Genomic DNA, 109,835 nt, shown 5'->3' with positions numbered 1-109,835 from the left:
CGAGCAGCCCTCCCTGGCGCATCTGCCCAAAACGTGCGGCGAGGCCCTCGTCCAGCCCGGCAAAGGCGCGCTGCGCAAGCTCTTCAAGCTCTTCGCCGGTCTTGAAGGGCCGCAGGCTCTCGCGGCCCTGGGGGTCAAGCAGGTTGTTGCGGTTGTAGTCCCAGGGGCGGACGCAGTCCAGGTCCAGCTGCGCCGCGATGTCACCCATCAGCTCGGTGGTCAGTGGCACGACCTCGTCCCGCACGGCGTCGTGAAACGCGCGGCAGTCGGCGGGCGTGTAGTCCACCCGGTCAAGTTCCTTCCAGCGGAAGTCCCGGTAGTTCGCCTCGTCGGCGTTGCGCGCCAGCTGCCGCCGGGTGGCAATCAGCTCCAGCATCACGTGGTCGAGATCACCGGCGACCTTCAGGTTGCTTTCGGCCAGCGCATGCCAGGCTTCCTCACGCTCACCCCGCTCGGGGCTGTCGAGGCGCTGCTTGGCCTGGGGAATGGTCAGTTCCTGGCCCCCCAGCATGACCTTCTGGTTGCCTGTCAGGACCGAGTGACGGTTTTTCTGAGCCTCATGGGTGACTCCCAGGTCCACGTTCGCCTCGCGGAACAGGGCAGCGGCGTCGCGGAAGCGCCGGTAGTTCAGGGCGAAGTCGGATGGGGGAGTGTAATCCGGCACCGCCAGCAGTTTCTGGATCAGGGCGTGGCCAGCCCTCTGCGCCGAGGGCATGACCTGCGCCAGGAAGGTCTGGTAGCGGGTCTGCGCCGCGTCGTCATCGGTGTGGAGGTCAGCATGGACCGAGAGCTTGCTGCCCGCATCGTTGAGCTCGGCACTCAGCACGCTCCATTTGGCCAGCCACCCCGGAACGTCGGCTGCGGTAAGGTCCTGTTCCTGCAGGGCAGCAAACCGGGGCGCATAGGTTTCCCAGCGCCCCTGCGTGTCGGTGACCTGCAGCTTGCGTTCTACGGCTTCGAGTTGCGTCATCGCTGCCAAGTCTAGCCCTGGCGCCCGGAGCAAAACTAAGCCAGATGGCGCACTGGCCAGGGCCGGGTCAGCTCGCGCCGGGGCCGGGGTCCCGGCGGGCCGGACGCGCGCCCTTTTCGGGCGGCCCGCGGACTTCTTCCGGGGCGCGGCGCAGGTCGGCCGCCGGGACCCCCAGCAGCGTGCCCTGATCAGTGTGCACGTCCACCGTCCCGCTCAGCGGATGGAGCTTTGTGACCTTGCCGCAGGCCCCGGAGCCTTCATGACAGACCTTGGCGTTCTTGCGCGGCAGATCCTTGAGCAGGTCCAGGTACTGGGTGTGCTCGAACTGCAGACAGCACAGCAGTCTTCCGCACGGTCCCGAAAGCTTTTCCGGGTTCAGGGGCAGCTGCTGGTCGCGCGCCATGCGGATACTGACCGGCGCGAAGTCCTGCAGGTGGTTGCTCGAGCAGTTCTCGCGGCCACAGGCCCCCAGGGTTCCGATCATCTGGGCCTGCTCACGGGGACCTACTGCAGCGAAGTTCACGCGCGCGCGGGTGTGGGCCCGCACTTCCCCGATCAGGCTGGTCAGCTCGATGCGCTCGTCGGCGCTGTAGCTCACCGTCACGAGGCTCTCGTCAAGGGTGAACTCAACCGCCACAAGTTTCACGGGGAGCCCACGCTCACGGGCCCGGGCACGCAGCAGCCACTTCAGATCCTCGCCCTGACGGTGCAGGTCCTCCCAGTGGGCCAGATCTTCGGGGCTGGCCGCGCGCAGCACCATGCCGTAGCGCTCCTGGGCCTTGCGCTCGCCCGGGTCGCCGCGCACGGTGGCCACCTCTGGGCCGCGCTTGCCCTGCACGACCACTTTCGTCCCGACCACATGCGGGACCTCGCTCAGCATCGGGTGCAGGCGCGGACTCCGCTCGAATCGAATGGGCAGGACGAACACGCTATGCACAATGTCATGTCTGGCGGACGCGTGCCAAGAGCCATGACACAAAGCGCTCCCGCCCACCTGGGTGGGACGGGAGCGGGGGTGCGGGCAGACTGTTCAGTGCCGCTCGGCTATAACCTCAATTTCTACCCGCACGTCACGCGGAAGCCGGGCCACCTGCACGGTGCTGCGGGCAGGGTACGGAGCGGGGAAGTGCCGCTCGTACACCGCATTCATGGCGGCAAACTCGTTCATGTCGGCCAGGAACACGGTGGTCTTGACCACCCGTGCCAGATCGGTGCCCGCTGCGGCCAGGACAGCCTTCAGGTTGGCAATCACCTGCTCGGTCTGCTGGGCAATGTCACCCTCGACCAGATCTCCACCCAGGGTCAGCGGAATCTGCCCACTGGTGATCACCAGATTGCCGAAGCTGACGGCCTGGCTGTACGGGCCGATGGCAGCCGGCGCGCTGTCTGTCTGCACGATGTCTTTCATGGGTGCATGGTAGCGGTTCTGGGGCTGACCGCTGCCGCTTGCGACTGCGCAGGGCGGGCCCGGCATAGCTGGTTTCACATGCCTCCGGCGGCCAGACACCTGGCGCCGGAAGGCCTGTCACCACCCCCTCTGACCCTAGCGGTGGGATTTCACGTCAGGTGGGCGCCGGCCCACGGCGCGGTTCAGCACGGCGCGCGGGCGGGCAAGGTAGCGCTCGGCCTGACGCGCCAGCGTCACCCGCTGCCCGGCCATGATCAGAATCATGACCACGCTGCCCAGGATGCCCAGCAGCGAACGGTGTTCCGGGACCAGGATCACGCTCAACAGCGTGAAATACGCCAGCATCAGCAGCACATAGGTCACCAGGCTGTTGCCCCGCTGGGTGCTGAGCAGGATGTCGGCATATACCGGACCCTCGGTGCGGGGAGGCGGCAGTTCGTAGTTGGGAAGGCGCGCCTCGCGCTGCACATCCACAATCAGCGCCGTGATGTTGTCGGGCCCGCCAGCGTCGTTGGCGGCGTTGACCAGTTGCCGCACGGTGTCCTGGGGCGCGCCACCGCTGAGCAGCGTGATGAGATCCTCCTCGCTGACCACGCCGCTCAGGCCGTCACTGCACAGCAGCAGGCGGTCCCCGCTGTGCAGCGGCACCCCAAAGAGCTCCAGGCGAACGCGCTCCTCGCCGCCCAGCGCGTTGCTGACCACGCTGCGCCACTGGTGGGTTCTGGCCTCCTCCTCGGTCAGCAGGCCCAGGCGCACCTGTTCGGCCACCCAGGAATGGTCCTCCGTCAGGCGGTGCAGGGTCCCATCGCGCAGCAAGTATGCCCGCGAGTCCCCAACATGCGCGATGAGCAGGGCGCCCCGGTCGATCACCGCCGCCAGCAGGGTAGTGCCCATGCCCATGTATTCCCCGACCGCGTGGCGCAGCACGGTCAAATTGGCGGCCTGCACCGCTGCAATCAGGCGCGACGGGGGATTGCCGCGCTCCTCGCCGTAGTGCTGCGCCAGGGCGTCAAGCGCGAGATTCGCCGCCAGTTCTCCAGCCGCGTGTCCGCCCATCCCGTCTGCGACCGCGTACAGACCACCGTGAGGTAGGTCGAGTGCCAGCGCCGCATCCTGGTTGACACCGCCCTGTCTCTGACGCCCTACGTCTGTTAACAGACCAAAGCTCAGAGCGGGCGTTACCGGAACGCGCATGAGTTCAATATAAGCCACGGGCCCAGCGACGCGATAAATTCACCCGGTTCAATCAGCACTGGGAGTAAGAGGCCAGCCCGGCAGCCCGTGAAAGAGGCCCACGGTACTCTTTTCCAGAGGCTTACGTGGGCAGCAGCCAGCACAGTAGGCCCGCTGACCTCTGCGCTCAGCTGCCAGCCCCGATCTGGGTTTTGAGCCACAGCATCAGCGCTTCTGCGCTGGCCGGGTTGGTGGCCAGGGGGATGTCGTGGACGTCGCACAGGCGTACCAGGGCCGAGACATCAGGCTCATGCGGCTGCGCCGTCAGAGGGTCACGGAAAAAGAACACCGCCAGCACGGCTTCGTCCGCCAGGCGCGCGCCGATCTGCTGGTCGCCGCCCAACGGACCGGACAGCACCCGCTCGACCTGCAGCCCGGTCTGCTTTTGCAGCACGCTGCCGGTGGTGCCGGTGGCCACCAGATGAAAGTTGGCCAGTGTCTCGCGGTGCGTCAGCGCAAACATAGCCAGTTCGAGCTTTTTCTTGTCGTGGGCGATCAGCGCCACCTGACGTTTGACCGAAGCTCCGGTCATGCCGCGCCGCCCTCCACGCGGATACGGCGGTACATGGCCTGCACGCCACACCACACCCCGTAACACAGCGTACCCAGGGCCAGGACGCCCAGCAGGAAGTTGCCTGCCGGTTGCTCGCGCAGCCAGGTCAACACCTCGGAGACGCCCGGAACCATGCCAGCCTTGTTGCGCCACGCGGCGATCAGCAGAAAGACCCCGATGATGGCCACGGTGGTTCCGCGCGCCCCCACGCCTATCTGCCCGATTCGCTTGAGCTTTTCACCGTGCCCGGCTGCGCCGCTGAACTTCATACGCTTCATAAACTTTGCACCGGCCGCACTGTACAGCTGGTTGGCGGCAATCGCCAGGAGTGCCAGGCCGAGAAGTCCAAGCAACCACTGCCCTCCGGGCAGCGCCAGAACGTCTCCGGCCGCCTGGGCCTCGCTCTGCTGGTTGCGTGGGGCACTGCCCCGCATGGCCAGACGTGCGGCAAACAATGCCAGACCCAGGTTCAGCACCCCGCTGAGGAAATAGCCTGCCCGCTTGACAATGCCCTTGGCTTCCTTGCCCTGCTGTTCCGGGTCCAGGAAAGCGCGAACCAGCTGCCAGATCGCATAGCCGATCAGGCCCACTACCAGCAGCCACATCAATACCGGCCCGCCCGGCAGGTCCTGCAGCCGGACCAGGGCGCCCTGCGAATCGGTGGTGGCGCCGCCGCGGCCCGTGGCCACACTCAGTGCCAGCAGGCCCACCATGCCGTAGACCAGACCCTTGCTGGCATAACCGAAGCGGGCCAGGGCCTCCAGACCAGGAGCCACCTGATGCGTCACGCCACTGACCTCTGCGCCGGCCCTGTGCACGCCGGCTTCTAGCCCGTGTGCCATCCTTTTTCCCGTCTGCTTGAGGTCTGCCATGATCCTTCAGTGTGCAGCCCGCGCGTCCCTGTCATCTCCGGGCTGCGTTCGCCTTCTCTTTACCCACTGAATTGCCCCGCCGGCTCAGGGCAGGTGCTGCTCGAATTCCTGCAGGTCGGCCAGATATTCACTCATCCAGGTCTGCAGCGTGGTGTCGGTGAAGCCCCCGCGCAGCATCTGGCTGGAATCCAGGAAGTAACGGTTGCGGTAGATGTACGCCTGGGTGTAATAGTTGCTGTTCCAGCTGTTGACCAGCGCTGAACTCAGGGCAGCCTGGCGCCCCCGGTAGTCCCAGGAGGAACTGGCGGTGACCCGCAGACACACGCCCTGAACGCAGCCACTCAGCCACAGGTCCAGCTCACGGGGACCGGCCAGCACAGTCATCCCCGGGTCGCGGCCAGGCTTCTCCGGATTGAGCGTCACATGGTAACCCGCCGCGCGGAGGCTGGCCGCCACGGCGCCAGGAGTGGCGGCGCGCAGGCGAAGGCCGGCTGGGGCAACGCCCGTGCCACCTGCTTCTGTAACTGATACACAGGCCAGGCCCAGCGTGGCGCCCAGGAGCAGCGTTCTGGTCATGAGGATTACCTTACCGGGTTTGTGCGGGGCCCAGTTTCACGGAATCTCAAGCAGGATAGGTGCCAAGGGACAACGTTTTTCATAATTCTCAGAATAAAACCGAACCATCGTGAGGACCATGGTTGTCCAGTCGTCCAGCGGTACCCGGCGTAAACGTACTTTCGGTGTGTACATAGGCCGCTTTGAACCGCCGCATCAGGCGCATCTGCTTGTTATGCTCGAAGCGCTGCAGAGCGTTCAGAAGCTGATCGTGGTGATCGGCTCTGCGCGTGCGGCGCGCAATACCAAGAACCCCTTCACAGCCGAGGAGCGCCAGGATCTGATCTGGGCCATGCTGCTGGAAGCGGGCGTGCCAAAAAGCCGCGTGCTGTTCGTGCATGTACGTGACTATTTCTATAACGAGAGCCTGTGGCTGTCCGAGGTGCAGGCCGGAGTCCAGGCCCACACCCGGGGAAGCACGGACGTGGCCCTGATTGGTCACCTGAAAGATGAAAGCAGCTACTACCTGCGCTCCTTTCCCGCCTGGGAGTTTATTCCCACGCACGTGGTGAGTGCCCTGAGTGCCACGGACGTGCGCCGGGCCTACTTTGAGGATCGTCTGGAAGACGTTCTGGGCATGGTGCCTCCGGCCGTACATGCCTTTCTCGTGAGATTCCACCAGACCCCCGAATACGCCGAACTGCGTGTCGAATACGACCACCTCAGAGATTACCGGACCGCCTGGAAGGACGCTCCCTTCCCGCCGGTATTCGTCACCACAGACGCGGTCGTGACCCGCAGCGGGCACGTGCTGGTGGTGCGCCGCGGCGGGATGCCTGGTCGCGGCCGGCTGGCCATGCCCGGAGGATTTCTGGAACAGAAAGAGACGCTGATGGAATGCTGTATCCGCAAAGTCCACGAGGAAACCGGGCTGGGCGAGGGCACTTCTCTGCCTGCCGCCCTGAAATCACAGGCGGTCTTCGACTACCCGGACCGCAGCCAGCGTGGACGCACGGTCACGCACGCCTTTCACTTCGACCTGGGCATTGGTCAGCTGCCCCGCCTGAGCGGAGGCAGCGACGCCAGCGAGGCCTTATGGCTTCCCCTGAGTGATGCCCTGAGCAGTCCCGAATTGTTTTTCGAGGACCACCACGCGATTATCGAGCACTTTTTGATGCGGGGTTGAAGGCCCAGGAGCAGTGACTCCAGCGTTGTTGAAGCAAGATCGGCGACCCGCAGCGTCGCGTGGCAGTGAGGCCACCCCCGAGCCTCAGGCCATCACGAGCAGGTGCCACAGCCTGGAGTCAGACCCAGCCCTTCCTGCTCAGGCTGCCTTACAGCCGCGCAAATTCGGCAGCCACCCGCGCTGCCACAGCCGCGTTGTGGCGCACCAGGGCAATGTTGGTCTCCAGGCTGCGGCCGCCCGTAATCTCCACGATCCGGCCCAGCAGGTAAGGCGTGGTGTCCTTGCCGGTGAGGCCCAGCGCGTCCATGTCTGCCAGGGCCTGCTCGATATGCGGCGTGATTTCGGCTGCCGGAATCTCGCTTTCCTGAGGGACCGGGTTGGCCAGCAGCACGCCACCGGATAAGCCCATGGCCCATTTCGCCTTCAGTACGCGGGCCACCTGCGCCTCGTCCTGCACGGTCAGGGGCGACCTGAACCCGCTGGAGCGGGAGTAGAAGGCCGGGAATTCCTCGTTGCCCAGCGTGATCGCCGGAACTCCCTGGGTTTCCAGGACCTCCAGCGTCAGCCCGATATCCAGAATGCTCTTGACGCCCGCGCTGACCACACAGACATCGGTGCGGGCCAGTTCCAGCAGGTCGGCGCTGATGTCCATGGTCTGCCCGGCGCCGCGGTGAACGCCGCCCGTGCCGCCAGTGGCAAAGACACGGATGCCGGCCAGCGCGGCAATGCGCATGGTGGAGGCCACCGTGGTCGCCCCGTGCTGGCCCAGTGCCACCGTCACCGGCAGGTCACGGGTGCTGATTTTCTGCACGTTCGGGTCGGTTGCCAGCAGATGCAGTTCCTCTGGAGTCAGGCCGACCTTGAGCCGGCCACCCAGCACCGCGATGGTGGCCGGGGTGGCGCCGTTTGCACGAACCACGTCTTCGACGCCGCGGGCCATCTCTACATTCTGGGGAAAGGGCATGCCGTGGCTGATGATGGTGCTTTCCAGCGCCACCACCGGCTGCCCCGCCTGCAGGGCAGCGGCGACATCGGGGTGAAGGTCCATCAGGGCAGCGAGGTCAGGGCTTAAAGGAGCGTGGGTCATGTCAGGGTGTCCTTTCGGTGTAGAGGGCTCATCGGTGTAGAGGGCTCAGGCGGGCGCGCAGCAGTTCAGGGCTGAGGTCCGGTACCACCGTGAAGGGGCTTTCGATGGTCAGGGCGGCGGCGGCGTGCCCGTGCTGCGCTGCCTCGATGGGGGAGAGTCCCTCAGTCAGTGCAGCCAGGAAAGCTGCCAGCATGGCGTCTCCTGCTCCGGTCACGTCGCGCAGGGCGGCAGGCAGGGCCGGCAATGTCGCGGCGCCGTCAGTGGTGGAGACCAGGCTGCCAAGTGCGCCGCGGCGCACCCAGACCAGTTCCACACCACGGCCGTGCAACTCGAGCGCCGCTGCGCGCAGGTCCTCCGGGGTATCGGACACGGTGCGCTCCAGCAGGGCACCCAGTTCCGTGACATTCGGCGTGATCAAGGCCGGTGCCCGGCCGGCGTCCAGGGCTGGCCGGAGCTGAGCCGCCTTGGGAACACTGACAGGCTCGAAGGCCACCTGCACCCCGGCCTCGGCACTCAGCTCCAGCAGCAGCAGCAGGCTGTCCTGACGGAGGTTGCCGTCCACGACGAGCCACGAGGCGCCGCGCAGCAGCCCCCGCCGTTCCCGCAGGGCAGACGGAGTCAGGCGGTCCATTACCCCCATGGCGGCCACGGCCACCACGAGCTCGCCGGTCTCGTCCAGCACGGCGGTATAGGTACCTGTAGGCTCGTCAGGTACGCGGAGCACGCCGCGCACCTCGACGCCTGCGGCCTCGGTTTCGCGCAGAAGGGCGTCACCCAGGACATCCCGGCCCACCGCCGAGATCAGGCTGACCGACACGCCCAGACGGCCCAGGTTCTCCGCGACATTCCGGGCCACTCCGCCGGGCGCCTGGGCCGTGGTTCCCGGGTTGCTGGTGCCCGGTACACACGACTGCGTGGTGCGCGCCTTCAGATCCATGTTCGCGCCGCCCACCACCACGACGCGGCGCGCTGCCTGCGTGTCGGGCAGGATGTAACCTCGCCCCAGCAAGGCCCCTTTGCGCACCAGACTGCTGACATGCACGTTCACGGCTGCCCGGGACGTGCCCAGCTGCCGGGCCAGATCCTCGGGGGTGGACAGCGGAGACGCCTGAATCAGTTTCAGGAGTTGCTGTTCGCGGTCAGTCAGGGCCATTGCTTAAGCAGGATAAAGCTGCTTTCTGCAATTAAGCAAGGGGGTTGGCTGCTCCTGCGTCCTTGACCGAGGCTTCCCACAGCTCAAGTTGCTCCTGTGCCTCGTCGGCGTGCATCTGCTCCACCAGGGCCCCCTGGTAGGTGGCGACGCTGCGGCCCTCAGCCCGGGCTACTGCCCACGCTGCCAGGAGGTCTCGGGCGCTGTGCGCTTCTGCCTCCGAGACGCCGTACGCTGCATGGGCTGCCGCTACCTGTCCCGGGTGAATCACGGTTTTGCCTGCAAAGCCCAGGGCGCGGCCCTGACGACATTCCTGCTCGAACCCGTGCGGGTCGCGAATGTCATTGAATACGGCGTCGACCGGGATTTTTCCATGCGCCCGTGCAGCCAGCACCACAGCTGAGAGAGCGTGAAGCAGAGGCAGCCGCTCCGGATGCGGGCGGGTACGCAGTGCACGGGCCAGATCGTTGGCTCCGGCTAGCAGCCCGGACACGCCCGGTACCGCCGCGATTTCGGGCGCTGCGAGTACCCCTTGCGGAGTCTCGATCATGGCCCACAACGGCACGCGCAGCTGCAGGGCATGAACGTGCCGCGCGTCTTCCACTTTCGGCAGCACCAGGCCGTCCACACCCGAGAGCAGGGCCATTTCCCGGTCCTCGTGTTCCCACTCGGAGCCCTGGCCGTTGACCCGTACCAGAACCGGGCAGGGCCAGGCACCCCGCAGCGCCTCACGAACGTTGTGCCGGGCCTCGGCTTTCTTCTCAGGGGCCACGGCGTCTTCCAGGTCCAGAATCACGGCGTCGGCGCCCAGTGTCTGCGCCTTCTCGATGGCGCGGGGCTTGTCACCCGGCACATAGAGCATCGACCGCAGCGGCTTAGCGCCCATCGTTGGTCTCCAGACCGCAGCGAGAACGCCGGCGCTGGGCGGCGCTCGAGACCAGCAAAAACGGCAGCAGCGCCAGCAGAAATTTCAGGGGACGGCTCATGCGTCCAGTATTCCCCAGATGCTTGCCGGGGCCAGTTCCAGAACATTGCCGGCGGGATCATGGAAGTACAGGCTTTCGCCCCGGTCTCCCCAGGCGTAGCGTGTCACCTCCAGGCCGTGCGATTTCAGGCGGGCCTCCCAGGCGTCGGTCTGGTCCCGGGCGATGGCAAGGCAGGCATGCCCTCCGGCTGTGCCCCCATGAGACGGCACCTCGCCGGCCTGGACACTGGCCGCCGGATTGAAGATCAGCAGCATGCTTCCCTGCAGCCGGTAGAACAGGTGACGCCCAGGAACCCTGCTGTGCAGCGTCAGGCCGAGCACCTCCGTATAGAAGGGCTCGGCCAGGGCAAGGTCATCGGCGTACAGGCAGGTTTCCAGGGCGCGCAGCATGCCGCACTCTAGCGGTGGTGCAGCGGCCGCTTCATGGCAGTGTCACCCGTGGTGTGGGCGCGGGGCCCAGGGCGCGGCGCTGCACGTCACGCAGGGTCTGGTCTCCACTGATCTGCAGGCCGTGCTTGCGGAAGCTGGTCGCCAGACTCTCGGCGTCGCGGCGCAGCAACGCCTGGAAATTGGGATTCTGCCGGGTGGCAAGTTGTGGAAAATCGATGATGGTCACGGTGTCCTCCCACCAGAGAAGGTTGTAGGTGCTGTAGTCGCCGTGGACAAAACCCAGCCGCAGCAGGTCGGCCATACCGCTCAGGGCCTGCGTCCAGGCCGACTGCGCCTGCTCAGGGCTCAGCTTGACGTCGCTCAGACGCGGGGCCACGTGGTCCTCGGTGCCGATCAGGCGCATCAGCACAGCCGGGACGGTTTCGGCGTAATCAATTGGATAGGGACCGGCCAGCGGTTCAGGAACATTCAGCCCGGCGTGCCACAGGGTCCACAGGTGGGCGTACTCGGCCAGGACCCAGTCCGACTGCAGCATGTCCAGTCCGCGGCGGGTCCGCTGTTCCATGGCCTTGGCCGCGCGGCGATCCAGGATCACCTGACCCTCGCGGTAAACGCTGTCATTCTTGAAACTGCGGGCCTGCAGGTCGCGGTAGATCTTGAGCAGCACGGTGCCGCGAGTACCGCGTGCGACGTAGGCGGTGGCTTCCTTCCCGCTCTTGAGCTCGGCCACCACTTCGGTGAGGTGGCCCAGATGCATCAGGCGGCGGATGATGTCGTCACCCTGATCTGCACCGGGTTCGGCGGTCAGGTCGGCCAGACGGCGGCGGCCCTGTGGTTTGTGCCTCTTGCGGCGAAGGCGCTGCTCGCCCCCGTTCCACTGCTCGTCATCGAGCCAGTGGGCACTCAAGAGATCCCCCGGTCAGGGTGCTGGTGTGGAACTCGGATCAGGCCCGAAGGTGGGCGCTGCGACTGGTGCAAAATCATTCTCCTTGTTGGAGCCGTTCTCGAAGCCTCTTGCAGTCACGGTCAGACGGACGTTGATGATTTCGGTCATATGCAGCACCTCCTTCGTTGGTGTGCATGTACGGTAGCAGGCCAATAGGGCACTGGTCACTAAGCCAGCCGGCTTAGTGGCCGGAACTGTCTCCTATTAGCCGGTGTCACGGGCTTGTTTCGCCAGGATGGGCCTGTGCCTTCAGCTGCCAGGTGCAGACGCATAGTGCTGCGCAGTCCTTTCAGTGCCATGCAGCGGCCCAGGCGCCTCGATGCGGTTGTCAGCCCGAGTCGTGTCGCCAGCACCTCAGACGGTCAAGACGGCCCTTTCATACGTGCACGAATCCGGGCATTGCTGCCACACTGCACCCATGGATCTGGATTCCTGGACCCCGGATGACAATGCCCGCCGGCTTGCCACGCTGATCGCCACGGGGGTGGGCGTGTTTGCCTTCGTGGCGCTGTGGCTGGGGGCGGCTCTGAACGTGGTGCTGGCGCTGCTTGCGGGAGCAGGACTGGGTGTGGTGGTCTGGTTTCTTGTCCGCCGTCTGCTGCTGAGCTGGTTCCGGCGCTGAGTCCGCCATGAGTCATCCGTAACCTCCGGGTTCAGAAGGTCGGTGGTAGACTCGGGGGTACGCCCGCGCCGTGCGCGGAAAAGGAGAGCACCATGACCGACAACCATGAACAACGCGCCCAGACGGAGCAGACGCCCGAAGAGCTGCGCGACATTATTCCTCAGCTGCAGGGTGAACCCGACGAGGACCCCGTGCTTGACGCTGAAGAAGCCGGTACCGAGACCGGAATGGGTGCCAGCGCCGCAGTGAGCGCTGAAGACGACGGCGAGGAACTCGAGGACGAGTTTATCGATGCCGATGATCTGCTGGCCCTGCTGGGCGAGATGAAAGAGATGCTCGAAGCCCAGGGCAAGGAAATCCGCGGCCTGCGCCGTGAGATGCGTGAAATGCGCGAGAGCCAGGGGCAGACCGGCGGCTTCCGTGGTGGCGAGCGCAGCACTGGTGGCGACCGTGGCTTCGGTGGCGGTGACCGTCAGGGCGGCGGAGGCGGCTTCCGTCCCCGCGAAGACCGTGGCGGCTTCCAGGACCGCAGCGGCGGCGGTGACCGTGGCGGCTACCGTGGCGGCGGCGACCGTGGCTTCGGTGGCGGCGACCGTCAGGGTGGCGGAGGCGGCTTCCGTCCCCGCGAGGACCGTGGCGGCTTCCAGGACCGCAGCGGCGGCGGTGACCGTGGCGGCTACCGTGGCGGCGGCGACCGTGGCTTCGGTGGCGGCGACCGTCAGGGCGGCGGAGGCGGCTTCCGTCCCCGCGAGGACCGGGGTGACCGTCCCGCTCCTCAGGGTGGGTTCCAGGACCGCGAGTTCCGTCCCCGTGACACCGACGCTGGTGCGGGTGATAGCGGCTTCCGTCCCCGCGCCCGGGCCGATCGTGGCTGGGGCAACAAGCGCACCGACGAGGAATAACCCTCCATCTGTTTTCTGAAGGCCGGGCGATGTGCCCGGCTTTTTTGCTTTCAGCAGCGCATTGCTACACTCCAGCCCATGTCTGACGGAGCTCCTTCTTGAATCCTGCGCTCTGGGGCCTGCTGTCTGCGGGTGCCTATGGGGTGGGTGATTTCCTGTCCGGCCTGGCCAGCCGGCGTGATCCGGCCCTGCGCGTGGTGGCGCTGACCCATCCGCTAAGCGTCCTGGCTCTGGCCTTTTTGGCCGTGTCACTGGACCAACCGGTCCCACCTGCCTCTGACCTGTGGTGGGGCGCTGCGGCTGGTGTGGTGGGCCTGGGCGCGGTTCTTGCGTTTTACCGGGCGCTGGCGCTGGGACCTATGGGGACCGTGTCGGTGGGTGCCGGAGCACTGTCGGCCCTTGTGCCGGTGGTCTTCGGGCTACTGGCTGGCGAAAATTTGACAGCGCTGGGATGGGCCGGAGCAGTGGCCGCCCTTGCAGGGTGCGCAATGCTGAGCCTTACACCAGGACGGGGTGGCAAGGGGACTCAGGGCCCGGCCCTGGGCCTGCTCGCCGGGCTGGGTTTCGGTCTGTTCTTCGTGCTGCTGGGCCAGGCCCAGGCACCTGGGGTGCTGTGGACCTTGATGGCAGCGCGCGTCGCGAGTTCCCTGGTGGTGGTGCCGCTGGCCGCGTGGCTGGTCGGCCTGCGCCCGCAGGCACCTGGATTGATGCTGGCCTCGGCTCCCGGTGACACGCTGGGAAACCTGTTCTACCTGCTCTCGGCACAGGGGGGCGGACTGGCCCTGGCTGGTCTGCTGACCAGCCTGTATCCAGCCGTGACCACACTGCTGGCCGTGGCCCTGTTGCGTGAACGACTACGCCCAGCACAATGGCTGGGCGTCGGTATAGCGCTGGCGGGCGCGGTTATGCTCTCGCGACGTTGACTTCAGGGGTTGTGGCCGGCCCGCCTGTCTTGCCCAGCCAGCGGTCGAGCCAGTTCAGGTACTCGTGCAGGCGGGTCAGGCGCCGGTCCGGGCGACCCGAGCGGCTCAGTTCGTGGTCCTCGCCGGGAAAGCGCACGAAGCGGGTCGGGACGCCATGCAGCGTCAGGGCCGCGTACCACTGCTCAGCCTGTTCGATGGGGCAGCGGTGGTCCAGCACGCTATGTACGATCAGCGTAGGGGTGCGGACGTTTTCCACGTACTGCAGCGGGCTCATGTCCCACAGTTTGGGCACGTCGGCGCGGCGGTGAAAGTTGAGGCCCAGTTCGTCGTCCCAGAAGCGCAGGCCAATATCTGAGGTCCCGCCGAAACTGATCAGGTTGCAGATGCTGCGGTCGGTTACGGCCGCCTGGAAGCGGTCGGTATGCGCTGTAATCCAGTTGGTCATGAAACCGCCATAGCTGCCTCCCATGACGGCCGTGCGGCTGGCATCCAGGACCGGGTGGCGTTCCAGGCAGCGATCGAAGAAAGCCAGCAGATCCGCCATGTCCACCGTCCCCCAGCGGCCGTGGATGTCATCCACCCAGGCCTGCCCATAGCCCACCGAGCCGCGCGGGTTGCTGTAGCACACGCCGTACCCGCGCGCGGCCAGCAGCTGGAATTCGTGGGTAAAGGCGTGGCCGTAGTCGGTGTGCGGGCCGCCATGAATGCTCAGCAGCGCTGGTGCGGGCGCATTGCCGTCGGGCAGCAGCACCCAGCCTTCGCCCTCGCCCAGGTCGGTCGGGAAGGTCACGCGCTGGGGGGCGCGTGCCGGGAAGGGAAGCCGGGCGTTCAGGTCAGTGACCGGCTGGCCGCCCAGTTCCACTTCCGGGAAGCGGGTGGCGGTCTCGCGGATTACGGCCACGCTGCCGCCACGTGCGGTAAAGGATGGAATGACGGCCTCGGGGTCGTGCGTGTGCGCCTTGACCTGCCCGTCAAGCGTGGCCGTGAACAGGCCGCAGCTGCCACGCACCGTGCTGGAGAACAAAATGGTGCCGTCATCCAGCCACACCGGGCGGTCGGGCAGCGCGCCTACGTGGCAGTCTCCACCGACCAGGTTGCCCACCGGATGGTCGTGGCCCTCGTCCAGACGAACAAACTCGTCGTTGGGCTTCAGCAGGTACAGATGGGCATGCTGGGTGTTGCCCTGGCCTTCCGGGCGGCCGACCAGCGCAAAACGCTCACCGTCCGGATGGGGGATCACGGTAGAGATACTGGCGTTCCACTGCGTGATCCGGGTCACCTCGCCAGACAGGGGCAGACGGTAGACCTCGCTCTGCCACTGGGTGGCCCTGAACTCATCCACGCTGGAGACGAACAGCACGCCGCCGCTGTCCGGCAGCCACGCCACACTTGTCAGTTCCACGGCCGGGGTGTGCCACTCGGTCAGATCGTCCTGGGTCACGTCGTACAGCCACAGGCGGGCCGGCCGTTCAGGCAGCCAGTCACGGCCGTTGAAGCGGTAGCGGGCCCGGGTGATGACCCGGGCCTCACCGCGCTCGTCGCGTTTGTCCTCGTCGTCGCCGGTGCTCATAAACGAGATGAACCGGCCGTCGGGACTCCACTGCACGTCCTGAACTGGCTGGCGGAAGTCGGTCACCCGCCGCGCTTCGCCTCCCTTCAGCGGCAGGAGATGCAGCTGGCCCTTGCGTCCGTTGCCGTCGCGCACGAAGGCCAGCGTGGTGCCGTCCGGCGACCAGCGCGGCGCCGAGTCACGTGACTCTCCCGTGGTAAAGGGCTGGGCCTGTCCACCCGAGGAGAGCCAGATCTGGGACTTGTATCGTGGGCGGGCCCACTCGGTCTCGGGCTTATGCACGTCCTCTTCTTCCACCCGCGACAGCACGAAGGCCACCTGACGGCCGTCGGGGGAGATCTGCGGATCGCTGGGAAAGGCAAGGTCAAGCAGGCTTTCCGGAGTGACTGCGGCGTCCGGCTCTGGCTGTCGTGGTGTCATGCCACAGTCAAGCACAGGCGAGGAGCCGGAGCCGGGGTGGCAGTTCGGTTCTCCGGGACGCTCATGATCGATTCCTGAAGGTGTCTTGGGGGGATTGTGCACGTTTTCTGGCGGACACACTTTTATGCTGAGAGCACCGGAAATCCGGCATGTCGGCCCTTTCGACCTCGCTTCCCGTGACCCTGTGTCCGGGCCGATCGACATCCCTCAAGGAGATTCCATGCAGGAACTCGCATGCACGTGGGTGCCCGGCACCCTGGACATTGTCCGGCTCAAAGTGGGCACCAGCACCATTGAACTGACCAGCACCCGACTTGCCCGTATTTTTGGACCGCAGGCGCTGAACGACCTGTACCTGAAAGGCCGTGCGGTGCTCAAGGCCGACGCCCGTCAGGTCGCCATGCTGGCCTGAAGTCACCTCTTTTTCCCTCACGCGGGCGCCTCCTTTCCCTGTGGACGGAGGCGCCCGGCTGTCTGCCGTGGTGGGGCTGTCGGGGTAGCATCGGGCATGTTTCCTGACCTCCAGGCCATGCTGGCCGATCTGAAGACCCTTGTCGGCATCGAATCTCCCTCGAGTGACCCGCTGGCCGTGGCCCAGGTGATGGACGTGGTGGAAGGCTGGGCGCGAGACCTGGGCGCCGAGACCCACGCGCTTCCAGGCGGCACTCGCCAGTTTACCTTTGGGGACAGGGACCCGGGCGGAGGCGTGCTGGTCTTGAGCCATGCCGATACGGTTTGGCCGCACGGCACGCTGGACCGGATGCCCTGGCGCCAGGAGGACGACCGGCTGTATGGTCCCGGAACCTACGACATGAAAGCCGGCATCGTCGGACTGTTTCACGTGTTGCGGACCATGCGCGGCCAGTGGCCGGTGGGAGGAGTGACGGTGCTGTTGACTCCCGACGAGGAGATCGGCAGTCCCAGCAGCCGTGGCCATATCGAGGCCGCTGCCGGAAACGCCCGCGTCGTGCTGGTGGTCGAGCCGCCTGTGGCCGACAGTCACAACCTGAAAACGGGCCGCAAGGGCACCGGCACCTTTACCCTCCGCTTTCACGGGGTGGCCAGCCATGCGGGCAACAAACCTGAACTGGGGGCCAGCGCCATTACCGCTGCGGCTGAAGCGGTGCTGGCCGCGCAGGCCCTGGCCCGTCCCGAGTCCGGAACCACCATCAGTGTGGGCCTGATCCAGGGGGGAAGTGCCGTCAATGTCATTCCTGCTTCAGCGCAACTGGAGATCGACATTCGGGTAGCGACGCTGGCCGAGGCCGAGCGCGTCACCCAGGGCATCCATGCCCTGCAACCGGGCGACCCGCGCGTCCGGCTGGAGGTGCTGGGAGGCCTCAACCGTCCGCCCTTCGAGCAGACGCCACGCGCCCTCGAGCTGTTTCACCAGACCCAGGCGATTGCGCGTGAACTCGGCTTCGAAATAGGTGGAGAGTTCGTCGGGGGCGGCAGTGACGGCAACTTCACCGCGCCGCTGGCCCCGACCCTGGACGGCCTGGGTGCGCCCGGAGACGGGGCCCACGCCGCCCACGAGCATGTCCGCCTGGACCGCTGGCCCGACCATGTGCGGCTTCTTCAGCGCCTGATGCAGGAAGCCTGAAAAGAGGCGGCTTCACGGTCTGCTGCGCCTGGGAGCGCAGTGGCGGTGCAGGTGTCTGCCATTCCGTGACCGGGCCTCTGGCCGGCTCAGTGAAAGCCGCTGCCCTCCGGGCCGCTCCAGATGTGGGTCGTTGCGCCCTCTACTGGAGGCACGGAATGGCTGGCGGCGCTGAGCGGCTGGCGGCTGACCAACTCCTGCAGGTCCGGGGCTGACAGCGGCAGGCTCAGGGCGTATCCCTGACCCAGATCACAGCCCATCTCCATGGCCAGGCGCACCAGGCCCGGGGTCTCGAGTCCCTCGGCAGTCACGGTCACGTTCAGGCTGCGCGCGATATCCAGTACACCGCGCAGTAGCTGTTCGGCCTGATGGCGTTGCTGGTCGTCGTCATTCAGGAAACAGCTCACGAACGAGCGGTCCAGCTTAACGTCGCTGATCGGCAGGTCCCGCAGGCGGGTCAGGTTGGAGTACCCGGCGCCGAAATCGTCCAGTGCGACCTGCACGCCATGCGCCTGTAGGGCCTGCAGGGCCGCGACAGCGCGCGCGTCTTCGTGCAGCAAGGACGTTTCGGTCAGTTCCAGTTCCAGCCGAGTGGGAGTGATTTCCAGACCGTTCAGGATCTCCAGGACGCCCGGAACGAAATCACGGCGCATCAGCTGAAGGCCGCTGACGTTGACGCTGAGCAACAGATCCGGCAGGTGGGTCAGCTGCCGGCACGCCTCGTGCAGCACCCACAGGCCGATGGGCGTGATCAGACCCACGCGTTCGGCCACCGGAATAAATTCATCGGGACCCACGGGCCCCAGCACCGGATGCTGCCAGCGCGCCAGGGCCTCGATCTTCACAATCTCGCCGTCGGTCAGCGAGAAGATCGGCTGGTAGACCAGCCGCAGTTCATGGCGCGCCAGCGCGTGCCCCAGCTCACGCGCCAGCAGCTGAAAGCGTTCGGTGGCCGCGTGCTGGTCGGGGCGGTAGCGGCGCACATGCCCCCGGCCACTGCGTTTGACGGCGTACATTGCACTGTCGGCGTGCCGCAGCAACTCGCTGGGCGTCTGGGCGTCTTCGGGACACAGGCTCAGGCCAATGCTGAGCGTGGTCTCCACCCCAACCCGGGCACTGGGCAGCCTCGGCGCCTCTTCCTGGATCCGGCGGGCGATCGTCTCCGCCTCGGTGCCACTCACTCCAGGCAGCAGCACCACGAATTCATCACCGCTGAGCCGGAACACCTGCGCGTTTTCGCCTGCCACCCGGGACAGCTCACTGCTCAGCGCCTTGAGCAGCCGGTCACCCGCCGCATGGCCCAGGGTGTCGTTGATGACCTTGAAGGAATCCACGTCCACGAACAGCAGGGCAAACGGCTGGACCTCCGGGCGGGTCAGCCCGTCGAGCTGCCGCTCCAGACTCAGCCGCCCCGGCAGACCAGTCAACAGGTCGTGGTAGGCCAGCTGCCGCAGGGTCTCCTGCTCGCTTTCCAGCCGCGAGAGTGCGGAGGTGCGCAGCAGGTAGAACCCGGTGCCGTAGTACACCACCCAGGCCGCCAGATTCAGCTGCAGGGCCACCCGCAGCAGGTCCCGGTCCATCTCTCCCAGCACGAACGAGCGCTGGGCCACCAGCACGGCGCTCAGCAGTGCCACCAGCCACAGCAGCCCCGTCAGAAAGCGCCGCATCTGATCGGAAAAAGCGGTGGCCAGCGCCCAGGCCATAACCGGAGCCAGCCAGCTCAGCGACTCCATCAATTCCTGCATGGTCACGCCCTGGTCTACGCCGACGGCGCCCAGCAGCGACAGTTTGAGGGCCATGAATATGGCCGCACAGCCGATCAAGGCCTGGGTGCTGCGGTGTAACGACAGCCAGCCTTGCCAGGTGCTCCACCACAGCAGCGTCATGGTAACGGCCAGCACCGCGTACAGCGGCCGGTCATAGTGCAGGTCCCAGTGGTCATTGCGGGCCAATACCACGGCCAGCAGGGTTCCTGCCAGGGTCAGCAGCAGACTGGTCAGTAGCAGGCGCCGCCCTCCCGGTGGGGTGTCCTGCGCAAACGGGGGGGCGGACATGATGCGCCTCATCCTAGGGATGGGGACGGAGGCAAAGGTCTGGCCAGCGCAGCGGTTTCCTTTAGTTGTCGGTGGGGAGGGCGGCCTGCCCTACACTGCACTATGACCGGCCCGTGGCCGGGGGAGGAGCCATGTTCAAGCTGTTTCGCCGCCCCGAACCCAGTCCTTTTCTCCGTCAGGACGACTCGCAGACCTTTCGCGTCCGGATCCGCACCCGTCTGCACGGCGAGGTGGTCGAACTGCGCTTTACCAAAAGTGCGCATATCGGCGTGGACGACGACGGCAGCTACATCCTGCGCAAACCGGTGGTCTCGCCGCAGCACTTCGACCGTGGTGAGGTCGTGATCCGTTTTGACCGTCAGTACCGGGTCACCGGTACGGAAGCCAGGGGCGTGGACTTCATACCCGTCAGCGAGTGGGGTCCGGACTGACCTCGTAGAAGGTTTCCAGCGTGATGCGCTCGGGAAACTTGCGGATAAAGTCGACCGTACTCAGTGCCTGCGAGCGGTGACAGGCGATGGCCTGCAACTTGCGGGTGACATGTGCACTGACATCGCGGCGGATGGTGGGGGAGAGCCACTGCGCGCGCAGCACCTCGTTTTCCGGGGGCGTGTCCGAGGCGTAATACCACAGTCCCGGCCGTTCACTGGCCAGCAGGTTGTCCCAGGCGGCCTTCACGGCGCGGTGGGTGGTGACGTGGTCCGGGTGACCGTTGCTGCCGTTGGGGGGAAAGGTCAGCACCGTCTCGGGACGCAGGCGCGTCATCGCTTCGCGCGCGACCTCAGTCAGGGTGTCCAGCGGTTGGTCTTGCAGGTACTTGTCCGGGAAGGTGTGCTGCTCGTGCACGCTGCCAGGGTGGGTGGTCAGGCCGATGGTCTCCAGGCAGGCAGCCAGTTCCACGTCACGCATGCGGGCCAGTTCTTCCGGCGAGTCACATAGGCCCAGGGTGCGCCCGGCCTCCCCACGTGTCAGGGTGACCAGGCCGCAGGGCTCACCGGCCTGCAGGTAGGTCATCAGGGTGCCCGAGGCGCCGTAGACCTCGTCGTCCGGATGGGGCACGATCAACAGCAGCTTGAGGCGGGGCCGGTCAGGGTGGGGCGCGGACATGCCGCCCAGCATACGGTGGGTTTCCTGAGCCGGCTGCCCTTGAATTTACCGGGTTTAGCGGGGAGTACCTTGAGCGTGACCCGATATGGCGTAGATGGAGATAAGCCCCCACGATAGGAGGCACCATCATGACTGATCGCAGAATCCATACCGCCGAGTTCAAACGGGATGCCGTACGACTCGTCCGAACCAGCGGCAACCTGGCCGGCACCGCCCGTGACCTGGGGGTCAACGCTTCCCTGCTCCGTAAGTGGATGAATGCCGAGCAGGAGAAGGGCGAAGCTGCATTTCCCGGCCATGGGCAGCAGGTCCTGACTCCAGAACAGCAGGAGATCCGCAGGCTGCGCAAAGAAAACGAAATCCTACGCCAGGAGCGTGAGATCCTGAAAAAGGCGGCAGCCTTCTTTGCCAAAGAGACCACACGCTGAGGTATGAGTTCATCCGCGACCACCGCCCCAAGTACCGCCTGGATCTGCTGTGCCGGGTGCTGGAGGTGTCGGTGAGCGGGTACCACAGCTGGCGAAGAAGGCCGATCTGCAACCGCAGGCAAGAGGATGCGCTGCTCAAGCAGCGCATCAAAGACGTTCACCAGCGCAGCAAACGACGATATGGTGCGCCACGCATTCACGCGGAGCTGCACGCCGGAGGGATTCGGGTGTCCCGCAAGCGGGTGGCACGTCTGATGCGGGTTCGTGGTCTGCAGGGCAAGGGAAAGCGCCGCTGGGTTCGCACCACCGACAGCGACCACACCCTTCCAGTCTGCCCGAACCTGCTAGAGCGGCAGTTCAGGGTCTCGCAGCCGAACCAGGTCTGGGCTTGGGACCTGACGTACTTGCCCACGAAAGCAGGCTGGCTGTATCTCGCCGTCACGCTGGACCTGCATTCTCGCGCTGTGGTGGGCTATGCGATGGACACGCAGATGCCAGCCACGCTGCCCTTGGCTGCCCTTCGGATGGCAGCTGGGCGCCGTTGTCCGCCTCCTGGGCTGGTGCATCACAGCGACAGGGGCAGTCAATACGCGAGTGGAATTTTTCGGGCAGAACTGGCCCGCATGCGGGCCAGGGGCAGCATGAGTCGCAAGGGAGATTGCTGGGATAACGCCGTGGTGGAAAGCTTTTTCAGCTCCCTGAAACGGGAGTTGTTGGAAGACACCGTCTTTGAGAACCAGGACGTGGCCAGACACGCGGTGTTCGAATTCATCGAGGTCTTTTACAACCGTCAGCGTCGTCACTCGACTCTTGGGTACTTGACGCCCCTGGAGTTCGAACGCCAAGCTACAGCCGCTTAACTCCAGCTATGCATTATCGGGGCAGGCCCACCTTTTCAGATCAGAGGCCCGGACTGAGGGTGTTGGTCACAACCAGAGGCGGCGTCTTTCTCTTGAAGGGCCATCAAGCGCGATGTGGCTAAGCGCGCTGGCGGATGCGTCAGCTGACACAGGCGGGTCACCATTATCTCCATGACTGTTTCAGCCCTGCCTTTTGTTCTGCGGGAAGTCCGCGCACCCGAGGATTTTTCTGCTATTGCCGAGGTGCGTACGGCCTCCAGCCCTGACTGGCCGGTGAGTGCCGAGCAGATCGAACGCGAACGTGCCAACCGTGACCCGAAGCTGTACTTTACCGAACTGGTCGCCGAGCAGCAGGGCCGCATCGTCGGTGTAGGCGGAGTGGGTCACGACGATTTCTCCTTCGAGGAATGGCGCTACTGGGGCAGGCTGGGGGTTCATCCCGACGCGCGGGGCCAGGGCATCGGAGGAGCGCTGTACACCGAACTGCTGCGCCGGGTTCGTGAACGCGGCGCGCGTGAGGCGCGGACCATGCTCAGCGACCAGCCGCATGACGCCCCCGGACGGGCCTTTCTGGAACGGCGCGGCTTCCGGGTCGCCTGGGAGCGCTTCGAATCCAGCCTGCACACGGCCGAGGTGGAACTGGATGCCTTTGACGGTCTGCTGGACAGGGTTAATGCGGACGGTGTGCGGCTGATCTCCATCGCGGACCTCGCCGACGATCCGCAGCGCGACCAGCGCCTCTACGAGCTCGACTGGCAGCTGTTTCAGGACGTACCCATGGGCAGTGTGCTGACCAAACGCCCCTTCGAATCCTGGATCAAGGATGAGTTGCAGGACCCCAACATGCGCCTGAACCTGTCCTTCGTGGCCGTGCGCGAGGGGCTGGATGCCCCGCTGACCGGGCCGTACGTGGGGTACACCAGTCTGGGCTGGAATGCGGGAGGTTTCTACTACATCGGCATGACCGGGGTGCGCCGGGAAGACCGCGGCCGGGGAGTGGCCAAGGCGCTGAAGGTGGCGGCCATGCGCGCCCTGCAGGCTTCCGGCGGCGGCCTGATCCGGACGTTCAACGACGCGCCCAACCGCGCCATGCTGGGCATGAACTCCCAGCTGGGATTCAGGCGCACGGCCACCCGCTACCGTTACGAACTGCACCTGAACGGAGAGCCGCAGTGAAGGTCCACATCCGTGATGCCAGCCGTGCCGACTACCCCGAGATCGCCCGGATTTTCAGTGCGGTGATGCCGCAGCGTCCCCTCACGGCCGAAACCCTCGAACATCACCTGCAGATCCTGCTCGACCACCCCCTGCGCCCTCACCTGCGCGAGTGGCTGGCTGAGGTGGACGGCGAGGCCGTGGGACAGGCCATGGTGTTTCAGAGCCCGTCCATGTTTCACCCGGACCGCTACCACGTGGAACTGATGGTGATGCCCACCCATGCGCAGCGCGGCGTGGGCACCCGGCTGGCGCAGGAGGTCGAAGCTCACCTGCACTTGCGCGGCGCCCGCGAAGTGCTTGCAGGTGCCTACGAGGACCAACCGCATGCCGTGGCTTTCGCGCAGCGCCATGGCCTGAAGGAGGCCATGCGCGTTTTCGACAATGTCCTGGACCTGGGCAGCTTCGACTTCTCAGCCTGGGACACCCAGGCGCAGCTGCCGGCTGGCGTGCGCGCCATGACCCTGGGTGAGCTGACGCGGGAGCAGGGTGATGACGCTGCCATGCGCGCCTACCACAGCGCCTTTTCGGAAGCGAGGCTGGACGTGCCGCGCAGCGGCGAGGCGACCGAGCTGACACTGGACGACTTCCAGAAACGGGCACAGAGCCCGAATTTCTTTCCGGATGGCGTTCTGCTGGCGGTCACCGATGCAGGCGAGGTGGTGGCCCTCTCGGAGCTGTGGCGCTCTCCGACCGGGCCTCAGAGGCTGGATATCGGCCTGACCGGCACCCGCCGTGCGTGGCGGCGTCAGGGGCTTGCGCTGGCGCTGAAGCTGGAAGCTATGCGGCAGGCGGCCTCCGCCGGCGTTCGCGAACTGTGGACCGGAAACGCCACCACCAACGCTCCTATGCTGGCCCTGAACACGCGCCTGGGGTTCCGGCCCCGGCCCGCCTACATTGAATTTCACTGGGGGAACGTATGACTGTAACTGTCCGATCAGCACAGGACGGCGACTGGGACGCCGCCGCCCGCGCCTATACCGACGCACTGCCGCATGACCCCGTCAGTGGTTCTGAACTGCGGAAACGCGACGAGGAACAGCGCGACTGGGGGTACCGGTCCGGTACGCTGGTGGCCTGCAACCCTGAGGATGAGGTTATTGGCACTGCCTCCTACTTTCAGGACCCGGGGGCTTACCATCCCCGGCGCTTCACGCTGGAACTGGCGGTCGCGCCACAGGCCCAGGGTCAGGGAGCAGGAACTGCCCTCTGGGAAGCGCTGGACACCTGTCTGCGCGAAGCTGACGCCGAGTCCGTGCGTGTTCTGGCGCGCGAGGACCATTCGGTCGCGCCGGTGTTCCTGGCCCGGCGCAGCTTCGTGGGCGACAAGCGCTATTTCACCAGCGCGCTGGACGTCACCACCTTCGATGAAGCGCCGTACCGGATGCTGGAGAGCCGTCTGGCCCAACAGGGCGTGCGCGTGCGGAGCCTCAGCGATTTGCGCGCAGCCGGAATTCCTGATCTCCCCACCCGCCTGCACGCGCTGATGAGCGACGTGCGCTCAGACGTGCCACGCGCAGAACCGGCCACACCGCTAAGCTTCCAGGTGTTCGAGGAAGCGGTGCTGGGCGACCCGGGCCTGCTGCCAGACGCCTATCTGGTCGCCGAGCACGGTGAGGCCCTGATCGGCCAGACGGCGCTGTTTCGCAGCGAGGCCAGCACCGACCTGCTGACGGGTCTGACCGGTGTGACGCGCGACTGGCGCGGCAGGGGCGTGGCCACCGCGCTGAAGATCGCCGCGATCCGTGCGGCGCGCATAATGGGCGCCACCCTGATCCGCACCGACAATGCCAGCGACAACGCCCCGATGCTGGCCATCAACGACCGGCTGGGCTTCGTGCGTGATCCGGCCAGCGTGAGCTATATGCTGCGCTACTGATGCTGCTGAGTGTGGACTGGGACGCGTATTCCGGCACGCGGGAACTGGTGTTCGACGCACCGATCTGGGGAACGCCTGACCGTCCATACGACCGACTGGAGGCGTGGCACGACCGCGCGCGCAGACGTGGCGCCAGCAGCCAGGACTGGAGCGTGCTGGAGACGGACTTTCCGTTGTACCCCGGCTGGCAGGCCCTGCTCCAGTATGCCGGCGTGCCGGCATACATGACCCTCAGTCATGCAGACGCCTGGAACTGGCTCGAACAGTTTCCCGGGCAGGCTGTGCTGAACGTTGATTCGCACCATGACCTGGCCAGCTTCAGTGGAGACGGCGCGCGACTGCGGCCTGGAAACTGGGCCGGGCTGGCCCTGCTCGCGGGGCTTGTCAGTCACTACACCTGCCAGTATCCGCAGTGGCACGCTGGCCTTCCGGTGGCTGAGGGCCATGACCTGGACCGCACACGCACGGAACTGCACGCCCTGCTGCCCACACAACTCGTGGACCGCATGGCCCTGACCCGGCAGGACGAACTGCCTGAACCGGCCACCATCAGTTCCGTACTGCTGGTGCAGTCACCCGCGTGGACCAGCCCCGCCCACGACGATGCCTTTTTTGACCTGGCCTCGCGGCTGGGTTGTGCTTCTCTCGTGCCTCCATTGGACCGCCGTTAGCTGGCGGCTGACCTCATCAGGGCTGACTCTGCTCCATGTGGAGAGGATCAGCCCCGACGCTCTGGGAGAAGCTCATTTCAGGTAGTTCTTGCAGCCCCAGGCGCGAATGTCAGCCGAGCCTGCCCGTTTTGCTGTTGAGCAGTCAGGGACCCAGTCCTTCAAGGCACTTTACGAGGTTGCAGAAATAACGCCGCAACGTTCGCGCGCCCCGCTGTTGCCCGCCGGATCGGTCTGGTAGTCGTCGGGAGCAGCGTGAATCACGATGCTGCGCCCGATCACGCTGGTATCGCCTCTGAGATTGACCCTGGTGGTCAGGAAGTCGGCGGTTCCGGTGCCGTTGGCACCAACGCTGATCATGGGCAGGTCGCCGGCGTGGCCCACGGTGTTGGCGGCGGTCGGCGCGTCGTGATTGTTGGTGCCGCCCGGATCGAAATGCCCTCCGGCGCCCCCGAAAGACACGGTCGCTCCGTCAGTCCCCGTGGTGTTGGTACACGCCGGATTGACATGAATGTGCATGGCGTGCATCCCCGGAGCCAGACCGCTGACAGTGACCCGGACCCGGGTACTGTTGCCTTCTGCCATGAAGGTCGCCTGTCCGGTGGACTGACCCGCAGGATTCATCAGGTCCGCTCTGGCCATGGTAGGGCCGAACAGGGCGCAACTGGCCAACGTGGCGGTCAGCAGCAGGGCGACGGGCAGGACAGACGTTCTGTACATAAAGCACCTCCGGTGAGGATAAGGAGCGCTGTGCGGACAGGGTCGGAGTCAACTGTTTGCCTGAAGTCGGGAAAACCGTGTATGGAAGCACGGGAAAGCTGAGGCATAGTGCCCGCGCGGGCCGTGTTCATGACGTCGCAGGCAGCACCATGACGGGTATCCAGGAGCAGGGCGATGTCTCTGCCATCATGCTTCCAGCCCAGGCCGAAGTCAATTCGGCGGCCATGACCGCTGAACACCAGCCGGCAACCGGAGGTTTGGGTCCGGAGTGGTCTGCCAGTTCCAGGCCGCAGGGGCTGCCTGCTACCCCTGGAACTGCACCTGAACTCCATGTTCGTCGGCGTGACGGCGTGCCAGGGCGATCTGCATCTGGACCGCGTCGCGCAGCGCACGCTCCGGCTTGAGCCACAGGGCCTGCGCGATCTTGCTGGCACGGCGCACGGCCAGGGTCTCCTGCGGCTGCGCGAGGCTCACGGCCGCCAGCAGCGCCTGCACACTGGGCGGCACATCGGACAGGGGGTCAAACGGCACATGGGCTGTGACCCGCTCGGCACGCCGGCGCAGGCTGACCCGGGCTTCGGGCTGGCCGGCCCGCTGTTCGATCAGCACCTCTGCCACATCTCCGTATCCGCCCGGTGAGACGGCACCCCGGCGCGCATCGTTGGCCAGTGCGTGGGCCACCAGCATGTGCCGCCGGGTTCTCGGTACATAGCCGACCCGCAGCGCCATCACGCGCGCCTCGGCTTCGTCCATCACCTCACGCGCCAGTTCATGCAGGATGGTCGGGCCACGCCCATGGGCCACGGCCGCGATGACCGCCTGATTGTCAGTGTGCACGCTCAGCGGCTCGCCTTCCGGGGCCAGCCGCACCGCCTCGAGAACCGCGCGCAGTTCGGCCACATTGTTGTCCGGCACACTGAGCTGTCCCTGAAAGCGCGCCGGTAATGCGCCGGGGGTCAGCAGAACCAAGCCCCAGCCGCCCAGGCCGGAGCCGTCGGGCTGCTCATGCCAGCTGGCGTCCACAAAAGCATGGTTCATGCGCGGCTCCATTGAAGAGGCGGCCTCAGGGTCGCCGTGCAGAGGGTCTGCCAACCCTCATTTCCGCGGACCCGCTGAAGAACATGGGGCCCTGAACGGTGCTGACCAATGTGTTCCTCAGAGGTCAAGGTCAAGCACCTTTGACAGTGTCCGGCGGGCCAGCAGGTGCAGTCCACGGGGCTCCACCTCGCCGCGTTCCACCGCAGCGAGCAGGTGCGGCGTAACGGCCGCCTCCCGCGCCAGCGTGTCCAGCCTGATGCCCAGCAGCCGACGCCGCAGCCCCACCACCGAAACAAAAGTCTGTTCATCATGCCGGGTATCCATGCACCATCATGCCCCAGCCGGACGGAGCATGATGCAATACTGCCCTTAACATGGACGTTCTTGAGCTCTATCAGCAGGCCGGCGCGTACCACGAGGGGCACTTTCTGCTTGCCTCCGGCCGCCACAGCCCGAAGTTCCTGCAAAGCACCACCCTGCTTCAGTACCCGCACCTGACCGAGCAGATTGGCCGGGCCCTGGCTGACAGGCTGAAAAGCGAGGGCATCCAGGCTGACTTTCTGATTGGACCGGCCATGGGGGGCGTGACCCTGGCCTATGAGACGGCCCGTCACTATGACAACGGCAAGGGTGCAAACGGCCGGCGTGCGATCTTCGCCGAAAAAGATGGTCAGGGCGGCATGAAGATCCGCGAGGCCTTCACCATCACGCCGGGCGAGACCTTTGTGGCAGTAGAGGATGTGCTGACCACTGGCGGCAGCGTGCTCAAGGCGGTTCGTGCAGCCGAGCAGGCTGGGGGTCGGTGTGTGGCGATTGCCTGCATCGTCGACCGGCGCGCGCAGGAAGGGCTGCTGGATGGGTATCCGCTAGTGTCGCTGACGCGACTGGTATTTGATACGTATCTGCCGGATGAGGTTCCGGGGTGGCTGGCGGAGATTCCTTTGCAGGAGATTTAGGAATTCGGTTTTCTTGCCCCGCCCCCCAGCCCCCTACCCCAGAGGGGCAGGGGGAGCTTTCGTTGGCACTCAGCAAGGTGGGAGAGGAGATGGCCAGGGTGCTGGTGTCTTCCAGCGTTCCTGCTTCGATGCCATGCTCCGGGATCACGTATTGGGAGTCCGTTGACTGTGGGCACATTTGCTGTCCTAGACACGATTTACGCGACATAGAGCGGAAGTGGGTCGCCCCGAACCACCCGTTGAAGGAGTCGTCGGAGTGGCCGAGGAGGTCGCATGGTGGTGTACGCGCGCCAGGCTCGCCATACCCACACGAAGGGCTCCAACCACAGCCTGACCTGGCGTAACAGCACACTCCAACCAGGCGGGTGCGATGCACCCGCCTGATGCACGTCTGCGTCAGAATCTGCAGGAGATTGTTCGTCCCACCAGTGCAGGAAACAAAAGGCCGCGCAGACCAGACTCCAATGCCGCCTCAACGCCAGATCAGATCGGGCCTGACAATGCGTCCAGCCCAGATGCTGCTTGACCTCGCGATACGCCTGCTCGATCCGGGGACGCCGCGCATACAGCCGCGCCACCTCAAGCGAGGATGCTGGGGGCGTCGACACCCGGAACGGAGACAGGTCCTGTTCGTCCTCGCGCAGGTTCGTGATCAGGTACTGAGTGGTGTCAGCCGGGAGTGACACCGGATCCGGTGTCACGACCACCAGGCGCAACGCGCGACCACGACCATACGGTCCCCCAGCCAGTTCCGCACGCCAGAACAGCCGTTCATCCCCGTTCGCGAATGTGCGAGTGAATGGATGCCAGTCGCCTGGCGCTGCTTGCAGCGCCAGTTCCTCGACTCCACCCGGCTCGCCGTGCTCGTGCCACCAGGCATACGATCGGGGCAACGTCATGACAAAGGGGATCGATCCCCCCAGCAGGTACGTCAGGAAGAACTCGTTGCGCCCATACAGGCAGTCCGCGACTACCGCGCGGTACGGCCAGTCATGACGCACGGCTTCAATCAGCTCAGCGGCCAGTTGCGGTTTGGTGCGGAAGGCGGGATCGCTGGTCTGGCGTGGGAAATGATGCGCAGGCGTGTAGGGCCGCAATTGCAGTGGGAAGTAGGCCTGTGGCGTGTCGTAGAGCACGTGGACCGTAACGATTCCTGAATCCACTTTGCCCAGACTTCCCAGATACTGCCGCCCCACATGTGCGGTGTGCGTGCCGTGCTGGTGATCGACGAGACCGGTGATCACCAGCACGGCGTCTTCTGTCGGCGCGGTGCGGTTCACGGTGCGCATGAGGTCCAGCCTGGCCTGATGCAGCGCATCCGGATTCCAGGTGCTTTCGGAGAGGAACCACTGCAGTCGCTGGGCCGCTTTATGGTGGCTCCCGGCCTTTCCGGGTTCGGTATTCGCCAGCCCAGTGGCAGTTTTATGCCGCTCGGTGCCGACCGGCAAGCCCTGGAGGTACACGCGCAGCGCTTCGCGCTGCGTCGGTCGGGTAAAGACATGGTCCAACTGGGCACAGTACCGGTCCAGTGGATCCGCCACCAGAACATCTGTATCCATCTTCCAGTGTGCATCTCTTACGACTCAACGGACTCCCAATAATGGCCTTCGCGCTGCGCGCACGACGGCCTGGGTTGCAGTGACAGTAAACGAGCAGGGTATCTTGGTGAAGACAGCAGGGTTCTACTGAAAAAAAGGAAAGCTTTTGCTTTTCACTGCCTACCGTGCCCCATCACGAGACCAGCCACGAAAGCCGTCGTGCGCGCAGTGCGCGGGCTCTTCCAACGGGCGCGAAGGATGACGTCGAAGCCAGACATGTTGGCTGGACCAGCAGCCATATCGCGCCAGTCAAAGCTCTTGCCGAGTGCAACGAAAGCTCCCCCTGCCCCTCCGGGGTAGGGGGCTGGGGGCGGGGCAATCCAGCTAAGAAACAAACCCCCGCTTACTCCCCCACATCCTCCGCCCAAAGCGCCCGCATCTCCTCACTCCGCTCCAGCAACTCATTCAGCGTCCCTTCGTCCACAATCTGCCCATACTGCATCAGCAGAATCCGGTCTGCCCGGATCAGCGCGGCGCGGCGGTGTGACACGACCAGACAGGTCGCGTCCAGTTCGCGGAACAGACCATCCCACAGCTGGGCCTCGGTGCGAGCGTCCAGGGCACTGCTCACGTCATCGAAGACCAGCAGATCGGCGTCACGGGCCAGCATGCGGGCCACGGCGGCGCGCTGCACCTGACCACCGGAAAGCTTCACGCCGCGTGCACCAACCTGGGTCTCCAGGCCGCTCTGCAACTGCTCCAGGTCCGGTTCAAGCACCGCCAGCCGCACGGCCCGGTTCAGATGGTCCGGGTTGCTGCCGGACACAACATTCTCCCCCAGGGTATCGGAGAACAGGTTAGGCAGCTGGGCCGTGTAGGCGCTGCGTGGTGGTATTAGGAAGGAGGCGGGGTCCTCGATGGGCACACCGTTCCAGCTCACCGTGCCGCGCTGCACCGGAATCAGCCCCAGCAGGGCACGCAGCAGAGTACTTTTGCCGCTTCCGATCCGGCCGGTCACGACCACGAACTCACCGTGGCGGATGGTGAAGCTGGCATCCCGGACGCCCAGAATGCCGTCCTCGCCGTGTGTGGCCGTCAGCCCCTCGACGTGCAGTTCCTCCAGCGGCAGCGCAGGGGGAGCGGCAGGTGGCGCGGGTGGATCGCGGTGCAGATAGGCCGGGTGGTGTTCCACGATTTTGGTATCGGGGGCATCCTGGAGCAGCCGGGCCATACGCTCATAGCTCACGCCAGTGCGGCGGTGGCGGGCGATCGCATCGCCGAAAAAGGCCATGCTGCCGGTCAGGCGGGGCAGCAGTCCGATAAACAGCACGAACTCGCCGATGCCCAGGTTGCCACCACGGACCTTGCTGGCGCCCAGCAGCAGCACCAGGCCCACGGCCATGTTCACCATGTTGGTGTTGACACCCCGGATCAGCTCGGTCAGCAGCACGTCACGCAGCGCCGCGTGCCGGCGGGTTTCTCCCAGCTTGCGCAGGTGGGTGACCATGGCGTCCTCGCGCGCAGCCAGCTTGACGGCACTGACAGCTCCAAAGGTCTCGCCGATAAAGTCGGTGACCCGGGCGGTGGCCTCACGCATGCGGCGCCGGTAGGTGCGGATGGTGGGGGAGAGCCGCTGGACGAACAGCACCATCAACAGCAGCGGCGCGCAGACCAGCAGGGTGATCCAGGGGTCCACCTGCGCCATCAGTGTGATGGCCAGAACGCAGTACACCACGAAGCCCGCACCGTCGACCCACACTTCGGTATAGCCGGCGACGTCATCCACGTCGTCGCGGAAGCGGCTGACCGCCTCCGCCGGGGTGTCGGGCAGGCGACGGGCTCGGCGAGCCGTCAGCAGATAGCCCAGCAGATTGCGCCGCACCAGTGCGTCCAGGGTGTACCACAGTTCGATCCAGGCCCGAAAGGCGCCGTAAAAGATGCCGAAGCGGCTGGCCCGCACGAAGGCGAACCACCCGACGGAGACCCAGGCGGCCGCGATTACCGGATCGATCGGCTGCCCGGCTCCGCGAAGTTTCTCGGCCTCCTCCAGCCGACCAAAAATGCTGCTGACAGCCAGGGTCAGCAGGGCCGGCGCGGAGTGCACCATGCCCCACATCAGCAGGTTGAAAACAAACAGGGCCGGATTATAGGCGAACAGTCGCTTTTGCAGCGCGAAGGTCCGGTCACGGGTGGGGGTCGGGGCAGAGGTGGTCATGCAGGGCTCCGGTGGGGACAGGGGACGGATGGGAACATGGTGGCCAGCCGGGAGCTCATACCAGCACCCCGGCGTCCTCGCTGGCGGCGCCGGCCAGGAGCAGCCCGGCATACTGGCTGCGGGGGTCGCGGGCCAGGGCCTCGCGTGCGCCCTCTTCCAGCACCTGGCCGTCACCCAGGACCAGAATCCGGTCGGCGCGGGCCACTGTGTCCAGGCGGTGCGCGATGATGATCGCGGTGCGCCCCGACAGCAGCCTGGTCATGGCAGCGGTCAGCAGCGCCTCGGTGGCGGGATCAAGGCGGCTGCTGGGCTCGTCCAGGATGATCACGGCCGGGTCGCGCAGCATCACGCGGGCAAAGGCCAGCAGTTGCGCTTCGCCAGCCGACAGGCTGCCGGAAGGCAGCGGCGTGCGCACGCCTTCCGGCAGCCTGTCAAGCCAAGCGCCCAGACCCACTTCGAGCAGCGCCGCTTCCACCTGGGCATCGGTGATGTCCGGGTCAAAGAAACTCAGGTTGTCGCGCACGCTCGCCTGGAAGAGCTGCACGTCCTGGGTGACCACAGCCATGCGGGTTCTCAGGTCATGTAGAGGAACGTCGCGCACATTGACGCCGCCGAGGCGCACCTCACCGCTGGTGGCGTCATACAGGCGCGAAATCAACCGGGTCAGGGTGGTCTTGCCGCTGCCGGTGCGGCCCAGCAGGCCCAGGGTCTGGCCGGCGGGCAGATGGAAGCTCACATGGTGCAGCACGCCGCGAGAGGCAGGCTCACTGGGGTTGTAGGTGAAGCTGACGTCCTGGAAACCCAGGGCCAGCGGTCCGGCAGGCAAGGTCCGGGTACCTCCGTGGATCTCGCTGCGCAGCGCCAGGATCTCACTGACGCGGCCCAGGCTGGCGCCTGCCTTCTGCAGATCCTGCAACTGCTGGGTAAGCTGGTCGATGGGTTCCTCAATCATGCTCATGTACTGGTAGAGCAGGAAGGCCGTACCCAGCGTGATAGCTCCGGTGGCGTACAGGCCCACCGCCGCCGAGAGCAGGCCGACATAGCCCACTGCGAACAGCAGCATGCTGAGCTGCCACACCACGCTGCGCCGCCGCCAGGAAAAGGTGCTGCGCGTGAAGAAGTCCCGCTGGGTGCGCAGGAAATTATTCAGGTGATGGCCGCCGGCGCCCAGTGAGCGGATATCTTCCAGGCCGGTCAGGCGCTCCTCGACAAAACCGAACAGTCGGGCGCTGGCTTCCCGCTCGGCCTTGGTGGGTTCGACGCCCAGCTGCCGCACACGGTCCATGCTCAGCAGCGTTATCACCGTAAAGAGCGTGATACCCGCCCCCACCCGCCAGTCCTCACGCCAGAACATCACCACGGCGCCAGTCAGCAGCAGCGCGGCCCCGAACACCCTGACTGCGAACTGCGAAAAGAAGTTGCTCAGGGCCGTGACGTCACCGTCGATGCGCTCGATCATTTCCCCGGGAGTGCGTTCCTTGTGTTCATGCATGTCCAGCGACAGCAGGTGCGCCATCAGGTCGGCGCGCAGGCGGTTGGTGGCGGTCCAGCCCACCCGCGCGCCCACGTAGGTGGCCCCGGCGGTCATGAGCTGCACTCCGACAGCCAGCACGATGTAGATCACGGCGAGACGCGACAGCAGGGCTACATCCGCCCCGCCGATCAGCTTGGCGTTGTCCACGAACTGCCTCAGCAGCTGCGGGAGCAGCAGGTTGAGCCCCGTACCACTCAGCAGCAGCGCCGCGAGCAGCGCGACCTGCCATTTCAGTGGTCCCAGGTACACCCGCAGCACGCCCAGCATGGATTTCCGGGCATGGGGCTGGGAAGCAGAAGAGGAGGCGGGCGCCGTCATCCGAACAGCCTAGTCGGGCTACTCTACCAGAGCATCCGCCGCGTGGCTTAGAAGCGCCTGGATGAAGGGATTTCCAGGGCTTCCTGAGCGTTCATCCCGGCTCAGGCCTCGCGCTGGCCGGTGACCCAGTAACGCACCCGCTCGGCCACATTCTCCATGTGGTCCCCGATGCGCTCCAGGCTGCGGCCCACCCGCATCAGCATCAGCGCCTTGCTGATGTTGCGGGGATCTTCGAGCATGTAGGTCACCAGTTCACGCTGAATCTGCTCGTACAGGTCGTCGACCTCGTCGTCCATCTGCACGGTGGTCTCGGCGCGTATCACGTCGCGCTCGGCAATGGCAGTGCGCAGGTTCTGGCTCATTTCCCCCAGGCGCTCGAGCATCCGCGCGAGGTTCACGTAGCGCTTCAGTGCCGGTTGCTGCGCCAGCTCGGCACCGTCCTCGGCCACGTGCACCACGTAGTCGCCCATGCGCTCGATGTCGCTCAGGCTCTTGAGGACCAGGGCCACCAGCCGCAGATCCCGGGCCACCGGCTGGTGCAGCGCGATGATGCGCAGGCACTCGGCCTCAAGCTGCGCTTCCTGGGCGTCCACCTCGCGGTCCAGCGCGCGGACCTCCTCCAGGCGCTCGATGCGTTCGTGCAGCAGGACGTCGGCCGCCACCGGCAGCATCCGCTCGACCGTACCAAGCATGTTCAGGGCGCCGTTGAGCACGGCGCGCAGGTCGTTTTCCAGGGCTTCACGCATGAATTACTCCTTCGTTAACCGTAGCACTGTGTGGCACGGGGTGAACTATGAAATACGGTCTGGCCACGGCTCAGCCCAGACCGGCTACGCCAGGCAGGGTAAAGCAGAAGGCGTTGCCGTCTTCTTGCCGCTCGGCCCAGGCCTGCCCGCCCCAGCCATGCACGATGGACCGTACGATATACAGCCCCATGCCGCTGCCCTGCCCGGTGGCCTGCTGACCGCGAGTGTGGGCCCGGAACAGGCTGTCGGTGTCCGGAATCGGGGCGCCCTGGTCCAGCACGCGCACCTCCACCCAGGTGCCGCGCAGGCTGGTCTGCACGCGGATAGGCTGGGCGGGTGGGCCGTACTTCAAGGCGTTCTCGATCAGGTTCAGCAACACCTGCAGCAGCTTGTCGGGGTCGGCGCGTACCAGATGGTCCTGTCCGAAACTCAGCTGTGCCTGCCGGGTGCCCAGCTCGGTGCTGAGCAGCCGCTCGGCGCGCGTGAATGCTTCAGACAGCGGCAGGGTGCGGGCGCGGGTGGGTCGGAAGCCCACCGCCAGATCCTCGACCAGACGGGCCAGCCGCTCGGTTTCCTGCAGGCCCTGCTTCACGAAGTTCTGGGCCAGGTCGGCCGGCATGTCGTATTCCAGGGCTTCAAGCACCCCGCGCAGGGCCGCGACCGGCGTGCGGAACTCGTGCGACAGCACGGCGGTGGCTTCCCGCAGTTCCGCTTCGCGGCGGCGGTGCTCGGTAATGTCTTCCACGATCAGCGCACTGCTGTTCGCGTGGCGGGTAGCCGTGCAGCGCAGGGTGCGCCCGCCCGCTTCCAGTTCCAATTCTCCGCCCCTGTCCAGCAGTGCCTCCAGCGTGTGCCGGCGCACGATTTCCAGCACCGGGCGGCCCAGGGCGCGGTCCTGCGGCACGCCCCACAAGCGGGCGGCGGCTGCGTTGACCCGCGTGACCAGTCCGGCTTCACTGAGCAGCACTGCCTGAGGCAGCGCGTCCACCCAGGCGTCGTTGGTGGGTGCAGGCTCGGCAGCGCCCATCAGGTCGGCGCTCATGAGGCGTCCGTCCGGGGCCGCATGCGGTAGCCCTTGCCCCGCACCGTTTCCAGGAAGTCGGGTTTACTGGGGTCGTCGCCCAGGTGCGCCCGAAGCTGCGTGACATGCTGGTCCACCGTGCGTTCGCCGCCTAGGAAGTCCGCGCCCCAGACCCGGTCGAGCAGTTCAGTGCGCGAATACACCCGCCCGGTGTGCTGGGTCAGGAAGGCCAGCAGGTCAAATTCGCGCCGGGTCAGGTTGAGCCTCTTGCCACCCACGCGCGCCTCGGCAGCGTTCAGGTCCACGATCAGCGGGCCGTTGGTCAGGGTGGGGGGGCTGTCGGGCTGCGAGCGGCGCAGCAACGCCCGGACCCGCGCGACCAGTTCAGCGGCGCTGAAGGGTTTTGTCAGGTAATCGTCCGCTCCGGACTCCAGGCCCTCGACCCGTTCGGCCTCGGCGGCGCGGGCCGTCAACATCAGGACCGGCATGCGGCGCAGCTCGGCGTCGGCACGCAGCCGGCGCAGGAACCCCAGGCCGCTCTCGCCGGGCAGCATCCAGTCCAGCACCAGTGCGTCGGCCCCGCCCAGCTGTTCCAGGGCCCCGTGTGTGGAATCCAGGGCGGTGACCCGCAGCCCCGCACGCTCCAGGTGAAAGCGCAGGACGTCCCGCACGGTTCCCTCGTCCTCGATCACAACGACGTGGCTCATTGCCTCTCATTCTGACGTGATGCGTCAGGGACATGTCAGGTGCCCGCCCCAGTGGATAACTTCACGGCTGTCCAGCCTGCCGGGCCTGTCAACCTTCCGGCAGCGCGCCCCGGTGCGTTACCCTGGGCGGGCCCGTGCCGTCCAGCGTGGTGGCGTGGCCGGGTGGGGACAGCAGGCGACATCCCTCTCCAGGTCTGTTCTGTGAGACGCACCCCCACCCGACAGGAGTACACATGCGGAAGTTCTACACCTCGGAGTCGGTCTCAGAAGGACACCCGGACAAGCTCGCGGACTTTATCTCGGATTCGATCCTGGACGAGTTCCTGCGCCAGGAACCCACCAGCCGGGTGGCGGTCGAGACGCTGGTCACCACCGGCATGGCGGTCGTGGCCGGTGAGGTCCGGGCCATCACAGCCCACGTGGACGTGCAGAAGACGGTGCGTGACGCGGTCATGAAAGTCGGCTACACCCGCGCCAACTACGGCTTTGATGCCGAGTACAGCGCGGTGCTGGTTAGCATTCACGAGCAGTCCCCCGAGATTGCGGAGGGGGTGGACCACTCCGAGGAATGGCGCGGCATGAGCGAGGCCCAGCGCGCCCTGCCCGAGAACGCCTACAGCCTGGTCGGGGCCGGCGACCAGGGCCTGATGTTCGGGTACGCCACCGACGAGACCCCGGAGCTGATGCCGCTGCCGATCTCGCTGGCGCACCAGCTTACCCGCCGTCTGGCGGAGCTACGCAAGAACGGCACGCTGCCCTACCTGCGTCCCGACGCCAAGGCCCAGGTCACTGTGGTACGCGACGGCGACGTTCATGACGCCAGCGAGACTCTGGTGGACACCATCGTGATCAGCACCCAGCACGGTGAGGACGTCACCCAGGAACAGATTCGTCAGGACATGCTCGAGCACGTGATTCAGGCAGTCATTCCGGCCGGGTACCTCACGCCGGACACCAAGTACTTCATCAACCCCAGTGGCCGCTTCGTCATTGGCGGGCCGCACGGCGACACCGGACTGACCGGGCGCAAGATCATCGTGGATACCTACGGCGGCGCGGTGCCCCACGGCGGCGGTGCCTTTTCAGGCAAGGACCCGACCAAGGTGGACCGCTCGGCGGCGTACTACGCGCGCTACATCGCCAAGAACATCGTGGCGGCCGGGCTGGCCCGCCGGGCCCTGGTCGAGGTGGCCTATGCCATCGGCCGCGCGCGTCCGGTGAGCCTGCGGGTGGACACCTACGGCACCGGCACGGTCAGTGACGAGCGGCTGGCTGGGCTGGTAGAAGCCCACTTCGACGCACGTCCCCAGGCGATCATCGCGCAGCTGGACCTGCAGCGGCCCATCTACGCGCAGACCGCTGCCTACGGGCACTTCGGGCGTCCCGATTTTCCCTGGGAGCAAACTGACCGCGCTGAGGCGCTGCGGCAGGCCGCACAGGGCTGAGCAGTATTCACGAAAGGGCCAGGGTGGTCATTCCCCTGGCCCTCTCCTTTTGGACCTGATGCGGATTCTCGCTTGAAAGCCTGATCTTGTGGCTTGAATTTCAGACAGGGGAGAGCCTGTCTGTATCAGCTGCTGCGGCTGGCCTCGCGTTCGGCGTACACATCGGCGAATTTCAGTTTCAGGGCGCTGGCGCTGGCACGCGGGACCATCTCGCTGATGTCGCCGCCGTAGCTGGCGATCTCGCGCACCATCGAACTGCTGACAAAGCTCCAGCGGGTGGCCGCCATGATGAACACCGTTTCGACCTCACCGATCTGCCGGTTGAGGTGGGCGATCTGCAGTTCGTACTCGTAGTCCGACACGGCACGCAGCCCGCGGATAATGATGCCTTTCTGCTCCTGGGCCATGTAATCCACCAGCAGGCCGCCGAAACTGTCCACGCTGACATTGGGCAGGTGGGCAGTGGCGTCACGCAGAATCTGCAGGCGTTCTTCCAGGGTGAACAGGTAGCGGCCCTGTTTGCGGGCGTTGTGCATGACGGTCATGGTGACGTGATCAAACATCTTTGAGGCGCGTGTCAGCACGTCCATGTGTCCGCTGGTAATCGGGTCAAACGAGCCGGGGAAAACGACGTTCATTCGCCGTCCACCTTACCCTGTCCGGTGTCAGGGGCTTGTGCAGGCAGGTGGTAGATGCTCAGGACATTGCTGCCGTACTTGCGGACCTCCAGGTCGAAGCTGGGGTGCTCAGGCAGGCGCAGGCGGTCGGGATGCTGGCAGATCAGCAGGCCACCCGGACGCACCACACCGCTGCCCAGCAGCCTGAGGGTCACAGCAGGAATGTCCACGTCGTACGGAGGGTCACTGAAGACCAGATCGAAGCTGCCCAGCCGGGGCAGCAGGCCCATCGCGTCTCCCCGAAGCACCCGGGCTTGCAGGGCCAGTGTGCGCGCGTTGTGCTCCAGGGCCCGCACCGCCCGGGCGTCCTTTTCCACCAGGGTCACGCTGTAGCCGCGGCTGGCAGCTTCCAGCCCCACGGCGCCGCTGCCCCCGTGCAGGTCCAGGAAGGTCGGAAAGCGCCCCACCGGCGCGCGCGCCGCAAGCAGGTCGAACAGGCTCTTGCGGATGCGCGCGCCGCTGGGGCGGGCACTGTCCGGCACCTGTAGGGTGCGGCCCTTGGCGCTGCCGCCCAGGATACGCAGGCTCATGGCGTCAGCCTCTGTGGACTGAGCGGCCAGGCAACGGAAGTCAAGACAAGCACCTCATCGCCTTCAGCGTAACAACGCTCCATCGGCAGACACAAAGGGCCGCGCGGCCGCAAACTCCGCCAGAGCGCCTGGCACCAGCAGCCAGTCGTCGCCTGCCCGCGCCGCCTGCCCGGCCTGAACCAGACGGTTGAGTTCGGCTTCGACCCGCTGCGATACCCGGCGCAGCGGCATGGCGTCGGCGCCCTCGACGCCCCGCCACGTCAGAAAGGCACGGTGAAAGGCCGGCAGACCGTCGAGGCCCACGCGGGTTTCCAGGCTTCGCCAGCTCAGCTTGGGAACAGTCATGGACCTCAGTTGTAGCGCGCCTCAGCTGGCCCCGGGCCTTACAATGTCCTCATGACCGATCCCCTGCCCCCGGAGCCTCCTGCCGACGCCCAGGTGCTGCCGGCGGACCTCACCCGCCAGCTTGAGGCACTGGGGGGCCAGCTGGTATGGCGCATCGGCAAGGACGAAGTCAGCGAGGACGTGATCGTGCGTCTGGGCTTCGCCTCGGCCACGCCGCGCTTTGCCCACCTGCCCCGGCTGCGCAGCGCTGGCGACCAGGAGCTTCAGGCGGCCCTGGAGGGCGGGCGTGTGGTGATCGAGTGGGTGGACTAGGCGCGTGATTCTCGACGCCCGGCAGAGCTTTGTCCTGACCCATCCCGGGTCCCACGCCCAGGCCCTGGCGTTTGTACGGGACCCGGCGGTGGCCCTGTCCCAGGTACGCTTTCTGCGAGGTCTCCAGGCTGACGGGTATGGTGTGCGCGGCGAACTGGTGGTTACGGTGCCCATCCTGGGTGAGGTGGATCTGCCGTTTGTCAGCCGACTGCAGTTGACCTCTGAGGGGGCTGAACTGGTTCCGGAGCTGCTTGCCGGTGAACGTGCCTGGGTCGAGGTCAGTGGTCAGGCCCGGGCTAAAGAAAGCGCAGAGGTGCACTTCGACTTTCAGTTCAGCGCCCATCTGGCGGTGCCGGAAGCAGAAGGCTGGGGAGGCGCGGCCTTCGAAAAAATGGTGGGGGCCGCGGCCAGCCGTACCCTGGAGCGTGTGGCCCGTGAGCTGCCCGGCAGCGTGGCGCGGGCAATGTCGGCAGGATAATACGGCGTGCGTCACAGCCAGGGCAGCGCCGCGGAAAGATCCATACCGCGCAGCCCGTCTCTTTATATGCTTCTGCCACTATTCCCAGGTGGCCAGAGTGCCCCGATACACGGCGTTGGGTGTAAAACGGTTGTGAACCGACCAGGCGAGTGCGCCGCCCGCATGCCGGGCGGCGCACTCTGAATTTTCATAATTGGTTCAGCTGGTGAGCTGCTCGGGGAACTCCAGCACGCCGGCGTCGCTCCACAGGCCTTCCAGGTCGTAATATTCGCGGGCGTCTTTAGTCATGATATGCACCACGATACCGCCGCCGAACGCCAGCAGCAGCCAGCGTTCGCTGGGGCCTTCCACGCTGGGACGGGGCAGGCCGGCAGCCTGGGCCTTCTCCCGGATGTTCTCCTGCACGGCGTTGAGCTGCAGACCGGCGGTGGCGGTGCAGATCACGAAATATTCCAGAGTGCTGCTGACGTCGGTCAGGTCAAGCACCGTCACGTCCTCGGCGCGGCGTTCACGGGCGGCGTCCACGATGGCGCGCAACTGTTGCTGAATGGTCTGATCGGTCATGGGGTCTCCAGGGTCTGAGAGGGGGCGTCTGAGGGTGTCGTCGGCATCGGTGCCGGTGAGCTCTGGGAAGAGGAGGACTGGAACGGTACCGCCGGAGAGGTCTGGGCCCCGGACGCAGGATCCGTAGCCGCCAGCGCCCGCAGGGCCGCCAGGGACTCACGGGCGTCCATGCCCAGCAGAATACCGACCTCTCCGCTGCGGACCGGAAAACGTTCGCCCTGCAGCCGTGGCAGACGCAGCGCGTCTGCCAGCAGGTTCGCTTCGTTCACGGCGTCGGTCGTGAAAACCTGGCTGGGCTCCCGGCTGGCCGGGGCGGACTCCAGATCAACCTTCGCGTAGCCCAGGGCCTGCAGAGCCCGGCCCATGGCTGGCCCCAGGTCAGCTCCGCTGGCGTCCACCACTTTAAGTGTCACGTCCGGTGCCTCACGGGTGGCACTGATCTGAACGGGCGTATCCCCCCACAGCCCGGCCAGCCGCTCGCGGTTGACAGCCAGGTTGAAGGTGCCAGGAATCGGTTCGGTCGGCAGCGTGGCGAACGAGAGCTTCATCTGTCCCAGGTACGGCTGCAGAGAGGTCAGCATGCCCAGGTCCAGGTTGGTCTCTACGCCGTCGCCGATCCCGCCCAGGATGGTGGGCAGCGCTGCCAGCCCCTGGGCGGACCGGAGCCTGGCCGCAAGCTGGGTCAGCGCCTGTTTCTGGTGGTCCATGCGGCCGTAATCGTCCCCGAAGCCTTTGCGCACCCGCAGGAACAGCACCCCAGTCTTGCCGTCCAGGTGGTGCTCGCCGGGTGAGAGCTTGAGATCCACGCCCGCCGCCTGATCCACCCACTCGATGCCTCCTTCCGGTACCGTGACGTCCAGGCCGCCCAGTGCATCGATCACCCGTTCCACGTAATCGGTGCGGACAATCACGTACGAGTCCACCCGCTCGCCGGTGATGGTCTCAGCGGCGAGCAGAAGACCTTCGGGGCCCTGCAGGTAGTACTGCATGTTGATCTTCTGCTGGCCCCTGCCGCGTGAAGGATCGTAGGGGCCCACGTTGGTGTCACGGGGAATGCTCAGCACCTTGACCTGGGTGCCGCTGACCTTGACCAGCATCACGGTGTCGGTGTTGGGCGGCTGGGTCAGGCCGGTGCGCTGGTTCTGGTCCTTGCACGGCTGGCGGTAATAGCAGTACACGATGTCGCGCCCGGCCACCAGTACGGTAAATTCCGGTGCGGCGCCGCCTGGACCGCTCATGGCCGTTCCGCCGGCACCGCTGACCAGGGCCAGTCCCCCCAGGGTCATGGCCGCCACACTCAACCCGAAAGCCTGCGCGGCGCGCAACAGCGCCAGTGGGCGGGAACGGGGTGGCGTGGGCGTAGCCCTCTGGCTCACGGCCGGGCCGGATCACGCCGGGCCGGATCACGCCGCGTGGCGTCCGGCTGTCCGCAAGACGATTCGGGCATGGTGAGTTCAGAAAGTTCGGAAGACGGCTTGGGCATGGTGGGGGTCTCGCTCTCCTGCTGAATGCAGGGCAGTGCATAATAGGCCCGCAGCGTCCTTGGATGCACCTGAATGCCCCTGCCCTGCAAATAGGTGACCTTGGAAACAATGGCCCGTTCCAGGGCGCCTGTCAGGTCCTCCAGCGCCAGTTCACGGATATCGGCGTTGACCCCGCGCCCGGGTTCCGACACGTCGGCGATATAGACACATGCCGACACATCGTTGCCGCCGCGCGGTCCGGTGGTGTGGTCCTCGACCGCCTCCAGCACCACCGGATCGTGGTAGCCCCAGCGGGTCAGCAGGGTGCGGGCCGCACGTCCGTGCAGAGCCAGCGGATGGGCCGAGTCGATGCTGCACTCGGGTGGAGCCAGCCGCAGCAACTCAGCATCCGGCAGGTCCCGGGCAATGTCATGCAGAATGCCCGCCGCGTAGGCGCGCTCAGGGTCGGCGCCATTGGCCAGCGCAATATGCCGCGCGAGTTCTGCCACGCGCAGCACATGTTCGAAGCGACGTGGACGAACCATCAGCCGGACCCTGTCTTCCCATACCAGCCAGTCCAGCAGGCTGTGTTCAGGAGACAGCACCTCGGTCGTCACGCGCTTATGTGGCCGCTGCCCCACATCATAAGCAGAGTATACGCTCATGGCCCGGCCAGCCGTCTGATGCATCACTAATGAAATGAACAGGCCTGCTTCAGGGTGCGGGGGGGCGGGCCGGTGGAGGTGTGGGCGCCGTGCCGGGTTCGCGCGCAGCGGGGGCTGCTGGTGTGGCAGGGACTGCCACGGGACGGGCGGTCACGACCGTCAGCCGTACCGTGACCTCCTCCAGGGCCTGGGCGCCAGCGGGCAGCCGCAGGGTCACCGGCGCGGTGTAGGTTCCGGGACGGTAAGTGACCGAGCCTGCTACCTCACGCAGGCGGGAAAGCAGTTCTGGGGCCGCGACCAGACGGACATTGCTGGGCTGCACACTGGACGATGTGACTTTCAGGCCCGCAGGCGGCGGGTCCAGCATGACCGGGAGGCTCTTGACTGGCAGATCGCCCGTGTCCAGGCGGCGGACTGTGACTGTGGAGGGCTGCATCATCAGGCCCTGGACCGGCCGCCCCTGGGCGTCGAGGGCAATCAGGGGAAGTTCCCGTTCGGCACCAGCTGGAATCACCGAGGGACTGGTCACCACCTGGCTGACAGTGCCCACGACCCGGCCAGGACCGCTCACACTGGCCTCGGCGGGAGAAACGGTATAGCGGGGCAGGCTCGATTCCGCGGGAGTGGCCACGCCCAGGGTCACTGGAAGGGTGCGGGTCAACTGGGTGTCCACGAAGCCCTGCACCTTGTCCGGGTCCTGACGGGTCAGTGTGGTTTCAGTGGGGGCCGAGATCTGCACCGGGCGTGTAAAGCTGCCTTCAGGCACCCCCGTCACGTCCACTGTCGCTTCGATGTTCTTGGCATTCAGCTGCCGCAGCCGTTCTGGCCGCCCGGACAGCGTGACGCGAACCGTGGCCGGGTTCAGGGCGCTGGTGGCCCGGGTGCCGCGCCCGCCGGTGGTGTCACGCACCGTGACCGGAACGTCATAGCCCTGCTCCACATTCACCCGCCGGTCGGCGGTAGCCACCAGCCACAGTGCCACCGAGATCAGCATGGCCAGCAGCTTCTGCGGCAGGTTGTGCAGGGCGCGGGTCGTGATATAGCGGGGCTCCATCCAGCGCCGCACCCGGGCCCAGTGCAGCTCCGGTCCGCCCGGCCCCCTCACGCCCGCTCCCGGGGCTGAGCGTCAGTGGAAGTGGGGCTGCCCGGCTCAGGTGCCATGACCGGAGCAGCCTCATCAGATATCCGGTCCAGGCGGCTCACCGGCACCTGACGGTCGTAGACCAGGGTGCGCAGCTGCTCGCGCAACTCGGTGCCGTTGAGGTCAGGTCCCAGCTGCCCGGCCAGGGCAATCCGCATGCTGCCCCGCTCCTCACTGACCACCAGCACCACCGCGTCGGTCAATTCGGACAGACCGATGGCCGCGCGGTGGCGTGTACCGTAGCGGCGGTAGGTGCCGTCACTGGACTGCAGCGGAAACAGACACCCGGCGGCCACCACCCGCGAGCTTTGCAGAATGACGCCACCATCATGCAGGGGGGCATTGCGGGCGAACAGCGCTTCGAGAAACGGCACACTGACCATCGCGTCGAGCCGCACCCCCGTCGCGGCGTATTCGCCCAGTGGCGTCTTGCGCTAGATGGCAATCAGCGCGCCGGTCTTGCGCTCGGCAAGGCGCTCCATGGCCCGCGCCAGATCCTGCAGCACCACCCCACCCTCGGCCACGTCGCGCCCACGCGGGCGCCCGACCCGCTCCAGCGCGGCGCGCAGCTCCGGCTGAAACAGCACCACCAGCGCGAACAGGCCTACCGTGCCGGCTCGGCTGAGCAGATAACTCAGGGTGGTCAGGCCCATGACCTCGGCCACCAACCAGACCCCGGCAAACACCAGGATGCCGCGCAGCACGTTCACCGCCCGGGTGCCGACCACCAGCAGATAGCCCTGATACACCAGGAACGCGACCAGGAGCATGTCCAGAACATCCTGGACATTGACCTGACCGAACGGTGTGAGCATGGGGCGGAAAAGACTCCTTTTCAATGCAACAAGACGGGGAAATGGATTGACGCGCGCCTACTATACGGTCTGCAACCTGACCAACCGTTAAACTTGCCTCCTGAGACTGAAGAACCAAGGAGGATGACATGCAGATTCGTTTTCTGGGCCAGAGCGCATTCCTGTTGCAGGCCGGTAATCACCGTGTGCTGATTGATCCCTTTCTACAGGGCAACCCCCTGTGCCCGGTCACGCTGGACGAGGCGCTGTCGTGGCAAGTGGACGCCGTGCTGATCAGCCATGCGCACGGGGACCACTGGGGTAACGCCCTGGACTTTGGCCGCGCGGGTATACCCGTGATCGGGACGGCTGAAATCGGCGGTTACGCCCAGCAGCACGGGGCAGCGCAGGCCGTGGGTATGAACATCGGCGGCACCTACCGGGCTGAGTGGGGCAGCGTGACGCTGACGCCGGCGTGGCATAGCAGCTCCTTTCCAGACGGCACCTACGGCGGGATGCCCACCGGTCTTGTGGTCGAGATGGGGGACAAGCGCCTCTACCATGCTGGCGACACCTGTCTGTTCAGTGACATGCGGCTGATCGGCGACCGGGGGCTGGACGCCGCAATTCTGCCTATCGGCGACCATTTCACGATGGGCCCGGAAGAAGCGGCGCGCTGTCTGGAACTGCTGCGCCCCCGCGTGGCCATCCCCATGCACTACGCGACCTTCCCGCCCCTGACCGGTGACCCCCAGGTCTTTGCCCGCGAGGGACAGGCGCAGGGGGTCGATGTGCGCGTCCTCAGCCCGGGGGACACCACAGAGCTGTAGGCCACCTGCAAAAAGTGGACCCGGCCATTTGCCGGGTCCATCGTTCTGGAACAGGATCGGGCCAGATCGCTTCAGCGCTCGCTGGTCACCAGATCAGCCTCTGCCGTCGTGCGGGTCTGGTTGGGGGTGGGATCGGGAAACTGTGGGTTGGCCTTGCGACCAGCGTCGTGAGGATGGGTGCGGGCGTCAACGTGAACGTCCAGCTTGGGGCGGATCTTGTAGCGGGTGGTGCGGGCGGGGAGGCCCATGGCGATGCCGTGCGGCGGAATGTCGCCGCGCAGCAGGGCGTGCGTGGCCAGCATGGCGTCGTCGCTGACCACGCTGCCGGCCAGGATGGTGCTGTGGTACGTGATGCGTGCGCCGCGGCCGATCACGGTCCGGCGCAGGGTCACGTCCGGGCCGTCGAGCACACTGTGGGTGTGGCTGTAGACGTTCACGTAGTCGCTGATGCTGGCTCCGTCGTGCAGTTCGATGCCGCCGATGTCGTCGAGCAGCACGTGGCGGTGAACGACGACATCGTCCCCAACTTCCATGTTGTACCCGACGCTGAACTCCACATTCTGCCAGCACTTGAAGTTGCGGCCCACCCGCCTGAAGATCCGCTCGGCCAGCAGGCGGCGCACCGGAATGCCGGTCACCGGATTCTGGCCCAGCGGCGTCAGGTCGAGGTTCTTCCACAGCCACAGCAGTGGCTTGACGGCTGCAAATTTTTCGGCGTCCGTGGCCATGTAGTACTCGGCTTCAAAGGTCACGTTGCGGGGGTCGAGGTTCAGGGCCGCCAGCGGCGCGTCGGCCAGCAGGTCAGGGTAGCTGCGGGCATACATCGTCTGGGCCAGCAGATCGCGGGTCAGCATGTGGCGGTCCGTGGCGGGGTCGAGGAGCCGGGCCTCCAGGTCCCGCAGGAACTCGTTGAAGGTCGCCTGCGCGCCCGTGTCTATTTGTACAGGCTTGAGCCACGTCATAGGTTTCACTTTAGCCTAATACTGTAAAAAATAAAGCGACATGATTAGCCGTCCTGGGGTGTAGCTGCCCCTTGCGTGCACGAAAGGCTAAGGCCGCGCGGGCCCGGCACAGGTACGCTGAGGGGCATATGCTCGTCTCTGACCGCGTGCAGGACCTACTTTCCCGTGAACGGGCGCTGCTGAGCGACGTGCAGGCCTTTCTGGAGGTGCACGGCGCCCCGCCCGAGGTGATGGACCATGCCCGAACCGCCGCGCGCGCGCTGGACGAAACCTTTCTGCTGGTCGTGGTCGGGGAGTTCAATGCCGGCAAGAGCAGCTTCGTCAACGCGCTGCTGGGTGCCCAGGTTCTCCCTGAGGGCGTCACGCCCACCACCGACCGCATCTATGTGCTGGTGCACGGAGAGCAACCCGGACAGATGGAGCCCACGCGTGACCCTTTCGTCAGCCGGCTGACCTACCCGCTGCCCAGTCTCGAAGGGGTGGCGCTGGTGGATACGCCCGGGACCAACGCGATTATCCGCCAGCATCAGGCGCTTACCGAAGGCTTCCTGCCCCGAGCGGACCTGGTGCTGTTCCTGACCAGTGCCGACCGGCCCTTTACCGAGTCCGAGCGGCAGTTCCTGTCCCTGGCAGCCCGCTGGGGCCGGCAGGTGATCATGGTGGTCAACAAGGCCGACCTGCTGGAGACCCCGGAGCAGAAGGGACAGGTCCGTGAGTTCGTGGAAAACGGCGCGCGCGGCGTGCTGGGGTTGACCCCGCCGGTGCTGATGATCAGTGCACGCGGTGAGCAGCGTGGCGGTGACCCAGGCTTCCATGCCCTGCGTGAAATTCTGAAGATGCGGCTCTCGGAAACCGAGCGCACCCGCCTGAAACTGGCCAATCCCCTGGCTACGACCGGAGAACTGCTGAGCGGCGAGGAGGCCCGCGCCGACGCCGCGCGCCGGACCCTGACCGAGGACCTGAGTGTCCTTCGCGACCTGGAAGCCCAGCGCGAACACCACCGTGAAACCATGCTGGGGGAACTCGACGGGCAGCTCAACCGCATTGGGCGATTGCTGAGCGAATTCGAGGTGCGGGCCGACCGCTTCATTGACGACAAGCTGCGGTTTTCCAACCTGCGCGGCCTGATCAACAGCCGCGCCATCGAGGACGAGTTCCGGCGTGAGGCGGTTGGCGACCTGCCAGACGCCATCGACCGGCAGTTCGGCAACATGATCGACCGGTTTGTCGAGGCCAACCTGCATTTCTGGGAGGATGTCCAGGCCTTCCTGATTCGCCGCCAGCCCAGTAATGAGGTGGCGCGGACCCGCTTTTCTTACGACCGTGGCGCGCTGCTGGAGGGCATCGCCGGCTCGGCGCGGGATCACCTGGAAAACACGACCGAGCAGGAACTCGGCCGGCAGCTTTCCCGCGACGCCGAGGACGCCATGAAGGGCGCGGTGGGTGGTCTGGCCGGTGGAATCGGCATCGGGGCCGGCGTCGGCGCCCTGATCGGAGCCACGGCCCTGGATTTTACCGGCGGCATCCTGGCGGGCCTGACGCTGGGCAGCCTGGGTCTGTTCGTGCTGCCCAACAAGCGCCTGCAGGCCCACCGGCAGCTGCGGCAGAAGGTCAGTGACCTGCGCCTGGCCCTGGAGCAGATCGTCCGGCGCGAATACGAACGCGAGCAGGAGCGTGCCGACTCGCGCCTGCGCGACGCGATCAGCCCCTACACCCGTTTTACCGAGCAGGAGCAGGTGCGTCTGGCCGCCGCCCAGACCCGCGCTGCCGAACTGCGCGCCCGGCTGGAATCGCTGCAGGCAGACGTTAAGGCGCTGGGCTGACGCCTGACTGCGTCAGCCCAGCAGCTCGGCTTCGTGCACGATGTCCAGCACCCGCTGCCGGATGATGGCTTCCTCGCGCAGATAGCGCTGGGCGCTCATCTGCACTCCGATCGCCGCGACCACACCGTCGGCGTGGTAATACGGCACGCCCAGCGTGCACTGGCCGGGAATCCATTCCTCGATGCTGTAGGCGTACCCCAGCCGTTTGACCCGCGCGACTTCAGTGCGCCATTCGTCCAGGGTGGTGATGCTGCTCTGGGTGCAGGCCACGAAGCTGCGCGGCTGCAGGTCCAGGTGGGCATACAGAATCTTGCCGCTTGACGTCGCCGTGGCCGGAAGGTAGATGTCCAGTGGCATGTCGATGTCGGCGTCCGGATGCCGCTCGCGAATGGCAGCCACGATATTCTCGCCTTCAAGAACGCACAGGAAGGCCACCGACTGCACTTCCAGCGCCAGCCGGGTAATCAGCGCGCGGGCCTCGGGAAACCAGGGCAGGGCGGCGGTCAGCTGCGCGCCCATTTCTGCCAGATGCCACGACAGGCGGTATTTGCCGGCGGGCGTGCGGCGCAGAAACCCCGCGTCCGTCAGGCCGGCCAGGTAGGCATGGGCCGTGGCACGCGGCACCTGCAGGTGCGCAGCCAGGGCACGCACACCCCACTCGGGTTGTTCGGCACTGAAGGCACCGAGGATATTCGCGGCCTTTTGCAGGGACAGCACGTGTCCAGCTTACCCAGACAAGCCGGGAAAGTACACCGCCCGTCTATCCACCTGACCCTCATGGTGGGCACTACAGCAGGGGACAGTCGAAACCCTCAACTGCTGTGGGACAAGCGGAGCGAGTAACTGGTTGAAGGGAAATAGACGGAAGTGCGCTCCTCCCGTTGGCGCAACGGAATACCGCTGTCAGGCTTGGCTCAGCACCAGATTGACGGTGTAACCCAGAGCCTGTGCACTGCGGGTGGTGACCTCGCCCTCCTCGCTGCCCGGCAGGGCCAGCAGCTCCACCACCTGAACCCCCAGGCTTCGCAGCAGGGTGTCGAGTCCGCTGCCATCGAACGCGTCCGGGGAGGTGGCCCGCACCCGCAGGTCACCCGCCTCGGCGCGCAGATCAGGGTGGATGACCCAGCCCCGGGTGAAGGTTTCGCCTGAGGTGCCCTCGTGTCCGTCCCACTGCACGAACACCAGCAGGTGCCCGGCTTCACGCGCGGCCTGGACCTGGGCCCGCCAGGCCCGTGACAGCGCTGGCTCATCCGGCTGGTCTTCTAGGTAATGACGCTGCGCGTTCAGGAGCAGGAGTGCCGTGGCCGTCCGGTTCATGCCCCTGATCATAGCCGGGCTGAGGGGACCGCCATAAAGCAGGCGGCCTGGGTGGAGTTGCACCCAGGCCGCCTTGTCATGGGCCTGCCCTTACTCCTTGACAGTCATGATGCTCAGGCCAGCGTCCACATAGACCGTCTGCCCGGTGACGCCAGTGCCCAGGTCCGAGAGCAGAAACAGGGCCAGCTTGCCGACCTCTTCCGGGGTGGCGTTGCGGCCAAACGCCGCGTTACGCGCGCCCTTGTCGTACAGCCCGCCGAAGCCGGGAATGCTGCGCGCCGCGATGGTGCGCATGGGGCCCGCGCTGATGGTGTTGATGCGGATCTCGCGTTCGCCGAAATCAGCAGCCAGGTAGCGGGTGGCGGCTTCCAGTGCGGCCTTGGCCACGCCCATCACGTTGTATTTGGGAACCACCTGCTGCGAGGCGTGGTAGGTCAGGCTCACGATGCTCGAGCCCTTTCGGAGCATCGGCTCAGCGTGACGTGCGGCCGACACCAGCGTGTAGGCACTGACAGTCAGGGCCGTGTTCCAGTCTTCGGGGGTGGTGTCGAGGAAGCGGCCTTCCATGGAAGCGCGCGGCGCATACGCAATCGAGTGCACCAGGATATCCAGGTGTCCAAACTCGTCTTTGACCCGGGCGAAGAGAGCTGTCATATCTTCCTCGCTGGTCGCGTCGGCCTGCTGGATCCAGGTGTTCTCGTGGCCTGCTGTCAGCTTCTGGAGCTCACCCTGCAACCTCTCGCCCTGGTAGGAAAAGCCCACGCGGGCTCCGGCTTTGAGCAACTGCTCGGCAATGGCCCAGCCCAGGCTGCGGGAATTGGCCACGCCCATTACCAGGGCCGTCTTGCCGGAAAGGTCAACGCTCACACTCATGCCCGAGACTCTAGCAGCGTGGGCCACCAGATGGCTGAAGCCGGTGCAAGCTGCCCGGCTGCATGCTGGTCTCTCTTCACCCCGGACCTCATGATCAGCAGTCAGAATCGGGGAAGACATGAGCGCCGATACTGAAGTCCTGATGCTGCTCCGCGCTCCTCATCTCACGGCGCCGCACGCGTTCACCACGCGCGCAGGTGGAGTATCGACGGGTGTCTTCGGTGCTCCGCGCGGCGCTGCTGCCAGCGGCGGTCTGAACCTCGACGACCGGGAAGACGACTCCCGGGCGGTCGAGGAAAATCGCCGACGCCTCAGTGCGGCCCTCGGCTTTTCCCCGGCCTCCTATGCCCGCCTGACCCAGGTTCACGGTACCGACGTCATCACCGCCCAGGGTCCTGGCCTGTGGACCGGCGACGCCCTGGTCACCGACCGGGCTGGGGTGCTGCTGGCCATCGGTACGGCGGACTGCTACCCGATTCTGTTCGAAGATCCCCAGGCAGGCGTGATCGGTGCGGCCCACGCGGGCTGGAAGGGCACGCTGGGGCGAATTGCCGCGCACACCGTGCAGGCCATGACCCGGCTGGGGGCAGCGCCCGAACGCCTGAAGGTGGCTGTGGGACCGGGCATCTGCGGGGCGCGGTACGAGGTCAGCCCAGATGTGGCCGGGCAGTTTCAGCAGGCTGGTCTGGGCCACGCGGTCCTGCCGAACGAGGGGCGTGTGCACCTGGACCTCGCGGCGGCCAACCGGAGTGTGCTGCGTGAAGCTGGCGTTCCCGAAGGCAACGTATGGCTCAGCGGACGCTGCTCGACCGAGGAAGACTTCTATTCCTACCGTCGGGACGCGGGCCGCACCGGCCGGATGTGGGCTGTGATCGGGCGCGCCCAGCCCGGAGAGGTGCCGGCATGAGCCTGCTGCGGCCCAACGACGTGATCGACCACATCACGCAGATCACCCCCGAGTTCCTGGCGGCGCGCGGCCTGCGTGGGCTGCTGCTGGACCTGGACAACACTCTGGTGCCCTACGGCAGTTACGACGAGGTTCACGACATGGTGCGCTGGGCCAGCGAACTGCGTCAGGCCGGGATCCGCCTGTATCTGCTGAGCAACGCTACGGGCCGGCGTGCGGCCTTCTGGCTGGACAAACTGGGGTTCGCGGGAGTCGGCATGGCCGGCAAGCCCAACCCCCGGGCCTACCGCCGCGCCCTGACTCAGCTTCAACTGCCGCCCACCCAGGTCGGCATGGTGGGAGACCAGCTGTTTACGGACGTGCTGGGTGGCAACCTCTGTGGCCTGCACACCGTGCTGGTCCGTCCGCTGATCGACAACGCCCTGCCGCACACCCGCGCGGCCCGCACCCTGGAACGCGCCGTATTGAGGCGCTACGGCCATGACTGGAATCCCTGAGCCCGCCTGCGCCCCGCGGGGCTGCACGAATATGAATCTCGTACTCTTACCCCTAACACGACATATGGAGGAACAGCATGGCTCTCTCAATAGGTGACCGGAGGCTCGGTGCCATCCTGCTTGAACAGGGGTACGTGAACGACACCGATCTGCAAAAGGTTCTGGTGCGTCACGCCGAGGTGGGTGGCCGGCTGGCGGACGTCCTGATCGACACGGGCGTGGTGGGCGAAAAACGGATTGCCCGCGCCATCGAAGAGGCCCTGGGCCTGCCGCTGGTCAACCTGCTGGTCGTGACCCCGGACCCCGAGGCCCTGCGCATGATCCGGGCGCAGACGGCCCTGACCCATCAGGCGTTTCCCTTTGCCGTGGAAGGCGGCACGCTGCGGGTGGCCATCGTGGACCCGCTGTCCAGCGTGGCCATCGAGGCCCTGGAAGACGACAGCAACCTCAACATCGAGCCCTACCAGGCCATGCGCGATCAGATCATGTGGGCCATCGCCACGCATTACCCCGAGCTGAACCTCTCGGCCGTCTCCCCAGACGATCTGCCCGAGTCGGGCAACAGCGGCGGGGGCATGCTGGGCCAGCGGCTGGTCTCACGCGGCATGATCACGGACCTGCAGTTGCAGCAGGCGCTCGACGCCCAGCAGCAGACCGGAGAGCCACTCGGCATTACGCTGGTGACCCAGAAGGCCATCACCGAGCAGCAGTTGTACGAGACGCTGGCCGATCAGATCGGCGTGCCCTTCATGACCAGCACCGCCGCGTTCAACCCGTCGGAGGATGTGCTGGGCAGCATGCTGCGCGCCGACGCCCTGCGCCTGAATGCCGTTCCGGTAGACGAGGGCGCGCAGGGTGTGACGGTCGTGACCAGCGACCCGCGCAAACGCGAGGACATCGAGGCCCTGGTGGGCCGCAGCGTGCAACTGGTCCTGGCCCGCCCCAGCGACGTGGACACATTGATCGAGCGCTTCTACCCGCAGCGTGGTCGGCTGGGTGAGCAGATGGTCCAGCAGGGGCTGCTCTCGCGCGCACAGCTGCGTGAGGCGCTCAACGTGCAGGCGCGCGAGGGCAAGGTCAAACCCCTGGGCGAGGTGATCCTGGAACTGGGGTTCGCCGGCACCGACGAAATTGACAGTGCCCTGCAGAAACAGAACTCCGGTGGTGGTCGCCTGGAAGACACCCTGGTGCAGTCCGGCAAGCTCAGCCCTGAGATGCTGGCACGCTCCCTGGCCGCGCAGCTGGGCTACGAGTTCCTCGACCCGGTTCAGAATCCACCGGACGCCGGGGTGGCTGCGCTGGTCCCCGAACCCACCGCGAGGCGTTACGGCGTGATTCCGGTGCGCTTCCAGGGCGAGTCGCTGGTCGTGGCCATGAAAGACCCGCGCAACGTGTTTGCGCTCGACGACCTGAAGCTCATCACCGGGCGAGAGGTGATTCCGGCCGTGATGGCCGAGAAGGACATCACCCGCCTGATCGAGCGCTACTACGGCAACCGCGACATGGCCGACCTGAACCAGAAGCTGGTGCAGGAATCCAACAAGCGCGAGCGCGAATCCAAGCGCAATGACGACGTGGACCTCTCGGCCGGGCTGGACGACAACGCCGTGGTGCGCGTCGTGGACAACCTGATCCGTGAGGCGGCGCTGCAGGAAGCCAGCGACATCCACATCGAGCCCACCGAGACCTCGTTGCGGGTGCGCTACCGCGTGGACGGCGTGCTGCGCGAGCAGTCGGAACTGCCCAGAGGCAGCTCTCAGAGCATCCTGGCCCGTATCAAGATCATGGGCAACCTCGACATTTCCGAGCGCCGCGTGCCGCAGGACGGGCGCGTGCGCTTCAAGAAGGGCAGTATCGATATCGACCTGCGTCTGTCCACGCTGCCCACCGTGTACGGCGAGAAGGCCGTAATGCGTCTGCTGCAAAAAGCCAGCAACATTCCCGAAGTGGAAAACCTGGGCTTTTCCGAGTACAACATGCAGCGCTACATAGACGTGATCCAGAAGCCCAACGGCATCTTCCTGGTAACCGGACCGACCGGCTCGGGCAAGTCCTTTACCAGCTTCAGCACCCTCAAGCGCATCGCCAAGCCCGAGAAGAACACCACCACCATCGAGGACCCGGTGGAGTACGAGATTCCCGGCATCGTGCAGTCGCAGGTCAACCCGGTGGCGGGCATGACCTTCGCCCGGGCGCTGCGCGCCTTCCTGCGTCAGGACCCGGACATCATCTTCGTGGGGGAAATCCGTGACGGCGAGACGGCCAAGATCGCCGTGGAGGCGGCCCTGACCGGCCACCTGGTGCTGGCCACCCTGCACACCAACGACGCGCCGGGTGCCATTACCCGCCTGGAGGAGATGGGCGTAGAGCACTTCAACATCGGCGCGTCGGTGGTCGGGGTGCTCGCGCAGCGTCTGGTGCGCCGGGTGTGCCCCGAGTGCAAGGCGCCCACCAACGCCGACCCGGATGTGCTGCGGCGTCTGGGCATCACCGAGGACGACATCCGCGGCGCCCAGCTGATGCGCGGCGCCGGCTGCAACCGCTGTGGCGGCACCGGCTACAAGGGCCGGACCGGCATTCACGAACTGATGGTTATTGACGACCCGATCCGCCGCGCCATCGGCGGGGGCAAGAACGCCTCCGAGATCCGGGACGTGGCCGTCGAGTACAGCGGCATGAAAACCCTGCGTCAGGATGGAATCGACAAGGCCCTCTACGGCATCACCACCCTGGAAGAAGTTCTGGCCGTCACCAGCAGCTAAGCCCTCCGCTCCCCACTCCCTTTGTAGAGGTTTGCCATGACACAAGCATCTGTTGACATCACCGATATCCTGCGTTTCGCCGCCGAGAAAGGCGCGTCCGACGTGATCCTGACCGTCGGTCTGCCCCCGCAGTTCAAGCTGCACGGCGTGTACGACTCCCAGGGCTTTGCTGAACTGCCCGCCACCGAGACCCGCAAGCTGATGTACTCGATGATGAACGAGAAGCAGCAGCGGACCTTCGAGGAAAAGCGCGAGCTGGACTTCTCCTTCGCCCTGGGAGAAAAGGCGCGCTTCCGTGTGAACGCCTTTATGCAGCGCGGCAATGTGGGCGGCGTGATGCGTCTGATTCCCACCAAGATCAAGAGCGCACAGGAGATGGGACTGCCGCAGCAGGTGATCGACATCGCCAACGCGCCGCGTGGTCTGGTGCTGGTCACCGGTCCGACGGGCTCGGGCAAGAGCACCACGCTGGCGGCCATGATCGATTACATCAATACCACCAAGAAGATGCACATCATGACCATCGAGGACCCCATCGAGTTCATGCACACGCACAAGCAGAGCATCATCAACCAGCGTGAGGTGGGCACCGATACCATGGACTTCGAGGCGGCGCTGCGCGCGGTGCTGCGTCAGGCCCCCGACGTGATTCTGGTGGGCGAAATGCGTGATTACGAGACGATCAAGGCGGCTGTGACTGCTGCCGAAACGGGGCACCTGGTGATGGGCACGCTGCACACCAACTCAGCGCCCGAATCGATCGACCGTATCGTGGACGTGTTTCCTGAAGAGCAGCAGGAGCAGATCCGCGTGCAGCTGGCCAACAACCTGGTGGCGGTCATGACCCAGCAGCTGCTGCCACGCCTGGACGGCGCCGGGCGCATCCTGGCCTACGAGCTGCTGATTGCCAACCCGGCCGTGCGGGCCCTGATCCGTGAGGGCAAGACCTTCCAGATCACCAGCGTGATGCAGACCGGCGCACGCGAAGGCATGGTCACCATGGACGCCTTCCTGGCCAACCTGTACCGCCGCCGCATGATCAGCTTCGACGTGGGCAGCGAGCGCGCCGTGGACGCCAAGGAATTTGCCCGGCTGGCCAACGATCCGAACGCCAGCACCGGCATGGCCGCCAGCCTCGGTGTCCCCGGTGGCACGGGGCCCGGCGCCTTTGCGCCGGCGCCAGCCGCAGCAGCTTCGGGCACGGCAGCGGGCCGGGGCGGAGATACAGGGCGGGGCGGCGTCGCCGCCACATCCGGCGGCAGCAGTAACCCATTCGGCCGCCGCTGAGTGCTGGTAAGAGAAAAGTGGGGGATGAGCGCTGCGCCGTGAAGCCACCTTGGCGCTACGCTCCTGTTCCAAACAGGCTCCAGAGAAGTGAACTGCATAGCCACTCATAGGCGAGCCGCCCCCACCGAAGTGGGGGCGGCTTAGCTTTTTAAACAGGTTATGCGCCGGGCTGGTTGATCTTGCCCTGCACGGGCGGAATGCTGGGCTGCTCGGCCTCGGTCTTGGGCAGCAGCAGCAGGTCCAGCACCTCACCGACCCGCTCGACGGCGTGAATCTTCAGTTCGCCGCGGATACTTTCAGGCACTTCCTGCAGGTGAGGCTCGTTGTCCTTGGGAATGATGACCTCGCGGATACCGCCCTGGTGGGCCGCCAGCAGCTTCTCCTTCACGCCGCCGATCGGCAGCACCCGGCCGCGCAGGCTGATCTCGCCGGTCATGGCCACGTCCATCCGCACCGGGCGTCCGGTCACCGCGCTGATTACCGCAGTGGCGATCGTGATGCCAGCGCTGGGGCCGTCCTTGGGGGTAGCGCCGTCGGGGAAGTGCACGTGCAGGTCCAGGTTCTTGTGGAACTCGGGGTCGGCGCCGTACTTATGGGCGTGGGCCCGCAGGTAGGCCACCGCCGCACCCACGCTTTCCTTCATCACGTCGCCCAGTGAGCCGGTCATGCTGATCTTGCCAGTGCCGGGAGTGGCCAGCGCCTCGACCAGCAGCATGGTGCCGCCCACGCTGGTCCAGGCCAGGCCCTGAGCCACGCCTACCTGGGGTTCTTTCTCCATGCGGTCGGGTCGGTGCAGCGGCACGCCCAGGAAATCGGGGATCTGCGCGGCATCAATGACCTTCAGGCCTTCCCAGGGTTTTTCCAGCAGTTCGCGGGCGGCCTTGCGGGCCAGCTTGCTGATCTGACGGTCCAGGTTGCGCACGCCGCTCTCGGCAGTGTATTCCTCGACAATGCGGTTGAGCGCCGCGTCGGTGATTTCCACCCGGTCAGTCAGACCGTGCGACTTAATCTGACGGGGAACACGGTAGCGCCGGGCAATCTCGACCTTCTCCGGCTGGGTGTACCCGGGAATCTGGATGACCTCCATCCGGTCAAGCAGCGGGCGGGGGATGGTCTGCAGGCTGTTGGCCGTCGTGATGAACATCACCTGCGACAGGTCGTAAGGGACTTCCAGATAGTGGTCCTGGAAGGTGTGATTCTGCTCGGGGTCGAGCACTTCCAGCATGGCGCTGCTGGGATCGCCGCGCCAGTCGCTGCTCATCTTGTCGATCTCGTCAAGCAACATTACCGGGTTGATCACGCCGGCGGTCTTCATGCCCTGGATGATGCGTCCGGGCATCGAACCGATGTAGGTGCGGCGGTGACCACGGATCTCGCTCTCGTCACGCACGCCGCCCAGCGCCATGCGCACGAACTTGCGGTTCAGGCTGCGGGCCACGCTCTTGCCCAGCGAGGTCTTGCCCACACCGGGAGGGCCTACCAGGCACAGAATCGGTGCGCGCAGTTCGGCGTCGTCGGTGCGTTCCTCAGCACTACGCTCCCGGCGCTGCTCCTCGGTCTCACCGGGCTGGTGGGTCAGCTGGCGAACGGCCAGGAATTCCAGGATGCGGTCCTTGACGTCGCTCAGAGCGTAGTGGTCGCTGTCCAGGATGTCGCGCGTGCGGGTGATGTCAAGGATCTCCTCGTCGCGTTTGCTCCAGGGCACGTCCACCAGCCAGTCGATGTAGTTACGGACCACGGTGCTCTCGGGGCTGCCGCCGGGTGTACGCTCCAGGCGCTGCAGTTCCTTGAGCGCCTTTTCCTTGATCGACTCGGGCATGCCGGCGGCCTCGATCTTCTCGCGCAGGGCCTCAACCTCGGCCGGGCCATCCTCGCCGCCGCCGAGCTCCTTGCCGATGGCCTTCATCTGCTCGCGCAGATAGTACTCGCGCTGGTTGGCGTCCATCTGTTCTTTGACGCGGCCAGCGATCTTCTTGTCCATGTTGAAGCGCTCGGTGTCACGGGTCAGGAACTTCAGGACCGCTTCGAGACGTCCGCGTAGGGCGGTGGCCGAGAGCACTTCCTGCTTCTCTTCCGGGGTCCAGGTGGCGTGGTGGGCCACCTGATCCGCCAGGGCGCCGGTGTCGGTCAGGGCCTTGAGGCCTTCAAGCTGGTAGTTGTCCAGGCGCAGATTCTTGTTCTGGCGCTGATACTCCTCAAAAGCCGACTTGACCTCACCCGCCAGCACGACCACTTCACGGCTCTCGTCGGCAGGAGTCGGCTGCGTCTCGGCGCGCACGCGCAGGTAGGCGCTGGGCACCTCTCCCTCTACGCGGGCACGCTCCTGGGCCTCGACCAGCACCTGATAGGTGTTGTCGGGCATGCGGACGACCTGCTTGACGACCCCCAGGACACCCATGTCATACAACTCATTCAGGGTGGGATCATCGGTACGGGCGTCGCGCTGGGTCAGCAGCAACACCCGGCGGTCCGAGGCCTGGGCCTCGTCGACCGCACGCTTGCTTTTGGGCCGCCCTACGTCCACATTCATGGTGACGCCGGGCACGATCACGATGTTTCTCAGTGCAACTACGGGAAGTTCCCAGATCATGCTTGCTCCTTGAGACCGCGCTTAGGCGGGAATGTTTGAGTGTACCGCGAGGATATAAAAGACAACACCCCCGCCCGAAGTGTCCAGAGATTCTAGGGAGCCGGGGCGCAGGGTGCTGTAATTTACGTTGCTATCAGGCAGACTTCTTGAGTCCCTTAGACTCAAGGACACTCATCGGCCGGTCGATGTTCTCGGCGTCGAAGCGCAGTTCTTTCAGGCCTTCCATGGGAAGTTCGAACAGCAGGTCAGTCATGGCCTTTTCCAGTACCGCACGCAGGCCACGGGCACCGGTCTTGCGTTCGCGGGCGCGGTGGGCTACCTCGCGCAAGGCGGCGTCGGTGAACTCCAGGTTCACGTCCTGGAAGCCGAAAAGCGCCTGGTACTGCTTGATGATCGCGCCCTGCGGCTCGGTCAGGATGCGCACCAGCGCCTCTTCGTCGAGGTCCTGCAACTGCACCACCAGCGGCAGACGGCCCACGAACTCTGGAATCAGGCCGAACTTGACCAGGTCCTCAGGCAGGAAGCGCAACTCTTCTTTCTCGTCGCCCTTGTGCTCGGCGCCGAAGCCCACGGCGCGGACATTGGTACGGGCGCGGGCAATCTCACCCATGCTCTCGAAGGCGCCGCCTACGATGAATAGGATGTTCTTGGTGTTGACCTGCACCAGTTCCTGTTGCGGGTGCTTGCGGCCGCCCTGCGGAGGCACCTGCGCGACCGTGCCTTCGATGATCTTCAGCAGGGCCTGTTGCACACCCTCGCCGGACACGTCGCGGGTGATGCTGGTGCCCTCGGACTTGCGGGCAATCTTGTCGATCTCGTCGATGTAGATGATCCCGCGCTCGGCGGCGGCCACGTCATACTCGGCGGCCTGCAGCAGACGCACGATCACGTTTTCCACGTCGTCGCCCACGTAGCCGGCTTCGGTCAGGGTGGTGGCGTCGGCAATGGCGAACGGCACTTCCAGCATCTCCGCCAAGCTCTGGGCCAGCAGGGTCTTGCCGGTGCCGGTCGGGCCGATCAGCAGGATGTTGCTTTTCTGCAGGTTGACGTCAGGGTGCGCCAGACGCTGGTAGTGGCTGACCACCGCGACTGCCAGAGCTTTTTTCGCCTCGTCCTGACCGATCACGAAATCGTCCAGGTAAGCCTTGATTTCCTTGGGGCTGGGCAGCTCCTCAATGCGGAAGTCGCCTCCGGTCTTCTTGTTCTGCTTGACCAGTTCGCTGGCGCGCTCGGTGCATTCGTTGCAGATAAACGCCGCGCGCCCTGGCGCTTCGATCAGCTGCGCGATCTGTGGATGTTGCCGCCCACAAAAGGAGCAGCGGTCCCCTCCCTTGGTCATTGCTCGCCTCCCAGTTCCCGGGTGTTCTCGATGACGCTATCGATCAGGCCATAACGCATGGCCTCTTCCGGCGACATGAAGTAGTCGCGCTCCATATCGCGCATCAGCTTCTCGTGCGGGATGTCGGTGTGCCTATGGTAAATCTCGACCAGCTTGTCACGCAGGTGCAGCACTTCCTTGGCCTGCACTTCCAGGTCCGGGGTGTTGCCGCGGAAGCCCGCCGAGCCCTGGTGAATCATGATCCGGCTGTTGGGCAGGGCCATGCGTTTGCCCTTGTCGCCGGCCATCAGCAGGACGCTGCCCATGCTCATGGCGATGCCTACGCAGATGGTCGACACAGGTGCCTTGATATAGCGCATGGTGTCGTAGATGGCCAGCCCGGCGTAGACCTCGCCGCCGGGGCAGTTGATGTACATCTGGATTTCCTGTTCGGGGTTCTGCGAGTCGAGCAGCAGCAGCTGCGCGACGATGGTGTTGGCCATCTGGGATTCAATGGGAGTCCCCACGAAAATAATCCGGTCTTTCAGCAGCCGCGAGTAGATGTCATACATCCGCTCGCCGCGTCCGGTCTGCTCGATCACGTAGGGAATAACGCTCATGGGCGGCATTATCGCATGGGTCGGTGGGAGGAAGGTGGGCAAGACCGCGCTGAAGCGGGGTGACCCGCTGCACTTGCCGAATAATTAATGCTGCCCGCTTTCCTCAGCCTGCTCGTCTACCCTGAAGGTCCATTTCAATGACAGGAGGTCAGGCATGACAGGAAGAGACGACACCATTGTTTCACGGTCCGAAACGACTGAGGTTAAGGAGTCCCACTCCTCCGGCACCATCGGCGGCACCGAGACCCACACCCATACCGAGCACCGCGAGGTTCATCAGGAAGTGCCGGTCCGGCCAGCTCCAGAAGTGACCGAGACGACCACCACGACCACCACCATCATCGAGGACTGACCTCGGGATCAGCAAGGGGGCCAGGAGTGACTGCTCCTGGCCCCCTTGCTGGTTCATTGATATGTCTCAATCCACGATCATGGGGATCAGCACGGGGTTGCGTCCGGTCACCTTCCGCACGAAGCGCCTGACGGCGCCGTACATGTCGTCACGCACGTCTTCCAGGCGCTTCTTTTCGCGCATGCCGGTTTCGACGGCTTCGAGCGCCACCCGGCGGATCTGGGCGTCAAGCTCGCGGTTGGGGCGCACGAAACCGCGGGAGACGATCTCCACGTGGGGGGTAGGCTGCAGCACCGCCGTCATGATGATCAGGCCCTCCTGACTCATGTTCACGCGGTCGAGCAGCACGTCGTCACTGACGTCGCCGACTCCCAGGCCGTCCACATAGACGGCGCCTGCGGGCACCGTGCCCGTCACCTTGAATTCGTCAGGGCCGAGCCGGACCACGTCGCCGTTGCGGGCGATCAGCGTGCGCTTGGGCGGTCGGGGGAGGGTCTGGGCCAGCTTGGCATGGTTGATCTGGTGACGGGGCTCACCGTGCCAGGGCAGGAAGAACTTGGGTCGTGCCAGGTTGAGCACCGTGGCCAGTTCCTCCTGAGATCCGTGTCCGGAGGCGTGTACCCGGTAGGTGGGCGGATAGTACACGTCCACGCCCAGTTCGTACAGGCGGTTGATCACCAGATTGACCGCTTCCTCGTTGCCGGGAATGGGGTTGCTGGACAGGATCACGCTGTCGCCGCGCCGCAGGGCGATCTTGGCGTGGTTGCCAAAGGCCAGACGCGAAAGCACACTCATGGGCTGGCCCTGCGAGCCGGTGCAGACGTACAGCACCTGCTGGTCCTGCAGGGTGCCGACCTCGTCGTTGGTCAGGAACGGCTCGGGCAGTTCCATGTACCCCAGCCCCTGGGACACCTGGGCGTACTTCAGCATGCTGCGGCCTTCCATGACCACGCGGCGGCTCTGGCGGTGCGCGATGTTGATCACGTTCTGGATCCGGTGCACGTTCGAGGCGAAGGTGGTCATGAACACCCGGCCCTTGCAGTTGGCAATCACACTTTCCAGGTTGCGGGCGACCTCCGCCTCACTGGCGGTCCGCCCCGGCCGCTCGGCGTTGGTGGAGTCACTGATCAGCAGCAGGACGCCTTCCTTGCCAGCCTGCTCGATGCGGCCTAGGTCCGAAAGCTGCCCGTCGCTGGGCTCCTCATCGAGCTTGAAGTCTCCGGTGTGCAGTACCTGTCCCACCGGAGTGGTCAGGATGTAGCCGGTGTTGTCCGGAATGGAATGCGTCATGCGGATGAATTCGACTCCGAAGTGCGTGCCGATCTTCACCTTGGCGTTGGTGTCCGCTTCACGCAGGTCGATATCGCCGTCCTTAAGACCGAACTCGGCCAGCTTCTCGCGGACCAGACCCAGGGTCAGCGGCGCGCCGTAGACCGGCACCCTGGGCAGGCGGGGCAGGATGTACGGCAGGCCGCCGATGTGGTCCTCGTGGCCGTGCGTCAGAATCCAGCCCTTGATCAGCTCGGCGTTCTGCTGCAGGTAATCGATGCGTGGAACGATCAGGTCGATACCGACCTGGTAGGCATCCGGAAAGGCCAGGCCGCCGTCCACCACCATGATCTCGTCGCCATAGCGGTAGACCGTGATGTTCTTGCCAATCTCGCCCATGCCGCCCAGCGGCATCACTTCCAGGTAAGGCGTGGCGCTCTGGTCGGCGGGCGCGTCGTTCGTCGCTTTGGTCATCTGGAACTCCATTTCGCGGGGGCCCAATGCGGGGGCCATGCGTTGTGATGAGAGGCTTGCGGCCCCCGCATCGGCGGCCATGCGTGCGGTTTTGTCGTCCGGCGCGGCCAGTCTGGGAAACAGACGGCGGAACCTGAACGCGATAGCCTCAGGCTAGCACACGGTCCCGGCCGCGCGTGAACCCTTTCACGTCATCTCCAGCGGGCTGAGGCCCAGCCTGTGCAGGTGCTGCTGGACAGCATGCTGGAGAGTGTAAGACTCTAAACTCTTCGACCTGTACGGCGTTTTTTCTGTTTTCTGTTCCACCCTGATGGCCGGCTGCGCCCTGCACCGGGCTTTTCGTGGTCATGCTGCCTTCATGAACGCTTATGATGCAGGCGTGACTTCCCAACGCATTCTTGTCATTGAGGATGACCTCGATATTGCCAATGTCCTGAAGATGGACCTAGGAGATGCCGGGTACACCGTCGAACATGCCGACTCCGCCATGAATGGCCTGATCAAGGCCCGTGAGGAACACCCTGACCTGATTCTGCTCGACCTGGGCCTGCCGGACTTTGATGGCGGTGACGTGGTGCAGCGCCTGCGCAAGAACAGCGCCGTGCCAATCATCGTTCTGACTGCCCGTGACACCGTAGACGAGAAGGTCCGGCTGCTGGGTCTGGGCGCCGACGACTACCTGATCAAGCCCTTTCATCCTGACGAGCTGCTGGCCCGCGTGAAGGTTCAGCTGCGCCAGCGCATCACCGAAAGCCTCAGCATGGGTGACCTGACCCTGGATCCGCAAAAGCGCCTGGTCACCTACAAGGCCGAAGAATTGCGCCTGTCGCCCAAGGAATTTGACATTCTTGCCCTGCTGATCCGCCAGCCAGGCCGGGTGTACTCCCGCCAGGAGATCGGCCAGGAAATCTGGCAGGGCCGTCTTCCGGAAGGCAGCAACGTGGTGGATGTTCACATGGCCAATCTGCGGGCCAAGCTGCGTGACCTCGACGGCTACGGTCTGCTCCGGACCGTTCGCGGTGTAGGGTACGCGCTGCGCGGCTGACCTGGCCTTCCCAGTCGTCTGACGTGATGACGTGATCCTCCAGGAACAGAGACAGGGCCCTACGGTACCCGCCTGATCTCCCTGCCACCTGCAGCAGAACCCGAAGGACTCCGGAGCATCTGGTCGGCGGCACGCCCTGAGGCACGGTGAGGGTCGGAGACAGGTGCCAGACGCCTGGCTTCTGTAAATAGACCTTTAGCTTGCTCCGGGACCGGTGTCAGCTTGATATGTTCAGGAACGATGGTATCAAGCTGCCGATCTGCCGTAATATCGTGGGGCATCACGGAGACCGTTTGTGGCCGGGCTCCGCGTCTGAGCAGTGAAGCGGTACCTGCTTCACCCTCCTGGCGGCAACGCCCTCCTTCTACGTATGACTGAACTGCAGCCACACATTGAAATTCTGCTTGTCGAGGACAACGAGCCCGACGTGCTGTTGACACTGGAAGCCTTTGAGGACGCCAGCGTCCCCAACCATATGCACGTGGCACGCGACGGCGTGGAGGCCCTGCGGTTCCTGAGGCGTGAAGGTGAATACTCAGGCGCTCCCAGACCCGACGTGATCCTGATGGATATCAACATGCCCCGCAAGAACGGTCTGGAAGTGCTGGAGGAGATCAAGGCAGACCCAGAACTGAGCAGCATCCCGGTGGTCATGCTCACGACCTCGCAGGCAGAGGAAGATGTGCGCAACTCATATCTGCGTCACGCCAGTGGATATGTGGTCAAGCCGGTGGGGTTCGAGAACTTCCTGAGCGCCATGCGGGCCTTCGAGCACTTCTGGCTGACCTTTGTGCGCTTTCCACCCCGTGCCTGATACTGCCGTACAGCCAGACAAAGCAGCGCCCCCAGTGTTGTGGGGGCGCTGCTTTGTCTGGCAACGTGTGTCAGTCAAGGCCTGTCGGCTGACCAGGGGCGCCGCTCAAGGTGAACCAAAGAATGGAGCCGCCAGGACAACCTGCTCCTGGTGGCTCCGTTCTTTGGACTGTCGCTGGTCTTAGCGGTTGGTGTGGGTGCCGGTGGTCGTGGTGGTGGAGTGCACCACAGGAGCGGGGCGGTTGCGGCCCATCAGACCGGCCAGACCCAGCAGGCCCAGCAGGCCCCAGGGGAACTGACGGGTATCGGCCGTGCCGTCGTTGTTGGTGTCGACCACGCCGTCGCCGTTGGGGTCAGCAGCGGTGGCAGCGTCATCCACAGCTTCGCCAGTCGCGGCCGCAGCGTCGTCTACGGCGTCGCCGGTAGCGGCAGCGGCATCGTCCACGGCTTCGCCAGCTTCTTCAGCAGCGCCCTCAGTCGTGTCGGTTCCCGTGGTATCGGTACCGGTCGCGTCGGTCCCTGTGGTGTCTGTGCCGGTCGCATCGGTCCCCGTGGCGTCGGTACCGGTCGTGTCAGTCCCCGTGGTGTCGGTGCCGGTCGTGTCGGTCCCCGTGGTGTCGGTGTCCTGCACCTGCACGTAGCTGGAGGAAGGCGCAACGGCCAGGGCGGTGGGGGCGGCAAAAATCAGGGCCAGCGTCAGCAGGGTCTTGTTCATGTGAGTTCTCCTGAAATGAATTGAGTTCCGCCTGGAAGGGGGATAAACAATCGTGATTGTGACGCGCGCTTCAACCCGGACGCTGAGAACTCCCATAGAAGACCTTTATGAGCAGAAATCTGGCTCCTCAGATTCTGTCTGAAGAAGTTTCGCTCGCTGCTGCGGCAGTTTTTGGCTCACCGGCGGGAACCTGGGACGGCACTTGGTCAGGCAGATGTTGCAGGGGAAGCCGTCTGAAGAGCCTGCAGGACATTGGCCATATGGGTATCAAGGTCAACGCCCAGTTCTTCAGCGCCCTGCTGGACCTCGTCACGGTTCACGCCGGCTGCAAAAGCCTTGTTACGGAAGCGTTTTTTCAAACTGCTCAGCTCAACCCCACGCACGTCCCGGTCAGGCCGGATCAATGCGGCGGCCTGCACCAGCCCGGTCAGTTCATCCACAGCGAACAGCGTGCGGGCCAGCCGCGTCTCACGGGCCACGCCGGTAAAGGTCGCGTGGCCCAGGATGGCGTCAAGCACTTCTTCCGGGGTGTCGGTATGGTCACGTAGATAGGCCACGCCCCAGTGTGGATGCTCATCCGGGTGCGCCTCGTAGTCAAAGTCGTGCAGCAGCCCCGTCACTGCGTACAGTTCCTCGTCCTCACCCCAGTGGCGGGCATACCAGCGCATGGCAGTCTCCACGTTCAGCATGTGCCGGCGCAGCGAATCGCTGGGCGTGTGCTCCAGCATCAGCGTATAGGCCTGTTCGCGGTTCATGCCTGAGTGTAAAGCAGCACCCAGAAAGGCTGCCGGGAAACGAGTCCCCGGCGGTGGTGTGGTTTGCGCACTGCAGAGACGCCTGAACTCTCCAGCGAGGTTAAATTTGATTCTGGAGCCGAAGAGAGACGGGCAGCCGCTGAATACGGTCAGTGACCGTTCAGATAGATTGCCCAGCCGGGCTGCCAGTGGGCGTACTGCCCGTGGGCATACACGCCGAAGCTGGGAGCGCGAGGCCGGGTCCGCAGCGGCATCCCGGCCTCGTCTGGTGTCTGGCTGCCCTTGCGCTGGTTGCAGCTGCGGCAGGCCGTCACGACATTCTCCCAGTGGTGCCGCCCCCCGCGTGAGCGGGGCATCACGTGATCCATGGTCAGTTCATCGCGTGAGCCGCAGTACTGGCAGGCAAAGGTGTCACGCCGCAGCACGTTCCGGCGGTTGAACGGCACCGGATGCACTTTCGGTCGGCGCACATAGCGGCGCAGACGGATCACACTCGGCACCTGCATGTACATGCTGGGCGAGCGGACGATATCGTCACTGTCTTCCAGAACCTCGGCCACACCGTACTGCACCAGCGTGATGGCGCGCTTGGCGCTGGTCACGTGCAGCGGCTCGTATGACGCGTTCAGCACCAGCACCCGCGGCGCGTTCAAATCGGCCGCGACCCGACCTATTCGCGTTTCCTCCCCTCCCGGCATGTCCTTTCTGGAAATCATGCGCGCATTCTAAAGTGCGCTCGCCAGTGCGATGTTGCGCCGCCTCACCTACCAAAACCTTTACCGTCCCTACGTGAAATGGCTTGCAGGACGGTCTTCCGGAGGTATAGCGACTGAGCGCTCAGGTCAGGGGAAGCGGCAGCACCGTGATTTTCAGGCCGCCGCGCAGCAATTCCAGCGTGCCGTCTGCGATGTACTGCACCGCCAGGGCCCCCAGCAGTACGCCCAGAACGCGGGTCACCACGTGGACTCCTGTCAGGCCGATCACGTGCGCGATCTGTCCTGACAGGCGCAGTGCCAGGTAACACAGCAGCAGGACCAGGAATGTCACCCCAAAAACGCCCCCCAGCAGCAGGGGCTCTCCATGCGCGTCGCCGGCCAGGATCATGATGCTGGCCAGGGTCCCGGGGCCGGCGATCAGGGGAATGGCCAGCGGGAACACGCTGATGTCCTGACGCTCGTGGGCTTCCTGCTCCTCTTCCGGCGTTTCCTTGCTGCCGCTGGGACGTGCAAAGACCATGTCCAGCGCAATCATAAACAGCAGGACCCCTCCGGCGATCCGGAAGGCGCTCAGACTGATGCCCAGGTGTTCGAGCAGCTCACGGCCAAACAAACCGAACATGAGAATAATAATTCCTGCCACCATGGTGGCCTTCAGGGCCACGCGCCGTCGTTCGAACCGGGGGCGGTTGCTGGCCAGCCCGATAAAAATAGGGGCCAGCCCTATGGGGTCCATCACGACGAGCATGGTCAGGAAGGTCTGAGTTGCTAGACCAAATAAATCTTCCACTGCCGGAAGTGTACTGGACCATGCTGCCTTCCTCGGATGAATGCCTGACCTGACCCCTCAATTCGGCAGCCGTCCAGTGCCGCTGCGCGTTGGCAGATGCAAGACCCTTCGGCACTACATACGGCGCTTCCGCGATCCTTCTTCGGTGAATGCCCGCGGGAACCCGCTCCCGCCCACCCGCATATCCAGAGGCAGGACCACCCCGACCTCTTTCTGGAGATCCCCATGACCCTCACCCTCCGCTCCAACCCCGTCATCGCCGCCCTGCTCGACCATCCCTTCCCCGACGGCTTCTGCCAGACCCTCGCCACCACCCACCACTGGACCGGTTTGCATGCCTCCTTGGTCCTCACCGAGTACCGCCGCTTCCTGGCCCTCGCTGCTCTCGGCCCCGCCGCCCCCAGCCGCCACGTGACGATGGCCCACGACCTGCACCGCAGCGTCGCCCCCGACGACTGGCAAACCCTGGTGAACCTCGCGGGCGACCCGCTGCGCTCCGCCTGGGCCGTGAATGGCGCGCACGTCTACACCGACACCCTTGACCGGTACTCCGCCACCTTCGGGCACCCCGCTCCGGCAAACGTCTGGCACGACCCGCGCGTCACGCCTGGCCGGACCCTGAGCGGGTGGGTGACCCGCCACGCCCGCACGCTGATCAGCGTCGCTCTGGCTGGCGTCATGATCCTGCTCGTGGCGAACCAAGTCCTTCCCACGGGTGCCGCGATCCTGCTGGGCTTCGGCCTGGTGGCCTTGCTGTGGGAACTGTCGGGGGGCCTGTGGTCAGCGTCTGCGCGCCGGACAGTGCGGGCGGACGCCACGGGTCCGGGCGTCGTCATGTACGGCTCCGCGATCGGGACTGGGAGCGGTGACGGCGGCTGGGGTGGTGATGGCTGCGGCGACGGTGGCAGTTCCTGCTGACCTGACCGCCAGCAAACCGGGCCCCCAGTTTGGGGGCCCGGTTCTTGTTCACGCTTCGGGCTGCCGAGCAAGGCAGGCAGTGGTTCCAGGGAGGAGTGAAAGACTTTGGTGCGTAGACGATGAACCCCTCGCAGAAGAAGTGACCCCGCCCGTGATCAGTAATTCGGCTTCTGACCGTACGCGAACTGTACGTCCACCCGGTTCAGCCGGATGTCGCCCTCTGTAGTGCCCAGTTCCGGACGGGGCATCAGGGAGAAGGTCGCGCGCCGCTCCTCACCGCCCTGCTGCGCGGTCAGGCTCACGGTCCACTCGCCTTCCGGACTGCGTTTCGGGGTGCCGGGCGTCCAGCCCTGCGCCCGCAGCGTGCCGAGGTAGTGCGTCAGCACCGCGTCGGGAGCTTGTGGCGCGCGAACGATGGCATAGGTGATGTAGTACGGCCCATTCGGACCTTCGCTGCCGTAACTGCTGCCGCTGGAGTTGACCCTGCCGCCGGACGGGGCAGAAAGTGAGGGCAGTACCAGGCCACCGGCCCGTAGCTCGGTCAGTGGATCGCGTGAAGGGAGGTTGCGTCCCGGCGCGTAGAAATTCCGCTGGACTGGGTCGGTCCACTCCAGGTTGGCCGGGCAGGTCACGCTGAACCCCTCCATCGAGTAATAGCGGTAGGTGACCTGAGTGCCTTGAGGGGTGGGGATAGCGTGCACCGTGACAACGCCAGGCACGCCGGGTTTGCACTGACTGATGGAGTTCCGGATGACCGACCCGTCTCCGAAATTGCTTTGAAAGACGTTCTGGGTAGCGGCGGAATCGTGCTGATTGCGCCACCCTTCCTGCGCGAGCACCTTGATCGCCGCGACCTGCGCCGCTTCAGGGGTGGCGGTGGTGCGAACCACGATCAGAGTGGTTCCTGGCTGCACCACCGACCCGACCAGCGTCTGTCCCGGCAGGTTGGGTAAGCGGAAGGACATCGCCGGTGGCAGCTGGGCAGGACGGAAGGCGTCTGGGCTGCCGACTCCGGCGGTGGCGAGCAGCAGGGCGCGCTCGGTCTCAGTCAGCCGGGAGAACAGGTCCGGGTTAGCCGGTTGTGCGAGCGCCGCGCCGCCAATGAGAAGACCGAGGGCCAGGATCCGCAGAGAGGAGATCATGCCGCACTGTACGTGGCCCACTCCCGCTATGTGCGCAAGTTTGTGGTGTGCGACGGACAGATGCAAACAGGCTACCAGGGCGTCACGTGGTGCCTCATGGCCCGACCGAATTTCTTTGCGACAGGAGCATCCTGCTGACAGGAACAGCCCGGACCCCAGGCCCACCCATGAATGTCTGCTTGGGAAAGGCTTACGCTACGTCCATGCGAGCCATCCCGCTTCTGCTTGCGCTCCACCTGGGATCAGCAGTGGCTGGAGGTGCCGCCGCGCCGGTCGCGTCCACTGGGCTTCGTGCGGCCGAGCATGCAGTGAGTGCTGAGGATTCCCGTGGCGGTGTGGTATGGACGCGGGCCTTTCCCAAGGCGCTGGTAGCGGATACCGGACGGGTGCGGCAGAACGTGCTGGTGCTGACCGAAACCGGTAATCCTCAGTTCGGTACCCAGCAAGTGGTGATCACCCTGCTGTCCGGCGCGACCGGCCAAACCTTGTGGGAGCGGAACATCTACGGTCGACTCCACGCCTGGGGCATGGCGGACGACGCCCTGTGGGTCACCCGCAACGATGGTGGGGTAAACATGAGCTTGGACAATTTCGGATTCCGCCTCCGGGATGGCCGACCCCTCTGGGAGACCACTTCGACCAGCAGTCCACAAGCGACTGCGAAGGGGAGCGTGTTGTTCCGCAGGCCGACGAAAGCGGGCGCCCCCAACGATCCGGTCCACCTGGAATTCCAGGTTATGAACACCTCGACGGGTCAGTCGCGCCTCCTGAAGTTGAAGATTTCCGAGCGGCCGCAGTGTAGGCCGCTGGACGACACGCTCGTGATGGAAAATTTCGCGACGAAAGCGGACGAGCGGTTTTACTGGGCGCAGCGCCACGACCGCTGTGGGTACTTTGTCACCCGCTTCGACTGGCATGAGTCTGAGCGACAGCGACCAGTCGTCCGGGTGGGAATACTGCCTTAAAGCACTGGGGACGAACGCCCGCTCCACGCGTCATCTCAACGGAATGGTTTTGGTGAACAGGCCACAGCCGTCCACGCGGCTTACCTGAACATGGTATGGAGGGCGGAAGGCGGTGTTCTGCCCGACGAATTCAATCTCCCCGCACCCTGGACGTGCCTGAAGGCGGAGCCGGGTGGTGCGGCGTGCGAGGGTGCCCTTATGGATGTGGTAGACCCGCGCCTCGTGCAGGGGCTCCCCGCTGTTGTCTGCGGCGAAGAGGTAGTCGTGCTTCGTGGCACCGATGAGATGGGCGTTCGTTCGCCAGATCAAGCCGATCCTGGGTTTGAAGAACAGCCGCGTAACGTCCTCCATGGCATTGAAGACGTGGTGCTCGACCTCCACGAGACCCGTCACCGTGTCCCGTCTCACCAGCGCGCACGCATACGGAATGCCGCCTGTCGGCACCCTGGTCTTTTCGAAAATCACGTAACTGGCGGTGATCGTGACCCCATAACCACACTGTCCGTGATCCGGCGCGGCAGCCATGCTCCCGCCGCCCAATAACAGGCTCACCCAGAGGCCACGCACCATCATGCGAGAAGCGTACGTCGTTTCTGCGGCATCGTGGGCTCCTGCGTGCGACAGCTGCATTCCCTTTTGCACCCCTGCGTGGGAATCCATGCGCCGAACACGGCACGCTGGCATCTGCGCGTCCTGCTGGCGTTGGTGCAGGCTACGATCGGCATCAGGAGGACGCATGACGAGACGAGAGGGCGCGGGGCGCGCGTGGAGTGACGACGTGGCGCGCAGACCAGGCGGGTACGCGGTGACGTGGACGCAGACGGTCGAGGGCCCGGACGCACAGAAGCTCTTCGACACGCGGGTGTCCGAGCTCACGCCCAGCATGAACGTGCTCGACCTCGGCTGCGGGGACGGCGCGTTCACGCTCTCCGTCGCGAAGCACGCCAGGCACGTGACGGGCGTCGACTTCTCCGAGGGCATGCTCGCCAATGCCCGACGCGCCGCTGAGGCGCAGGGGATGGAGAACGTGACGTTCGTGCACGCGCACGCCCGCGAGGACGCTGGACTCACAAGGGGGGCGTTCAACGTGGCGTACACCCGCCGGGGGCCGAACATCACGGTGGTCGTGCCTGCTCTCGTCCGTGCGGGTGGGGTGCTGCTGGGGCTTCACCCGCTGGAGCGGGACGCGGGGGGTCTGCGCGACTCCGGTCTGAGCGTCGTCCGCTACGAGCGGCTCGACGACCTGCTGCGCTTCCCGACCGTCACGGACCTCGCCAGGTACCTTCAACGCACGCCAGGCATGCCGGACGTCCGGCAGCCCGAGCATGCGGACCTGCTGCGCGCCCTCGCCCGGGAGCACGCGCACCCGGAGGGCGGGTACGCGAAGCCCGTCCGGTGGTTGCTGTGGGAAGCGCGTGTGCCAGGGTGACGCCGTGTATTTCCGGCGCGGTCGACGGTGTTCGAAGTGACGACGGAGCGAGCGTGGTGAGGGTCATCAGCTTCTTCGGGACGTACCGGGAGGCGTGGCGGACGCCTTCGCGGTACGACGAGCTCGTGACGCAAAGGGTCGGGGGGCTCGTGCGAGGGGAGGCGTGGGCGCGGTTCACGGCGGGGTTCGCGCCAGGGACGCCGAGCTACGGCTGGCCGTCATTGGACGAGCCGTTCGAGGCGGAAGTGATGGCGCTGACGCGGGAAACCATCGCACGGTGCGCCAGGTTGCTCGACCTCACGGATGTGACGGTGGTGCTGCTGCCCGAGTCGCCCGAGAATGCGTTCGTGCTGGAACGCATGGGTGGCGTGGCGGGCCTCACGGTGGGCGCGGGGGTGGTGGTGCTGCGGGTCGCGCCGACCACCTCGTGGCAGCCGTTCGTGGTGGACGCGGTAGCGCACGAACTGCATCACGCGTCGTGGGTGCACACGCGAGACGACGTGGACCGCACAGTGGACCTCTCGCTGGTGGAGGCCGTCGTGATGGAGGGCCGCGCGTGCGTCTTCGCGCGCGAACTTCAGCCAGATTTTGTGGCGCCGTGGACGCGCGCGCTGACAGAGATGCAGGCACGGAACGCTTTAGGTGTGGTCGGGGAGGTGCTGCGCGGCAAGCAAACCGTGGATGCAGGCGCATTCCTGTTCGGCGGTCACGACTTCGCGCCTTGGACGGGGTACGACGTGGGAACGCGGATGGTGCAAGCGTTCCGTGCGAGGTTCCCGGACATGAGTTGGCGGGACATGACGCGGCTCGATGCCATGGCGGTCGCCCTGGGGTCGGGTGCGCTGCCCTGACGGTGACGTCCGCCAGGTGAGCTCGGCTGCGCTGGCCGTGGGTCGGGCATTCCGGGCAGGGGACCACACGGGCGCGGAAGCCTTCGCTTTCGCATTGTTATTGCTGAGGGGTAATGGCGCCTTGCACCGGCCCAGGCGCCCGTGTCCTCAAAACCTGCCTCGGCGGTCATGGCCCCACCGTCTGACTTGCGAGGGGGAGCCTATGCTGGGCGTGTGCTTCAGAGGCCACCTCCAGCGGGGCCTGCGTCATTTCGCCATCTTCTCCTTTAACCACCCGGGCATCCACCGGGCGTCACGGGGAAACAGGTGCAGGTCCGCGTCGTACTGCTCGGTGCCCGGCACGTCCCCTTGGAAGTCAGGCTCGTTCGCAAAGTCCCCGAGGACCAGAACGCTCCCGTCATGAGAGAGGCGCACGGTCGCCGCGAACCAGGCGCCCCGCCCCGGAATCCGGGTTGCCCGGGCTGTCCGTGCCTCCCGGATCAGGGCTTCGAGGGCCGAGGCTTCCGGAAATGGCTGCGGCCCATGGCGCAGATGCCACGCTTCGTAGTGCTCGCCGACGACCACCACACGAAAGTTGGCTGTCTGCCAGGATTCCTTCGGCCGGTATCCGCTCAGAAGCTCACTGATGCGGATGAAAACGGCCTCCTCGCGGACTGCCTGAACGTGTGAAGCCTGCCAGCCGTCCAGCCAGCCCTGCAAGTCCGGGTAGCTGCCACGAACCCCGACCAGGGCCTCAAGGTCCTCACGGCCGAGTTGTTCCCGCAGCCAGCTGGCAAGATCAACCAGATCCTGAGCCTCCTCTCCGTCATCGTCGAAGGGCAGGAAACTGCTCAGTGGACCGTCATCTTCAAACGTGCCCAGGGCGATGCGGGCCAGAAGGCCTTCCAGGTCATCCGCGAGCACCTCCGTCTGGCCTTCGGAGCCGAGCAGCACGATCGGTGCTGATTCTGGTCCCACCCCCTCGGGGTACCAGTAACCGACCATGGACCCGTCTCCAAGGTTCAGGAACAGCGCGAAGTGATCGGCGAGGTCAGCACCGTTCTCAATCCAGTAGTCGTCAAGCCGGGTCGGGGCAATTTCGTATCCACAAAAGGCCCCGGTAAAGGTGTCGGCATGCCAGGCGCTGAAGTCTCGCAGGAGGGCTGAAGGGTGCGCATCGGGTGGGAAGATCTGCTCCAGGGTGAAGGCGTCCGGCACGGGATCAGTGTAGAAGTCACGACACTTCCAGGCGTGTTGAAACTGGAGTGGTCACCCTGTCTTGCATCCGGCGTTTCAGCTTCGACGAGGGACACCAGTTTGCTCATGGACGCGGCGGCAGATCGTACACCGTAACTGGCACGCCCTGGCTGGCAAGTTCGTCCTGCACGATGCCCTCGATAACCGTCCAGTCCCCTCCCGCAAGGCCGGCGCCGATGCGGGGCATGTGCACGCTCGCCTGATGTTCTTGAGCAAATGCGCGGACCCGGCTGAGGCCCTCTCGGATCGCGGCGTACCGCACCGGCGGCACGCTGGTGGCACGGGCCTGCCGAGCGATGTCGTGCTGACCGATCAGGTTCGCGACCCACAAGGTCGGCTCGACGTTCACGAACTGCACCCGGCCCAGTTCGAACGGGTCCTGCCCGTCAGCTTGGCCCTTTGCCCAGGCGCGGTAGGCCGATTCAGGCGCCTTAAAGCGCCGAGATAAGGCCAGGACGAATCCGGCGCCCCAATGACCCTGGTCGTTGCAGACGTGAACCAGCACCTTGGGATCGGTGCCTTCGGGCTGCGTGGCGTCGCCAATGCGGTAGGTGAGCATGCCAGTGCATCGTCGCATGCTGCCCTTCAGGGGTGCTTCCGCGTAATGGCGCAGGATCACGCGAGAATTGACGATCAGAACGAGACGTTGGTGGTGCCGGACGCGGCGTGCCGAAGAAGCCGCCTGGCCTCGTCCCGGACCGCCCGCGTCCTGCCGTGCAGGGTGAGGTGGTGCAGCTCCGCAGCGTAGCGGTGGGCCTCGCCAGGACTCACCCATCGCAACGCCCGTGCTTCCCAGAACGCCGAGTTCCAGGTCAGCCCCATCTGGACGGCCAACTCCACCGGGAAAGCCTGCGCCAGCGTCGGGTTGAGGCCCGCAGCGTGGAGTCCCGCGCCAAGCCTTTCGAAGAACTCTTCAGGTTCCTCCTGCACCACCGTGACCAGGGACGGCGATCCCCGCAGGCTGACTTCCATCCACAGACCGTCCTGATGCCTGAACCCCCACTGTCCCTCGCCCGATACCCCATAAGGCACCTGGGAGGCGCTGATGGTCACGACGGGTGTCCAGTTCACAAGCCCTCTCTCCCATCACGCACACGCTGCTGAAGGTGCCCGGCAAGATCATGGACGTGCTGCCCCCAGTGCGTCTGCGCAGCGAACCTCAACCACGACAACGCCCCTACGGTGTCCACCGCCGCGAGTTGCCAGGCCTTGTCCAGGTCCACAGCGATGTCGGTCAGATCGTCGATGGCATCCCCGAAGTCGCTCAGGTCGGCGAGATCGAGCGCCCCACCTGTGGAGGTGTCGTAAAAGCCGAGCTCCGGCCAGACCGCTGCGATCTGTGTGCGCAGTTCGAAGTACCGCCACTGCGACTCGGCGTCGTCATCCCAGCAAATGTCGTTCGGACATGCCATCACCTCCTGAAGGAGAAGTTGGAGCGTGCCACAGAGGTCGGCGAGGGAGGCGCCCTCCCGATGCAGGATCAGGCTGGATGATCGTTGAACAGCCGCCATCACCTCCAGTGACGTGGTTTCCCGTGTGCCATTCTCCTCCAGCATTCAACTCACGGTACACGAGCCTTCCGGCGACGGGCGGCCTGGCTCACCTACACTGACGCCATGCTGCTGTTTCCCGCCGAACCCTTTGCCGGGCGCGTTCCGGATGAGGCCTACGCTGATGAACTCCGCGAAGCTGAACGTCACGACCTGAGCGTGGCTTTGCTGGACTTTGAGGCGCTGGAAAGCGGAGACGTCAAGCAGGCGCTGCGGTGGGTGCCGACTGCGGCTGAACCTGGCCTGGCCGTGTTCCGCGGCTGGATGATGCGGCCCGAGACATACGCCACCCTGTATGACGCCCTGAAGGCGCGTGGGTGGAGTCTCGTGAACACGCCTGAGCAGTACCTGTACACCCACCACCTGCCTCAGTCGTACAGCGACATTAAAGACGTGACCCCCGGCACGGACTGGGTACGCGCGGCGACACCAGCGGAGGTCGACCGTGAAGAGGTGAAGGCTATCCTCGAATCGTTCGGCCCGCAGCCCTTGATTGTCAAGGATTACGTGAAGTCCCGCAAGCACGAGTGGCTCGAGGCCTGCTTCATCCCTGACGCGATGGACGTGGAGCAGGCGATGCAGGTCATCGAGACGTTCCTCGCCCGGCAGGGGGAGCAGTTCCAGGGCGGCCTGGTGCTGCGCGCTTTCGAGCCCTTCAAAGCGTTGGCCACACATTCCCGAAGCGGCATGCCGCTCACGCGGGAGTACCGTCTGTTCGTCCTGGACGGTGAGGTCGTGACGAGCGACGTGTACTGGGAGGAGGGCGACTACCCCGAAGAAACGCTGCCTCTCGGTCGTTTCGTGGAGGTCGCACGCCGGGTGAACAGCCGCTTGTTCACGATGGACGTGGCTCAGCGCGAGGACGGCGAATGGCGAGTGGTGGAGCTTGGTGACGGCCAGGTTGCAGGACTGCCGGAATGGGCCAACCGCACAGGGTTGTACGGAGCGCTCGCGCGCCTGCTGGGCGAACCTGCCAGGCGTGGCTGAACCCCATAGGAAACCGTTCCGTCGTGTACGGGCACATCCAGATGCGCAGGAACGATGATGGCGACTTCAACCGTAGGGCCCTGGCCGCCTTCCCGTACGATCCGCTGTACCCCTTCCCGGACATCTTCCACGCGGAAGGGGTACAGCAGTACCAGGCCCCTTCGATCTTTCTGGGCGGCACGTTCAAGGAAATCGAACGAGACTGGCCCGAGTGGCTGTGGCGATTCGCGGGCCTGTTGTCCACCCTGGAGGCGGTTGAGGCGACGGTCACACTGGACTGCTGGCGCGGCCGGTACACCTGGACCTTGCGCCCGGACGTGCTGACGGGCGGCAACGAATCGCCCTGCTCACTGATGGGGCAGCGCTGGGTCATCACGGATTGGCCGTCTGACGAGGCTGACCTTGAAATGGAGTACGACGCGAACAACATCCCTGCCCTCGAACGCCGTGTGACACGGTCTTGAAGTTCAGCTGTGTGCAGCGTCCGGGGAAAGATCAGACCAGTCTGATTTTCTGACCACTGCATCAACAGCCTCAGGAGTGGTGACACGAACCCCTTCCGCTGAGACGGCTGGAGCCACCAGGCGCGAATGCTGGCACGAGCATACTGACCCGGTGAGGCGATCCGAATGGACCGAAACGTATGCTGGCGCGTTGGCCATGCAACTGGGGCGGGATGAGCAGGACATTCGCGCGCGGGGACTGCGGGCGCAGGATTTCCGAGAGACGTTGACCCTGCGCTTCCAGGACGGCAGCCACGCCACCTTCCACGGCGCGCTCGTGGTGCACGATCTCTCAGGCCGGCAGGTGGTGGTGTTCACCGAGCACTGCGGGTACTTCTCCGTGGTGGATCACGTGCGTGTGACGGCTGAGGACGGCCGGGTGGTGCTGGACACCCTCGGGGAGGACGCGCCCGAGGAGCCTGAAGCGTTGATCGAATTGCTTCCGTACGGGCAGGATGGGCAGGTCCTGGGGATCAACGGACACGTGAACGGCGAGCCCATTAACCGCAACTTCAGTTCCACGATCGAACACTGGCTGCCGGAGGTGCTGCGTCGCGTCGGCGTCCGCGCGCGGGTGGTGCGGCACTCCCTTCGGGAGTTCTGAGGCATGCCGGTCCTGCCTGCTGAGGCGTACGACACACTCGGGGTGACGCACGACCATGATCTGCTCGGGGTCACCTTCGACCCTACCGCGCGACGGTTCGGGCTTCACTTTGAAGGTGCTTATCTCCTGGACGGTGCGGACTGGCCCGAGCGGGAGTACGTGGACGTCCGGGTCACCGTGGAGGCCTGGCAGGAGGCGTCATTTGCAGCCCAGGTCGCCCAACCCTTGGAGAAGGGTCCGGATCCAAGCACCCTTCCGATGATGCCCTTCGATCCTCGCGAGCATCGCCTGCGGGAGGTGCTGGAGTGCGACCTCACCCCGGATGTGGCGCTGACCGGCTGGCTTGAGGAGCAGCGGGGTGAGTTGTTCCGGTGGTTCTGCATCACGTTCCGCAGCGCGCGAGTCACCGTTTCCTACGACCGGATCGCACCCATCAGCAGGGCCCCGCAGTTGTGACGTTCGTTACCCTGTGTTGATGGACGTCATCGCGAACCTCCGGCAGCAGTTCGCCCACCCTGCATCCAGGCTTGTGCTCGGCGGCCGCCCTCCGGAAGACCCGGCCGCGTCCTGGTTCGGACGGGTGAATCTCGCGCTACCGGATCAGGACTGGCCGACGTTTCAGGGGCGCCCGATGCGGCCGCTCGCACAACTCAACCTGAGTGAGGCGCCGTTCGTGCCACCTGCGCTGGCGGACCTCGCGCTGATCACCGTATTCGTCGCGACGGACCTTCCTCTGGACGGCGCGGCGAACGGGAGGGGCTGGGTGATTCGGGCCTACATGGAAAGGCAGAATCTGCGTCCGCTGATTCAGCCCACGGACTTGGAGATGGGAACCCTACGGGCTTTCCCGGTGTGGTACGAGCGGCTGGACGAGGATCTGCCCGACTGGGAGGATGCGGCCGCACTGGTGTATGACGCGTTCGAAGAGGAGACGGCGGACACGGTGGCTGATGGGTGGTACGACACCTTCGGCGCGGCGGGCGGTAGCAAGCTGGGCGGCTGGCCGGACCTCATCCAAAGCGAGATGTTCTGGGCCCCGTGGAATCGACATCCAGCAAGTCCGGAGTATGCCTTTCAGATCGACACGGAAGAAAAGGCGGGGTTCGCCTGGCCAGCAGGCGGGATCGCGTATTTCGGGCGCGGAACGGGCGATGCTCGTGACACATGGACGTTCTCCGTGCAGTTCCCGTGAGCTTCGTCACTCACGCAACGCAGACGTCCATGTGCAGTCCAGTACACCAAGCCTCACATGCCCCTCCATGCGATGCCCTCAGCACTTCTCGGTGCGCCCTGACTCACGTGTTGTCCACCTGCTGCCACTGGTCATCAGGAAGTCTGATGCACTAAACCGGTGTACGCCATCACTCAACCGGCAGAACGCGCAGCTCAATCTCTGTCCCGTCCGGGAGATCCCGGAGTTGGCGGGCCACGTCGCCACGAACACGGAGGCTTTCCACCGTGTCCACCGCGCGTAGGTTGTCAACTTCATATTTGCCGCCCAACACGAACAGTCGGCTGGGCATAAGGCGTTTTTCCAGGGGAAGGGGGCCGTGTTGCGCCTGCCAGGCTTGACCGAGCGACCAGCCTGACCAGTAGTTCTCTGTCAGCAGCGCCTCGGCCCATCCTGGGAGGGTCGGTGCCACGATCTCCAGAGCGCCTGTTTCCGCGTCGAACAGCACCACGCCGTCGTCGTGAAGGGCGAACTGGTTGCCGAAGACATCCTGCGCAAAGAAGAGCAGGCCATCGGCGAGTTCACCGTACTCGCCCCGCCAGAGGTCAGGTTCGTTCCAGTGCTGAAGTCCGAAGCGCTCCGAACATGCCGGCAGGACATGGAGGGCCGCTTCAAACGCGTAGAACCCATTACGCCTGCCCAGAAGGGCCGACAGCGCATCACGGAGGACTGGTGGGGCTGGGGGTAGGACCTGTGGTGAGTGGGCGCAGAGAGGCTGACTGGCGATGGAAAGGAGGGTGGTGAGGGGGTCCGAGGGCACGGCGTTACTGTACTGGGCAGGCAGTGCTCCACCTCAGCATCCCTGCGCCGGTGGTTTAAGGGGCGCCGGGGAATACGGCGAAGCCACCCACGCCTGGAGCCGTTCAGGCATGGTGCGACCTACGGCCGTCATGACGCCGTGGTGGTTCTCGCAGAGTAACCAGGCAAACTCACGGTCCACCACGTAATACTCGACATGGAACAGGTGCTTCAGAACGGCTGTGACCGACTGAACTTCACCCTCGAACACCCAGTAGTTCCCGCGCTTCTTGGTTCCCTCCCAGTCTTCGAGCAGCAGCCACACCAGATCATGGGGCGCCAGCAGCTGCGCCATCACACTGGGTCCGTCCTCCACTGGCGTGGAGACCCTGGATCCTTTGAAGCCTTCCCACAGCCACAGCCGGTTCTCGCCGCGCACGCCGAACGTCGTGAACGTTTCCAGCACCCGTTCAAGCACCGCCTGGTAGCGCGTCAGGCGCACCGGCACCAGGTCGCTGTGCGACAGGCCGGCGTCCTGGAGGGCTTCGCGAACATGGGCCCTCACGGTTCCTCCGCACGGTCCGAAGCGACGGGCGTATCGACGGGCTCTTGTCTCTCCATCCGCTCTGCTGGAGCCGTCGCGCTCGCGCCTATCTCTTCCTCGGCACGCCAGGCGTGAAGGGAGGAAAATAGACGCGTCATCGGCCAGCTTGGCGTGAATTCACTCCACGTCAGATGCACCACGGCGAAGGCGCTCTTGGTGCCGGTCACGAAGAACAGCACGTCATCCTTGTCCTCGCGTGTCGCGATGGCTGCGGGGGTCAGGCCCTGAAGAACGTGCCCGGTCGTCACTTCCCGCGCCAGTTCACTCTCAAGGCTCTGGCGCTCGTTCGCCTCCACCAGACGCCAGCCTTCGGGAAGGTCATCAGCGACGACCCTGAGCTGGGTCACGGCTGGTCTGGCCTGGCCATCAGGTCGTGCGGAAGATGGGTTGCAGCGTCAATGGTCCCCTCAAAGTGCGGTCCCACATACGACGCGACCACCGCGATGTTCCCGAGGATCGCGTCGTTGAACGCGTCGAGCTCCTCGGCCGGCACCCACAGCTCCTGGTGCGTCTGCTCACTGCCCACGACCTGAATCTCATACCGGGTCGCGACCTCAGCCTGCACGTCGAATCGCGTAACGAAGCCGGCCCAGGGCGCGGTCCTCGCGTTCCAGTCCCGGGCGATCTCCTCGGCGTACACGAAATTCAGCACCAGATAGAAGATCGGCTGGTCCGGCAGCCGCGGCGGGAACGCCTGCCAGTCGCTCTGCGCCAGGAGGTGGAGTTCAGCGAGACCGACCGGCCGGTACAGCGTGACGCGCGCACCCACCTCACCCCAGGGCAGGCTGCGGTGGGCATTCTCCGGGAATAAGGCGTGGAGCCAGCGGGGGTCACGGGTGGCCATGCAGTCACCGTAGCGCACGAATTCGAGGCGGGCATGGTCACTCCGGCGTACGCCATCCGGGCCATGCCCGCGAGCGTTCCCCTCCAGTACCGTCGGTGCCATGCCCCACGACGCGGACCCCATCTACTTCTACCGGACGGCGCACCCGTTCTCAAACTTTCATCCGTCCGTGTTCAGCGTGGACGGTCAGACCTTCCACACCGCCGAGCAGTACATCATGTACCGCAAAGCCCTGACCTTCGGAGACCAGGCGTCCGCTGAGCGCATCCTGGCCGCGCGGGACCCGGGAGAGTGCAAGAAACTCGGGCGCCGGGTGCAGCCGTACGACGATGCCGTCTGGTCTGGCATGCGGGAAGGGGTCGCGTTTGACGCGTGCCTGCACAAGTTCTCCCAAATCCCCCATCTGCGCGGGGTACTGCTTGCCACGGGAGACGCCCTGCTGGTGGAAGCTTCCCCCACGGACGCCATCTGGGGCATCGGATTCAGTGAACAGGACGCTCCGACGCACCCTCACCAGTGGGGACAGAATCTGCTTGGCCTCGCATTGATGCGGGTCCGGGACGCCCTGCGGGAAGGCACGCCATGACCGAGGCTTTCGGACGGTTCCTGAACGTGGTGGATGTCGAAGCAACCTGCTGGGAGGGTGACCCGCCGCCCGGGCAGGTCCATGAAATCATCGAGATCGGCCTGACCGTGGTGGAACTGGAACGACAGGAGCGTGTAGAGCGCGCCAGAATCCTCGTCCGTCCCGAGCGTTCGGAAGTCGGTGCGTTCTGCACGCGATTGACGGGCATCACAGCCCAGGAGGTGGAGGGCGGCGTCACGTTCCGCGAGGCCTGCCGGCAGCTGGAGGACACCTTCCGGTCGCGCTCGCGCGCCTGGGCGAGTTGGGGAGACTACGACCGCAAGCAGGTCCAGCGGCAGTGCACGTCCGGACAGGTGGCGTACCCGTTCTCAAGCCGGCACACCAACGTGAAGGCCGTGTTCACCGGCGCTTACGGGCTGAAGAAACGCCCGGGGATGGATGGCGCGCTTTCACTGGCAGGGTTGCCTCTCGAAGGCCGGCATCACCGTGGGGAGGATGACGCCTGGAACATCGCCGCGCTCGTTATGCACCTGATGGAGCGGGGGGCTTGGCCTGCACAGCCCTCTGCGGGACAGTCATAAGCATCCATTACGGATGCTTGTTCCCAGGTAGAGGGATGGTCTCACCCTGCTCCTGATGAAACCAGACTTACAGAGCGAACACGATAAAGGACTTGAGGCGGGTGCCTGCGATAGTCGGCATCAGGCGGTCCAGTGAAAAGCTCTGACGCGCCGGGCGGTTGCCCCGGCGCGTACATATATAAGGTATGACCCAGGTCACCGTAACGTTGAATTCGCAGCTGCTGACCACGCTGGAGCAGATCGCTCAAGCCCACAACTGCTCGCTTGAGGAGGTCGTCATGGCCGCGCTTCAGGCCTACGTCCTGCCTTCAGGGACCACCCTTGACCTTGCTCAGCTGGGCGAGGCGATGCTCAGGGCCCTTGAAGAGACTGCAACGGATCAAGGCCCTGACGAGCACATCACCGTGGAGCAGGCTGAGGCCATGATGGCCTTGATCACGTTGGGTCATGACCTGTGGACGTCATTGGTTGGTGTTCCACCTGGATCTGTCCTTACCGAGAAAGCAAGCGCGCGCCAGGCGGCCGTAACGTCCATTGTCCAACTGTTGCGGGCCACCTTAACCGAGAAGGGTGTGATGCGGTGGTGGACCCGGCCCCGGTCTCATCTGTCAGGATCGACGCCCCTGGGACTGCTGCCACCAGACTGGACGCCCGACAGCGCGGCATTCCGTAAGGTCCAAACGCTGGCGGAGGCTGACTGTGGATTCGCGGCGACCTGAACCACCGCCGGGCTGACAGCCAGGTCACCGGTGACTCATGCCCACCCATGCACTGCTTCCCTCCGTGTTCCATCGTGCACCCCTCAGCGGTTGGCCCACGACCGCCATGAACGCGTGACCCCCGAAATTCCAGCCAGTCGGGTGTTCGGCGCCGATCGCCGCTGAGCGGGACGGCTGGTTTCCCGGGTGAACCCTGTTTATCGGAGTGAACGGGCTCACCGACGGGCACCGTTCATCCCCTGTGTGCGTCCACGGCACACCATGAACCTGACAAGGCGCTCCGGGGCCTGTTCGGGTGATGCTGGACCCATCTCTGCGTCACGCTCTCTCCTGCCCCTTGCCCGCTGCACGAATGGCGTGACTCCACGGTCCGGCACGGCTTGCCCGGCAGGCCGTTTTCCATTTTTTTGTCACGGGGTCTGACATGTCGCGCAAGCTGAAGGCATGACACCACCCCCCTGGCCTCAGGCCATTCAGGCCCTGCGCGCCGCCGTGTATCTGGACCGCGCGATTACCCTGGCTGACGCCCATCTGCGGTTTGCAGTCCCCCTTGACCCGTCCCCCGAGGATCAGGCTCTGCTGGCTGAGCACCACCTCCGGTTGACGACCGTCGAAGTCGGCGAATCCGCCCGGAGTCAGCCGCAGACCGTGACGTTCGTGGTGAGCATGCTGGACCGTAAGGAACCCATTCACAGGCTTCCTGCCTTTCAATTACGACAACTGGCCATGCTGGCGGTCGCCCGGCACCGGATGGGCGCTCAACTGGGGGCATGGCGGGTCACGGCGCACCTGTACACCCCCCATGACGAACACCACCGCTTTAAGCGCGGCGACCTGGTTGACGCGGTTGCCCATCCTCCCGGTGCGTACAGGACGCTGGTCGAAGCCGACAGTGCCAAATACACCGAAAAGCAGATCGCCAGAAAAGCGCAGAAATACGCGGAGGACCCCGCACCACAGTTGTGGTTGGCCCCCACTCCTGAGCGCCAGGAGACCTTGGAATGCTGGCTGGGCCGTGCCATCCCCGACCATGATGTGACGGTGTGGCACGTGCAATGGAACCCAGTCATCCCCCCTGTCACGGCCACGTCCACAATGGCCCCTCAGCTTTCTGGGCAGCCGGTCACACCCCCCCTGGCTGACGAGTTGAACGATCCACATGAGGCCCGCCGCGCCGCCGTGAATTCACGCATCGCCGCGTGGCAGCAGGCAGGAGTGACGGAGATCAGCAACGCGATGCTGATGGAGGTGCTGGGGGTGTCGCGCGCTTCAGCGGTGAACTACCGCCGGGCGTGGGTGACGGCGCGGCGCGCAGAAGGCCTGCTCAACGAGGAAGGGGAGAGCATGAGTCCGGCTGACGTCACGGTCCTGGCGGAGGTGCACTGGGCCCTCGGATGGTACGAGGAGCGTTCATCGCGTGAGGGGCTGCTGCGGGCGTATCTGCGGGGGGAGTTTGCGGACAAGGCCCCCGGAACGACTCTGACGGACCCGGTAGCGTCCGTTGCGGAGGCCCCAGCGGAACGGATCTGCCCAGCACTCGGCATGGTCAGGGGGGAGCCGCCAGTGCAGGCGCCGCCTGATGTGGAATCGGTCGGGGTGGTGGAGGAGAGCACACCACCTGCCTGGATGACGATGGGTGCCGTCACGCTGTTGTGCCTGATCGCCCTGGGTGTGGGCGCGGTGGCGCTACCGCCGCTGAAAGTCCTTCGTGCAGGCCCAGCCGCCATCGGGCAGTACGTGAGGCAGGACGCGAAAACATTCTTCGCCCGGCCGGTGATTGCCGGCTGGACCCTCCTGCTCCCGGCTGCCCACCGGTAAGGATTCGCGTCATCAGCGAAGTTCGGGCCAAGCCTTCAGGGATGACGTAGCTGCCGAAAGGTCAAGGGTTGGGGTCACGGGGGAGGGGGAGCGGGGGCGCTCCCCGGGCGGGGCCTGATGGAGCGGTCTGCGGTGAGCCAGTGAGGTGCGGGCGGTCGCCCGACCAGAAGGGCATGGCGCAGATGTGCGCCACGGAGGCCCGATGGACCCAGCAGGACAGTTAAAAGAAGTATCGGTGCATGTGCCCCTCGAAGCACGTGCCCATCAGCAAACGAGCCTTGATGAGCTGGCCCGGGTCACCCGCGACCTGAGGAACGCGCTGGCCAGCGTTACCCGGCTCAAGGCGCTTGGCGTAGAGGTGACGGTGACCCAGGCGCTGCGGGGGCACGCTCCGCCGATTCCGCCCCTGGATACGGTCGGTCGCGTTCCGGTCATCACGCGCACCGCGGCCTGCCGGGCCCTGATGCAGGCGCGGCAGGCGTCTGGCTGGACAGCAATGCTCGCCAGCGCGACCGTGGACGAACTCGCCAGATCGTTTCAGCAGGAGTGCGCCCACCTCGTTCCGGGTAGCCGGGTGCCGCTGGCGGCCCTGCCGGACGTGCGGTACCCGGCGGATCAGGCGGAGATTCCTGTGGGGTCGTCCATTACGTTCCATGCCCTTGATGTGGTGGAAATCCTGGGACTGGAGGACGCCCTGGTACCTGTGCACCTGGCGTTGCCGGTGGCCTGCCGGCAGGCGGTCCTGGCGCGACTGCATGCAGAGCGGGCGGACCGTTTCGGCTGGCAGGAGGATCTGCTGGCGCGCCTGCCGGTCGGGAATCCTCAGCAGGCGGCGTCCCTGGCTCACCTTCTGGGGAGGTATCCCGCCGGCGCGCTGCCCCAGACCACCTCCCTTCCTCCTGGACCTGAGGTTCTGTATCAGGGGGTGCAGGCCCTGGTGCGGCGGCGCGGGACGGACGGTCAGCTGCGGTGGTGGCTGCGGCTGGCCTTCCAGGTCGCGGTCCCGCCGGCGGTTTACCCGCTGGTTGGGGCGGATCTCGGCATCCGGCACCCGGTCACGTACGCTTCCCTGTGGGGTCCCAGTGGACTGGTGACCAACGACTGGGCCCGCTGCTGGGCGTATCCGGGGGTGGGCCGGCGAGAGGGCCGCGTCCGGACTCCCTTTGATCACCAGCGGTCGAGAGTGCGCTGGTACGCGCTGCTGCGCGCGGCCCTGCAACCGACCCTGGACGCGGTCACGGTGGGTCCACACGGCCTGCTGGCCTACGAGCACATCGCGTTGGAGAGGCTGAATTTCCACGACCTCGAAGGGCCCGCCAGGTTTGGCGAGTTCGTGGAGGTTTCCGGCGTGGGGGCGGCGATGGAGATCCTGACGCAGCTGCGCCAGCCGGTGTGGGTTGATCCGGCCGGCACCAGCGTGACGTGCGCGAGGACAGGTGAACGGGGCCTCCGGCGCGGGCTGCTGTTCAAATCGCCGTATGGGTGGCGGATCGCGGACGTCAACGCCGCCGAGCGCATCTGCCGCCTGGCGTGGGCGTCCTTGCAGGATCAGGCGGCGTGACGCAACCGATGCCGTCAACCCTGGCGTGTGACCCGAAGGCGATCATGGCACTGGCTTCTGGCTGGCCCGGCGGTCTGCGAAGACGGTGGCTGCCCTGGATTGCGATTCCGCGGCGCAATGGTGTGGGCAAAGCGCCGTGCGCACGTGTTGCAGGCTGTTGGCAGGTCGTCGATGCTTTCCAGGCTGGCCATTGGCTCACGGCGGATGAGGCCCTGGCCGCATGTGTAGAAGCGCAACGGGCAAGAAGGACTTCGCTGGCGGGGGTGGGCCTCGCCCTGACCCCGGACGTCGGTGTGGTGTGTCTGGACCTCGACGGGGCTTACCAGGAAGGGCACCTGACGCTGGAGGCACAGCAGACGATCACACGACTGGGCGGATACACGGAGCGCTCCGTCACGTCCGGGGTTCATGTGCTGCTGCAAGGCCGGATTCCAGGGCCCGTTCGCAGGTATCTGCGGAAGGGTCCCCACGAAAGTCAGGAACTGCTCGCGCACTCTTTCGTGACGGTCTCCGGGCGCCGGCTGGACGGCTCCCCGCGCTGCATCCCCTGTGGGCAGGCAGTTCTGGACGACCTGGTCCGCAGGGCTGGCAGCCTACGGACCCATCAGCCGCTGCCGTCCCCTTCAGGCCCGTCTCCTGTGGACGGCCCGGATACCGCAATTCTTGAAGCGGCACGCCGGTCGCGTGGGGGGCACCGCTTCATGGCCTTGTATGACGAGGGTGCCTGGTCGGAGCAGGGCCTGGGCCGCTCCGAGGCAGACGCGTCCCTCATCGCGGCATTGCTGCATTTCACGGGTGGAGACCGGACCCGGACCCTGCGGCTCTTCCGCGCGTCGGCGCTGTACCGCGCGAAAACAGACCGGAAAGCGTCGTCAGACTCGCGCACGTACGCGGAACTCAGCGTGGATAACGTTGCCAAGTTCCTTGGCTACGCCCATCGCTGATGTGCGCGGGCCCTTCCTACCGGCCGCGGGGTCGTTGCTCGCCTGTCCTGAGTCCGGCCAGCGGATCCTGCCTGGCCTCCCTGGAGTGAACATGCATAAACAAAGAATGGTGGTCGCCGATGGCCCTCACCGGCTGTGGCTGATCTGGGATGACATCGCCTACCAGTTCTCCTTGACGTCATTTCTTCGCCGGTCCGAGCGACATGCTGAGCTGGCGAACGCCGGGGTGCTGGCGGCCGCCATGTTGCGTCCCGATGGCTGCGTCGTGTGGCCGAATGGCGTGACGCTCGATCCTCGTGAGGAAGCAGGGGAGGGAGGGGAGTCCTGGGATGCCGTGCTGGTGATGACCGTACCGGCAGCTTGGGCGTACAGACCCCTGCGGCTCCTTCTGCGGGGTCTGGTACCCATCCAGGGAGACCTCCGCGGCGCCGGCGAACGTGACGTGCGGACCGCCGGGTACGGACTGGACCGGGACGAGTGGGAGCATCTCATGGCGGCGGTATGCCGCCAGGGACAGGCCCTGGCTGCTCCCCGGAATCTGGCCTTGTTACGGCTGCGCGATCTGGCGGGAGTGCTGCGAACGGTGGAACCGGACCTGCCGGCAGGCCTGCGCCGGGATTACCCCGAGCTTCCGGGTTCGGAGGGACGGCCAGGTTCACTGCTCGGGTGCCTGCTGGCCGGGCAGATTGACGCAGTGGAGGACTGGCTGTCTCTGGCAGTCAAACGGGAGCAGCAGCGGCGCTTGAAGGTGAAGGCGCCCCCCTGTTTCATTCCTGGATTGGTGTTCTGATTTCAGAGTGACACACGTGCCAGAACGTTTAACGTTAAACAATTTTCTAAGCTGAAAGCGTCGTGTTCGAACATTGGTAACAACATCGAAAAACACCGTCTATAACACAATTTCCTAAGTTTTCCTAAGCGGGTGCGAGAATTATTCCGAGCGAAGAGAAGGCACTGAACAGTGCCACTTCGTGAGGAGTCCTCATGCCTGAAAACCCCATCAAAATGATGTTGCTCACCTCCCTGACCACGACCGAGACCGTCGCGGACATGCTCCTTCTTGCCCTGCTGGTGCACGGCACTGCCGTACATGCCCTGTCGGGCCGTGCGGCGGCGGTCGACGGTCCTGATTACGAGGCGCTACGGACGTTGAACAGTCAGTTGCGGACGGACGTGTTCGCCATCAGAGGTCAGCTTTTTTGGGAGTACCTGGACATGGCCTGGGTCGCGAAGTTCATGTTCGGTCCGTCCATGGAGCGGGTCATCTGTGCGCTGCCGAGCGACGTGCGGCTGGTGGGCGCGGAGGAGACCACCGCACTTGAGATGTCGGCCACACTTCGCAGCTTTGCTTATTCGACCCAGCAGGCCGTCTGCCGTGGCCGACGAAATCATCCTGAACTGGTTGACAGCTCTCATGGCCAGAAGCGTGTCCAGGCTGTCCTGAACCTTGCGGACAGATGTGACCCCCTGGTCTGCTTTGACTGGACCCGCACGACCTTTCTGGAAGCCATCAGTGCCTTGACCACCCATGCTGAGCACAAACCAGGTCTCAGGCTCAGCACGCACCTTGAAGCCTTGGCCCAGGACGTCTATCAGGACTCGTTCGACACGCCGTCCTACAACTTCAATCACGACATGCTGACCGAGGCCGTGGAAAGGTTGCGCCCGTATCTGCCGCGCCCTCAGACAGAAGAAGAAGACGAACAGCTGCGTCAGGCGCTTGGCGATTACAGAGCGTCACTGCTGAAAACCGCCTGGGACCAGGTCGATGTCTTCGGATGAGTGGCGTCCCCTTATTCCGCCGGCGCCTGGAGGAGGCTGCGAACCAGGCACTGGATCCCCGCCGGGAGCCCACGGTCGTCGTGCTGCGGGCAGACGCTGGAACGGGAAAGACGTTCTCGACCCTGACGGTCGTGCTGCGCCGCATTCACCAGGGGGATCTACAGCGCGTTCTGGTCGCGGTGCGTGACACAGCCCAGGAACAGGGGCTCGCAGCGCAGACCCAGCAGGACCTGAGCACGATCGCCGCGGGGTTGCAACTGCCGGCGCGCCCCTGGTCACGGATCGTGCGGGGACGAGACGCCCTCGCCGAGGAGACCAGCTTGGACGGGGAGCAGCTGGAACGCGCCTACCGCGCTCAGTTCGCGTGGACAGACGACGTACCCATCCTGATTGTCAGTCACGCCCACCTGCCGCTGGTGATGGGGGAACGCACCCCCGGAAGCCTCAAGGCACTCCGGCAGGCGCAGGTCCTGATCGTCGACGAGGATCCCTGCGCCAACTGCGCCCTGACGGACGGCACGCTGCGGGACGAGGGCATCACCATGCCCGATGGGTCGCGGATGCTGACACTGCTCGCCGAGGCAGATCTCGCGGACGCGACCAGCGTAGCCACCGTCCTCCGGCGGCTGGAGAATCCTGAAAGGACCACACGGGTCCGGCGGAACTTCTCCCGGGGCGCCCGGATCATGGCGTACGAGCTGCCGGGATGGGAGCTCATCCCCATGCTCCGCTATCTGGTGGGTAAGCGGGGCCAGGGCGACAGAACCTGGATGGCTTTCGAGCGCCTGCTGGCCGCGGAGCTGACAGGAGCGAAGGTCCCGGTAGCGCGGCGGTACGCTCGGGAGCTCACGTTGGCCCTGCGCCGGGAACTCTGGCGGCCGCCGGGCGGAACGCGGCCGAACCGGTTCGGCCTGTGGTGGCCGGTCACCTACCAGGGCCAGCAGCCGGTCATCCATCCACCGCGACTGCGCTTCTGTCTGCCCCGGGTCTGGCAGCCCGTGTGTCCGGTCGTGGTCCTCGACGCGTACGCCGACGCCGCCAAGTACACCGCCGTGTTTGCACCGGTGCCAGTCCGGGTAATCCGCCTGCCAGCAGCATTCTCTCTGAACGTCCTCGCGGCTCCCACCCTGCGGCGTCATTCAACGGACGTCGCCCGCGGACGGACGCCCGAACACCTGAGGGTCATCGCGGAAATGCTGGTGGACCTCTCCCTGGAAACGGGCAGGGACACCCTCTGCCTCGCTCAGCAGGGAAACGTTCAGGCCGCGTACGCCCGGGTGCTCGACAACGTGCGGACCACGCGGGAGGTGTCCGGCCTTCAGCATGCTTCGCTGCACTGGTGGGCTGGCCGCGGCCAGAACAGCTACACGGGGTGGCATGTCGTGGCCCTGACCCCTCCGAAACTGCCCTCAACCTACCGTGACCACCTGCTGGCGGCCTGGATCGACGACGAGGACGAACGCCGGCGGCTGCATCACCACGAGGAGCGGGTGGAATGCATTCAGATGTTGCAGCGTGGACGTGCCCCGCTGCATCAAGGCCCTGACCCGCCGCGGGCGCTGATGGCCTTCCTGCCGTGCGTGCTGTGCCCCGTGGATTCAGACCGGCGGTGCTGTCCACCGGAAGGTCCGGTCACTGACACGTGCACGCACTGGAAGGGGTGGAACGTCCAGTTCAGCCCTTACCTCCCGTCCCGCCGTCTCCGGCTCGGCACCCGCACGCCCCACCGCGAAATGCTGCTCGATGAGGTTGCACGGGTGGTGTTGAAGCACGCCGGTGGTGTTCCGCTCGTGGCGTTTGAAGCGCTTGGCCTGACGCGGGGCAAAGGAAGTGGGTCACGCAAACACCAGGACCTTCACCATGCCGGACGAACGCTGCGGGAGTGGATGCAGACAGGAGAACGAGGGTCTCCCTGGACCCTGCCGTGGGAAGTGGGAGAGACGGAAACCCTCGACGCCTGGCGGGAGAGGGTATCGAGATCGTGGGAAGCGTGGGGGGTTAAAGCCGGTCACGACCACAACCGAGAGGGAGAACGGACCTTGCTGACCGATCTGGGGCTTCGGTTGTTCCAGGTTTCGGCTGGAGCACGAAATCGGTATCCCGTGTACGCCTCTTCGGAAAGCGCGGCGGTTCAGGCCCTGCATGTCCTGCTGAGCCCCGTATCTTTCCCCCCCTGCCCCAATGTGGGCTCCGGTTTCGCGCGCGGCATGAAGCGCGAGGAGAACTCCCGAGAACTGAAAGAGGGCGAAGCAGAACCGTTCCGTTGAAGCGAGGTGTGCAGGACCCGTTGGCCTGGGTGGCGCCCGAGGACGCCACCAGGACCGGATCAGCGTGAGGCGGCGGGCGTGGCGGGAGTGCCGGCCAGCGACAGCAGCAGGTCACGCAGGGCGCGGTTGGCAGCCGTATCGCGGATGACGCGGAGGTTGAGTGAAGGGGCCGTGGGTTCAGTGGGAAGTGGGTTCGTCAAGTTAGTCACCAGGAAGAGCCGTTGGTCCTCCTGATTGATAGAAATCACGGCTAAAAACGCGCGTCAACGCCTGGCGATCGTTAGACGGAATGAGTAATCGAAGGTTGAGGAGGCCACATGGGAAGACCAACCGAACGTACGAGATCTGCCCTTGGCCAGTGCCTGGAAGCGCGTCGCAAGGAACTTCGCCTGTCCGGACAGGACATTGAGCGGTTCTCACGAGGGATTCTGAGCCAGCGGACGGTGTCACGGCTGGAATACGGCGACATCACGCTGCGGGAACTGCGAACGGCGCAGCGGGCGGCGCTCGCAGACGTGCTGGGATGGACGGTCGAGGAATTCGAAGCCCACACCGGCCATGAACTGGGGTTCGGACGGCTTGGCACACCCGGTGAACCCTACGATGCCTTCGACCCGCCACCGGAAGTTCAGGGGCCGTTCAAGGCGGTGGCGGTGCCGTATTGCGGTGAGCTCAGGCAGGCGTTTGAGCCGTCACGCCTCCCTCGCCAGAAGATCTGGCTGGACAAGGTGCTGCTTCCCCCTGAGGGCCGTGGAGACCTGTTTGCTTTTCAGCTGGGCGAGACGTACGTCGACGAGCGTGCGAAGGCGGAGCTGCCCCGGCGCGGCGTGCTGATTCTTGAGGTTGGGCGGACAGCCCGCGAAGGGGAATTGGCCGTCGTCCGCCTGTGCCGCCAGCCTGGCGCGGTGATCGTCACGCACCGAGGTGACGTTGCCCACTACGTCCTGAATTCGTCCCGGCCCGGGGCGCGGCCCGTGGTGCTGGATGCGCCGCTGCCACCGCCAGCAGGGGTTGTGGTCAGCGCCATTGCCCTGCTGACGCTCCCTCAGTAATCCTCCTTTTCGTTCTCACGGCAGCCTTCCGGTCTCGCCGGTCCCTGCCCCTGCATCGAGGATAATGAACAAAACACAGCGTGCCGAACTGGTTCTACCTGAGCTCAACATCGCGGATCCAACAAAGGTCACCCTGGGGTGTACCCGAGTGTCCACGGAAGGTCAGGATGAAGGATGGGGCCGGAACCGCCAGATACGTGACATCAAAGACGCGGCGGCGGATTACGGCCTGACCATCGTCGGCTTCATTGACGAGACGGTGAGCGGGGCGAATGCCTACAGGGTCACCCACAGCGGGTACTACGACCTGGCCGAACGTTACCCCGGCATCAACCTGATTTTTGCTCATCCCAGCCGTGTCGGGCGCCACGTGGACAAATCCGTCGGCCTGGTGCGCAAACTCCTAGAGCTGCGGGCTGTGGTGTGGGTGGTGGACATCGGGAACCTGGACAAGAAGGGAAACTGGTCTAACTTCCTGCGCAGCGCCACTGAAGTGGAGGTGGACTACAACAACCTCGTTCATCAGATGCGTGAGGGCAAACGCGACAAGGCGCGCGAAGGGGGCTGGCCACAGGGCTCACCCCCATTCGGGTACCGGCTCCGGAGGGACGAACGGGGTAAGTCGCGTGATCTGGAGCCCGATCCTGACCGGGTGGAGGTGTACCACCGGCTGCGCACCGAGTACCGGCGCCGTGGAGCGAACACCATCGCCAATGACCTGAACATGGAAGGCGTGCCTGGCCCCCGGGACAAGCCCTGGAACGACAATGCCATTCGCCGGATTCTGCGGAACCCCGTGTACCAGGGCACTTTCACATACAACAGGGGAAAGCCACACGCCATCGACATTCCCGTTCCTGCTCTCATTACTCCGGAGGAATACCGGGAGCTTCAGCGGCTGCTGGCTGACCGGGTGAAGTACCAGCCTGGGCGCAAAGTCGACCCGGATCTGCTGACGGGTCATGTGGTGTGTGCCGTGTGCGAGCAAAGCGTCAACGTCAAGAAAAGCAGCCCACGCGGCATACCGGTGTATCACTACGCGTGTTCCAACGCGTCACGAGGGAAGGCAAACCAGGCGGCTGGGCGTTTCAAGTGTCCCAACAACCGGTATCACAACATGGAGCGCCTTGAGCAGAAATGCTGGGCCGCGCTCGTTCACCATCTCACCGACCCGGATCTTCTCGCGCAGCTGTTTGAGGAGCACGCCGAAGCGCCGCCTAACCACACGGACGAGATCAAACAGAAGGAAGATCAACTGGTGGGGTTGTACGGCCTGCTGACCGAGCCAGGACGCGTCACTTCTGCGGTGAAACGCAAGATTGAAGCGGTCGAGGACGAGCTGGCCCTCCTCCAGCAGGCGCCGCCGCCGTCACCTACGCCCAACGTCGATCTGGTGCGCTTCGCGGAGCAGCTCAAACCCCACCTCGCCAGCACCGGAAAACACGCGCGACGGGAATTGATGACGGCCCTGCGCGTTCGGTTCTTCATCAACCGGGAGGGTCTGGAACGGCTTGAAATCACCGTGCCCCGAGCGTGATGGCCTGGGGCTGTTCGCAGGCGTCAGCAGCGGGGGAGACTGGCGTTCATTCACAGTATCGGCGGCGGCGCTGCACGTCCCCGGCTCGCAGGTGCTCCACGTGCAGACGGGCTGCGCTTCGCGCAAATACCTGTACAGCAGGGCATTCAGTGCGGTGTCGTCCCATGCTGGCGCCGAGATTCAGCCCGGTACCTTCCAGTAAAGCGTTCAATGCAGGGTCCATCGGCACCTGTTCATGTTACGCCGCCTGAACAGGCCCGGATCAGGAGGGAAGCCGCCGATTTCAGGTGGACCTCACCGCCACATCGGCCTCAGCCAGGTCCGCCACCAGCCGGAACGCGAGGTCCTCCGGCGTCCACCCCCCGCCGAGAAAGGCTGTGGGCGCCTTTCCTTGCAGCTTGTAGCGCGGCTGCGTCCACCAGCGGCGCACTTCATCTTCGGAAAGGGCGTTGTTCAACAACGTACACACGGTGGCGACAGCTGTCAGGCGCGCACTTGCTTCCTTTGTTGGTGTCGCGTCAGGCGCTTGGTCCGTCAGACGGCTGATCAGTTCGGCCCCCAGCATCAGTTGTGCTGCATCGGTAGGTAAAAGGAAACGCTTCATGGCAGCGACGTCCTCCTCGGTGATATGCACAGGCTCCAACGTCCCTTGCAGTACTTGGAGGTCAGCCAGCATGGCCGTACCGAGCGCCTCCAAATCAAGCTGCGTGGGGAGCGTGATGGCCGCCGCGATGGCCTCGCTCGCGAGCTCCTCAGCGGAACGGCCCATCATCGCCGACAATTGAAACAGCGCCTCGTACAGCGGACGCTCCAGGGGAACTGGGAGAATCACCGCATCTGAATCAGGCATACACTCCTCCTTCCGGCACATGTGACCGTTTCAGCCGCTGGGCTGATCAGTCGATCAGTACGCGCCGCAGCGCTCGGGTTGCCCGCCCACCGCTCTTTTTTAGAACGCAGCCCCCCAGGTGGGTGCCGCCTTGATTTTACAAAGGACGTAACGTGAAGCCCATATTCTTAAAATGGCTTATTGATATGCTGCTCATCTTCCGTTTGACCGGTGAAGTTCTGCATCGACGTGATGCCTTGCATGCTGGTGTCGCTGGTGGCGTACGTCCCTCTCATGACGGTGCAGCCCGGGTCCACGGCTGACCGCCTGCCTGCTGCACACCTTGCAGACGGCTCTGTGGTGGCGGGAACTTCCTTCGGTCGGCAGGCGGATTTTGACGAGACTGCACGGGATGAACGACGTGGTGGTGTTCGGCACCCAGAGTGGTGAAGTGATCGCGTGGCCTTGGAAGGAATCGGGGTGACGTCAGATGGTGGGTTCCTGTGACGCCTGGACGGCGAGGGTGCGTTGTCTGATTTCCCTGTCGAAGCCGGTAAAACTACCCATTCCTGGCTCCTGATGTGTTACGCTATAGACGTAATAGGAGCCTACATGCCAATTCCCGTGACCCTGATCGACGAGAGCACCGCCGGCAGCAAACGCACCTTCACCCTCGACTTTCTCGAGGAACACGTCACTGTTCGCGAGCTCATCCGCCGGCGCGTGTACGAAGAAGTCACGGAGTACAACGCCCGCCAGCCCGAGGTCTTCCAGGGTCTCATACAACCCACCGACGCGGAACGCACCCTGAACGGCTACCGGCTGAAGGCCTGGCGAAAGCTGGACTGGGAGGCCCAGTATCAGCGGGCCACCGAGGCGTTCAAGAAGCACGGTTTCGTGGTGCTCGTCGACGAACGACAGGTCGACGATCTCGACGAGCAGGTCCACCTGCGCCTTGACCGGCCGACGGAAGTCACCTTCCTCAAACTCGTCGCCCTGGTCGGCGGATGACGTGACGGTCACGGACACCCACACGGAAGCCCTCTCGTTCTTCCAGGACTTCATCATCGCGGCCGAACAGCGCCATCGTCAGACCGGCACGCTATATGGAACGAAACCGGCCGAGCTCCTGCCTGCTGCCCGCCTGAACCTCCCACCTCCTGTCGCCGTGCAGGTGGTGAACCTGGCGCTGCACGACGTGTGTCATGGGAGCCGGCACTGGTCGTTCAAGTCGGCGGAGGAGAAGCTCATCGTCCAGCTGGCCAGGCGGCATCTGCCGTACACAGCGGAAGACGCCCGGGAGATCGTCGGACGGCTGGCCCGGTACCCGAACCCGGCAGTCCTGCCCACCCGGGCCCTGCTGACCAGCCTGCTGGTCGGTCTCGGCCGTGACATGCTGCTGAGCTCCGCCCGCAGTGAACTGGAGGCGTTGGCCTCAGCCCTCGGTCATCACACCTGGGCAGACGCGCGCAAGCTCCACTCCTTCGTGGCCGAGCTTCTCCATGACGGTCCCTCCGGCCTGCACCTGGACGCGGACGTCTGGGGAGCGAGGGTGCTTCCGCTGCTGGACACGCTTTCCGAGCCTGTACAGTCCGCGTGGACGAACCTCCTCCTGCACTGCGCCTCCGCCAGTGGCAACACGCCAACAAAAGCCTGGCTCACCGAAGCGCAGACCCGCATGGATGCCCTGGGAGACGAACACTTTCTCCCTCTCGCCACCACGTGGCTGGCGCAGGCCGTCCCTGGTGGGCGTGCGGTACCTCCAGCGGAGCAGGCGGTGCCGGCCCGTCATCCTGACCTGTATGCGGCCCGCAACGCTGACCTGCTTCGCGGGCTCGCCTGGGTGTCTGGGCTGGTCCCTGATGCTCACCTCGCGGCGGTGCTGGGCGACCTGGCCCTCGCCGGCTACCGCAAGGTCAGCGGGCACGGTCCGCGATCCGTGAAAGTGGCGGGCGCCTGTGTGGCTGCGCTGCAACGCCTGCCGGGACTGCTCGGCGCCGGGCAACTGCTGCGGGTCGCTCAGGGCGTGCAGCAACCCTCCTACCGCGCGTCCCTGGACCGGGTGATCGAGGACATCGCGCAGCGTCTGGGCCTGAGCCGGGAGGACCTGGAGGAGATCGGCGTGCCGACCTTCGACCTGACGGACGTGGGCCAGCGGGACGTCCTCCTGGGTGACACCACCGCCGAGGTGCGCGCGGACGGCCGGACTGTCCAGCTGACCTGGCGCAACGAGAAGGGCCAGCCCGTCAAGACCGTACCTGCGCGGGTGAAGCGGGAATTCGCTGCGGAGCTCAAGGACCTGAAGGCCAGCGCCAAGGCCCTGGAGAAGGTTCTGGGCGCCCAGCGGGACCGTCTGGATGGACTGATGATGCTGGACCGCACGTGGACGTTTGACACGTGGCGGGACCGCTACCTCGACCACCCGGTGGTGGGCGTCCTGGCGCGCCGGCTCCTGTGGACCATCGACGGCCGCTCCGTTCTGTGGCACCAGGGAGTCCTCCGTGACCAGGGTGGGGAAGACGTCACGCCCTCGCCGTCCGCGGAAGTCAAACTGTGGCATCCCGTCCTGGCCCCACTGGAAGAGGTGCGGGCCTGGCGTGAACGGCTGGAAGACTGGCAGATGGTGCAGCCGTTCAAACAGGCGCACCGTGAGGTGTACCTCCTGACGGACGCGGAACGGGCGACCCGGGTGTACAGCAACCGCTTCGCCGCGCACGTGGTGCGGCAGCATCAGTTCAATGCCCTGTGCGCGGCGCGGGGCTGGCGAAACTCGCTGCGTCTGATGGTCGATGACGAGTACCCCCCGGCCACCCGGGAATTACCTCAATACGGTCTGCGCGCCGAGTACTGGGTCGAAGGCATCGGCGACGAGTACGGGCAGGATACGAACGAGACGGGGACGTACCTGCGTCTGGTCACCGATCAGGTGCGTTTCTACCGTCTGGACGCCGCGCGGAATTCCGCGCATGCGGGCGGAGGGGGGTATGGGCCGACCTGGCGCTTCCCGAATCCGGCGGAACCGGTCCCGCTGGAGGACGTGCCGCCGCTGGTGCTGAGCGAAGTGTTGCGGGATGTCGACCTGTTCGTGGGGGTCGCGTCCGTGGGGAACGACCCGACATGGCAGGATGGCGGGCCGCAGGGGCGGTTCCGGCAGTACTGGCAGCACTACAGCTTCGGGGATCTGGGCGCGACGGCGCAGACCCGCCGGGAGGTGCTGGCCCGGCTGCTGCCACGCCTGAAGATCGCGGGACGGTGTGAACTCACGGAGCGGTTCCTGGTGGTGCGCGGGGACCTGCGGACGTACAAGATCCACCTGGGCAGCGGGAACGTCCTGATGGAACCGAACGATCAGTACCTGTGCATCGTGCCCTCGCGGGGGCTGGGTGCCAACGAGGGGGAGAGCGTGTTCCTGCCGTTCGAGGGAGACGCAGTATTCTCGGTGATCCTCAGTAAGGCGTTCCTGCTGGCGAACGACACGACCATCACGGACGGCACCATCACGCACCAGATCATGCAGCGCTGACGGAGCACTCAGTCATTGCGGGGCGTCTTCGTGTTCTGAAGTTGTGGGCGGCAGTCTTGGAGGCTTCCGGTCTCTACCACGCTTGTGCAGGACTTCGTGACAGTCGATTTGGTGGACTGTCAGATGATCACCCGCCTGTCGCGCTCACGCAACGATTCCGTGGCAGCGCGGTCTATGCCTTCAGGCGTATGTTCCTGAAGGGCACCGGTCCCTACACTGGAGCGGCTGACTGAAGAGGGGGACGACTTCGAGGCCTTGAACGTGCTGATGGTCACGAGGTTGGAATGCACCCGCCTGGCTTCTCTGGAGGAGATCAACACCTTCCTGAATCGCTGGGTGGAACGGGTGGAGTTCGTCCGGGGAGCAGAGCATGTGGAGTTCCCGGACGATGTTCGTGACCTGAGTCGGACAGGCTGGCTGGCCGGGCTGCTGGCCCGCCGACGCGTGGTTGCGGCACTTCTGCGCGCCCAGCGGCGCCAGCAGACGGTCCGTATCGACCTTGGTCAGAGCGTGCTCGTCGGCGAGGTTGAGGCTCTGGAGTTCCTGACGTGCCGGCTGCGGGTGCCGCCCGGCCATGTCTTCGACGTGTCGCTGTGGAGCGTGGAGCCGGGTGACGTTCATGTCGTGGAAGACAGCCGGGATGTACCGCCTGCCGACCGGCGCCCTGCTGGACCCGGAGGGACTGCCGGTGTGGAGTTACGCCGAGCGCTGCTGGATCGAATCGACTCCTGAACCGATTGAAGGGCAGCAGGGGCTGAATGCGCTGTCCATCCGGGCCTGCCAGGCCATGGGAACGGTGGCGTTTCGCCGCTACTGCACCCACCATGGGCTGTCGCACCCGGAACTGAAGGCGTTCGTGAAGCACGGGTTTGCCATGGCGGACACCCAGGACATCGTCGGGTGGGAGCAGGACCAGCCACTCCTGGTGCGCGTCGGATTCGGCCATGACCTGCCCGAGCCGCTCCGGGAGGTCGTGGGCCGGCAGAACCTGTCCACCTTCCTGTACCTGCTCGGGCAGGTCACGTGGATCGGGTATACCGATCTGTACGGTGCGGTCACTTCAGCACCCTGGCGGCACCTGCGGGCGGCCCTTTCCGTGCTGGACGGGGAAGGGATCCCAAGGCCGCCCATCGAGCCGTTTCTCGAGAGTCCCTCGTCTGAGGTTCATGGCTGGGGTGAGCCCGTCAATGCCGCGGTGAAGCTGTCGTGGATGGCCCTCGACTCATGACGCGGGCTGGCGTCTCAACCAGGAAATAACCTGGCATCACGCTTGCTGATGGTCGAACATGCCCATCAGCGACTGCTGAACAAGGTTGCGAAATCAAAGGCGTCGTGCAGTTCGGATTCGCCTCCCTGCCGAATCGACACCGGCTCCGAGCACTGTTGAGCCAGCCAGTTCATTTCAACAGCCGTACCCTTGATGCGAACACGGTGGGGCAGAGCTTTGAGGCGTGCCAAGGTCGTGAGGTCGAGTGCCAGGGCGTGTCGGAGCCGTATCCATGTGTGCACCGAGAATGACTTTGCCCCTGATGACGGTTCGAGCAACCATGTTCCGTCTTGCTCGAGCAGCACATGGCGGTACGGCTCATCCGGCACGCCGACATCGTCGAATTCAAAAGCATCACTGCATTGCGCGCAGTGAAAGCCGAACCCCCACCGCAAGCCGTGATGCTCAGCCTGATACACGCTCGCGTGGTGCTGAGCGTGACACGTGGGGCAGTTGAAGGGGAGGATGGCGTTCATGCCTGCGGCTCAGCATGGACGTTGATGCCACCGTGGGCAAGTAGAACAGGAGTCAATAGATCGCCAACCGTATCCGCCTCATACCGAGCGTGCGCGCAGTGTGGCCACCAGGGCGGTGCGCGCCGCTGGTGTGAAGGTCCCTTTGCCATTGACGTCGCCTTCCAAGGCGCCCTCATCAAAGCGTGCCGCCCACCAGTCGTCCAGGAACCCCGGTGCGTACCCGTTCAGCCCGAACCCGCCCCGCGCGTCACGAAACCAGGCTTTGAGGATCTCGTGCATGTCCGCCCTTGTGATGCCTGGCCCTGTGGCGGTCTCGTGGAGCCACAGCATCACGTCGAAGACATGCCGTGAGCGCGGATCGTCATGCAGAGCAAAGTGGGTCTTCTCGTCGAAGACCTCCAGGCACGCGCGCCGCACCGCCTCCCGCACCTCCGGCAGGTGAGCTTCGGCGCGCTGCAACTGCGCATCCAGTGCCACTGGAAATGAGCCGCTCGTCAGCATCTTGCGCTCCTCGCGCTGCGCTGCGGCGTCCAGTGCCGCCTGCGAATCAACCGAGCGGATCAGCTGTAGGAAGGCCGTAAACCCCTGCGCCAGCACCTGGTGCGTTTCGAAGGGTGCGTCCGACTCATGGTCGATGAAGCGCACTGTGTGGTGAGGGTCATCCAAGCTGAGGGTGAACAGGTTCCCGCCTGGGTCGTCCGCGAACACCAGGGCGTCGGCCGGCAGGCCCCAGCCGTAATCCGCTTCGCGTCGGGCGGGTGTGCACAGATGCATGGTGTACGGTTCGTCCATGCCGTCTGGATCCAGCTGAAGAAAGCCGCCGAGCATGAACTCTTCGCCGTCCTGAGCCTCACCCAGCGTGACGACCGGATAGCCGCCGTTGTGCTTCAGCAGGAACTCGCGGTAGTCCGCAGGCAGGGGCCGGCCCAGCAAGGCCTCGAAGGCCATAACATCTGCTTCAGCCACGGGCGGGCTGGGTTCTTCGATGACGACGGGCGTGTTCACGTCCAACAAGCTGACTCGATCCACCCGCTGATCATCGCACGCATGGCGCGCTGCACAGCACTCAGAAATTCAGCTTGAACGGCGTGACCCGGCTCCGATAAGGACGTCAAATCAAGCAGCGCTGATCAAGGCTGTCAGGAGCGGTTCGCCTGGATGATCGGTGTCGCCACGTCCGACGAAGCAGCGGAGGAATGACGCGGAGGCTGATGCACGTTCAGGTCGATCAGTTCGCGCGCCTCTGTCCCCCACATGGCGTAAAGACGCCCTTCCTGGGCGATAACCAGCCGCCCCTGCTGGTCAAAGTCGGCCCATGATGCTCCCTCCAGCAGCGGCACCGGGTCTGGACCGTGCCAGGTGTACGTGACATATCGCCGGTACTGGGGTGAACTGATAAACCGCAGCTCCAGCGCCCTTTTCCTGAGCACCACCGGGTAGGCTTCGCCCATTCCCATCCACTGCTCTGGCCAGGCTGTGACCTGCCACCCGGTGCGCTTCAGAGCGAGTAGGACCGTGTCGACGCGCTCCCGGTCCGTGACTCCCTGAGCCGTGAACCCATTCGGCTGGATCAACGCCTTCAGGTCACGCGCTGAATGGTTGAGGGTCAAGGCCTGGTTGGCTGTGAACACGCCACCCCCGCTCCAGCCGTCGGAAGCATTCCACAGCCCCAGCGCCTTCACCCTCGGGGGACGGCACAACGCAGTCCAGGACCACATGTGCTCCCCGTCAAACGTCTCCGCGGCCGCCTGCACCCGGCGTTTGGCTTCGTTGCGCGCGACGTACAGCAGGTGCTGGCCGTCGGGAGAGAGGTCACTCATCCATTCGTACAGTCGGCCGTGGAACCAGGAGCCCTGGGTGATTTCGTCAGTGCGGGTGTTCCACAAGGACAGGTGAGTCCAGCGGCTGGGCCCACGCCGGAAGATGACGGCGGTGCTGGCTTCGCTGGCCAGCAGGACCCATATTCGGGCCGGGGCTGGGGCTGTGTGTGCGGGCCCTTTTGGCCGGATCATGGCGTCATCCTGGCATGCCGGGAACAGAGCTTTCTGCTTGTTCAGCGGGTGAACCGACGGGTATCGTTGGTCTGCCTTGTCAGACGTGCATCGTCAGGAAGGTCTTGTAGATGGTCGTCAGAAACTGGCTCCACTCCGGCACCCAGCCAGCCTAACACCGTACGCCCGACGCGTTCTTCCCGGCCCCCTGTGTCCATTCAGGCGACCGGGGCACCCTGTCTTACAGGCGCCCCGGCGGTAGGAAAGAAAGTGGCAAATTCAATCGTGCCCCAGGGTCATGTGATCGTTGCCACTCGACGCTTTCACGGTGGACAGGACCTCGGCGTCCTGCGCCAGGGCCCGGTCGTCAGCAGTCAGCGACAGGAAGGTCAGCATCAGGACCAGTAGGGTCATGGCAGCCAGCAACAGGACAATTTCCATACCTCAGTGTGAACCTGCTCCTCTAGGAGAAGATGACGCCGAGCTTCAGATGGCAGGGAGCTGGCGTTAAACAGATGCCCACAAACCGTTGAATTTTAAAGGTCGTTGTGCCAGCCCGTTTGCTCAGACGTGGCCTGAAAAGCGTGCTGCAGCACTGTGAAGTGTGCACCGAATTATTCTGCCCGGCGTCCCGACCATGTGCGTTATGAGAACATTCCTCAGGGCGCCGGTTCAGGGTGTGGCACGACGTAGGCTGATGTCCAGAGTGCCGGCTGCGGTGACCTCACGCTCGCCCTGGGTGCTGCGGGCCGTGAGAATTACGCTGTAGGTGTTGGCTCCGGTTCCTGGGGCCGCCCGAATCACAACCGGGAACGTCCCGCCTGCGCGCACCGTCGTCTGTGGCAAGGTCACACGGACGCCCGGCGAACTGCTGCGGGCGCTCAGGACAAAAGGTTTGGGGTAGTCCTGGACCCGGTAGCCACCCATCCGCCCGGTCAGGTTCCGGGTAGTGCCGGCCACAAGACTCAGGGTAGATATGGATTTCCGTGCTGGAGCTGGCTCGGCAGGCCTCCCCGCCTCCTGAGCGGTAAAGACGATGTACCCGCCCGCGCAGCCATTGCCCCGGAGCCTTCCAATGTCCTGAACCCCGACAAACAGAGCGGGCAGCAGGGAGGCCGTGACCAGGCCCAGGCCCAGAGCGGCGCGGCGTGGGCGGCGCCACTGGGTTGCCGTGAAACCCAGTCCACCCGGGCCGAGCAGCAGGGGAGGAAGCAGTGCCAGCAGGGTATAGCCCTCGCAGGGTCCGCTGAGCAGGGCGCCGCCCAGAACCCGCACCACCACAGTCAGGGCGGCGCCAGCAGCCCAGCCCAACATGAAACTCTGCAGTGCCCCCGCACCGAAACGAGAGACAGCTGCGGACGAGGAGGGGGGCAGGGTCATGAGGCGCAGGCTAGCGTGCGCCGCCCGGGCAAATGGACCGGAGCCCGGCTACCGGCCTGAGGGTGAAGCTACTCAGTTCTTGAGGCTGGGCAGCTGACAATCCGGACAGATGCCCATGAACTCCAGGCGCACATCGGTGACCTGGAATCCGGCGGGCAGGGCCACCGCCGGAATCAGCGGCACGGCCTCGGCCTTCACGTCGAAAATTGCCCCGCACGAGCGGCAGACCGCGTGGTGATGGTCCTGTCCGTCATGGCGGTAGTCGTAGCGGGTGGCCTGTCCGGCACGCTCGATGGTGACCACCACGCCGTCGCGCACCAGTGCGTCAAGCGTGCGGTAGACGGTTCCAAGGCTGACACTGGGCAGCTTCGACCGGACCTGGGTGTGAATCCAGGCGGCGTCGGGATGGGCGCGCGACGCCCGCAGCACCTCGATCACTGCTGCCCGCTGCCGGGTGTGCCGCACCATCGTCATGCCGACAGTCTAGCAAACCGGCTGACCCCGCCCTGACCTCCTTCCGAGGACTAGGACGTGACTTCGCTGCACCGGGTTCATTGCTTTCGTTCAGGAAACCACGTAAAACACTGAACGTGCCTGACCGCCTGCTGCCCCTGCTAAGTGCCCTGCCCCAGACAGGTGATGCACTGGGCGAGCGGCTTGGTGTCGGGCGCGTGACCGTTCATACCCTGGCCCGCCGACTGGCGGAGCAGGGTGTACCTGTGGTCGTCTCCCGCCAGGGATATGCGCTGGAACCCGGTACACCTGCCCCTGGACTGGTGCCGGTACAGGGCCTGTTTGGCCGGGCACTTCGGTATACCGGCACCACCACCAGCACCCAGGATGACCTGCGGCATTGGGCCGAACACGCCAAGAGCCCGGCGCCGCACGGCGCGGTGGTCGTTGCCGAGCGCCAGACCGCGGGCCGTGGCCGCCGTGGCCGGACCTGGAATACACCGCATGGCACCCTGGTCTTCAGCGTTCTGCTGTGTGCGCCACTGACCCTGCCAGAACTGGCCCTGATGCCGCTGGCCGCCGGAGTCGCCGTGCATGAGGCCTGCAGGACCGGGGGGCTCAAGTGGCCCAACGATCTGCTGACCTCCGACGGGCGCAAACTTGCTGGCATCCTGCTGGAAGCCGATCTGCGCGGTGAAGAGGCCCGCCGGGCTGTGCTGGGCATTGGAGTGAACGTGGGCAGTGCTCCAGAGGGGGCCGCACACCTGCACGAAACCCAGCCCGGGCTGACACGGGCCGAGCTGCTGGGACGAGTGCTGGCTGCCCTGGAGCACTGGCTGGGCCAGCCGGCGCAGAACGTGCTCTCGGCCTGGCGTGCAGCGAGCCTGACGCTTGGCCAGGCGGTCACCGTGACCACGCCGCGTGGGACCATCCAGGGCATGGCCTTAGACCTCGATGCCCAGGGCAATCTGCTGGTGCAGGTTACTGGCGGTCAGGTGCACACCATCAGCGCAGGTGACGTTCAACTGATCGGCTCCCTGCCTCTTTCTTCCCCTCCCGCTTCGTAAAAAAGGATATTCATGACCCAGATCACCCACCCCACCCTCGCCCGTACCCTCGTTCCTGCCAACAGCCTGACGCGCGACCTGCTGCTGGTCGCCGGAGGCGCCATTCTGGTCAGCCTGCTGGCTCAGGTCGAGGTGCCCCTCAAACCGGTGCCCCTGACCCTGCAGACCCTGGGCGTGCTGCTGGTCGGCGCGGCCCTGGGCTGGAAACGTGCCCTTGCGGCGCTGGGCCTGTACCTCGCGGCCGGTGCGGCTGGACTGCCGGTTTTTGCGGGAGGAAGCGGCAGTCTGGCCCGCATCCTGGGCCCCAGCGGTGGCTACCTGTTGAGCTACCCGCTGGCCGCAGCCCTGGTGGGATTCCTGGTCGAGCGCTTTGCCCTGGACCGCCGGTTCCTGGGCACGGCCCTGGCCATGCTGGCCGGCAGCGTGGTGATCTATGCGCTTGGTCTGCCCTGGTTGGGCATGGTCACCGGGCTGAAGGGACAGGCCCTGCTCAATGCAGGCCTGACCCCGTTCATCATCGGTGACCTGCTGAAGCTGGGACTGGCTGCCCTGCTGCTGCCTGCGGCCTGGACCCTGACCCGCAAACGCTGAGGCCCACAATCACGAGGCCCCACCGTGATAAACGGTGGGGCCTCGTGGCTTGGGACGGGTTGTCGATGCGTTCCCGGAAGAAAGCCCCGCCCGAAGTAAGCTCAGTGTGACGTGTGAAGTGAAGTGACACATCCGCCGAAAGGCTGAGTGGGTGCCGATACTCCCAGATCCGAAGGGTCAGCCTGACCCGGATCAGTAGTCCCGGGCAAACAGCAGCTGGCGCAGGTAGACGAAACGTGTTGTCGGGGGAGGAAGATAGGCTGCATCGTCAAAGCGGCTGTCATAGTCCCAGTTGCGGACCGGAGCGCCGTAATAGCACCCGGCATGGCTGCAGGGTGCCTTCCAGGTTCCTTTGGCATGGGCTGATACGCCCAGGCTGACAAAAGATCCCCGGTAACGAAGCTCCTTGCCATCCCAGCTTTCATGGAAACGGGGGTAATTTTCCAGGCCGCCGTTGTACCTGCCCGGCTCGGTGGCGTCTGTACCGGCCAGGAAAGCAGCGTTCACTTCGGTGCTGGTGGCAGGTGGTGGAGCGACGTCCCGTTTATGGGCGCGCGTATCACTCCAGTTGTTGGACAGCACATTGATGGAGTCCGCCAGGAGCGAGGCGGGCCGCCACTGGGCGCCGCCGAGCAGAGGTCGGCACGCCGCATGCTGAGCGTCCGGGTGGCATCGTTGTATACGACCCGCACCGCACTGGTGGTGCTCAGGGCGTGAGACCGGGCCACTTTCAGGGCCGCAGCCAAAGCTCGGGAATCGCTGAGTGCCGGCTTCTGGAGTCCACTGACGTTCAGCGCTGCGATGCTGGCCAGAACACCGATGATGCTCAGCACCACCAGCATTTCTAACAGGGTAAAGGCTTGTACCGGACTTTTTCTGCGCATGGGGCCTCCGGGACAGAGGCAGGAGAAGCTGTGCTCCCGGACCCGGCGTCCCATGTAGTGAAATTCCCCACATTTGGGGACGCCCGAATGTGCTTAGTGTGATCTTACCATTTTATGACGAAAATCTCACAATGTCAAGAGGTTAAACTCTGGAATACGGACGAAAGTCTGCATAGTGTGGGGCCGAGCCTGAACGAGCGCATCCTTGAAGCATGAAAACGCACGTGCCGCGTGGCGCGTTCTCGCGCCACCTCCAGAGCTTCCGACCCCTCTTTGGCGACCGACGCCTGTTCGATGGGTTCTCGACGACCCTGCACGGCATCCTCGCTTCCGGTGGTCTGCGTCTGTCCCAGATTGCCCGCTGTGCGCCCGGCAGCACATGCACAGCACACGCCGAACGTCGGTTGCGTCGTCTGATTCATAACCAGAACGCTCGGGCTGACCTTCGTCCTGCTCGCCTGACGGAATTGCTGACCGACCTGGGGGCCCGGCGGATGGCGGGGAGCGACGAAGTCCTGGTCATCCTCGACGAGTCCGATCTGCGCAAACCGCACAGCAAACGGATCGAGAACCTTGACCGCGTGCGTGCCCTGGATGGTACGTCGGTGCGGGGCTTCCATACGCTCACGACGCTGGGGATCGCTTCAAATGGAACGAGGGCGCTGCTGTACCAGACGAGCTTCAGCACCCTCGCCCCGGGCTTTCGCAGCCGGAACAGCGAGTACCGCAGCGCGGTACTCGCGGTGAAACACGCGCTGGCACAGCAAGGCGTCACGCGGCTGCTCTGGGTACTCGACCGAGGCTTTGATGCCATCGACTTCCTGCGTTTCCTGCACAAACAAGGGCAGTCCTTTGTCGTGCGTGCCGCTCACCTCGACCGCATGGTGCAGCTTGACGTGGGCCAGCGGTCCATGCCGCTCCACGAGGCGCTGGACCACGCCTCCCGGCTCACCACCCTGAGCGTCGAGAAAGCCGTGTTTGACGTGACGACCCGGCGGCATAGAACGGTAAAAGTTTACGTGCACGGCTGTGCCGTGCACCTGTCCGGTTCATCTGGCCTGGGGGGTACTGCGGTGCGCCTTGAAGCGAAAGACTTCAAAGACCCAGGCTGGGTACTGCTGAGCAATCTGTGCCTGGCGGCGGATGACGTTGCTGCCCGGGCCGGACTGGCCACCCGTCTGGTGCAGGCGTACCGTCAGCGGTGGTCGATTGAGGATGTCTTTGCGTGGACCAAGGGTGTGCTGGGGTGGGAAAGTGCCAGAGTCCTGCACTACGACGGTTTACGCGTGCTGGTCAGTTGCGCGTGGATCGTGGCGGCCTTTTTGTTTCAGCTGGGTGCCAGCCTGGACGACCGGCAACTTCACCTGATCGCCCACCTGGGAGGCTGGCGACCACATCAAAAACACCCGCCGGGAAAGCGGGTGTTGACCTGGGGCCTCGAACGCCTCGCGGTCTTCCTGATGATGCAGGAGCAACGCTCAGATCCCCATTGAAGAGACGAGATTTACGCCCTCCTGGTCGATATCTTTGCCCCCTGATCTTTTCGTCCGCATGTCAGGTTAAACCTGTGTCCTTCTGGGCATGTTCTCGTGCAGATGGCAAAAAAAGCCCCGGCTGCGATAGCCGGGGAAAGGATCAAGGAAAGAGTTACTCGGCCAGGGCCGGGTTGCTGGGCAGCTCAGGAGCGGTGCCGCCACGAATGGCGTTGAGCACCCGGTCGCGGATCTCCTGCTCCATCTCGGGACGCTCGGCGATATAGGCAATGGCTTTTTCCTTGCCCTGGCCGATGCGCTCGTCACCATAGCTGTAGAAGCTGCCGGCCTTCTTGACGATATCCATGTCGCTGGCCAGGGTGACCAGATCGCTGAGCTGGTCAAAGCCCTTGCCGTACATCAGGGTCAGTTCGACTTCCTTGAAGGGCGGGGCGACCTTGTTCTTGACGCTCTTGACCTTCACGGTGTTGCCCACCGCGTCGTTGCCGAGCTTGACCGGCTGACCGATCTTGCGCACGTCCAGGCGCACGGAAGCGTAGAACTTCAGGGCGCGGCCCCCGGTGGTGGTCTCAGGGTTGCCGTACATCACGCCGATCTTTTCACGCACCTGGTTGATGAAAATGGCGGCGGTGCCCGTCTTGGACAGGATCGCGGTGAGCTTGCGCAGGGCCTGGCTCATCAGCCGGGCCTGCAGGCCGGGAAGGCTGTCGCCCATCTCACCTTCGATTTCGGCGCGCGGGGTCAGGGCAGCCACCGAGTCCACCACGACCACGTCAATGGCACCGGAGCGGACCAGCAGCTCCATGATTTCCAGCGCCTGCTCGCCGTTGTCCGGCTGCGAGACCAGCAGTTCGTCGGTATTCACGCCCAGGGCGCGGGCGTACACCGGGTCCAGGGCGTGTTCGGCGTCGATAAAGGCGCAGGTGCCGCCGGCCTTCTGAGCCTGGGCCACGATGCTCAGGGCCAGGGTGGTCTTGCCGCCGGATTCGGGGCCGTAGATCTCGGTCACGCGGCCGCGCGGAATACCGCCGATCCCCAGCGCCAGGTCCAGGCTGAGGCTGCCCGTCGACACCGACTGGACGTCGAGCTTGCTCTCGGCGCCCAGCTTCATGATGCTGCCCTTGCCGAAGGCCTTCTCGATCTGGCTCATGGCCGTCTCGATGGCCTTGGTGCGCTCACGGGCGTCGGTGGGGGCGGAGAGTTCCTTGGTGCTGTCTTTGCTCATGCGGTCTCCTGCGGGGCCAGGCCCCGGAAACGGAAGGTGCTTTCGGTTTCGTAGATCGGGCCGGTCTTACGGAGGATGCTGCGGTACAGCACAGCGTGCCCGGCCTGCCAGCCCAGATCGAAGGTCAGAGGTGCGACCCGGGGGGCCGGGCCTTTCTTGCGTGCCATGGTGATATGCGCCTTGAACGGCAGGTTGTCGGTCTGGATGTCCAGGTTCTGGATGCCCTCGCGCAGCCGGGTGGCAAATTCCGTCAGGCCTTCGGCCTCCACCTTGGCAAACCACACGCGTGGACTGCCTTCGTTGGGGAAGTAGCCGGTGCCCCGCAGGCGGACCTCCATGGGCGCGACATCCTGGGTCAGCAGGGCACCCAGCCGCTTGAGGTCGTCGAGCCGCTCGGGCGGTACGGCGGGCAGGTACGCCAGGGTGACGTGCATCTGGTCGGGACGCACGGCCCGCCAGTTCCCGCGCAGGGCCCGCTGCGCCTCGGCCAGCGGCGTGCTGATGTCTGTCGGGACACGAAGGGCATAGAACAGCCGCAGGGTGCGCTCGGATGCTTCGTCGGTGTCGGGACGGCCTGCACCGGTCCGGCGTGCCGGAGCCGCCGCTGGTTGGATGGTCGCTTTGGCAGGCTCGTAGATGTCCGGGCCCAGGGGCTGGGTGGCCGGCTCGGTATTGCGCTGAGGCTTGTCGGCCCTGGGAGCC

General features: G+C 65.2%; 118 protein-coding genes and 1 pseudogene (2 of these 119 only partly in view). 52 read left to right on the top strand and 67 right to left on the bottom strand.

Annotation, left to right across the window (positions count from 1 at the left end):
* From IEY49_RS09100 to IEY49_RS09070, 7 genes are all read right to left on the bottom strand, one after another.
* A protein-coding gene (locus IEY49_RS09100; protein WP_189007113.1) for a M3 family oligoendopeptidase crosses the window boundary here: on the bottom strand, positions 1-970 show its 5' portion. Its footprint begins 740 nt before the window's first position; 970 of the gene's 1,710 nt are visible here — the first part of the coding sequence; the start codon lies at positions 968-970; its stop codon lies off the left edge, out of view.
* 67 nt (positions 971-1,037) lie between these two features.
* Positions 1,038-1,898: a PSP1 domain-containing protein gene (locus tag IEY49_RS09095; RefSeq protein WP_373291881.1), complete on the bottom strand. Its 861-nt coding sequence runs from the start codon at positions 1,896-1,898 to the stop codon at positions 1,038-1,040.
* Positions 1,899-2,000: 102 nt separating this feature from the next.
* A complete protein-coding gene (locus IEY49_RS09090) occupies positions 2,001-2,378 on the bottom strand; it encodes a RidA family protein (RefSeq protein WP_189007110.1) in 378 nt (125 codons plus the stop codon).
* A gap of 135 nt (positions 2,379-2,513) precedes the next feature.
* On the bottom strand, positions 2,514-3,572 hold the full coding sequence (locus IEY49_RS09085) for a PP2C family protein-serine/threonine phosphatase (RefSeq protein WP_189007108.1): 1,059 nt from the start codon (positions 3,570-3,572) through the stop codon (positions 2,514-2,516).
* Between the two features lie 166 nt (positions 3,573-3,738).
* Entirely contained in the window at positions 3,739-4,143 is a 405-nt protein-coding gene (locus IEY49_RS09080) for a methylglyoxal synthase (protein ID WP_189007105.1), read from the bottom strand.
* A complete protein-coding gene (locus IEY49_RS09075; RefSeq protein WP_229780717.1) occupies positions 4,140-5,036 on the bottom strand; it encodes a DUF1206 domain-containing protein in 897 nt (298 codons plus the stop codon). The genes IEY49_RS09080 and IEY49_RS09075 overlap by 4 nt, the downstream gene beginning before the upstream one ends.
* Positions 5,037-5,120: 84 nt before the next feature.
* A complete protein-coding gene (locus IEY49_RS09070; RefSeq protein ID WP_189007102.1) occupies positions 5,121-5,612 on the bottom strand; it encodes a type III secretion system chaperone family protein in 492 nt (163 codons plus the stop codon).
* 118 nt (positions 5,613-5,730) lie between these two features.
* Here IEY49_RS09070 and IEY49_RS09065 point away from each other — a divergent pair, with 118 nt between their 5' ends.
* Entirely contained in the window at positions 5,731-6,777 is a 1,047-nt protein-coding gene (locus IEY49_RS09065) for a bifunctional nicotinamide-nucleotide adenylyltransferase/Nudix hydroxylase (protein ID WP_189007100.1), read from the top strand.
* Positions 6,778-6,925: 148 nt separating this feature from the next.
* On the opposite strand, the gene IEY49_RS09060 is transcribed toward IEY49_RS09065, so the two are convergent.
* The 6 genes from IEY49_RS09060 to IEY49_RS21660 all read right to left on the bottom strand — a co-directional run bounded on the left by IEY49_RS09060 (position 6,926) and on the right by IEY49_RS21660 (position 11,443).
* The gene (locus IEY49_RS09060; RefSeq protein ID WP_189007097.1) at positions 6,926-7,864 is read right to left on the bottom strand and encodes a pseudouridine-5'-phosphate glycosidase; all 939 of its coding nucleotides are present in this window, start codon (positions 7,862-7,864) and stop codon (positions 6,926-6,928) included.
* A 28-nt stretch (positions 7,865-7,892) separates the two neighbouring features.
* A complete protein-coding gene (locus IEY49_RS09055; RefSeq protein WP_189007094.1) occupies positions 7,893-9,017 on the bottom strand; it encodes a carbohydrate kinase in 1,125 nt (374 codons plus the stop codon).
* Positions 9,018-9,048: 31 nt separating this feature from the next.
* Positions 9,049-9,900: an HpcH/HpaI aldolase/citrate lyase family protein gene (locus tag IEY49_RS09050; protein ID WP_189007092.1), complete on the bottom strand. Its 852-nt coding sequence runs from the start codon at positions 9,898-9,900 to the stop codon at positions 9,049-9,051.
* 96 nt (positions 9,901-9,996) lie between these two features.
* Positions 9,997-10,389, bottom strand: coding sequence for a VOC family protein (locus IEY49_RS09045; RefSeq protein ID WP_189007089.1), 393 nt, complete (start codon positions 10,387-10,389; stop codon positions 9,997-9,999).
* Between the two features lie 31 nt (positions 10,390-10,420).
* A complete protein-coding gene (locus IEY49_RS09040) occupies positions 10,421-11,296 on the bottom strand; it encodes an RIO1 family regulatory kinase/ATPase domain-containing protein (RefSeq protein ID WP_189007074.1) in 876 nt (291 codons plus the stop codon).
* Between the two features lie 12 nt (positions 11,297-11,308).
* Entirely contained in the window at positions 11,309-11,443 is a 135-nt protein-coding gene (locus IEY49_RS21660; protein ID WP_268239023.1) for a hypothetical protein, read from the bottom strand.
* A 310-nt stretch (positions 11,444-11,753) separates the two neighbouring features.
* On the opposite strand from IEY49_RS21660, the gene IEY49_RS09035 reads away from it, so the two are divergent.
* The 3 genes from IEY49_RS09035 (at position 11,754) to IEY49_RS09025 (ending at position 13,782) form a co-directional block, all read left to right on the top strand.
* The gene (locus tag IEY49_RS09035) at positions 11,754-11,957 is read left to right on the top strand and encodes a hypothetical protein (protein ID WP_189007059.1); all 204 of its coding nucleotides are present in this window, start codon (positions 11,754-11,756) and stop codon (positions 11,955-11,957) included.
* Positions 11,958-12,049: 92 nt separating this feature from the next.
* The gene (locus tag IEY49_RS09030; RefSeq protein WP_189007056.1) at positions 12,050-12,859 is read left to right on the top strand and encodes a hypothetical protein; all 810 of its coding nucleotides are present in this window, start codon (positions 12,050-12,052) and stop codon (positions 12,857-12,859) included.
* Between the two features lie 98 nt (positions 12,860-12,957).
* Positions 12,958-13,782, top strand: a complete 825-nt coding sequence (locus IEY49_RS09025; protein ID WP_189007054.1) for an EamA family transporter — start codon at positions 12,958-12,960, stop codon at positions 13,780-13,782.
* Here IEY49_RS09025 and IEY49_RS09020 read toward each other — a convergent pair.
* Positions 13,763-15,772, bottom strand: coding sequence for a S9 family peptidase (locus IEY49_RS09020; RefSeq protein WP_189007052.1), 2,010 nt, complete (start codon positions 15,770-15,772; stop codon positions 13,763-13,765). The genes IEY49_RS09025 and IEY49_RS09020 overlap by 20 nt on opposite strands.
* A gap of 220 nt (positions 15,773-15,992) precedes the next feature.
* Here IEY49_RS09020 and IEY49_RS09015 point away from each other — a divergent pair, with 220 nt between their 5' ends.
* Positions 15,993-16,184 carry a hypothetical protein gene (locus IEY49_RS09015; protein ID WP_189007050.1) on the top strand — a complete coding sequence of 64 codons (192 nt, stop codon included), beginning with the start codon at positions 15,993-15,995 and terminating at the stop codon, positions 16,182-16,184.
* 96 nt (positions 16,185-16,280) lie between these two features.
* Positions 16,281-17,375 carry a M20 family metallopeptidase gene (locus tag IEY49_RS09010; RefSeq protein ID WP_189007048.1) on the top strand — a complete coding sequence of 365 codons (1,095 nt, stop codon included), beginning with the start codon at positions 16,281-16,283 and terminating at the stop codon, positions 17,373-17,375.
* A gap of 86 nt (positions 17,376-17,461) precedes the next feature.
* Here the strand turns inward: IEY49_RS09010 and IEY49_RS09005 are convergent, their stop codons facing one another.
* Positions 17,462-19,426: a putative bifunctional diguanylate cyclase/phosphodiesterase gene (locus tag IEY49_RS09005; RefSeq protein WP_189007046.1), complete on the bottom strand. Its 1,965-nt coding sequence runs from the start codon at positions 19,424-19,426 to the stop codon at positions 17,462-17,464.
* 131 nt (positions 19,427-19,557) lie between these two features.
* On the opposite strand from IEY49_RS09005, the gene IEY49_RS09000 reads away from it, so the two are divergent.
* Positions 19,558-19,857, top strand: coding sequence for a hypothetical protein (locus IEY49_RS09000; protein ID WP_189007044.1), 300 nt, complete (start codon positions 19,558-19,560; stop codon positions 19,855-19,857).
* Here the strand turns inward: IEY49_RS09000 and IEY49_RS08995 are convergent.
* Positions 19,835-20,545, bottom strand: a complete 711-nt coding sequence (locus IEY49_RS08995) for a PIG-L deacetylase family protein (RefSeq protein WP_189007042.1) — start codon at positions 20,543-20,545, stop codon at positions 19,835-19,837. The two genes, IEY49_RS09000 and IEY49_RS08995, sit on opposite strands and share 23 nt — an antisense overlap.
* Before the next feature lie 116 nt (positions 20,546-20,661).
* Here IEY49_RS08995 and IEY49_RS08990 point away from each other — a divergent pair.
* From IEY49_RS08990 to IEY49_RS08970, 5 genes are all read left to right on the top strand, one after another.
* Positions 20,662-21,821 (top strand): IS3 family transposase gene (locus IEY49_RS08990; protein WP_189007039.1). Its coding sequence is split into 2 segments (ribosomal slippage): positions 20,662-20,920 and positions 20,920-21,821, totalling 1,161 coding nucleotides; the frame shifts between segments, so codons are not numbered across the junction.
* A gap of 171 nt (positions 21,822-21,992) precedes the next feature.
* Positions 21,993-22,997 carry a GNAT family N-acetyltransferase gene (locus IEY49_RS08985; protein WP_189007036.1) on the top strand — a complete coding sequence of 335 codons (1,005 nt, stop codon included), beginning with the start codon at positions 21,993-21,995 and terminating at the stop codon, positions 22,995-22,997.
* The gene (locus IEY49_RS08980) at positions 22,994-23,959 is read left to right on the top strand and encodes a GNAT family N-acetyltransferase (RefSeq protein WP_189007033.1); all 966 of its coding nucleotides are present in this window, start codon (positions 22,994-22,996) and stop codon (positions 23,957-23,959) included. Before IEY49_RS08985 ends, IEY49_RS08980 begins: the two co-directional genes overlap by 4 nt.
* The gene (locus IEY49_RS08975) at positions 23,956-24,915 is read left to right on the top strand and encodes a GNAT family N-acetyltransferase (RefSeq protein WP_189007030.1); all 960 of its coding nucleotides are present in this window, start codon (positions 23,956-23,958) and stop codon (positions 24,913-24,915) included. The genes IEY49_RS08980 and IEY49_RS08975 overlap by 4 nt, the downstream gene beginning before the upstream one ends.
* Positions 24,915-25,586 (top strand): arginase, encoded by a 672-nt coding sequence (locus tag IEY49_RS08970; RefSeq protein WP_189007027.1) that lies wholly within the window; start codon positions 24,915-24,917, stop codon positions 25,584-25,586. The genes IEY49_RS08975 and IEY49_RS08970 overlap by 1 nt, the downstream gene beginning before the upstream one ends.
* A 168-nt stretch (positions 25,587-25,754) precedes the next feature.
* Here the strand turns inward: IEY49_RS08970 and IEY49_RS08965 are convergent, their stop codons facing one another.
* The 3 genes from IEY49_RS08965 to IEY49_RS08955 all read right to left on the bottom strand — a co-directional run bounded on the left by IEY49_RS08965 (position 25,755) and on the right by IEY49_RS08955 (position 27,665).
* Positions 25,755-26,303, bottom strand: coding sequence for a superoxide dismutase family protein (locus IEY49_RS08965; RefSeq protein ID WP_189007024.1), 549 nt, complete (start codon positions 26,301-26,303; stop codon positions 25,755-25,757).
* 303 nt (positions 26,304-26,606) lie between these two features.
* Complete coding sequence (locus IEY49_RS08960) at positions 26,607-27,341, bottom strand: RNase H family protein (protein ID WP_189007021.1); 735 nt, start codon at positions 27,339-27,341, stop codon at positions 26,607-26,609.
* A gap of 117 nt (positions 27,342-27,458) precedes the next feature.
* A complete protein-coding gene (locus IEY49_RS08955) occupies positions 27,459-27,665 on the bottom strand; it encodes an XRE family transcriptional regulator (protein WP_189007018.1) in 207 nt (68 codons plus the stop codon).
* Positions 27,666-27,715: 50 nt separating this feature from the next.
* Here IEY49_RS08955 and pyrE point away from each other — a divergent pair, with 50 nt between their 5' ends.
* Entirely contained in the window at positions 27,716-28,297 is a 582-nt protein-coding gene (pyrE, locus tag IEY49_RS08950) for an orotate phosphoribosyltransferase (RefSeq protein WP_189007015.1), read from the top strand.
* Positions 28,298-28,494: 197 nt separating this feature from the next.
* Here the strand turns inward: pyrE and IEY49_RS08945 are convergent, their stop codons facing one another.
* From IEY49_RS08945 to IEY49_RS08920, 6 genes are all read right to left on the bottom strand, one after another.
* Positions 28,495-29,856, bottom strand: coding sequence for an IS701 family transposase (locus IEY49_RS08945; protein ID WP_189007012.1), 1,362 nt, complete (start codon positions 29,854-29,856; stop codon positions 28,495-28,497).
* 382 nt (positions 29,857-30,238) lie between these two features.
* The gene (locus IEY49_RS08940; RefSeq protein WP_189007009.1) at positions 30,239-32,050 is read right to left on the bottom strand and encodes an ABC transporter ATP-binding protein; all 1,812 of its coding nucleotides are present in this window, start codon (positions 32,048-32,050) and stop codon (positions 30,239-30,241) included.
* A 55-nt stretch (positions 32,051-32,105) separates the two neighbouring features.
* The gene (locus tag IEY49_RS08935) at positions 32,106-33,902 is read right to left on the bottom strand and encodes an ABC transporter ATP-binding protein (protein ID WP_229780716.1); all 1,797 of its coding nucleotides are present in this window, start codon (positions 33,900-33,902) and stop codon (positions 32,106-32,108) included.
* Between the two features lie 101 nt (positions 33,903-34,003).
* Positions 34,004-34,648: a phosphate signaling complex protein PhoU gene (gene phoU, locus IEY49_RS08930; protein ID WP_189007006.1), complete on the bottom strand. Its 645-nt coding sequence runs from the start codon at positions 34,646-34,648 to the stop codon at positions 34,004-34,006.
* Positions 34,649-34,718: 70 nt separating this feature from the next.
* Positions 34,719-35,675, bottom strand: a complete 957-nt coding sequence (locus tag IEY49_RS08925; protein WP_189007317.1) for a sensor histidine kinase — start codon at positions 35,673-35,675, stop codon at positions 34,719-34,721.
* Positions 35,676-35,686: 11 nt separating this feature from the next.
* The gene (locus IEY49_RS08920) at positions 35,687-36,376 is read right to left on the bottom strand and encodes a winged helix-turn-helix domain-containing protein (protein WP_189007003.1); all 690 of its coding nucleotides are present in this window, start codon (positions 36,374-36,376) and stop codon (positions 35,687-35,689) included.
* A 233-nt stretch (positions 36,377-36,609) separates the two neighbouring features.
* On the opposite strand from IEY49_RS08920, the gene metK reads away from it, so the two are divergent.
* Positions 36,610-37,821: a methionine adenosyltransferase gene (gene metK / locus IEY49_RS08915; protein ID WP_189007000.1), complete on the top strand. Its 1,212-nt coding sequence runs from the start codon at positions 36,610-36,612 to the stop codon at positions 37,819-37,821.
* Positions 37,822-37,946: 125 nt separating this feature from the next.
* Here the strand turns inward: metK and coaD are convergent, their stop codons facing one another.
* The 3 genes from coaD to IEY49_RS08900 form a co-directional block, all read right to left on the bottom strand.
* On the bottom strand, positions 37,947-38,459 hold the full coding sequence (coaD, locus tag IEY49_RS08910) for a pantetheine-phosphate adenylyltransferase (protein ID WP_189006997.1): 513 nt from the start codon (positions 38,457-38,459) through the stop codon (positions 37,947-37,949).
* Positions 38,456-39,028, bottom strand: a complete 573-nt coding sequence (locus IEY49_RS08905) for an RsmD family RNA methyltransferase (RefSeq protein ID WP_189006995.1) — start codon at positions 39,026-39,028, stop codon at positions 38,456-38,458. Before IEY49_RS08905 ends, coaD begins: the two co-directional genes overlap by 4 nt.
* A 63-nt stretch (positions 39,029-39,091) precedes the next feature.
* On the bottom strand, positions 39,092-39,373 hold the full coding sequence (locus IEY49_RS08900) for a hypothetical protein (RefSeq protein ID WP_189006992.1): 282 nt from the start codon (positions 39,371-39,373) through the stop codon (positions 39,092-39,094).
* Positions 39,374-39,424: 51 nt separating this feature from the next.
* Between IEY49_RS08900 and IEY49_RS08895 the strand changes: the two genes are divergently transcribed.
* On the top strand, positions 39,425-39,685 hold the full coding sequence (locus tag IEY49_RS08895) for a DUF3248 domain-containing protein (protein WP_189006989.1): 261 nt from the start codon (positions 39,425-39,427) through the stop codon (positions 39,683-39,685).
* Positions 39,686-39,689: 4 nt separating this feature from the next.
* Complete coding sequence (locus IEY49_RS08890) at positions 39,690-40,163, top strand: DUF3809 domain-containing protein (RefSeq protein ID WP_189006986.1); 474 nt, start codon at positions 39,690-39,692, stop codon at positions 40,161-40,163.
* Between the two features lie 198 nt (positions 40,164-40,361).
* Here the strand turns inward: IEY49_RS08890 and rsfS are convergent, their stop codons facing one another.
* From rsfS to cdaA, 5 genes and pseudogenes are all read right to left on the bottom strand, one after another.
* Complete coding sequence (gene rsfS, locus IEY49_RS08885) at positions 40,362-40,727, bottom strand: ribosome silencing factor (protein WP_189006983.1); 366 nt, start codon at positions 40,725-40,727, stop codon at positions 40,362-40,364.
* Entirely contained in the window at positions 40,724-42,103 is a 1,380-nt protein-coding gene (locus tag IEY49_RS08880) for an LCP family protein (protein WP_189006968.1), read from the bottom strand. Before IEY49_RS08880 ends, rsfS begins: the two co-directional genes overlap by 4 nt.
* Entirely contained in the window at positions 42,100-42,735 is a 636-nt protein-coding gene (yqeK, locus tag IEY49_RS08875) for a bis(5'-nucleosyl)-tetraphosphatase (symmetrical) YqeK (protein WP_189007314.1), read from the bottom strand. The genes IEY49_RS08880 and yqeK overlap by 4 nt, the downstream gene beginning before the upstream one ends.
* A 169-nt stretch (positions 42,736-42,904) precedes the next feature.
* A complete protein-coding gene (locus IEY49_RS08870; protein WP_373291879.1) occupies positions 42,905-43,960 on the bottom strand; it encodes a CdaR family protein in 1,056 nt (351 codons plus the stop codon).
* A pseudogene (gene cdaA, locus IEY49_RS08865) lies at positions 43,957-44,811 on the bottom strand (diadenylate cyclase CdaA). The gene IEY49_RS08870 and the pseudogene cdaA overlap by 4 nt, the downstream one beginning before the upstream one ends.
* 128 nt (positions 44,812-44,939) lie before the next feature.
* Between cdaA and IEY49_RS08860 the strand changes: the two are divergent.
* Entirely contained in the window at positions 44,940-45,620 is a 681-nt protein-coding gene (locus tag IEY49_RS08860; protein WP_189006965.1) for a metal-dependent hydrolase, read from the top strand.
* 71 nt (positions 45,621-45,691) lie between these two features.
* Here the strand turns inward: IEY49_RS08860 and IEY49_RS08855 are convergent, their stop codons facing one another.
* Positions 45,692-46,582: an acyltransferase gene (locus IEY49_RS08855; RefSeq protein ID WP_189006963.1), complete on the bottom strand. Its 891-nt coding sequence runs from the start codon at positions 46,580-46,582 to the stop codon at positions 45,692-45,694.
* 128 nt (positions 46,583-46,710) lie between these two features.
* Here IEY49_RS08855 and IEY49_RS08850 point away from each other — a divergent pair, with 128 nt between their 5' ends.
* Positions 46,711-48,405 carry a dynamin family protein gene (locus IEY49_RS08850; protein WP_189006960.1) on the top strand — a complete coding sequence of 565 codons (1,695 nt, stop codon included), beginning with the start codon at positions 46,711-46,713 and terminating at the stop codon, positions 48,403-48,405.
* 12 nt (positions 48,406-48,417) lie between these two features.
* Here the strand turns inward: IEY49_RS08850 and IEY49_RS08845 are convergent, their stop codons facing one another.
* The 3 genes from IEY49_RS08845 to IEY49_RS08835 form a co-directional block, all read right to left on the bottom strand.
* Positions 48,418-49,122 (bottom strand): IclR family transcriptional regulator, encoded by a 705-nt coding sequence (locus IEY49_RS08845; protein WP_189006957.1) that lies wholly within the window; start codon positions 49,120-49,122, stop codon positions 48,418-48,420.
* Between the two features lie 186 nt (positions 49,123-49,308).
* Complete coding sequence (locus IEY49_RS08840) at positions 49,309-49,722, bottom strand: isochorismatase family protein (protein WP_189006954.1); 414 nt, start codon at positions 49,720-49,722, stop codon at positions 49,309-49,311.
* Positions 49,723-49,812: 90 nt separating this feature from the next.
* Entirely contained in the window at positions 49,813-50,595 is a 783-nt protein-coding gene (locus IEY49_RS08835) for an enoyl-ACP reductase FabI (protein WP_189006951.1), read from the bottom strand.
* A gap of 118 nt (positions 50,596-50,713) precedes the next feature.
* Between IEY49_RS08835 and pgeF the strand changes: the two genes are divergently transcribed.
* The 4 genes from pgeF (at position 50,714) to IEY49_RS08815 (ending at position 56,048) form a co-directional block, all read left to right on the top strand.
* Positions 50,714-51,502 carry a peptidoglycan editing factor PgeF gene (pgeF, locus tag IEY49_RS08830; RefSeq protein WP_189006948.1) on the top strand — a complete coding sequence of 263 codons (789 nt, stop codon included), beginning with the start codon at positions 50,714-50,716 and terminating at the stop codon, positions 51,500-51,502.
* On the top strand, positions 51,499-51,999 hold the full coding sequence (locus tag IEY49_RS08825) for a YqeG family HAD IIIA-type phosphatase (protein ID WP_189006945.1): 501 nt from the start codon (positions 51,499-51,501) through the stop codon (positions 51,997-51,999). Before pgeF ends, IEY49_RS08825 begins: the two co-directional genes overlap by 4 nt.
* A gap of 77 nt (positions 52,000-52,076) precedes the next feature.
* A complete protein-coding gene (locus tag IEY49_RS08820; RefSeq protein ID WP_189006942.1) occupies positions 52,077-54,761 on the top strand; it encodes an ATPase, T2SS/T4P/T4SS family in 2,685 nt (894 codons plus the stop codon).
* Positions 54,762-54,797: 36 nt separating this feature from the next.
* Positions 54,798-56,048, top strand: a complete 1,251-nt coding sequence (locus IEY49_RS08815; RefSeq protein WP_189006939.1) for a type IV pilus twitching motility protein PilT — start codon at positions 54,798-54,800, stop codon at positions 56,046-56,048.
* 157 nt (positions 56,049-56,205) lie between these two features.
* Here IEY49_RS08815 and lon read toward each other — a convergent pair whose 3' ends face one another.
* From lon to clpP, 3 genes are all read right to left on the bottom strand, one after another.
* Positions 56,206-58,638, bottom strand: coding sequence for an endopeptidase La (lon, locus tag IEY49_RS08810; RefSeq protein ID WP_189006936.1), 2,433 nt, complete (start codon positions 58,636-58,638; stop codon positions 56,206-56,208).
* Positions 58,639-58,771: 133 nt separating this feature from the next.
* Positions 58,772-59,977 carry an ATP-dependent Clp protease ATP-binding subunit ClpX gene (gene clpX / locus IEY49_RS08805; protein WP_189006933.1) on the bottom strand — a complete coding sequence of 402 codons (1,206 nt, stop codon included), beginning with the start codon at positions 59,975-59,977 and terminating at the stop codon, positions 58,772-58,774.
* Positions 59,974-60,585 (bottom strand): ATP-dependent Clp protease proteolytic subunit, encoded by a 612-nt coding sequence (clpP, locus tag IEY49_RS08800; protein WP_229780714.1) that lies wholly within the window; start codon positions 60,583-60,585, stop codon positions 59,974-59,976. Before clpP ends, clpX begins: the two co-directional genes overlap by 4 nt.
* A gap of 145 nt (positions 60,586-60,730) precedes the next feature.
* Here clpP and IEY49_RS08795 point away from each other — a divergent pair, with 145 nt between their 5' ends.
* Positions 60,731-60,928, top strand: coding sequence for a hypothetical protein (locus tag IEY49_RS08795; protein ID WP_189006929.1), 198 nt, complete (start codon positions 60,731-60,733; stop codon positions 60,926-60,928).
* A 66-nt stretch (positions 60,929-60,994) separates the two neighbouring features.
* Here the strand turns inward: IEY49_RS08795 and IEY49_RS08790 are convergent, their stop codons facing one another.
* Positions 60,995-62,671: a ribonuclease J gene (locus IEY49_RS08790; protein ID WP_189006926.1), complete on the bottom strand. Its 1,677-nt coding sequence runs from the start codon at positions 62,669-62,671 to the stop codon at positions 60,995-60,997.
* A gap of 358 nt (positions 62,672-63,029) precedes the next feature.
* Here IEY49_RS08790 and IEY49_RS08785 point away from each other — a divergent pair, with 358 nt between their 5' ends.
* Both IEY49_RS08785 and IEY49_RS08780 read left to right on the top strand, forming a co-directional pair.
* Positions 63,030-63,716, top strand: a complete 687-nt coding sequence (locus IEY49_RS08785; RefSeq protein ID WP_012694077.1) for a response regulator transcription factor — start codon at positions 63,030-63,032, stop codon at positions 63,714-63,716.
* A gap of 370 nt (positions 63,717-64,086) precedes the next feature.
* A complete protein-coding gene (locus IEY49_RS08780) occupies positions 64,087-64,530 on the top strand; it encodes a response regulator (protein ID WP_189006923.1) in 444 nt (147 codons plus the stop codon).
* Positions 64,531-64,710: 180 nt separating this feature from the next.
* On the opposite strand, the gene IEY49_RS08775 is transcribed toward IEY49_RS08780, so the two are convergent.
* The 4 genes from IEY49_RS08775 to IEY49_RS08760 all read right to left on the bottom strand — a co-directional run bounded on the left by IEY49_RS08775 (position 64,711) and on the right by IEY49_RS08760 (position 67,505).
* Positions 64,711-65,244 (bottom strand): hypothetical protein, encoded by a 534-nt coding sequence (locus tag IEY49_RS08775; protein WP_189006920.1) that lies wholly within the window; start codon positions 65,242-65,244, stop codon positions 64,711-64,713.
* Between the two features lie 206 nt (positions 65,245-65,450).
* Entirely contained in the window at positions 65,451-65,999 is a 549-nt protein-coding gene (locus tag IEY49_RS08770) for an HD domain-containing protein (RefSeq protein WP_189006917.1), read from the bottom strand.
* A 149-nt stretch (positions 66,000-66,148) separates the two neighbouring features.
* Positions 66,149-66,715, bottom strand: coding sequence for an HNH endonuclease (locus IEY49_RS08765; RefSeq protein WP_189006914.1), 567 nt, complete (start codon positions 66,713-66,715; stop codon positions 66,149-66,151).
* 121 nt (positions 66,716-66,836) lie between these two features.
* Complete coding sequence (locus IEY49_RS08760) at positions 66,837-67,505, bottom strand: MarC family protein (RefSeq protein ID WP_268239020.1); 669 nt, start codon at positions 67,503-67,505, stop codon at positions 66,837-66,839.
* Between the two features lie 225 nt (positions 67,506-67,730).
* Between IEY49_RS08760 and IEY49_RS08755 the strand changes: the two genes are divergently transcribed.
* Positions 67,731-68,423, top strand: a complete 693-nt coding sequence (locus IEY49_RS08755; RefSeq protein ID WP_189006911.1) for a hypothetical protein — start codon at positions 67,731-67,733, stop codon at positions 68,421-68,423.
* Positions 68,424-68,578: 155 nt separating this feature from the next.
* Here the strand turns inward: IEY49_RS08755 and IEY49_RS21415 are convergent, their stop codons facing one another.
* Positions 68,579-69,565: a CCP domain-containing protein gene (locus tag IEY49_RS21415; protein WP_229780713.1), complete on the bottom strand. Its 987-nt coding sequence runs from the start codon at positions 69,563-69,565 to the stop codon at positions 68,579-68,581.
* A 203-nt stretch (positions 69,566-69,768) separates the two neighbouring features.
* On the opposite strand from IEY49_RS21415, the gene IEY49_RS08745 reads away from it, so the two are divergent.
* On the top strand, positions 69,769-70,530 hold the full coding sequence (locus tag IEY49_RS08745) for a hypothetical protein (protein WP_189006909.1): 762 nt from the start codon (positions 69,769-69,771) through the stop codon (positions 70,528-70,530).
* Positions 70,531-70,560: 30 nt separating this feature from the next.
* Here IEY49_RS08745 and IEY49_RS08740 read toward each other — a convergent pair whose 3' ends face one another.
* Entirely contained in the window at positions 70,561-71,103 is a 543-nt protein-coding gene (locus IEY49_RS08740) for a hypothetical protein (protein ID WP_189006907.1), read from the bottom strand.
* A 163-nt stretch (positions 71,104-71,266) separates the two neighbouring features.
* On the opposite strand from IEY49_RS08740, the gene IEY49_RS08735 reads away from it, so the two are divergent.
* Both IEY49_RS08735 and IEY49_RS08730 read left to right on the top strand, forming a co-directional pair.
* Positions 71,267-71,959, top strand: coding sequence for a class I SAM-dependent methyltransferase (locus tag IEY49_RS08735; protein ID WP_189006905.1), 693 nt, complete (start codon positions 71,267-71,269; stop codon positions 71,957-71,959).
* Positions 71,960-72,180: 221 nt separating this feature from the next.
* Positions 72,181-72,810: a DUF2268 domain-containing putative Zn-dependent protease gene (locus tag IEY49_RS08730; RefSeq protein ID WP_189006903.1), complete on the top strand. Its 630-nt coding sequence runs from the start codon at positions 72,181-72,183 to the stop codon at positions 72,808-72,810.
* A 246-nt stretch (positions 72,811-73,056) separates the two neighbouring features.
* On the opposite strand, the gene IEY49_RS08725 is transcribed toward IEY49_RS08730, so the two are convergent.
* From IEY49_RS08725 to IEY49_RS08710, 4 genes are all read right to left on the bottom strand, one after another.
* Positions 73,057-74,007 carry a hypothetical protein gene (locus tag IEY49_RS08725; RefSeq protein WP_189006901.1) on the bottom strand — a complete coding sequence of 317 codons (951 nt, stop codon included), beginning with the start codon at positions 74,005-74,007 and terminating at the stop codon, positions 73,057-73,059.
* Positions 74,008-74,110: 103 nt separating this feature from the next.
* A complete protein-coding gene (locus IEY49_RS08720; protein WP_229780712.1) occupies positions 74,111-74,623 on the bottom strand; it encodes a macro domain-containing protein in 513 nt (170 codons plus the stop codon).
* A gap of 56 nt (positions 74,624-74,679) precedes the next feature.
* Complete coding sequence (locus tag IEY49_RS08715) at positions 74,680-75,117, bottom strand: hypothetical protein (RefSeq protein WP_189006899.1); 438 nt, start codon at positions 75,115-75,117, stop codon at positions 74,680-74,682.
* Positions 75,114-75,602, bottom strand: coding sequence for a hypothetical protein (locus tag IEY49_RS08710; RefSeq protein WP_189006897.1), 489 nt, complete (start codon positions 75,600-75,602; stop codon positions 75,114-75,116). Before IEY49_RS08710 ends, IEY49_RS08715 begins: the two co-directional genes overlap by 4 nt.
* A gap of 60 nt (positions 75,603-75,662) precedes the next feature.
* On the opposite strand from IEY49_RS08710, the gene IEY49_RS08705 reads away from it, so the two are divergent.
* From IEY49_RS08705 to IEY49_RS08685, 5 genes are all read left to right on the top strand, one after another.
* Positions 75,663-76,583 (top strand): ATP-grasp domain-containing protein, encoded by a 921-nt coding sequence (locus tag IEY49_RS08705; protein WP_189006894.1) that lies wholly within the window; start codon positions 75,663-75,665, stop codon positions 76,581-76,583.
* Positions 76,584-76,606: 23 nt separating this feature from the next.
* A complete protein-coding gene (locus tag IEY49_RS08700) occupies positions 76,607-77,047 on the top strand; it encodes a hypothetical protein (protein WP_189006891.1) in 441 nt (146 codons plus the stop codon).
* 151 nt (positions 77,048-77,198) lie between these two features.
* Entirely contained in the window at positions 77,199-77,690 is a 492-nt protein-coding gene (locus tag IEY49_RS08695) for a hypothetical protein (protein ID WP_189006889.1), read from the top strand.
* 3 nt (positions 77,691-77,693) lie between these two features.
* Entirely contained in the window at positions 77,694-78,146 is a 453-nt protein-coding gene (locus tag IEY49_RS08690) for a hypothetical protein (protein ID WP_189006886.1), read from the top strand.
* A gap of 19 nt (positions 78,147-78,165) precedes the next feature.
* Positions 78,166-78,882: a DUF1963 domain-containing protein gene (locus tag IEY49_RS08685; RefSeq protein WP_189006884.1), complete on the top strand. Its 717-nt coding sequence runs from the start codon at positions 78,166-78,168 to the stop codon at positions 78,880-78,882.
* A 169-nt stretch (positions 78,883-79,051) separates the two neighbouring features.
* On the opposite strand, the gene IEY49_RS08680 is transcribed toward IEY49_RS08685, so the two are convergent.
* The 4 genes from IEY49_RS08680 to IEY49_RS08665 are packed head-to-tail and all read right to left on the bottom strand — an operon-like array spanning position 79,052 to position 81,209.
* Complete coding sequence (locus IEY49_RS08680) at positions 79,052-79,681, bottom strand: SMI1/KNR4 family protein (RefSeq protein ID WP_229780711.1); 630 nt, start codon at positions 79,679-79,681, stop codon at positions 79,052-79,054.
* A 33-nt stretch (positions 79,682-79,714) separates the two neighbouring features.
* The gene (locus tag IEY49_RS08675) at positions 79,715-80,224 is read right to left on the bottom strand and encodes a DUF6756 family protein (protein WP_189006882.1); all 510 of its coding nucleotides are present in this window, start codon (positions 80,222-80,224) and stop codon (positions 79,715-79,717) included.
* Positions 80,221-80,610 carry a hypothetical protein gene (locus IEY49_RS08670; protein WP_189006880.1) on the bottom strand — a complete coding sequence of 130 codons (390 nt, stop codon included), beginning with the start codon at positions 80,608-80,610 and terminating at the stop codon, positions 80,221-80,223. Before IEY49_RS08670 ends, IEY49_RS08675 begins: the two co-directional genes overlap by 4 nt.
* Positions 80,607-81,209, bottom strand: coding sequence for a hypothetical protein (locus IEY49_RS08665; protein WP_229780710.1), 603 nt, complete (start codon positions 81,207-81,209; stop codon positions 80,607-80,609). Before IEY49_RS08665 ends, IEY49_RS08670 begins: the two co-directional genes overlap by 4 nt.
* Between IEY49_RS08665 and ybiA the strand changes: the two genes are divergently transcribed.
* The 9 genes from ybiA (at position 81,208) to IEY49_RS08620 (ending at position 91,365) form a co-directional block, all read left to right on the top strand.
* Positions 81,208-81,693, top strand: a complete 486-nt coding sequence (gene ybiA, locus IEY49_RS08660) for a riboflavin biosynthesis intermediates N-glycosidase (RefSeq protein ID WP_189006878.1) — start codon at positions 81,208-81,210, stop codon at positions 81,691-81,693. The genes IEY49_RS08665 and ybiA overlap by 2 nt on opposite strands.
* Complete coding sequence (locus IEY49_RS08655; RefSeq protein ID WP_189006875.1) at positions 81,690-82,274, top strand: 3'-5' exonuclease; 585 nt, start codon at positions 81,690-81,692, stop codon at positions 82,272-82,274. Before ybiA ends, IEY49_RS08655 begins: the two co-directional genes overlap by 4 nt.
* Positions 82,275-82,459: 185 nt before the next feature.
* Positions 82,460-82,993, top strand: coding sequence for a hypothetical protein (locus IEY49_RS08650; RefSeq protein ID WP_189006872.1), 534 nt, complete (start codon positions 82,460-82,462; stop codon positions 82,991-82,993).
* A gap of 444 nt (positions 82,994-83,437) precedes the next feature.
* Positions 83,438-84,811: a hypothetical protein gene (locus IEY49_RS08645; RefSeq protein WP_189006869.1), complete on the top strand. Its 1,374-nt coding sequence runs from the start codon at positions 83,438-83,440 to the stop codon at positions 84,809-84,811.
* Positions 84,812-85,013: 202 nt separating this feature from the next.
* Positions 85,014-86,372: a transposase gene (locus tag IEY49_RS08640; protein ID WP_189006867.1), complete on the top strand. Its 1,359-nt coding sequence runs from the start codon at positions 85,014-85,016 to the stop codon at positions 86,370-86,372.
* Between the two features lie 263 nt (positions 86,373-86,635).
* Complete coding sequence (locus tag IEY49_RS08635) at positions 86,636-87,316, top strand: phage NrS-1 polymerase family protein (RefSeq protein WP_189006864.1); 681 nt, start codon at positions 86,636-86,638, stop codon at positions 87,314-87,316.
* Positions 87,317-87,407: 91 nt separating this feature from the next.
* Positions 87,408-88,106, top strand: coding sequence for a hypothetical protein (locus tag IEY49_RS08630; RefSeq protein WP_189006861.1), 699 nt, complete (start codon positions 87,408-87,410; stop codon positions 88,104-88,106).
* Positions 88,107-88,300: 194 nt separating this feature from the next.
* Entirely contained in the window at positions 88,301-89,098 is a 798-nt protein-coding gene (locus IEY49_RS08625) for a hypothetical protein (protein WP_189006858.1), read from the top strand.
* Positions 89,095-91,365, top strand: coding sequence for a DEAD/DEAH box helicase family protein (locus IEY49_RS08620; RefSeq protein WP_189006855.1), 2,271 nt, complete (start codon positions 89,095-89,097; stop codon positions 91,363-91,365). The genes IEY49_RS08625 and IEY49_RS08620 overlap by 4 nt, the downstream gene beginning before the upstream one ends.
* A 59-nt stretch (positions 91,366-91,424) precedes the next feature.
* Here IEY49_RS08620 and IEY49_RS08615 read toward each other — a convergent pair whose 3' ends face one another.
* Entirely contained in the window at positions 91,425-91,565 is a 141-nt protein-coding gene (locus tag IEY49_RS08615) for a hypothetical protein (RefSeq protein WP_189006851.1), read from the bottom strand.
* A 117-nt stretch (positions 91,566-91,682) separates the two neighbouring features.
* Here IEY49_RS08615 and IEY49_RS08610 point away from each other — a divergent pair, with 117 nt between their 5' ends.
* Together IEY49_RS08610 and IEY49_RS08605 are read left to right on the top strand one after the other, a co-directional pair.
* The gene (locus tag IEY49_RS08610; RefSeq protein ID WP_189006847.1) at positions 91,683-92,417 is read left to right on the top strand and encodes a helix-turn-helix domain-containing protein; all 735 of its coding nucleotides are present in this window, start codon (positions 91,683-91,685) and stop codon (positions 92,415-92,417) included.
* Positions 92,418-92,481: 64 nt separating this feature from the next.
* Positions 92,482-93,954, top strand: a complete 1,473-nt coding sequence (locus IEY49_RS08605; protein WP_189006844.1) for a recombinase family protein — start codon at positions 92,482-92,484, stop codon at positions 93,952-93,954.
* Positions 93,955-94,237: 283 nt separating this feature from the next.
* On the opposite strand, the gene IEY49_RS08600 is transcribed toward IEY49_RS08605, so the two are convergent.
* Complete coding sequence (locus tag IEY49_RS08600) at positions 94,238-94,804, bottom strand: hypothetical protein (RefSeq protein WP_189006841.1); 567 nt, start codon at positions 94,802-94,804, stop codon at positions 94,238-94,240.
* A 591-nt stretch (positions 94,805-95,395) separates the two neighbouring features.
* Between IEY49_RS08600 and IEY49_RS08595 the strand changes: the two genes are divergently transcribed.
* The 4 genes from IEY49_RS08595 to IEY49_RS08580 all read left to right on the top strand — a co-directional run bounded on the left by IEY49_RS08595 (position 95,396) and on the right by IEY49_RS08580 (position 99,534).
* Positions 95,396-95,794, top strand: coding sequence for a hypothetical protein (locus tag IEY49_RS08595; protein WP_189006838.1), 399 nt, complete (start codon positions 95,396-95,398; stop codon positions 95,792-95,794).
* Between the two features lies 1 nt (position 95,795).
* Positions 95,796-98,306, top strand: a complete 2,511-nt coding sequence (locus tag IEY49_RS08590; RefSeq protein ID WP_189006835.1) for a DUF4132 domain-containing protein — start codon at positions 95,796-95,798, stop codon at positions 98,304-98,306.
* Between the two features lie 255 nt (positions 98,307-98,561).
* Positions 98,562-99,038, top strand: coding sequence for a hypothetical protein (locus tag IEY49_RS08585; protein ID WP_189006832.1), 477 nt, complete (start codon positions 98,562-98,564; stop codon positions 99,036-99,038).
* Positions 98,926-99,534, top strand: a complete 609-nt coding sequence (locus IEY49_RS08580; protein WP_189006829.1) for a hypothetical protein — start codon at positions 98,926-98,928, stop codon at positions 99,532-99,534. The genes IEY49_RS08585 and IEY49_RS08580 overlap by 113 nt, the downstream gene beginning before the upstream one ends.
* Positions 99,535-99,599: 65 nt before the next feature.
* Here IEY49_RS08580 and IEY49_RS08575 read toward each other — a convergent pair whose 3' ends face one another.
* The 6 genes from IEY49_RS08575 to IEY49_RS08550 form a co-directional block, all read right to left on the bottom strand.
* Complete coding sequence (locus IEY49_RS08575; RefSeq protein WP_189006826.1) at positions 99,600-100,049, bottom strand: hypothetical protein; 450 nt, start codon at positions 100,047-100,049, stop codon at positions 99,600-99,602.
* Positions 100,050-100,127: 78 nt separating this feature from the next.
* On the bottom strand, positions 100,128-101,054 hold the full coding sequence (locus IEY49_RS08570) for an SMI1/KNR4 family protein (RefSeq protein ID WP_189006823.1): 927 nt from the start codon (positions 101,052-101,054) through the stop codon (positions 100,128-100,130).
* 134 nt (positions 101,055-101,188) lie between these two features.
* A complete protein-coding gene (locus IEY49_RS08565; RefSeq protein ID WP_189006820.1) occupies positions 101,189-102,061 on the bottom strand; it encodes a hypothetical protein in 873 nt (290 codons plus the stop codon).
* 258 nt (positions 102,062-102,319) lie between these two features.
* Entirely contained in the window at positions 102,320-102,481 is a 162-nt protein-coding gene (locus tag IEY49_RS08560) for a hypothetical protein (protein ID WP_189006817.1), read from the bottom strand.
* Between the two features lie 231 nt (positions 102,482-102,712).
* The gene (locus IEY49_RS08555; protein WP_189006814.1) at positions 102,713-103,420 is read right to left on the bottom strand and encodes a hypothetical protein; all 708 of its coding nucleotides are present in this window, start codon (positions 103,418-103,420) and stop codon (positions 102,713-102,715) included.
* A gap of 72 nt (positions 103,421-103,492) precedes the next feature.
* Entirely contained in the window at positions 103,493-103,894 is a 402-nt protein-coding gene (locus tag IEY49_RS08550) for a Fur family transcriptional regulator (protein ID WP_189006800.1), read from the bottom strand.
* Between the two features lie 116 nt (positions 103,895-104,010).
* On the opposite strand from IEY49_RS08550, the gene IEY49_RS08545 reads away from it, so the two are divergent.
* Together IEY49_RS08545 and IEY49_RS08540 are read left to right on the top strand one after the other, a co-directional pair.
* On the top strand, positions 104,011-104,940 hold the full coding sequence (locus tag IEY49_RS08545) for a biotin--[acetyl-CoA-carboxylase] ligase (RefSeq protein ID WP_189006797.1): 930 nt from the start codon (positions 104,011-104,013) through the stop codon (positions 104,938-104,940).
* 12 nt (positions 104,941-104,952) lie between these two features.
* Positions 104,953-105,531: a biotin transporter BioY gene (locus tag IEY49_RS08540; RefSeq protein ID WP_189006794.1), complete on the top strand. Its 579-nt coding sequence runs from the start codon at positions 104,953-104,955 to the stop codon at positions 105,529-105,531.
* A 192-nt stretch (positions 105,532-105,723) separates the two neighbouring features.
* Here the strand turns inward: IEY49_RS08540 and IEY49_RS08535 are convergent, their stop codons facing one another.
* A complete protein-coding gene (locus IEY49_RS08535) occupies positions 105,724-106,038 on the bottom strand; it encodes a hypothetical protein (RefSeq protein ID WP_189006791.1) in 315 nt (104 codons plus the stop codon).
* A complete protein-coding gene (locus IEY49_RS08530) occupies positions 106,035-106,415 on the bottom strand; it encodes a pilus assembly FimT family protein (RefSeq protein WP_189006788.1) in 381 nt (126 codons plus the stop codon). The genes IEY49_RS08535 and IEY49_RS08530 overlap by 4 nt, the downstream gene beginning before the upstream one ends.
* Positions 106,416-106,627: 212 nt before the next feature.
* On the opposite strand from IEY49_RS08530, the gene IEY49_RS08525 reads away from it, so the two are divergent.
* Complete coding sequence (locus IEY49_RS08525; RefSeq protein WP_189006785.1) at positions 106,628-107,908, top strand: transposase; 1,281 nt, start codon at positions 106,628-106,630, stop codon at positions 107,906-107,908.
* Between the two features lie 154 nt (positions 107,909-108,062).
* Here IEY49_RS08525 and recA read toward each other — a convergent pair whose 3' ends face one another.
* Both recA and thpR read right to left on the bottom strand, forming a co-directional pair.
* Entirely contained in the window at positions 108,063-109,133 is a 1,071-nt protein-coding gene (recA, locus tag IEY49_RS08520; RefSeq protein ID WP_189006771.1) for a recombinase RecA, read from the bottom strand.
* Positions 109,130-109,835 carry the 3' portion of an RNA 2',3'-cyclic phosphodiesterase gene (gene thpR / locus IEY49_RS08515; RefSeq protein ID WP_229780709.1) on the bottom strand. It continues 29 nt past the right edge of the window, so 706 of the gene's 735 nt are visible here — the last part of the coding sequence; its start codon lies beyond the right edge, outside the window; its stop codon occupies positions 109,130-109,132. Before thpR ends, recA begins: the two co-directional genes overlap by 4 nt.

It is taken from the genome of Deinococcus malanensis (assembly GCF_014647655.1).
GTDB lineage: Bacteria > Deinococcota > Deinococci > Deinococcales > Deinococcaceae > Deinococcus > Deinococcus malanensis.
The sequence above is the reverse complement of the archived record's forward strand: the minus strand, read 5'-3'. Positions and strand labels throughout refer to the sequence as shown.

Bases quoted from the DNA above. Each gene is read 5' to 3' on its own strand.
- IEY49_RS08840 (WP_189006954.1), bottom strand. From the start codon at position 49,722: ATGAACCGGACGGCCACGGCACTCCTGCTCCTGAACGCGCAGCGTCAT.
- IEY49_RS09065 (WP_189007100.1), top strand. From the start codon at position 5,731: ATGGTTGTCCAGTCGTCCAGCGGTACCCGGCGTAAACGTACTTTCGGT.
- clpP (WP_229780714.1), bottom strand. From the start codon at position 60,585: ATGCCGCCCATGAGCGTTATTCCCTACGTGATCGAGCAGACCGGACGC.
- IEY49_RS08825 (WP_189006945.1), top strand. From the start codon at position 51,499: ATGAGCCTGCTGCGGCCCAACGACGTGATCGACCACATCACGCAGATC.
- IEY49_RS08955 (WP_189007018.1), bottom strand. From the start codon at position 27,665: ATGGATACCCGGCATGATGAACAGACTTTTGTTTCGGTGGTGGGGCTG.
- IEY49_RS08975 (WP_189007030.1), top strand. From the start codon at position 23,956: ATGACTGTAACTGTCCGATCAGCACAGGACGGCGACTGGGACGCCGCC.
- IEY49_RS08795 (WP_189006929.1), top strand. From the start codon at position 60,731: ATGACAGGAAGAGACGACACCATTGTTTCACGGTCCGAAACGACTGAG.
- IEY49_RS08900 (WP_189006992.1), bottom strand. From the start codon at position 39,373: ATGACTGTTCCCAAGCTGAGCTGGCGAAGCCTGGAAACCCGCGTGGGC.
- IEY49_RS08705 (WP_189006894.1), top strand. From the start codon at position 75,663: ATGCTGCTGTTTCCCGCCGAACCCTTTGCCGGGCGCGTTCCGGATGAG.
- IEY49_RS08920 (WP_189007003.1), bottom strand. From the start codon at position 36,376: ATGAGCCACGTCGTTGTGATCGAGGACGAGGGAACCGTGCGGGACGTC.
- IEY49_RS08790 (WP_189006926.1), bottom strand. From the start codon at position 62,671: ATGACCAAAGCGACGAACGACGCGCCCGCCGACCAGAGCGCCACGCCT.
- IEY49_RS09005 (WP_189007046.1), bottom strand. From the start codon at position 19,426: ATGTCCGCCCCCCCGTTTGCGCAGGACACCCCACCGGGAGGGCGGCGC.
- IEY49_RS09000 (WP_189007044.1), top strand. From the start codon at position 19,558: ATGTTCAAGCTGTTTCGCCGCCCCGAACCCAGTCCTTTTCTCCGTCAG.
- lon (WP_189006936.1), bottom strand. From the start codon at position 58,638: ATGATCTGGGAACTTCCCGTAGTTGCACTGAGAAACATCGTGATCGTG.
- IEY49_RS08560 (WP_189006817.1), bottom strand. From the start codon at position 102,481: ATGGAAATTGTCCTGTTGCTGGCTGCCATGACCCTACTGGTCCTGATG.
- clpX (WP_189006933.1), bottom strand. From the start codon at position 59,977: ATGACCAAGGGAGGGGACCGCTGCTCCTTTTGTGGGCGGCAACATCCA.
- IEY49_RS08605 (WP_189006844.1), top strand. From the start codon at position 92,482: ATGAACAAAACACAGCGTGCCGAACTGGTTCTACCTGAGCTCAACATC.
- IEY49_RS09010 (WP_189007048.1), top strand. From the start codon at position 16,281: ATGTTTCCTGACCTCCAGGCCATGCTGGCCGATCTGAAGACCCTTGTC.
- IEY49_RS08620 (WP_189006855.1), top strand. From the start codon at position 89,095: ATGAGTGGCGTCCCCTTATTCCGCCGGCGCCTGGAGGAGGCTGCGAAC.
- IEY49_RS09060 (WP_189007097.1), bottom strand. From the start codon at position 7,864: ATGACCCACGCTCCTTTAAGCCCTGACCTCGCTGCCCTGATGGACCTT.
- IEY49_RS08540 (WP_189006794.1), top strand. From the start codon at position 104,953: ATGACCCAGATCACCCACCCCACCCTCGCCCGTACCCTCGTTCCTGCC.
- IEY49_RS08690 (WP_189006886.1), top strand. From the start codon at position 77,694: ATGCCGGTCCTGCCTGCTGAGGCGTACGACACACTCGGGGTGACGCAC.
- IEY49_RS09015 (WP_189007050.1), top strand. From the start codon at position 15,993: ATGCAGGAACTCGCATGCACGTGGGTGCCCGGCACCCTGGACATTGTC.
- metK (WP_189007000.1), top strand. From the start codon at position 36,610: ATGCGGAAGTTCTACACCTCGGAGTCGGTCTCAGAAGGACACCCGGAC.
- IEY49_RS08820 (WP_189006942.1), top strand. From the start codon at position 52,077: ATGGCTCTCTCAATAGGTGACCGGAGGCTCGGTGCCATCCTGCTTGAA.
- IEY49_RS08595 (WP_189006838.1), top strand. From the start codon at position 95,396: ATGCCAATTCCCGTGACCCTGATCGACGAGAGCACCGCCGGCAGCAAA.
- IEY49_RS08735 (WP_189006905.1), top strand. From the start codon at position 71,267: ATGACGAGACGAGAGGGCGCGGGGCGCGCGTGGAGTGACGACGTGGCG.
- IEY49_RS21660 (WP_268239023.1), bottom strand. From the start codon at position 11,443: ATGACCGAAATCATCAACGTCCGTCTGACCGTGACTGCAAGAGGCTTC.
- IEY49_RS08835 (WP_189006951.1), bottom strand. From the start codon at position 50,595: ATGAGTGTGAGCGTTGACCTTTCCGGCAAGACGGCCCTGGTAATGGGC.
- IEY49_RS08785 (WP_012694077.1), top strand. From the start codon at position 63,030: ATGAACGCTTATGATGCAGGCGTGACTTCCCAACGCATTCTTGTCATT.
- IEY49_RS08640 (WP_189006867.1), top strand. From the start codon at position 85,014: ATGGACCCAGCAGGACAGTTAAAAGAAGTATCGGTGCATGTGCCCCTC.
- IEY49_RS08600 (WP_189006841.1), bottom strand. From the start codon at position 94,804: ATGCCTGATTCAGATGCGGTGATTCTCCCAGTTCCCCTGGAGCGTCCG.
- IEY49_RS08525 (WP_189006785.1), top strand. From the start codon at position 106,628: ATGAAAACGCACGTGCCGCGTGGCGCGTTCTCGCGCCACCTCCAGAGC.
- IEY49_RS08855 (WP_189006963.1), bottom strand. From the start codon at position 46,582: ATGACGTGGCTCAAGCCTGTACAAATAGACACGGGCGCGCAGGCGACC.
- IEY49_RS08655 (WP_189006875.1), top strand. From the start codon at position 81,690: ATGACCGAGGCTTTCGGACGGTTCCTGAACGTGGTGGATGTCGAAGCA.
- IEY49_RS08745 (WP_189006909.1), top strand. From the start codon at position 69,769: ATGCGAGCCATCCCGCTTCTGCTTGCGCTCCACCTGGGATCAGCAGTG.
- IEY49_RS08720 (WP_229780712.1), bottom strand. From the start codon at position 74,623: ATGCGACGATGCACTGGCATGCTCACCTACCGCATTGGCGACGCCACG.
- IEY49_RS08645 (WP_189006869.1), top strand. From the start codon at position 83,438: ATGACACCACCCCCCTGGCCTCAGGCCATTCAGGCCCTGCGCGCCGCC.
- IEY49_RS08770 (WP_189006917.1), bottom strand. From the start codon at position 65,999: ATGAACCGCGAACAGGCCTATACGCTGATGCTGGAGCACACGCCCAGC.
- IEY49_RS09085 (WP_189007108.1), bottom strand. From the start codon at position 3,572: ATGCGCGTTCCGGTAACGCCCGCTCTGAGCTTTGGTCTGTTAACAGAC.
- ybiA (WP_189006878.1), top strand. From the start codon at position 81,208: ATGCCCCACGACGCGGACCCCATCTACTTCTACCGGACGGCGCACCCG.
- IEY49_RS08850 (WP_189006960.1), top strand. From the start codon at position 46,711: ATGCTCGTCTCTGACCGCGTGCAGGACCTACTTTCCCGTGAACGGGCG.
- IEY49_RS08815 (WP_189006939.1), top strand. From the start codon at position 54,798: ATGACACAAGCATCTGTTGACATCACCGATATCCTGCGTTTCGCCGCC.
- IEY49_RS08580 (WP_189006829.1), top strand. From the start codon at position 98,926: ATGTCGTGGAAGACAGCCGGGATGTACCGCCTGCCGACCGGCGCCCTG.
- IEY49_RS08565 (WP_189006820.1), bottom strand. From the start codon at position 102,061: ATGATCCGGCCAAAAGGGCCCGCACACACAGCCCCAGCCCCGGCCCGA.
- IEY49_RS08550 (WP_189006800.1), bottom strand. From the start codon at position 103,894: ATGACGATGGTGCGGCACACCCGGCAGCGGGCAGCAGTGATCGAGGTG.
- recA (WP_189006771.1), bottom strand. From the start codon at position 109,133: ATGAGCAAAGACAGCACCAAGGAACTCTCCGCCCCCACCGACGCCCGT.
- IEY49_RS08625 (WP_189006858.1), top strand. From the start codon at position 88,301: ATGCCTGAAAACCCCATCAAAATGATGTTGCTCACCTCCCTGACCACG.
- IEY49_RS08575 (WP_189006826.1), bottom strand. From the start codon at position 100,049: ATGAACGCCATCCTCCCCTTCAACTGCCCCACGTGTCACGCTCAGCAC.
- IEY49_RS09055 (WP_189007094.1), bottom strand. From the start codon at position 9,017: ATGGCCCTGACTGACCGCGAACAGCAACTCCTGAAACTGATTCAGGCG.
- IEY49_RS21415 (WP_229780713.1), bottom strand. From the start codon at position 69,565: ATGATCTCCTCTCTGCGGATCCTGGCCCTCGGTCTTCTCATTGGCGGC.
- IEY49_RS08665 (WP_229780710.1), bottom strand. From the start codon at position 81,209: ATGGCACCGACGGTACTGGAGGGGAACGCTCGCGGGCATGGCCCGGAT.
- IEY49_RS09090 (WP_189007110.1), bottom strand. From the start codon at position 2,378: ATGAAAGACATCGTGCAGACAGACAGCGCGCCGGCTGCCATCGGCCCG.
- IEY49_RS09080 (WP_189007105.1), bottom strand. From the start codon at position 4,143: ATGACCGGAGCTTCGGTCAAACGTCAGGTGGCGCTGATCGCCCACGAC.
- IEY49_RS08965 (WP_189007024.1), bottom strand. From the start codon at position 26,303: ATGTACAGAACGTCTGTCCTGCCCGTCGCCCTGCTGCTGACCGCCACG.
- IEY49_RS09020 (WP_189007052.1), bottom strand. From the start codon at position 15,772: ATGACACCACGACAGCCAGAGCCGGACGCCGCAGTCACTCCGGAAAGC.
- IEY49_RS08775 (WP_189006920.1), bottom strand. From the start codon at position 65,244: ATGAACAAGACCCTGCTGACGCTGGCCCTGATTTTTGCCGCCCCCACC.
- yqeK (WP_189007314.1), bottom strand. From the start codon at position 42,735: ATGGTTCGTCCACGTCGCTTCGAACATGTGCTGCGCGTGGCAGAACTC.
- IEY49_RS09050 (WP_189007092.1), bottom strand. From the start codon at position 9,900: ATGGGCGCTAAGCCGCTGCGGTCGATGCTCTATGTGCCGGGTGACAAG.
- IEY49_RS08925 (WP_189007317.1), bottom strand. From the start codon at position 35,675: ATGGGCGCTGCCGAGCCTGCACCCACCAACGACGCCTGGGTGGACGCG.
- IEY49_RS09070 (WP_189007102.1), bottom strand. From the start codon at position 5,612: ATGACCAGAACGCTGCTCCTGGGCGCCACGCTGGGCCTGGCCTGTGTA.
- IEY49_RS08935 (WP_229780716.1), bottom strand. From the start codon at position 33,902: ATGACGGCGCCCGCCTCCTCTTCTGCTTCCCAGCCCCATGCCCGGAAA.
- IEY49_RS08970 (WP_189007027.1), top strand. From the start codon at position 24,915: ATGCTGCTGAGTGTGGACTGGGACGCGTATTCCGGCACGCGGGAACTG.
- IEY49_RS08755 (WP_189006911.1), top strand. From the start codon at position 67,731: ATGACCCTCACCCTCCGCTCCAACCCCGTCATCGCCGCCCTGCTCGAC.
- IEY49_RS08630 (WP_189006861.1), top strand. From the start codon at position 87,408: ATGCATAAACAAAGAATGGTGGTCGCCGATGGCCCTCACCGGCTGTGG.
- IEY49_RS08995 (WP_189007042.1), bottom strand. From the start codon at position 20,545: ATGCTGGGCGGCATGTCCGCGCCCCACCCTGACCGGCCCCGCCTCAAG.
- IEY49_RS08555 (WP_189006814.1), bottom strand. From the start codon at position 103,420: ATGACCCTGCCCCCCTCCTCGTCCGCAGCTGTCTCTCGTTTCGGTGCG.
- IEY49_RS09045 (WP_189007089.1), bottom strand. From the start codon at position 10,389: ATGCTGCGCGCCCTGGAAACCTGCCTGTACGCCGATGACCTTGCCCTG.
- IEY49_RS08650 (WP_189006872.1), top strand. From the start codon at position 82,460: ATGACCCAGGTCACCGTAACGTTGAATTCGCAGCTGCTGACCACGCTG.
- IEY49_RS08985 (WP_189007036.1), top strand. From the start codon at position 21,993: ATGACTGTTTCAGCCCTGCCTTTTGTTCTGCGGGAAGTCCGCGCACCC.
- IEY49_RS08710 (WP_189006897.1), bottom strand. From the start codon at position 75,602: ATGCTGGAGGAGAATGGCACACGGGAAACCACGTCACTGGAGGTGATG.
- pgeF (WP_189006948.1), top strand. From the start codon at position 50,714: ATGAGCGCCGATACTGAAGTCCTGATGCTGCTCCGCGCTCCTCATCTC.
- IEY49_RS09030 (WP_189007056.1), top strand. From the start codon at position 12,050: ATGACCGACAACCATGAACAACGCGCCCAGACGGAGCAGACGCCCGAA.
- IEY49_RS08530 (WP_189006788.1), bottom strand. From the start codon at position 106,415: ATGCGCAGAAAAAGTCCGGTACAAGCCTTTACCCTGTTAGAAATGCTG.
- IEY49_RS08945 (WP_189007012.1), bottom strand. From the start codon at position 29,856: ATGGATACAGATGTTCTGGTGGCGGATCCACTGGACCGGTACTGTGCC.
- IEY49_RS09035 (WP_189007059.1), top strand. From the start codon at position 11,754: ATGGATCTGGATTCCTGGACCCCGGATGACAATGCCCGCCGGCTTGCC.
- IEY49_RS08905 (WP_189006995.1), bottom strand. From the start codon at position 39,028: ATGAGCCTGCGTATCCTGGGCGGCAGCGCCAAGGGCCGCACCCTACAG.
- pyrE (WP_189007015.1), top strand. From the start codon at position 27,716: ATGGACGTTCTTGAGCTCTATCAGCAGGCCGGCGCGTACCACGAGGGG.
- IEY49_RS08860 (WP_189006965.1), top strand. From the start codon at position 44,940: ATGCAGATTCGTTTTCTGGGCCAGAGCGCATTCCTGTTGCAGGCCGGT.
- IEY49_RS08960 (WP_189007021.1), bottom strand. From the start codon at position 27,341: ATGAACCATGCTTTTGTGGACGCCAGCTGGCATGAGCAGCCCGACGGC.
- IEY49_RS08895 (WP_189006989.1), top strand. From the start codon at position 39,425: ATGACCGATCCCCTGCCCCCGGAGCCTCCTGCCGACGCCCAGGTGCTG.
- phoU (WP_189007006.1), bottom strand. From the start codon at position 34,648: ATGCGTGAAGCCCTGGAAAACGACCTGCGCGCCGTGCTCAACGGCGCC.
- coaD (WP_189006997.1), bottom strand. From the start codon at position 38,459: ATGAACGTCGTTTTCCCCGGCTCGTTTGACCCGATTACCAGCGGACAC.
- IEY49_RS08940 (WP_189007009.1), bottom strand. From the start codon at position 32,050: ATGACCACCTCTGCCCCGACCCCCACCCGTGACCGGACCTTCGCGCTG.
- IEY49_RS08685 (WP_189006884.1), top strand. From the start codon at position 78,166: ATGGACGTCATCGCGAACCTCCGGCAGCAGTTCGCCCACCCTGCATCC.
- IEY49_RS09075 (WP_229780717.1), bottom strand. From the start codon at position 5,036: ATGGCAGACCTCAAGCAGACGGGAAAAAGGATGGCACACGGGCTAGAA.
- rsfS (WP_189006983.1), bottom strand. From the start codon at position 40,727: ATGACCGATCAGACCATTCAGCAACAGTTGCGCGCCATCGTGGACGCC.
- IEY49_RS08780 (WP_189006923.1), top strand. From the start codon at position 64,087: ATGACTGAACTGCAGCCACACATTGAAATTCTGCTTGTCGAGGACAAC.
- IEY49_RS08765 (WP_189006914.1), bottom strand. From the start codon at position 66,715: ATGATTTCCAGAAAGGACATGCCGGGAGGGGAGGAAACGCGAATAGGT.
- IEY49_RS08740 (WP_189006907.1), bottom strand. From the start codon at position 71,103: ATGATGGTGCGTGGCCTCTGGGTGAGCCTGTTATTGGGCGGCGGGAGC.
- IEY49_RS08610 (WP_189006847.1), top strand. From the start codon at position 91,683: ATGGGAAGACCAACCGAACGTACGAGATCTGCCCTTGGCCAGTGCCTG.